At 72.4% G+C, this 115343-nt stretch carries 98 protein-coding genes (2 of these 98 cut by a window edge); 49 read left to right on the top strand and 49 right to left on the bottom strand.

Annotated elements, in window-relative coordinates:
* A protein-coding gene (locus tag OO60_RS20095; RefSeq protein ID WP_033261874.1) for an alpha/beta hydrolase crosses the window boundary here: on the top strand, positions 1-769 show its 3' end. It extends 779 nt beyond the left edge of the window; 769 of the gene's 1548 nt are visible here — the last part of the coding sequence; the start codon falls outside the window, past its left edge; it ends in the stop codon at positions 767-769.
* A 116-nt stretch (positions 770-885) separates the two neighbouring features.
* Here OO60_RS20095 and OO60_RS20100 read toward each other — a convergent pair whose 3' ends face one another.
* The 3 genes from OO60_RS20100 to OO60_RS20110 form a co-directional block, all read right to left on the bottom strand.
* Positions 886-2031 (bottom strand): RNA polymerase sigma factor, encoded by a 1146-nt coding sequence (locus OO60_RS20100; RefSeq protein WP_033261875.1) that lies wholly within the window; start codon positions 2029-2031, stop codon positions 886-888.
* Positions 2032-2044: 13 nt separating this feature from the next.
* The gene (locus OO60_RS20105) at positions 2045-2455 is read right to left on the bottom strand and encodes a YciI family protein (RefSeq protein WP_003068838.1); all 411 of its coding nucleotides are present in this window, start codon (positions 2453-2455) and stop codon (positions 2045-2047) included.
* 105 nt (positions 2456-2560) lie between these two features.
* A complete protein-coding gene (locus OO60_RS20110; RefSeq protein WP_003068842.1) occupies positions 2561-2803 on the bottom strand; it encodes a DUF2630 family protein in 243 nt (80 codons plus the stop codon).
* Between the two features lie 86 nt (positions 2804-2889).
* Here OO60_RS20110 and trxA point away from each other — a divergent pair, with 86 nt between their 5' ends.
* Positions 2890-3261, top strand: coding sequence for a thioredoxin (gene trxA, locus OO60_RS20115; protein ID WP_003068845.1), 372 nt, complete (start codon positions 2890-2892; stop codon positions 3259-3261).
* A 50-nt stretch (positions 3262-3311) separates the two neighbouring features.
* Here trxA and OO60_RS20120 read toward each other — a convergent pair whose 3' ends face one another.
* Together OO60_RS20120 and pruA are read right to left on the bottom strand one after the other, a co-directional pair.
* Positions 3312-4241, bottom strand: coding sequence for a proline dehydrogenase family protein (locus tag OO60_RS20120; protein WP_003068848.1), 930 nt, complete (start codon positions 4239-4241; stop codon positions 3312-3314).
* Between the two features lie 13 nt (positions 4242-4254).
* A complete protein-coding gene (gene pruA, locus OO60_RS20125) occupies positions 4255-5883 on the bottom strand; it encodes an L-glutamate gamma-semialdehyde dehydrogenase (RefSeq protein WP_003068851.1) in 1629 nt (542 codons plus the stop codon).
* 117 nt (positions 5884-6000) lie between these two features.
* On the opposite strand from pruA, the gene OO60_RS20130 reads away from it, so the two are divergent.
* Both OO60_RS20130 and OO60_RS20135 read left to right on the top strand, forming a co-directional pair.
* Positions 6001-7554: a PucR family transcriptional regulator gene (locus OO60_RS20130; RefSeq protein WP_033261876.1), complete on the top strand. Its 1554-nt coding sequence runs from the start codon at positions 6001-6003 to the stop codon at positions 7552-7554.
* 19 nt (positions 7555-7573) lie between these two features.
* The gene (locus OO60_RS20135; protein WP_003068857.1) at positions 7574-8230 is read left to right on the top strand and encodes a maleylpyruvate isomerase N-terminal domain-containing protein; all 657 of its coding nucleotides are present in this window, start codon (positions 7574-7576) and stop codon (positions 8228-8230) included.
* Between the two features lie 30 nt (positions 8231-8260).
* Here the strand turns inward: OO60_RS20135 and OO60_RS20140 are convergent, their stop codons facing one another.
* The 4 genes from OO60_RS20140 to OO60_RS20155 all read right to left on the bottom strand — a co-directional run bounded on the left by OO60_RS20140 (position 8261) and on the right by OO60_RS20155 (position 11384).
* Positions 8261-8479, bottom strand: a complete 219-nt coding sequence (locus OO60_RS20140; protein WP_003068861.1) for a S1 RNA-binding domain-containing protein — start codon at positions 8477-8479, stop codon at positions 8261-8263.
* Between the two features lie 218 nt (positions 8480-8697).
* Entirely contained in the window at positions 8698-9672 is a 975-nt protein-coding gene (locus OO60_RS20145) for an LLM class flavin-dependent oxidoreductase (RefSeq protein ID WP_003068864.1), read from the bottom strand.
* Positions 9673-9720: 48 nt separating this feature from the next.
* Positions 9721-10113 carry a DUF6221 family protein gene (locus tag OO60_RS20150; protein ID WP_003068867.1) on the bottom strand — a complete coding sequence of 131 codons (393 nt, stop codon included), beginning with the start codon at positions 10111-10113 and terminating at the stop codon, positions 9721-9723.
* 254 nt (positions 10114-10367) lie between these two features.
* Positions 10368-11384: a DNA polymerase domain-containing protein gene (locus OO60_RS20155; protein WP_003068872.1), complete on the bottom strand. Its 1017-nt coding sequence runs from the start codon at positions 11382-11384 to the stop codon at positions 10368-10370.
* 68 nt (positions 11385-11452) lie between these two features.
* On the opposite strand from OO60_RS20155, the gene OO60_RS44655 reads away from it, so the two are divergent.
* The 8 genes from OO60_RS44655 (at position 11453) to OO60_RS20195 (ending at position 17793) form a co-directional block, all read left to right on the top strand.
* Complete coding sequence (locus OO60_RS44655) at positions 11453-12175, top strand: TVP38/TMEM64 family protein (protein WP_003068875.1); 723 nt, start codon at positions 11453-11455, stop codon at positions 12173-12175.
* A 57-nt stretch (positions 12176-12232) separates the two neighbouring features.
* Positions 12233-13894 carry a serine/threonine-protein kinase gene (locus OO60_RS20165; RefSeq protein WP_209441393.1) on the top strand — a complete coding sequence of 554 codons (1662 nt, stop codon included), beginning with the start codon at positions 12233-12235 and terminating at the stop codon, positions 13892-13894.
* 53 nt (positions 13895-13947) lie between these two features.
* Positions 13948-14253, top strand: coding sequence for a hypothetical protein (locus OO60_RS20170; protein ID WP_033261879.1), 306 nt, complete (start codon positions 13948-13950; stop codon positions 14251-14253).
* A gap of 19 nt (positions 14254-14272) precedes the next feature.
* Complete coding sequence (gene msrB, locus OO60_RS20175; RefSeq protein WP_033261880.1) at positions 14273-14695, top strand: peptide-methionine (R)-S-oxide reductase MsrB; 423 nt, start codon at positions 14273-14275, stop codon at positions 14693-14695.
* Between the two features lie 89 nt (positions 14696-14784).
* Complete coding sequence (locus OO60_RS45015; RefSeq protein WP_051767725.1) at positions 14785-15684, top strand: TIGR04222 domain-containing membrane protein; 900 nt, start codon at positions 14785-14787, stop codon at positions 15682-15684.
* Positions 15685-15750: 66 nt separating this feature from the next.
* A complete protein-coding gene (locus tag OO60_RS20185) occupies positions 15751-16665 on the top strand; it encodes a TIGR04222 domain-containing membrane protein (protein ID WP_033261881.1) in 915 nt (304 codons plus the stop codon).
* Positions 16658-17458 carry an MbnB/TglH/ChrH family RiPP precursor modification enzyme gene (locus OO60_RS20190; RefSeq protein ID WP_004562078.1) on the top strand — a complete coding sequence of 267 codons (801 nt, stop codon included), beginning with the start codon at positions 16658-16660 and terminating at the stop codon, positions 17456-17458. The genes OO60_RS20185 and OO60_RS20190 overlap by 8 nt, the downstream gene beginning before the upstream one ends.
* Positions 17455-17793 carry an SCO6045 C-terminal-like domain-containing protein gene (locus OO60_RS20195; protein ID WP_004562080.1) on the top strand — a complete coding sequence of 113 codons (339 nt, stop codon included), beginning with the start codon at positions 17455-17457 and terminating at the stop codon, positions 17791-17793. The genes OO60_RS20190 and OO60_RS20195 overlap by 4 nt, the downstream gene beginning before the upstream one ends.
* A 107-nt stretch (positions 17794-17900) precedes the next feature.
* Here OO60_RS20195 and OO60_RS20200 read toward each other — a convergent pair whose 3' ends face one another.
* The 4 genes from OO60_RS20200 to hemE all read right to left on the bottom strand — a co-directional run bounded on the left by OO60_RS20200 (position 17901) and on the right by hemE (position 22532).
* On the bottom strand, positions 17901-19241 hold the full coding sequence (locus OO60_RS20200) for a CoA transferase (RefSeq protein ID WP_033261882.1): 1341 nt from the start codon (positions 19239-19241) through the stop codon (positions 17901-17903).
* Positions 19241-19933, bottom strand: coding sequence for a hydrogen peroxide-dependent heme synthase (gene hemQ / locus OO60_RS20205; RefSeq protein WP_004562082.1), 693 nt, complete (start codon positions 19931-19933; stop codon positions 19241-19243). The genes OO60_RS20200 and hemQ overlap by 1 nt, the downstream gene beginning before the upstream one ends.
* 116 nt (positions 19934-20049) lie before the next feature.
* A complete protein-coding gene (gene hemG, locus OO60_RS20210) occupies positions 20050-21465 on the bottom strand; it encodes a protoporphyrinogen oxidase (protein WP_033261883.1) in 1416 nt (471 codons plus the stop codon).
* Entirely contained in the window at positions 21462-22532 is a 1071-nt protein-coding gene (hemE, locus tag OO60_RS20215; protein WP_081911244.1) for a uroporphyrinogen decarboxylase, read from the bottom strand. The genes hemG and hemE overlap by 4 nt, the downstream gene beginning before the upstream one ends.
* An 88-nt stretch (positions 22533-22620) precedes the next feature.
* Here hemE and OO60_RS20220 point away from each other — a divergent pair, with 88 nt between their 5' ends.
* From OO60_RS20220 to OO60_RS20235, 4 genes are all read left to right on the top strand, one after another.
* On the top strand, positions 22621-23184 hold the full coding sequence (locus OO60_RS20220) for a DUF3000 domain-containing protein (RefSeq protein ID WP_033261885.1): 564 nt from the start codon (positions 22621-22623) through the stop codon (positions 23182-23184).
* Between the two features lie 754 nt (positions 23185-23938).
* Positions 23939-24655 carry a response regulator gene (locus tag OO60_RS20225; protein WP_033261886.1) on the top strand — a complete coding sequence of 239 codons (717 nt, stop codon included), beginning with the start codon at positions 23939-23941 and terminating at the stop codon, positions 24653-24655.
* Between the two features lie 98 nt (positions 24656-24753).
* The gene (locus OO60_RS20230; protein ID WP_033261887.1) at positions 24754-25977 is read left to right on the top strand and encodes an HRDC domain-containing protein; all 1224 of its coding nucleotides are present in this window, start codon (positions 24754-24756) and stop codon (positions 25975-25977) included.
* Between the two features lie 103 nt (positions 25978-26080).
* On the top strand, positions 26081-27136 hold the full coding sequence (locus OO60_RS20235) for a hypothetical protein (RefSeq protein ID WP_033261888.1): 1056 nt from the start codon (positions 26081-26083) through the stop codon (positions 27134-27136).
* Here OO60_RS20235 and OO60_RS20240 read toward each other — a convergent pair.
* Positions 27133-27798 (bottom strand): TetR/AcrR family transcriptional regulator, encoded by a 666-nt coding sequence (locus OO60_RS20240; RefSeq protein WP_033261889.1) that lies wholly within the window; start codon positions 27796-27798, stop codon positions 27133-27135. The genes OO60_RS20235 and OO60_RS20240 overlap by 4 nt on opposite strands.
* A 178-nt stretch (positions 27799-27976) precedes the next feature.
* On the opposite strand from OO60_RS20240, the gene OO60_RS20245 reads away from it, so the two are divergent.
* The 8 genes from OO60_RS20245 to OO60_RS20280 all read left to right on the top strand — a co-directional run bounded on the left by OO60_RS20245 (position 27977) and on the right by OO60_RS20280 (position 40398).
* Positions 27977-29446, top strand: coding sequence for an amino acid permease (locus OO60_RS20245; protein WP_003093866.1), 1470 nt, complete (start codon positions 27977-27979; stop codon positions 29444-29446).
* Between the two features lie 12 nt (positions 29447-29458).
* A complete protein-coding gene (locus tag OO60_RS20250) occupies positions 29459-30292 on the top strand; it encodes an urea amidolyase associated protein UAAP1 (RefSeq protein ID WP_003093863.1) in 834 nt (277 codons plus the stop codon).
* A complete protein-coding gene (locus tag OO60_RS20255) occupies positions 30289-30924 on the top strand; it encodes an urea amidolyase associated protein UAAP2 (protein ID WP_003093858.1) in 636 nt (211 codons plus the stop codon). The genes OO60_RS20250 and OO60_RS20255 overlap by 4 nt, the downstream gene beginning before the upstream one ends.
* Positions 30921-34469, top strand: coding sequence for an urea carboxylase (uca, locus tag OO60_RS20260; RefSeq protein ID WP_033261890.1), 3549 nt, complete (start codon positions 30921-30923; stop codon positions 34467-34469). Before OO60_RS20255 ends, uca begins: the two co-directional genes overlap by 4 nt.
* Positions 34466-36106 (top strand): allophanate hydrolase, encoded by a 1641-nt coding sequence (locus tag OO60_RS20265; RefSeq protein WP_003093853.1) that lies wholly within the window; start codon positions 34466-34468, stop codon positions 36104-36106. The genes uca and OO60_RS20265 overlap by 4 nt, the downstream gene beginning before the upstream one ends.
* 229 nt (positions 36107-36335) lie before the next feature.
* Positions 36336-36965, top strand: coding sequence for a DUF998 domain-containing protein (locus OO60_RS20270; RefSeq protein WP_033261891.1), 630 nt, complete (start codon positions 36336-36338; stop codon positions 36963-36965).
* Positions 36966-37096: 131 nt separating this feature from the next.
* Positions 37097-38287, top strand: a complete 1191-nt coding sequence (locus OO60_RS20275; RefSeq protein WP_003093847.1) for a thiolase family protein — start codon at positions 37097-37099, stop codon at positions 38285-38287.
* Entirely contained in the window at positions 38287-40398 is a 2112-nt protein-coding gene (locus tag OO60_RS20280) for a 3-hydroxyacyl-CoA dehydrogenase NAD-binding domain-containing protein (RefSeq protein WP_003093844.1), read from the top strand. Before OO60_RS20275 ends, OO60_RS20280 begins: the two co-directional genes overlap by 1 nt.
* Here OO60_RS20280 and OO60_RS20285 read toward each other — a convergent pair whose 3' ends face one another.
* A complete protein-coding gene (locus OO60_RS20285) occupies positions 40399-40839 on the bottom strand; it encodes a hypothetical protein (RefSeq protein WP_003093837.1) in 441 nt (146 codons plus the stop codon). It lies immediately after the preceding gene.
* 57 nt (positions 40840-40896) lie between these two features.
* Here OO60_RS20285 and OO60_RS20290 point away from each other — a divergent pair, with 57 nt between their 5' ends.
* Together OO60_RS20290 and OO60_RS20295 are read left to right on the top strand one after the other, a co-directional pair.
* On the top strand, positions 40897-42444 hold the full coding sequence (locus tag OO60_RS20290; RefSeq protein WP_003093812.1) for a twin-arginine translocation signal domain-containing protein: 1548 nt from the start codon (positions 40897-40899) through the stop codon (positions 42442-42444).
* Positions 42438-43523, top strand: coding sequence for an alpha/beta hydrolase (locus OO60_RS20295; protein ID WP_003093811.1), 1086 nt, complete (start codon positions 42438-42440; stop codon positions 43521-43523). The genes OO60_RS20290 and OO60_RS20295 overlap by 7 nt, the downstream gene beginning before the upstream one ends.
* Before the next feature lie 49 nt (positions 43524-43572).
* Here OO60_RS20295 and OO60_RS20300 read toward each other — a convergent pair whose 3' ends face one another.
* The 3 genes from OO60_RS20300 to OO60_RS20310 are packed head-to-tail and all read right to left on the bottom strand — an operon-like array spanning position 43573 to position 46921.
* Positions 43573-44697 (bottom strand): sensor histidine kinase, encoded by a 1125-nt coding sequence (locus tag OO60_RS20300; protein WP_003093808.1) that lies wholly within the window; start codon positions 44695-44697, stop codon positions 43573-43575.
* Positions 44694-45371: a response regulator transcription factor gene (locus OO60_RS20305; RefSeq protein WP_033261892.1), complete on the bottom strand. Its 678-nt coding sequence runs from the start codon at positions 45369-45371 to the stop codon at positions 44694-44696. The genes OO60_RS20300 and OO60_RS20305 overlap by 4 nt, the downstream gene beginning before the upstream one ends.
* A 35-nt stretch (positions 45372-45406) precedes the next feature.
* Positions 45407-46921 (bottom strand): PucR family transcriptional regulator, encoded by a 1515-nt coding sequence (locus tag OO60_RS20310; protein WP_051767726.1) that lies wholly within the window; start codon positions 46919-46921, stop codon positions 45407-45409.
* 98 nt (positions 46922-47019) lie between these two features.
* Here OO60_RS20310 and OO60_RS20315 point away from each other — a divergent pair, with 98 nt between their 5' ends.
* The 5 genes from OO60_RS20315 to OO60_RS20335 are packed head-to-tail and all read left to right on the top strand — an operon-like array spanning position 47020 to position 53845.
* The gene (locus tag OO60_RS20315) at positions 47020-48465 is read left to right on the top strand and encodes a sodium:solute symporter family protein (RefSeq protein WP_003097597.1); all 1446 of its coding nucleotides are present in this window, start codon (positions 47020-47022) and stop codon (positions 48463-48465) included.
* The gene (gene speB, locus OO60_RS20320) at positions 48458-49402 is read left to right on the top strand and encodes an agmatinase (protein WP_003097600.1); all 945 of its coding nucleotides are present in this window, start codon (positions 48458-48460) and stop codon (positions 49400-49402) included. The genes OO60_RS20315 and speB overlap by 8 nt, the downstream gene beginning before the upstream one ends.
* On the top strand, positions 49399-51042 hold the full coding sequence (locus OO60_RS20325; RefSeq protein WP_003097603.1) for a thiamine pyrophosphate-binding protein: 1644 nt from the start codon (positions 49399-49401) through the stop codon (positions 51040-51042). Before speB ends, OO60_RS20325 begins: the two co-directional genes overlap by 4 nt.
* Positions 51039-52397: an aminobutyraldehyde dehydrogenase gene (locus tag OO60_RS20330; RefSeq protein WP_003097606.1), complete on the top strand. Its 1359-nt coding sequence runs from the start codon at positions 51039-51041 to the stop codon at positions 52395-52397. Before OO60_RS20325 ends, OO60_RS20330 begins: the two co-directional genes overlap by 4 nt.
* On the top strand, positions 52394-53845 hold the full coding sequence (locus OO60_RS20335; RefSeq protein WP_003097611.1) for a purine-cytosine permease family protein: 1452 nt from the start codon (positions 52394-52396) through the stop codon (positions 53843-53845). The genes OO60_RS20330 and OO60_RS20335 overlap by 4 nt, the downstream gene beginning before the upstream one ends.
* Before the next feature lie 48 nt (positions 53846-53893).
* On the opposite strand, the gene dxs is transcribed toward OO60_RS20335, so the two are convergent.
* Entirely contained in the window at positions 53894-55804 is a 1911-nt protein-coding gene (gene dxs, locus OO60_RS20340) for a 1-deoxy-D-xylulose-5-phosphate synthase (protein WP_033261893.1), read from the bottom strand.
* 174 nt (positions 55805-55978) lie between these two features.
* Here dxs and OO60_RS20345 point away from each other — a divergent pair, with 174 nt between their 5' ends.
* Positions 55979-57448 carry an aldehyde dehydrogenase family protein gene (locus tag OO60_RS20345; protein ID WP_003097616.1) on the top strand — a complete coding sequence of 490 codons (1470 nt, stop codon included), beginning with the start codon at positions 55979-55981 and terminating at the stop codon, positions 57446-57448.
* Between the two features lie 73 nt (positions 57449-57521).
* Positions 57522-57959, top strand: coding sequence for a hypothetical protein (locus tag OO60_RS20350; protein ID WP_003097622.1), 438 nt, complete (start codon positions 57522-57524; stop codon positions 57957-57959).
* 142 nt (positions 57960-58101) lie between these two features.
* Here OO60_RS20350 and OO60_RS20355 read toward each other — a convergent pair whose 3' ends face one another.
* Together OO60_RS20355 and OO60_RS20360 are read right to left on the bottom strand one after the other, a co-directional pair.
* Complete coding sequence (locus tag OO60_RS20355; RefSeq protein ID WP_003067908.1) at positions 58102-59289, bottom strand: class I SAM-dependent RNA methyltransferase; 1188 nt, start codon at positions 59287-59289, stop codon at positions 58102-58104.
* The gene (locus OO60_RS20360) at positions 59286-61319 is read right to left on the bottom strand and encodes an APC family permease (RefSeq protein ID WP_205624115.1); all 2034 of its coding nucleotides are present in this window, start codon (positions 61317-61319) and stop codon (positions 59286-59288) included. Before OO60_RS20360 ends, OO60_RS20355 begins: the two co-directional genes overlap by 4 nt.
* 92 nt (positions 61320-61411) lie before the next feature.
* On the opposite strand from OO60_RS20360, the gene OO60_RS20365 reads away from it, so the two are divergent.
* Complete coding sequence (locus OO60_RS20365) at positions 61412-62077, top strand: potassium channel family protein (protein ID WP_003067913.1); 666 nt, start codon at positions 61412-61414, stop codon at positions 62075-62077.
* A complete protein-coding gene (locus OO60_RS20370) occupies positions 62074-62730 on the top strand; it encodes a potassium channel family protein (RefSeq protein ID WP_003067924.1) in 657 nt (218 codons plus the stop codon). Before OO60_RS20365 ends, OO60_RS20370 begins: the two co-directional genes overlap by 4 nt.
* A gap of 771 nt (positions 62731-63501) precedes the next feature.
* On the opposite strand, the gene OO60_RS20375 is transcribed toward OO60_RS20370, so the two are convergent.
* The gene (locus OO60_RS20375) at positions 63502-64209 is read right to left on the bottom strand and encodes a DUF3159 domain-containing protein (RefSeq protein WP_003074941.1); all 708 of its coding nucleotides are present in this window, start codon (positions 64207-64209) and stop codon (positions 63502-63504) included.
* Positions 64210-64218: 9 nt separating this feature from the next.
* Positions 64219-64599, bottom strand: coding sequence for an OB-fold nucleic acid binding domain-containing protein (locus tag OO60_RS20380; RefSeq protein WP_003074944.1), 381 nt, complete (start codon positions 64597-64599; stop codon positions 64219-64221).
* A gap of 135 nt (positions 64600-64734) precedes the next feature.
* On the opposite strand from OO60_RS20380, the gene OO60_RS20385 reads away from it, so the two are divergent.
* A complete protein-coding gene (locus OO60_RS20385; RefSeq protein WP_033261894.1) occupies positions 64735-65418 on the top strand; it encodes an alpha/beta fold hydrolase in 684 nt (227 codons plus the stop codon).
* A 41-nt stretch (positions 65419-65459) separates the two neighbouring features.
* Here the strand turns inward: OO60_RS20385 and OO60_RS20390 are convergent, their stop codons facing one another.
* Positions 65460-66128, bottom strand: a complete 669-nt coding sequence (locus tag OO60_RS20390; RefSeq protein ID WP_004559282.1) for a DUF3710 domain-containing protein — start codon at positions 66126-66128, stop codon at positions 65460-65462.
* Positions 66128-66631: a dUTP diphosphatase gene (dut, locus tag OO60_RS20395; RefSeq protein WP_004559283.1), complete on the bottom strand. Its 504-nt coding sequence runs from the start codon at positions 66629-66631 to the stop codon at positions 66128-66130. Before dut ends, OO60_RS20390 begins: the two co-directional genes overlap by 1 nt.
* A 24-nt stretch (positions 66632-66655) precedes the next feature.
* Here dut and OO60_RS20400 point away from each other — a divergent pair, with 24 nt between their 5' ends.
* Complete coding sequence (locus OO60_RS20400; protein ID WP_004559284.1) at positions 66656-67138, top strand: DUF3093 domain-containing protein; 483 nt, start codon at positions 66656-66658, stop codon at positions 67136-67138.
* Positions 67139-67276: 138 nt separating this feature from the next.
* Here OO60_RS20400 and OO60_RS20405 read toward each other — a convergent pair whose 3' ends face one another.
* Entirely contained in the window at positions 67277-67585 is a 309-nt protein-coding gene (locus OO60_RS20405; RefSeq protein ID WP_004559285.1) for a DUF4193 domain-containing protein, read from the bottom strand.
* Positions 67586-68103: 518 nt separating this feature from the next.
* Between OO60_RS20405 and cei the strand changes: the two genes are divergently transcribed.
* Positions 68104-68787, top strand: coding sequence for an envelope integrity protein Cei (gene cei / locus OO60_RS20410; protein ID WP_004559286.1), 684 nt, complete (start codon positions 68104-68106; stop codon positions 68785-68787).
* A gap of 205 nt (positions 68788-68992) precedes the next feature.
* On the opposite strand, the gene OO60_RS20415 is transcribed toward cei, so the two are convergent.
* Complete coding sequence (locus OO60_RS20415; RefSeq protein WP_033261895.1) at positions 68993-69811, bottom strand: inositol monophosphatase family protein; 819 nt, start codon at positions 69809-69811, stop codon at positions 68993-68995.
* Between the two features lie 64 nt (positions 69812-69875).
* Here OO60_RS20415 and ppgK point away from each other — a divergent pair, with 64 nt between their 5' ends.
* Together ppgK and OO60_RS20425 are read left to right on the top strand one after the other, a co-directional pair.
* Entirely contained in the window at positions 69876-70643 is a 768-nt protein-coding gene (gene ppgK, locus OO60_RS20420; protein ID WP_081911237.1) for a polyphosphate--glucose phosphotransferase, read from the top strand.
* Between the two features lie 218 nt (positions 70644-70861).
* Positions 70862-72262: an RNA polymerase sigma factor gene (locus OO60_RS20425; RefSeq protein ID WP_003059597.1), complete on the top strand. Its 1401-nt coding sequence runs from the start codon at positions 70862-70864 to the stop codon at positions 72260-72262.
* 54 nt (positions 72263-72316) lie between these two features.
* Here the strand turns inward: OO60_RS20425 and OO60_RS20430 are convergent, their stop codons facing one another.
* The 10 genes from OO60_RS20430 to malQ form a co-directional block, all read right to left on the bottom strand.
* Positions 72317-72709: a hypothetical protein gene (locus tag OO60_RS20430; protein ID WP_003059600.1), complete on the bottom strand. Its 393-nt coding sequence runs from the start codon at positions 72707-72709 to the stop codon at positions 72317-72319.
* 154 nt (positions 72710-72863) lie between these two features.
* On the bottom strand, positions 72864-75071 hold the full coding sequence (gene glgB / locus OO60_RS20435; protein ID WP_003059601.1) for a 1,4-alpha-glucan branching protein GlgB: 2208 nt from the start codon (positions 75069-75071) through the stop codon (positions 72864-72866).
* Positions 75068-76447, bottom strand: a complete 1380-nt coding sequence (locus OO60_RS20440; RefSeq protein WP_033262006.1) for a maltokinase N-terminal cap-like domain-containing protein — start codon at positions 76445-76447, stop codon at positions 75068-75070. The genes glgB and OO60_RS20440 overlap by 4 nt, the downstream gene beginning before the upstream one ends.
* Positions 76448-76452: 5 nt before the next feature.
* The gene (treS, locus tag OO60_RS20445; RefSeq protein ID WP_033262007.1) at positions 76453-78261 is read right to left on the bottom strand and encodes a maltose alpha-D-glucosyltransferase; all 1809 of its coding nucleotides are present in this window, start codon (positions 78259-78261) and stop codon (positions 76453-76455) included.
* A 46-nt stretch (positions 78262-78307) separates the two neighbouring features.
* Positions 78308-80290 carry a maltotransferase domain-containing protein gene (locus OO60_RS20450; RefSeq protein WP_003059617.1) on the bottom strand — a complete coding sequence of 661 codons (1983 nt, stop codon included), beginning with the start codon at positions 80288-80290 and terminating at the stop codon, positions 78308-78310.
* A gap of 369 nt (positions 80291-80659) precedes the next feature.
* Positions 80660-82807 (bottom strand): glycogen debranching protein GlgX, encoded by a 2148-nt coding sequence (gene glgX / locus OO60_RS20455; RefSeq protein WP_003059620.1) that lies wholly within the window; start codon positions 82805-82807, stop codon positions 80660-80662.
* A gap of 71 nt (positions 82808-82878) precedes the next feature.
* Positions 82879-84597 carry a malto-oligosyltrehalose trehalohydrolase gene (gene treZ, locus OO60_RS20460; RefSeq protein ID WP_003059624.1) on the bottom strand — a complete coding sequence of 573 codons (1719 nt, stop codon included), beginning with the start codon at positions 84595-84597 and terminating at the stop codon, positions 82879-82881.
* Positions 84594-86870 carry a malto-oligosyltrehalose synthase gene (gene treY, locus OO60_RS20465; protein WP_033261897.1) on the bottom strand — a complete coding sequence of 759 codons (2277 nt, stop codon included), beginning with the start codon at positions 86868-86870 and terminating at the stop codon, positions 84594-84596. Before treY ends, treZ begins: the two co-directional genes overlap by 4 nt.
* The gene (glgX, locus tag OO60_RS20470; protein ID WP_033261898.1) at positions 86867-88993 is read right to left on the bottom strand and encodes a glycogen debranching protein GlgX; all 2127 of its coding nucleotides are present in this window, start codon (positions 88991-88993) and stop codon (positions 86867-86869) included. The genes treY and glgX (OO60_RS20470) overlap by 4 nt, the downstream gene beginning before the upstream one ends.
* A gap of 75 nt (positions 88994-89068) precedes the next feature.
* Positions 89069-91036, bottom strand: coding sequence for a 4-alpha-glucanotransferase (malQ, locus tag OO60_RS20475; protein ID WP_003064411.1), 1968 nt, complete (start codon positions 91034-91036; stop codon positions 89069-89071).
* 139 nt (positions 91037-91175) lie between these two features.
* Here malQ and OO60_RS20480 point away from each other — a divergent pair, with 139 nt between their 5' ends.
* Positions 91176-92615, top strand: a complete 1440-nt coding sequence (locus tag OO60_RS20480; protein WP_003064414.1) for an amino acid permease — start codon at positions 91176-91178, stop codon at positions 92613-92615.
* Here OO60_RS20480 and OO60_RS20485 read toward each other — a convergent pair.
* From OO60_RS20485 to OO60_RS20495, 3 genes are all read right to left on the bottom strand, one after another.
* Positions 92593-93375, bottom strand: a complete 783-nt coding sequence (locus OO60_RS20485; RefSeq protein ID WP_033261899.1) for a DUF6885 family protein — start codon at positions 93373-93375, stop codon at positions 92593-92595. The two genes, OO60_RS20480 and OO60_RS20485, sit on opposite strands and share 23 nt — an antisense overlap.
* A gap of 62 nt (positions 93376-93437) precedes the next feature.
* Positions 93438-94796 carry a type I glutamate--ammonia ligase gene (locus OO60_RS20490; protein ID WP_033261900.1) on the bottom strand — a complete coding sequence of 453 codons (1359 nt, stop codon included), beginning with the start codon at positions 94794-94796 and terminating at the stop codon, positions 93438-93440.
* Positions 94797-95628: 832 nt separating this feature from the next.
* Entirely contained in the window at positions 95629-96423 is a 795-nt protein-coding gene (locus OO60_RS20495) for an EamA family transporter (protein WP_033261901.1), read from the bottom strand.
* A gap of 341 nt (positions 96424-96764) precedes the next feature.
* Between OO60_RS20495 and OO60_RS20500 the strand changes: the two genes are divergently transcribed.
* The gene (locus OO60_RS20500) at positions 96765-96944 is read left to right on the top strand and encodes a DUF7455 domain-containing protein (protein WP_004561029.1); all 180 of its coding nucleotides are present in this window, start codon (positions 96765-96767) and stop codon (positions 96942-96944) included.
* Positions 96945-97073: 129 nt separating this feature from the next.
* Here OO60_RS20500 and OO60_RS20505 read toward each other — a convergent pair whose 3' ends face one another.
* The 5 genes from OO60_RS20505 to OO60_RS20525 all read right to left on the bottom strand — a co-directional run bounded on the left by OO60_RS20505 (position 97074) and on the right by OO60_RS20525 (position 104085).
* Positions 97074-98255, bottom strand: a complete 1182-nt coding sequence (locus tag OO60_RS20505) for an ROK family transcriptional regulator (RefSeq protein WP_051767727.1) — start codon at positions 98253-98255, stop codon at positions 97074-97076.
* Positions 98256-98266: 11 nt separating this feature from the next.
* Positions 98267-99730 carry a sugar ABC transporter permease gene (locus tag OO60_RS20510; RefSeq protein ID WP_004561027.1) on the bottom strand — a complete coding sequence of 488 codons (1464 nt, stop codon included), beginning with the start codon at positions 99728-99730 and terminating at the stop codon, positions 98267-98269.
* A gap of 20 nt (positions 99731-99750) precedes the next feature.
* Entirely contained in the window at positions 99751-100524 is a 774-nt protein-coding gene (locus tag OO60_RS20515) for an ATP-binding cassette domain-containing protein (RefSeq protein WP_004561026.1), read from the bottom strand.
* A gap of 90 nt (positions 100525-100614) precedes the next feature.
* Positions 100615-101754: a sugar ABC transporter substrate-binding protein gene (locus OO60_RS20520; RefSeq protein ID WP_004561025.1), complete on the bottom strand. Its 1140-nt coding sequence runs from the start codon at positions 101752-101754 to the stop codon at positions 100615-100617.
* Positions 101755-102348: 594 nt separating this feature from the next.
* Entirely contained in the window at positions 102349-104085 is a 1737-nt protein-coding gene (locus tag OO60_RS20525) for a DEAD/DEAH box helicase (protein ID WP_004561024.1), read from the bottom strand.
* Between the two features lie 225 nt (positions 104086-104310).
* Here OO60_RS20525 and OO60_RS20530 point away from each other — a divergent pair, with 225 nt between their 5' ends.
* Together OO60_RS20530 and OO60_RS20535 are read left to right on the top strand one after the other, a co-directional pair.
* Positions 104311-105462, top strand: coding sequence for a YihY/virulence factor BrkB family protein (locus tag OO60_RS20530; RefSeq protein ID WP_033261903.1), 1152 nt, complete (start codon positions 104311-104313; stop codon positions 105460-105462).
* A gap of 89 nt (positions 105463-105551) precedes the next feature.
* Positions 105552-108689: an efflux RND transporter permease subunit gene (locus OO60_RS20535; RefSeq protein WP_004561022.1), complete on the top strand. Its 3138-nt coding sequence runs from the start codon at positions 105552-105554 to the stop codon at positions 108687-108689.
* A 90-nt stretch (positions 108690-108779) separates the two neighbouring features.
* Here OO60_RS20535 and OO60_RS20540 read toward each other — a convergent pair whose 3' ends face one another.
* Positions 108780-109616 (bottom strand): hypothetical protein, encoded by an 837-nt coding sequence (locus OO60_RS20540; protein WP_004561021.1) that lies wholly within the window; start codon positions 109614-109616, stop codon positions 108780-108782.
* 162 nt (positions 109617-109778) lie between these two features.
* On the bottom strand, positions 109779-110021 hold the full coding sequence (locus tag OO60_RS20545; RefSeq protein ID WP_004561020.1) for a DUF3039 domain-containing protein: 243 nt from the start codon (positions 110019-110021) through the stop codon (positions 109779-109781).
* Between the two features lie 58 nt (positions 110022-110079).
* Here OO60_RS20545 and OO60_RS20550 point away from each other — a divergent pair, with 58 nt between their 5' ends.
* Genes OO60_RS20550 through OO60_RS20565 form a run of 4 tightly spaced genes read left to right on the top strand, consistent with a single transcriptional unit; the run spans position 110080 to position 113266 of the window.
* Positions 110080-110865, top strand: a complete 786-nt coding sequence (locus OO60_RS20550) for a sporulation protein (protein ID WP_004561019.1) — start codon at positions 110080-110082, stop codon at positions 110863-110865.
* Entirely contained in the window at positions 110865-111482 is a 618-nt protein-coding gene (locus tag OO60_RS20555; RefSeq protein WP_004561018.1) for an HD domain-containing protein, read from the top strand. Before OO60_RS20550 ends, OO60_RS20555 begins: the two co-directional genes overlap by 1 nt.
* 9 nt (positions 111483-111491) lie before the next feature.
* Positions 111492-112397 carry a pseudouridine-5'-phosphate glycosidase gene (locus OO60_RS20560; RefSeq protein ID WP_004561017.1) on the top strand — a complete coding sequence of 302 codons (906 nt, stop codon included), beginning with the start codon at positions 111492-111494 and terminating at the stop codon, positions 112395-112397.
* Entirely contained in the window at positions 112394-113266 is an 873-nt protein-coding gene (locus OO60_RS20565; protein ID WP_004561016.1) for a carbohydrate kinase family protein, read from the top strand. The genes OO60_RS20560 and OO60_RS20565 overlap by 4 nt, the downstream gene beginning before the upstream one ends.
* A gap of 51 nt (positions 113267-113317) precedes the next feature.
* On the opposite strand, the gene OO60_RS20570 is transcribed toward OO60_RS20565, so the two are convergent.
* Both OO60_RS20570 and OO60_RS20575 read right to left on the bottom strand, forming a co-directional pair.
* Positions 113318-113653: a DUF3099 domain-containing protein gene (locus OO60_RS20570; RefSeq protein WP_051767728.1), complete on the bottom strand. Its 336-nt coding sequence runs from the start codon at positions 113651-113653 to the stop codon at positions 113318-113320.
* Positions 113654-113670: 17 nt separating this feature from the next.
* Complete coding sequence (locus tag OO60_RS20575; RefSeq protein WP_004561014.1) at positions 113671-114936, bottom strand: amidohydrolase; 1266 nt, start codon at positions 114934-114936, stop codon at positions 113671-113673.
* Positions 114937-114964: 28 nt separating this feature from the next.
* Here OO60_RS20575 and OO60_RS20580 point away from each other — a divergent pair, with 28 nt between their 5' ends.
* Positions 114965-115343, top strand: partial view of a DUF7782 domain-containing protein gene (locus OO60_RS20580; RefSeq protein ID WP_209441390.1) — the 5' portion only. The gene runs 1124 nt beyond the window's last position; only the first 379 of its 1503 coding nucleotides appear in the window; its start codon is at positions 114965-114967; its stop codon lies off the right edge, out of view.

A 115343-nucleotide genomic window follows, 5' to 3' on the forward strand; every position in this document is an offset into this window, starting at 1 on the left:
CCTCGACGGCGTGCCCGACCCCGGCGCCGACACGGCCGCGGTTCTCGACGCGGTCGCCGCCGGCGCCCAGTCCACATTGGACGCCTTCGCCGCGGACTGCGCGGCGCGGCGCTGCGCCCTCGGCGAACCGAAGGCGGCGCTGGCCGCGCTCGCCGACGGGCTGCGGCGCTCCCCGGCGTCGACGGCCGACGGCGTCCCGTTCGGCCCGGGCGTGGCGATGTTCGCCGTCTACTCGGGACTGACGCAGCGCGCGCGGTGGCCGGAGCTGGCCGACGCGGTCACCGCGGCCCGCATCGGGAACATCGAACCCCTCGCCGCGTTCGCCGCGCCGGTGCTGCACGACACGCGCGCCCAGCCGTCGCGGATCGACGCCACGATCGCGACCCGCTGCAACGACAGCCAGACCCGCCTGTCGGCCGACCAGCTCGACCAGGTCGCCGCCGGGATGCGCGCGAAGTACCCGCAGTTCGGCACGGTCATCGCCCAGCAGCTGGCCTGGTGCGGCCCGTGGCCGGTGCGGACCGAGCCGCTGCCGGCCCCGGGCGTCCCGGGCGTCCCGCCGATCCTGATCGCGGCCACCGCGGCCGACCCGGCAACCCCCCAGGTCGGCAGCACCCGCGCGGCCGACCAGATGCCGTCCGCGGTCACGATCACCTGGCAGGGAGCGGGCCACGGCGCCCTCCCCGCCTCCCCCTGCGTCACCGAAGCGGCCCGAGCGTTCCTGATCGACGGCAAAATCCCCACCGACGGCACCCTCTGCCCCGCGTGATCGAAGGGGCATCTCACGTGATCAGAAGGGACACACGCGTGATTGGAGGGGCATCGGGTGTGATGCCCCTCCAATCACACGTGATGCCCCCTCAATCACACGTGGTGCCCGTTCGGTCACGAGATGCGGGTGTTGAGGCGGGCGGCTTGGCGGGTGAGGTGGTCGGCCTCGGCGAGGCTTGACGCCTTCCGGGCCGCCTCGGCGTAGAGGCGGGCCGCGGCCGGCAGGTCGCCGTCGCGCTCGTGGAGGTAGGCCGACACCGCTGTGTAGCGGGGCAAGGCCGGGTCGAGCTCCGCCAGCGCTGCGAGGCCGGCGCGCGGGCCGTCCGCTTCGCCGACCGCCACCGCGCGGTTGAGCCGCACGACCGGGCTGCCGGTGAGGCGGACCAGCTCGTCGTACCACTCGACGATCTGCACCCAGTCGGTCTCCGCGGCGTCCTGCGCGTCGGCGTGCAGGGCCGCGATGGCGGCCTGGGCCTGGAACTCGCCCAGCCGGTCGCGGGCCAGCGCCGCCTGCAGGATCTCCACGCCGGTGGCGATCAACGCGGTGTCCCAGCGGGAGCGGTCCTGGTCGGCCAGCGGGACCAGGCTGCCGTCCGCCGCCGTCCGGGCGGCGCGCCGGGCGTGGTGCAGCAGCATCAGCGCGAGCAGCCCCGCCACCTCGGGGTGGTCGATCGACGCCGCCAGCTGCCGGGTCAGCCGGATGGCCTCGGCGGCGAGGTCGACGTCGCCCGAGTAGCCCTCGTTGAACACCAGGTAGAGCACCCGCAGCACGGTGGCGACGTCGCCGGGCTGGTCGAACCGCACCCCCGACACGGTCCGCTTGGCGCGGCTGATGCGCTGCGCCATGGTCGCCTCGGGCACCAGGTACGCCTGCGCGATCTGCCGGGTGGTCAGCCCGCCGACGGCCCGCAGCGTCAGCGCCACGGCCGACGACGGCGTCAGCGACGGGTGCGCGCACAGGAAGTACAGCTGCAGCGTGTCGTCCACGTCCGCCGCGGGCCCGGGCGCCACCTCGGCGTCGACGACGTCCTCGCGACGGCGGCGGGCGGCGTCCGCGCGGGTCGCGTCGAGGAACTTGCGCCACGCCACGGTGACCAACCAGCCCTGGGGACTGGCCGGGACACCGTCGGCAGCCCAGCCGCGGAACGCCTCGGCCAGCGCCTCCTGGACGGCGTCCTCGGCCGCCGCGAAGTCCGCGCCGCGGCGGACGAGGACGGCCAGGACACCCGGGGTGAGGCTTCGGATCAGGGCTTCGTCCACGGCTCCCGGCCCGTCATTCCGTGATGGTGGGCGGCGCGGTCAGGAACGGGCGCAGCTCGAGCCACTCGTGGATCGGCTCCCCGTTCGGGCCGGGCGCAGCCGACAGCTCCGCGGCCAGCTCGAGGGCGCGCTCGTAGCTGTCGACGTCGATCACCGTCCAGCCGGCGATGAGGTCCTTCGTCTCGGGGAAGGGGCCGTCGGTGACCGGCGGCCGTCCCTCGCCGTCGTAGCGGACGAACGTCCCCTCCGGGGCGAGGGCCTGGTGCTCGACGAACTCGCCGGTGGCCACCAGCTTCGCCCCGAAGTCCTCCATGTACTTGATGTGCGCGGAGATCTCCGCCGGCGTCCACTGGTCGATGGGTGCGTCGCAGTTCGCCGGGGCCGGCGCGCCGCGGTAGTGCTTCAGCAGCAGGTACTTGGCCATCGTGGTGCTCCCTCGGGGTCTCGGCGGCCCATTCTGGCCGCTTCCACCCGGGGGACGGAGCCGGTTCGCGCTTTTCGACGTCGCCGCCGGAGAACTTTTCCGGGCCTACTGCCGGTAGGACTCCACCTCGGAGACCGGGCGGGCCGCGGCGTCGTCCGGGTTCTCGTGGAACTCCGTCTTCGCGCGGCGCTGGCGCAGCAGGTCCCAGCACTGGTCGAGCTGCTGCTCGACCGCGGTGAGGCGGTCCTTGTCGCCGCCGCTCAGCCCCACGCCGACCGAGCGCGACCGGAGCTCGTGCTCCTCCGCGATCAGCTCGTCGATCCGGCCCAGGATTTCGCCGTCGGCCATCAGGTCCTCCTCTTCGCAGGTGCGCTCGGTGCAGACGCTACCCCGGCCCCGGGAATTCCCGCCGGGCCCGGTTCGTTGACCAGGGCATGAGCACCGTTGAGCTGACCGCCGAGAACTTCGACCAGACGGTAACCGACCACGAGTTCGTCCTGATCGACTTCTGGGCGAGCTGGTGCGGGCCGTGCCGCCAGTTCGCGCCGGTCTACGAGAAGGCCTCCGAGAAGCACGAGGACATCGTCTTCGCGAGCGTCGACACCGAAGCGCAGCAGCAGCTCGCGGCCGCCTTCGACGTCCGCTCGATCCCGACGCTGGCCATCATCCGGGACAAGACGCTGATCTACGCCCAGCCGGGCGCGCTCCCCGAAGCGGCGCTCGAGGACCTCATCAAGCAGGCCCGCGAGGTCGACATGGACGAGGTCAAGCGCAAGGCCGCCGAAGCCGAGGCCGAACAGGCCTGACCACCACCACACGGCGAAGGCCGCCCCCGCGGGTGCGGCCTTCGCCGTGTTCAGGACCGGGTGGCGAGCCCGCGCAGGAAGAACGCCAGGTTGGCCGGGCGCTCGGCCAGCCGCCGCATGAAGTAGCCGTACCACTCGTCGCCGTAGGGCACGTAGACACGCATCCGCGCGCCCGACGCGGCGATCCGCGCCTGCTCCTCCGGCCGGATGCCGTAGAGCATCTGGAACTCGTGGTCGTCGTCCTTCCGGCCGTTCTCCTCGGCCAGCGCGGCCGCGATTTCGATCATCCGCGGGTCGTGCGAGGCCACCATCGGGTACCCCTGGCCGGCCATCAGGACGCGCAGGCAGCGGACGTAGGACTTGTCCACGTCGGCCTTGTCCTGGAAGGCCACCGATTCCGGCTCGGCGTACGCGCCCTTGCACAGCCGCACGCGCGACCCGGGCCCGGACAGCTCCCGGCAGTCCTGCTCGGTGCGCCGCAGGTACGCCTGCAGCACCGCACCCACCCACGGGTACTCGCCGCGCAGCTCCTGCAGGATGCCGAGCGTCGAGTCCGTGGTGGTGTGGTCCTCCATGTCGAGCGTCACGGTGGCGCCGACCGCCTCGGCCGCCGCGCAGATCTTCCGGGCGTTCTCCAGGGCGACGTCCTCGCCGTTCGACGGCAGGAACTGCCCGACCGCCGAGAGCTTCACCGACACGTCGGCTCCGGAAGCCAGGCCCTCCGCGGCCAGCGCCGACAGCACGGCTTCGTAGGCCGCGACGGTCGCCGCCGCCTGTGCGGCGTCCGTGGTGTCCTCGCCCAGGTGGTCGAGGGTGATCCGGCGGCCGTCCGCGGCCAGTTCCCTGGCGACGCGGACCGCGTCGGCGGTCTCGGACCCGGCGACGAACCGGCGCACCACGGAACGCGTGGCGGGCACGGCTTCCACGAGCCGCCGGATGCCCTTCGACCGGGCGGCGGCGAGCAGCGGGGCACGCAGCATGACGGACTCCCTCTCAGCCCTGGTGCGGGTAACGCACGCTGGTCGGCGGCACGAACGTCTCCTTGACCGAGCGGGGGCTCGTCCAGCGGAGCAGGTTGAAGATCGAGCCGGCCTTGTCGTTGGTGCCCGAGGCCCGCGCCCCGCCGAACGGCTGCTGGCCGACGACGGCGCCGGTCGGCTTGTCGTTGACGTAGAAGTTGCCCGCGGAGAACTTCAGCGCCTCGGCGGCCTTCGCGACGGCAGTGCGGTCGTTGGCGATCACCGCGCCGGTCAGCGCGTACGCGGCCGAGGAGTCGATCAGCTTCAGGACGTCGTCGAAGCCGCCGTCCTCGTAGACGAACACCGACAGGATCGGGCCGAAGTACTCGGTCGAGAAGATCTCGTGGTCCGGCTTGTCCGAGACGAGGATCGTCGGCTGCACGAAGTAGCCGACGCTGTCGTCGGCCGTGCCGCCGGTGAGGATCTCCACCGAAGCGTCGCCCCGCACGCGGTCGAAGAGGTCCGTGTGCTTGGTGAACGCGCGCCGGTCGATGACCGCGCCGCCGAAGTGCGAGAAGTCGGTGACGTCGCCGTAGGACAGCGCCTCGGTCTCGGCGACCAGGCCGTCCTTCAGCTCGTTCCAGACGCTGCGCGGGATGTACGCGCGCGAAGCGGCGGAGCACTTCTGGCCCTGGTACTCGAAGGCGCCACGGACCAGGGCGGTGCGCAGCACGTCGACGTCGGCCGACGGGTGCGCGACGACGAAGTCCTTGCCGCCGGTCTCGCCGACCAGCCGCGGGTAGCCGCGGTAGCCCGCGATGTTCGCGCCGACCGTGCCCCACAGGTGCTGGAACGTCGCGGTCGAGCCGGTGAAGTGGATGCCGGCCAGGTCGCGGTGGGTCAGGGCGACCTCGGAGACGGCCTTGCCGTCGCCCGGCAGCAGGTTGATCACGCCCGGCGGCATGCCCGCCTCTTCGAGCAGCCGCATGGTCAGGTACGCGGCGAACGACTGCGTCGGCGACGGCTTCCACAGCACGGTGTTGCCCATCAGCGCGGGCGCGGTGGGCAGGTTGCCGGCGATCGCGGTGAAGTTGAACGGCGTGATCGCGTAGACGAAGCCTTCCAGGGGCCGGTGCTCCATCCGGTTCCACACACCCGGCGAGCTGATCGGCTGCTCGGCGAGGATGCGGCGGCCGAACTCGACGTTGAAGCGCCAGAAGTCGGCGAGCTCGCAGGCGGAGTCGATCTCGGCCTGGGTCGCGGTCTTGGACTGGCCGAGCATGGTGGCCGCGTTCAGGGTGGCGCGCCACTTGCCGGTGAGCAGGTCGGCGGCGCGCAGCAGGATCGCGGCGCGGTCGTCGTAGGACAGCGCGCGCCACTCCGGGGCGGCCTTCGCGGCGGCCGCGACGGCGTCGGTCGCGTCCTGCCGCGTCGCGCTGTGGATGGTGCCCAGCACGTGCTTGTGGTTGTGCGGCTGGACGACGTCGATCTTCTCGCCGCCGCCGGGGCGCTGCTCGCCGCCGATGGTGACGGTCAGGTCGACCGGTTCCGCCTGGCCCAGCCGCTGGAGCGCACCCTCGAGTTCGGCGCGCTCGGCGCTGCCGGGTGCGTAGGTCAGCACCGGCTCGTTCTTCGGGGCGGGGGTCTGGGTCACGGCGTCCACGGCGGCTCCTCTGCTTACTGTCCTGATGCCCCGAACGGTAACTCCGGACACTCTTCCCAGGCTTGTCCGAACGGCTAAAATCGCTCGTATGATCTTGTTCGATCGGATAGCTTGGCGATGACCTCGCTGCGGCACGTGCTGGCCACGCTCGGCGAGCCGCTCGTCGAGGTCGTGGTGGCCCCGCACGGCCTCGGCGTCCCGGTCACCGACGTCGTCATCCTCGACCCCGAGGACCCCCTGGAGGCGTCCCCCGGCGACCTGGTGCTGGTGATCGGCGCGCGCGGCCGGGCGGCGGCGCCGGCCATCCGGGCGGCCGGGCGCGGCGGCGCGGCCGCGGTGGCGGTCAAGGGCGCGACCGGCGCCGACGTCGCCGCCGACGCGGGCGTCGCCCTGCTCACCGTCGGCGCCGAGGCGCGCTGGGAGCAGGTGGAGGCGCTGGCCCGTGGCGTCGTCGAGGCGGCGCGCGCGGGCGGCGAGGCGGCCAGCGGCGAGGTGCTCGGCGACCTGTTCGCCCTGGCCCAGACCATCGCGACGCTCACCGGCGGCCTGGTCAGCATCGAGGACACGGCGAACCGGGTGCTCGCCTACTCCCGGGCGGGCGACGAGGTCGACGAGCTGCGGCGGCTGTCGATCCTCGGCCGCGAAGGCCCGGAACGCTACCTGGCGATGCTCCGCGAATGGGGCGTCTACCAGCGGCTTCGGGCGGGCGAAGGGATCGTGCGGATCGACGAGCGGCCCGAGCTGGGCATCCGCCGCCGGATCGCGGCCGGCATCCACGCGGGCAAGCAGCCGCTCGGCACGATCTGGGTCCAGGAGGGCGCCCAGCCGCTCACCGAACGCGCCGAGACGGCCCTGCTCGGCGCGAGCCGCACCCTGGCCCCCCAGCTGATCCGCGCCCGCACGCTGCCCAGCCCCGAGCTGCGGCTGCGCGAAAACCTCCTGGCCAGCCTGCTGGAGGGACGCCTGGACGCGGAGTCCGTCGCCGACGACATCGGCGCCGACCCGGCTCGCCCGGCGCAGGTGCTGGCGGTTTCGCTGGAGCGCTCGGACAACCGGCAGCTGCGGCGGGCCGAGCTGGTGCACCTGATCGCCGTGCACACCGCGGCCTACCGGCGCAGCGCGCTGGTGAGCGTGATCGGCGGCCGCGTCTACGCACTGCTGCCGGACCTGCCCGAACACTCCGACGCGGCGGTGCTGGCGCTGGCGCGCGAAATCGCCGCCACCGCCCGCCGGCACCTGGACGTCCCGGTCCGGGCCGCCCTCGGCGGGGTCGTGCCCCGGCTGTCGGACGCGGCCGCCTCCCGCGGCGACGCCGACCGCGTCCTGGCGGCGATGACGCGCGGGCAGTGGCCCGCCGACGTCGCTTCGCTGGCCGACGTGCGCGCCGAGGTGCTGTTGTCGGAGGTGCTGGCCTACCTGGGTGCGCAGCCGCGCATCCGCGACCCGCGGCTGACGACCCTGGTGGAGCACGACACCGAACACGGCGGCATCCTGGTCCCGGCCGTGCTGGCCTGGCTGAACGCGTTCGGCGACGTCCGGGCGGCCGCCCGGGTGCTGAACATCCACCCGAACACGGTCCGGTACCGCGTCCGGCGCGCGGCGGAAGTGTCCGGAGTGGACTTCGACGACCCCGCGCAGCGCCTGCTCACTCAGCTGCAGCTGCGGCTCTGATCCTGCTAGCTTCGCGCGCGTGGATCTCTTTTCGCGCACGTGGGCGGCGTTGCGCGCCGCGGTCGCCGCGGTTCCCGACAGCGACTTCGCGCAGCCGTCGGGCTGCCGGGGCTGGCTGGTCCGGGACCTGGTCTGCCACCTGGTCATCGACGCGCAGGACGTGCTGATCACGCTGGCCACGCCGGCGTCCTCGGCGGTGACGCACGACGCGGTGACGTACTGGTCGGTGGCTTCCGAGCCGCCCTCGGGCGAGGACCCGCTGGACGCGCTGATCGTCCGGCTGGCGGCGGCGTACGAGGACCCGGCGCTGCTGAAGTTCCACCTCGACGACGTGGGGTCGGCGGCCGGCCGCGCGGCGGACCTGGCGGACCCGGGGATGCGGGTGTCGACGCAGGACATGGTGCTGACGGCGGGCGACTACCTCTCGGCGTACGTGCTGGAGTGGACGCTGCACCACCTCGATCTGGTGGCCCACCTGCCGTCGGCCGCCGGGCCGCCCGCCGAGGGCCTGGCCCGGACGCGGGTGGTGCTGGAGAAGATCGCGGGCACGGCGTTCCCGGCGTCGCTCCCGGACACCGACGTCCTGCTGGTGGCGACGGGCCGGCGCGCGCCGACCGAGGCCGAAACGGCGGAGCTGGGCGAGCTGGCCGCGCGGCTGCCGTTCGTGCTCGGGTGAGGCAGGGCGCCCTGCCTCACCCGGCTCACGTCACGCCTTCACCAGGCTGAACCGGCGCCGCTCGACGTCGATCTGCTCGATGCGGACCGGCAGCCTGGTCCCGGCCTGCGGAGCCGCGTCCGTCACCAGCAAGCCGTGGATGCCGTCCGCGACCTCGACGAACGCGCCGAACGGCAGCACCCGGGTCACGACGCCGTCGAGGACACCGCCCTCGGCGTGGGCCGCGACGAACTCCTGCCATGGGGTCATGCGATTTCACCTCCTTTCCGCGCACGTCCCGATCAGGGGGTTGCGTGCGAGGAGGCGGCGGCCCGCGGGGCCGCCCGGAGGTCACGGCACAGCCGGGTACCCCGTCTGCTCACGGCTCGAGGCCGACCCGGCAGTCACGGGAAAAAGGATACCGCCCGGGCGCGGAAATACGCGACCGGTAATTCTCCGACGCGCTGTCCGGACATCGGGAAATCGAGTCACGCGAGCGTGCGCAGATCCGCCAGTTCGGCGAGCGCGGCGAAAGATTCGAAACGCGCGGATTGGTCGTAGGCGGCGGTCGTGGCGAGCACTTCGTCGGCGCCGGCGGCCGCGACGAGCGTCCCCAGCCGGTCTGCCACCTCGGCCGGGGTGCCGGAGATCTGGCCGTCGAGGGTCTCCTCGAGCCGGCTGCGCTCGTGGCCGGTCATCGGCCCGGCGAGGATGTCGCCGGGCGGCTCCAGCGGCGGGAAGACGCCGTGGGAGCGCGAGTAGACCGTCGCCCAGGCTTCGGAGACGAGCAGGCGCCGGGCGTCCGCGGCCGAATCCGCCAAGGCAATCGCCGTCGACACCACGACGTACGGTTCGCGCGCCCACTCGGACGGCCGGAAGCCGTCCCGGTAGCGCGTCACGGCTTCGGTGAGGGCCCGTTCCCCGCGGACCGGCGCGATCACCAGCGGCAGCCCGAGTTCCGCGGCGAGGTCGGCGCCGGAGCCGGTGGCCAGCAGGAACGGCGGCACGCGCAGGCCCTCGGCCGGGTAGGCGTGAACACCGCGGTGCGCACCCGCGAAGAACCCGAGCAGCGCCCGCACCTGCGCCCCGAAGTCGTCGGCCGCTTCCTTGCCGTGGCCCAGCGCTTCGCGGACCCCGGCGGTGAAGCCGACCGACCGGCCGAGCCCCATGTCGATCCGGCCCGGGTGAAGAGCTTCCAGGACACCGAACTGCTCGGCCACGACCAGCGGCCGGTGGTTCGGCAGCATCACGCCCCCGGTCCCGACGCGGATCCGGCTGGTCGCCCCGGCGACGGCGGCGGCCAGCACGGTCGGCGCGGACCCGGCGACCCCGGGCACGCCGTGGTGTTCGGAAACCCAGAACCGGTGGTAGCCCAGCCGTTCGATGCCGGCGGCGAAGGCGACGGTGTCCCGCAGCGCCCGCGCGGTCCCGCCGTCGCGCCGCACGGGCGAGCGATCGAGCACGGAGAACCTCACGCCGGGTGCAACACGCGCGGCGCGCGGAGATTCCCGTCAGGGCCGCCAGCGCTCGCTGTACTCCGGGTGGTCGGCGTAGGGCAGGGCCAGCAGCCGCAGGGTGAGGCACCAGTTGGAGCCGGCCTCGTCGGCGGGCACGTGGCAGGTCTCACACCAGTATTCGCTGCCGTAGAGCGGAAAACCGGGGACCTTCTCCGACACCGTGGTGCGGTGGGCGAGCAGGATCCGCCGGGTCGCCTCGATCTCGTTGATCATCTGGTTGACCACGTCGAGCTCGAGGTCGGTCAGCCCGCGGATCTTCTGTTCCACGGCGACCTTGGTCTCGCCGCGGTTCATCGCCTCGCCGGCCTTGGCCTTGTTGACGGCCTGCATGATCAACGCCTGCCGCGCACCCACACGCGCGGCGAGGAATGCGATCAGGTCGTCCACGCACGGCCTCCTTCCTCGAACCCGCCCCCCGATGGCCCCGGGGAGTCGTCGATTCGGAACGGCACGTTACGCCGTCGGAGGTCAAGATCGTGACAACGAGATCGGCCGTGCAACATTTGTGACCCGAAAGGCGACAGCGGGCGCTTGCGCGATCACCCGCCGCATTGCCGCTTGGGACATTCGGCGCAGCGTGGCCAGGATTTCCCGGCACCGCTGTGGTTCTTGTTACACAGGCACCGCCGCAAACCCCGACCTCAGTCGTTCCGCGCCTTGCTCGGCTGGACCCGCTTCGGCTCCCCCGGCATCTTCGGGTAGTCCGGCGGGTACGGCAGCTCACCCTCCCCGCGGTCCCGCGCATCCCGCTCGTACCACTCCAGCGCCGTCTCCAGCCCGAACGGCGAGGCATCCATCGCCGCGTGCAGGTCACCGTGCTCCGCCAAGAACGCCGGGATCGTCAGCACGTCGAAGTCGTCCGCGTCCACCTCGCCCAGCAACTCCCACGTCAGCGGGGTCGACACCGTTGCGCGCGGGGTGCCGCGGACCGACCAGCTCGACGCCACCGTGCGGTCGCGGGCCGCCTGGTTGTAGTCCAGGAACACCCGCCCGCCGCGCTCCTCCTTCCACCACGCCACCGTCGCCTTGTCCGGGATGCGGCGGGCCACCTCGCGGCCCAGGGCGATCACCGCGTGGCGGACCGCCACGAAGTCCCACTCCGGGCGGATCCGGACCAGCACGTGCACCCCGCGGCCGCCGGAGGTCTTCGGGTAGCCCGTCAGGCCCGCGTCCGCCAGGACCTCGCGGACCACCATCGCCACCTCGACGGCGTCGGCGAAGCCCGCGCGGTCCGGCGGGTCCACGTCGATGCGCAGCTCGTCCGGGTGGTCGACGTCGGCGCTGCGGACCGGCCACGGGTGGAAGTCGAACGTGCCCAGGTTGGCCGCCCACGCGAACACCGCCGGCTCGGTCGGGCACACCTCCGCCGCCTTGCGGCCCGAGGGGAACGTGATCTCCGCCGTCGAGACCCAGTCGGGCGCGCCCTTGGGCACGCGCTTGGCGTAGAACCACTCGCCCTCGACGCCGTCGACGTAGCGCTTCAGGGTCGTCGGCCGCTCGCCGATCGCGCGCAGCAGCGGGGCGCCGACCGTGATGTAGTGCTCGACCACCTGGCGCTTCGTGATGCCGCGCTGAGGGAAGTACACCTTGTCCGGGCTCGTGACGCGGACCGTGCGGCCGCCCACCTCGTACTCGACCGGGTCACCGTGCTTGGGCATGCGGCCACGCTAGCGGTGATCGCGCCGCCCGGCTCCCGCGAAACCGCCCGGCCGGTAGGCTGGAGCGGGTGTCCGGCCGCACCAAGCTGATCGTCGCGCTCGCCGTGCTCGCCCTCTTCGCGGCGGCCGCGGTGCTGCTGCCGATCCCCGGTCCGGCCGAACTGCGGGCCTGGGCCGCCACCACCGGCCCCGCGACGCCGCTCGTGCTGTTCGTCGCGTACTCGCTGCTCACCGTCGCCCCCGTCCCGCGCACGGTGTTCAACCTCGCCGCCGGCCTGCTCGTCGGCACCACGGCCGGGATCGCGATCGGCCTGGTCGCCACCACGATCGCGGCCGCGCTGTCCTTCGGGCTGGCCCGCCTGCTCGGCCGCGACCTGGTCACCCGCCACCTGCACCGGTCCGCCGTGCGGACGGTCAACGACCGGCTCGCCGGCGGCGGCACGCTCGCCATCACGTCGCTGCGGCTGATCCCGGTGGTGCCGTTCGCGCCCTTCAGCTACCTCTGCGGGGTGTCCTCGGTGCGGCTCGCCCCGTACCTGGCCGGTACGCTGCTCGGCAGTGTGCCCGGTACGGTCGCGGTGGTCGTCCTCGGCGACGCGCTGACCGGCGACACGCCGCCCGCGCTGCTCGCCTGTTACGGCGTGTTCGCGCTGGCCGGGGCGATCGGGCTGGTCAAGGTGTTCAAGAAGCGGGCACCGGGCGAAGCGGGCCCGCCGGACCGGCTGGCTGACGCGAAGAGCACGCGGCCGACCGCTACACTCGATCGGGTGCGCGAAGCGGAAACGCGCTGAGCAGGGCCACCACCACCGGGAATTTCGTCAGGAGCAGTCGCCATCGACACCGGTCAGCTGATCGCCGGGCACTACCGCCTCGTCGAGCACATTGGTAGTGGCGCCATGGGTGTGGTGTGGCGCGCGACGGACGTGCGCCTCGAGCGCACCGTCGCGATCAAGCAGATCCTCCCCCAGCCGGGCGTCTCCGAAACCGAACGCGACAACATGCGCCAGCGCGCGATGCGCGAGGCGAAGAACGCGGCCCGGTTCCAGCACCCCAACGCCATCGTGGTGTTCGACATCGCCGAGCACAACGGCGACCCGTGCCTGGTGATGGAGTACCTGAACGGGCCCAGCCTCTCCACGATCCTCGCCGAGGAGGGCACGCTCCCGCTCGGCCGGGTCGCCCGGATCGGCGAGCAGGTCGCGTCCGCGCTGGTGGCCGCCCACCGCGCCGGGATCGTGCACCGCGACGTCAAGCCGGGCAACATCCTGATCGACGAGACCGGCACCGCGAAGATCACCGACTTCGGCATCTCCCGCGCGGCCGGTGACATGACGCTGACCGCGACCGGCCTGATCGGCGGCACCCCCGCGTACCTGGCGCCCGAGCTCGCGCGCGGCGCGGACCCGGTGCCCAGCTCCGACGTCTTCGCCCTCGGCGCGACCCTCTACCAGGCGATCGAGGGCACCACGCCGTACGGCAACACCACGAACCAGCTGGCGCTGCTCTACGCGGCGGCGAACGGCCAGATCAACCCGCCGGTGCAGGCCGGGGCGGCCACCGCGCTGCTGATGAGCCTGCTGCGCAGCGAGCCGGGCGAGCGGCCGAGCATGGCCGAGGCCCGCGAGCGGCTGGCCGCGCTGGCCCGGACCGAGCCCGGCGGCATGACGGCGTCGCCGCCGCTGCTGTCCGGGGGCGCGGGCCGCAAGCCCGCCGCGCCCGCCGACGGCGGCGAGCGCCCGCCGTGGCAGCGGACCGAGAACCAGGCGCCGTCCTCGCCGCCGGTCGGCACGCCGGCTCCGGCGGCCGCGGGCAAGGCGCCGTCGAACCCGCCGCGCCCGACCGCGGCGTTCATGCCGATGCGGTCGCCGGCCGCGCCGCCGAACACCCCGCCCAGACCGATGCCCGCGGCCGCGCCGACGGCCAGGGCGCCCCAGTACTCGTCGAACGCCCCGAAGCCGGACAACAAGCGCAAGTACGCGCTGTTCGCCGGGGCCGGCGCCGCGGTCGTCGTGGTCGCCGTGATCGTGTTCCTGGTGCTGAACTCCGGCGGTGGCGGCACCGGGGGCTCGCAGACCGCCCAGTCGCCGGGCAGCCAGCCCACCGCGGGCCAGAACACGCCCAAGACCACCGGATCGAGCAGCAGCTCGAACGTCTCCGCCAAGCTGGGCCAGACGCCGACCGACTCGCCGGTCACCAACTTCAGCTCGGCGGGCCAGCTGGTCATCGACTACTTCAGCGACCCGGCGGCCCACTGGGACATGCTCACCCCGGCCGCCCAGCAGGTGTACGGCAGCGAGGACCAGTACCGGTCGTACTGGGACGAGAACAAGAAGAACATCAACGGGCCGACCAAGGCGCACGCCGACTCGGGCGGCAACGAGGCCGACGGCTCGCTGGTCATGAACGTCAACGTCGGCGGCGGCCGTCCCGGGTTCCGGCTGGTCAACGTGGGCGGCCGCACGCTGATCGACGCCAACACGAAGCTCGGCGGCTCCGGTTCGAACAACTGAGAGTTAACGCGCGTTCAGTGGGCTGACGGGCGCCGATGGCCTACCGTGGTGGCATGGCCGACAACGGAGCTTCGCTGCCGGGCCAGAATCCTCGCTTCCACGAGGACCTGGTCGGCCTGGACCCGTACGACCCGGAGGCGCGCGCGTTCGCCGAGCACCTCGACCGCATCGAGCGGTGCGGCCCCAACTACACCATCGAAGCCGCCCTCGACGGGGTGGCCGACTTCGCCGACTCCAGCAACCGCCTGGGCGGGCTGCGCTACTGGGTGTCCGCCTTGATCGTGGTCCTCATCGTGCTCGGCGTGATCGTGGCCGCATGGGACATCGTGGTGCACGCCCTCGCCTGGCTCGCGGCGTAACGTGGACCGGGTGAAAGGTATGAAACCCGTTGTCGGCGCGACCCCGCGCGTCGTGAAGTCCGAGCAGGAGTGGCGGGCGCAGCTCAGCCCCGACGAGTACGCCGTGCTCCGCCAGGCGGGGACCGAACGGCCGTTCACCGGCGAGTACACCGACACCAAGACCACCGGCGTCTACGAGTGCCGCGCGTGCGGTGCCGAGCTGTTCCGCAGCGACACGAAGTTCGAGAGCCACTGCGGCTGGCCGTCGTTCTTCGACCCGGCCGACTCCGACGCCGTGCTGCTGCGCGAAGACCGCACCATGGGCATGAAGCGGATCGAGGTGCTCTGCGCCTCGTGCCACAGCCACCTCGGGCACGTCTTCGAGGGCGAGGGCTACCCGACCCCGACCGACCAGCGCTACTGCATCAACTCCATCTCGTTGAAGCTGGTACCCGAGCTGTAGCAGCCGGCAGCCTAAATCCTCCTTAAGCGAGCAACCCGCCGCCCTTCCTCGAACGTGGTCACCGCACACGGACGAGGGAGGGCGGACTCATGACCGACACCTGGGGCATTCCCGGACCGGTGTTTTCGGGGCTCTACCTGGGCCTGCTGCTGGCGGTGGCGCTGTACGGCGCGGTGCGCGGCAGGCGGCTGTCCCAGGGGGACGCCGGCAGCGCGCCCGAACGGCCCGAGGAGTTCGCGCTGCTGGCGGGCGGACGCGACCGGCTCGGCGAGTTCGTCGTCGCGACCCTGCTGGCGCGGCAGTTCGTCCGCCTCGACAGCGCCGGCAAGCTGCACCGCACGGGCGGCGCGGCGCCGGACGACCTCGGCCGCGCCGCCCTCGCGCGGATCGGCAAGTCCGGCAACTCGATCGCCCGCGTGAGCGCCGAGGTCGGGCAGCACGCGTCGGTGCCCGGGCTGGAAGCCGGGCTCGCCGCCCGTGGCCTGCTCACCGACGTCCGCGCGGTCCGCGCGGCCTGGCTGACCACGGCCGTGGCCTACTGGGCGCTGGCCGTGCTCGGCGCGGCGCGGCTGATCGCCGGGTCGGCCACCGGGCACCCGGTCGGCTACCTGGTCCTGCTGCTCGTGCTGAACGCGGTCGCGGTCGCCGTCACCTCGGTCTGCGCCGCGAACCGGCCGAAGATCCGGATCACCGCCGCCGGTCGCGCCGCCCTGGAGAAGGCGCGCCGCGACGGCACGTTCACCGCCGGCCCGGCCGGCACCGTCGCCTCCCACGGCCTGAGCGCGCACCCCGACAAGGACGTCCGGCTGGCCGTCGGCCGGGCCGTGCGGCAGGCGGCCGCGCAGGTCTACCGCCGTCCCCGTGGCCGCTGGGCCGCGGCCGGGGGCGGCGCGGCCGCCGGGTACTACGGCGGCTGCGGCGGGGGCGGCGGCAGCTCGTGCGGCGGCGGCAGCTCCTGCGGCGGTGGCGGCGGGGGGTGCGGCGGTTGAAACGCCGACGCGACGGCTTGCGTCTCACAGCTACGGTAACCGCGACACACTGAGGGGAGACGGGCGATGACCGACCCGTGGGGCATTTCCGGACCGGATTTCGTGGTCCTCTACATCGCGTTGCTCGGCGCGGTCCTGCTGGTCAGGGTCGTCGTGTCCGGGATCGTGACCAGCCGGGCGATGCGAACGGACGCCGTCCGGCCCGGCCCGCCGCCGACCGTCTACCAGCTCGCCTTCCTCGCCGGCGGCCCCGACCGGGCCGTCGACGCGGCCATCGCGGCGCTGGTCGACCGCGGGCAGCTGCGCGTCAACAGCTACAAGCAGCTCAGCCAGGCCGGCACCCGGCCGGCCGAGCCGCTGGAGCAGGCGGTGTTCGACGCGGCGCAGCTGAAGGCGACGTCGACGATCCGGGCGTACGTCCGCGGCTCCGCGGCGATGCGGGCCCTGGAGGAGGGCCTCGACCAGCGCGGGCTGCTGGCGTCGGCCACGGCGAAGCGCCAGGCGCGGACGTTCGGGCTGGTGCTGCAGCTGGCCGTGCTGGCCCTCGGCGTGGCGCGGCTGGTGAACGGCATCTCCCTCGGCCGTCCGGTGGGGATCCTGGTGTTCCTGGTCCTGGTCGCGGCGGTGCTGACGGTCGTGGCCGCGGTCCGCCGCACGAAGACGGGCGCGCGGCAGCCGTCGGCCGCCGGCCACCGCCTGCTCGGCCAGGCCCGCGCCGCGGCGAGCGGCCCGGTGCCGGCCGGCATGCTGGCCGGCGGCGTGCTCCTCGGGGGCGCGGCGGCCGCGGTCGCGCTCGGCGGCTGGGCGATGTACCCGGACGAGGAACTGAGCGCGGCACTGGCCCCGCCGGTGACGTCGTTCGGCGGCGGTGGCTCGTCCGGGTCGTCCTGCAGCAGCGGGTCGTCCTGCTCGAGCTCGTCGTGCAGCAGCGGGTCGTCGTGCGGTGGCGGCGGGTGCGGCGGAGGGGGCTGCGGTGGGTGAGCTGGGCATCGGGATCGGCTGGCGGCACGAGCTCGACCTGTCCATCGCGCGGCTGCCGGGCGTGGACTGGGTCGAGGTCGTGGCCGAGAACCTGCACGCCGACCACCTGCCGGAGACGCTGCTGGCGCTGCGCAAGCGAGGCCTGCCGGTGCTGCCGCACGCGGTTTCGCTGTCCCTCGGCGGGGCCGAACCCCTCGACACGGGCCGCGTCCAGCACCTGGCGGAGGTGGCGCGGGCCCTGGACGCGCCGCTGGTCAGCGACCACGTCTGCTTCGTGCGCGCGGGCGGGCTGGACTCGGGCCACCTGATGCCGCTCCCCCGCACGCGGGAGGCGCTGGACGTGCTGGTGGCGAACGTCCGGCTGGCCCAGTCCATCGTGGACGTGCCGCTGGCGCTGGAGAACATCGCCGCGGTGCTCGACTGGCCGGACGCCGAGCTGACCGAGGAGCAGTTCCTGAGCGAGCTGACCGAGCGGACGGGCTGCCTGCTGATCATCGACGTGGCGAACCTCTACGCGAACGCCCGCAACATCGGCACGGATCCCTCGGCGTTCCTCGACGGAATCCCGTGGGAGCGCCTGGCGTACGTGCACATGGCGGGCGGCATCGAGCGCGACGGCGTCTACCACGACACGCACGCGCACCCGGTGCTGCCGGAGGTGCTGTCGCTGCTGACGGAGCTCCGCCGCCGCACGGACCCACCGGGCGTGCTCCTCGAACGCGACGACGACTACCCGAGCGACGCGGAGCTGGCGGCGGAACTGGCGGCGCTGCGCGCGGCGGTGACGACATGAGCCGCTCGGACCTGGCCCGCCGCCAGGCGGAGCTGCTGCAGGCGTTGCTGGCGGACGGCCCACCCCCGGCGGGCTTCGACCCGGCCCGGCTGCGGGTGGAGGCCCGGGTGCTGCGGCGCAAGCACGGGCGGGTCCTGGCGTACCAGCGGCCCGAGGTGGCGGAGGCACTGGGCGAGCGGTACGGGCCGCTGTTCGCGGAGTTCAGCTCGGGCCGTCCGAAGAAGGCGACCGAGCGATCGGGGGCGTACGCGGACGAGTTCGTGAGGTGGCTGACCGAGCGCGGCCACCTGCCGAAGCCGAGGCGGCGGCTGGCAGACCGCCTCCGACGCCGCTGATCCACAGCCCGGCCGGGCTGTGGACAACCACGGCCGGACCGGGGTTTTTGCCGGCCACCGCCGGTAGACTGGAACCGGGGTCGCCCCCAGGGTGGGTGGGTACTACGTCAGGGCGTCCAGGTCGGTTTGTCGACTCCCGGCTCCCGCGTCCCGAACTCCCAGTACGGCTCCGCGCCCGGCAGCCCGCCGGCCATCCGGACCCGCGTCAACCGGCCGTAGCCGCTGTCCGCCTCTTCCATCAGGTCGCCGTACTCGACGTCGACGGCGGCAGGATCCTTCCGGCCCAGCGAATCCAGCCACCGGCCCGTGCCCGCCAGAGACAGCCGCGCCCGCCAGGTGCCGCCGTCCGTGACCTGCCGGTGCAGGGCCGTCAGCACCGCCGCCGCCGTCAGCCAGCCCGTGGCGTGGTCCAGGGCCTGGACCGGCAACGGCGATGGCCCGTCCGGCGAGAACGCCATCCCGTTCGACATCTGCACCAGACTGTCGAACCCGCGCCGCCGCGCCCACGGGCCTTCCCAGCCATACGCGCTCAGGTCCGCGATCACCAGGCCCGGCCGCAGCGAGGCCAGCTCCTCGGTCCCGAACCCGATGCGCTCCAGCGCGCCCGGGCGGAACGACTGCACCAGCACGTCCGCCCTGCTGATCAGCTTCTTCAGCCGCGCGCGGCCGCCCTCGGTGTCCAGTGCCACGAACGCCGAGCGCTTGCCCTGGTTCGTGTCCCGCACCAGGGCCTCAACCCGCGGCAGGTGCGCGGCCCCGACGTGCAGCACGTCGGCGCCGTGCGCCGCCAGCACCCGGCCCGCCACCGGGCCCGCCAGCACGTGCGTCAGCTCCAGCACCCGGATCCCGCCCAGCGGCCGGTCCGAGTAGAACAACGTCCGCTTCGGCGCGTCCGCGACCGGCTCCAGCGAAACCAGCGGCAGGGCAGCCACCGCTTCCCCTTGCGGGTGCGCCGCCCAGTCCTCGGGTGAGCGCAGCTCGGCGGCCGCTCCCCCGGCGCTGACCACCGCGTGCTCGACCTCGCGCGCACTCCGGCCGGCGACCGCCTTCGCGACCGCGCCGAGCGCGCCCGGCACGCCGAGGCCCCAGCACACCGCCGCTTCGTGGCGCGGGTAGTTGCAGTGCAGGCGGACCCAGCCGTCGGCCGCCTTGTAGTTGGCCGACAGCGGCGCCCAGACCGGCTCCGCGCCGACGCCGTCCACCCGCAGCAGCTGCTCGCTGTGGAACGCCGCCGCCGCGTGGCGCGTGTCCGCCGTGACGACGCCGGGTTCGATACCGCGCACCCGGAGCATTTCCCCGGCCGCCAGGGTGGCCGCCGCGATCGACGCCGTGGCGGCCGCCGCCACCCGGTACGGCCCGGGCAGCACGGCTTCGGTGCCGGTCAGCTCGAACGGCCCCGGCGTGGACCCGGTCAGGGCGTCCCAGACACCCTCGACGATCTCGCGCACTACGGGAGCGCCGCGACGAGCTCGGCGGGCGGCACGCGGGTGCCGGTGTAAAACGGAATCTCCTCGCGCACGTGCAGGCGCGCCTCGGTGCCGCGCAGGTGCCGCATCAGGTCGACGATCCGGTGCAGCTCGTCGGCTTCGAAGGCCAGGATCCACTCGTAGTCGCCCAGGGCGAAGGAGGCGACGGTGTTCGCGCGGACGTCCGGGTAGTCGCGGGCTTCCTTGCCGTGGTCGGCGAGCATCTTGCGGCGGTCGGCGTCCGGCAGCAGGTACCACTCGTAGGACCGCACGAACGGGTAGACGCAGATGTACTTGCGCGCCTCTTCCCCGGCCAGGAACGCCGGGATGTGGCTCTTGTTGAACTCGGCGGGCCGGTGCAGCGCGGTCTGGCTCCAGACCGGCGTCGACGCGCGGCCCAGCGGCGTCCGGCGGAACCCGGCGTACGCGGCCTGGACCTGCTCGATCTCCTCGGCGTGCCACCAGATCATGAAGTCGGCGTCAGCGCGCAGCGCGGACAGGTCGTAGACACCCCGGACGGCGACGCCCTTGGCTTCGAGACCGTCCAGGTACTCGGTGGTCTCGCGGCCGGCGGCCCCGCGGTCCTCGCCCAGCCTGCCCGGCTCGATCCGGAAGACCGACCAGGTGGTGTAGCGGATGGTGTCGTTGAGCTCGTTGTAGTTGACCCGCGCCATGAGTCCATCCTGTCACCGCGGCGGCACCGGCGCCGCCACGGGTCAGGTGAGCGCCCTCACGCGGTCAGCCGGAGGTCGCGAATGACTCATTCGGGACCTCCGGCGTCGCGAATGAGTCATTCGCGACCTCCGGGGTCCGTCAGGTGGGCCGCGATCCGCTGCGCCGCCGCCTCCGCCGTCGCCACGCACGCGGGCAGGCCGACGCCGTGCAGCGTCGCCCCGGCGATCGCCAGCCCCGGGACCTCCGCGACGGCCTTCTCGATCCGTTCCACCCGCTCCAGGTGCCCGGTGCCGTACTGCGGCAGCCCGCCACCCCACCGCGTCACCAGGGTCTCGACCGGGGCCGCCGTCACCCCCGTCAGGCGGGCCAGGTCGTCGCGGACCACGCGGACCAGCTCGACGTCGTCGGCGCGCAGCGCGCCCGGCTCGCCGAACCGGCCGACCGACCCGCGGACCAGGACCGGGCCGGTGCCGTAGTGCGTCCACTTCCGGGACGAGAACGTGAACGCCTTCGACGCGTAGGGCACGCCCGAAGCGTCCCGCTCGCCCTGGCCGATCAGGATCCCCGACGCCTCGGGCAGCGCCGTGCCGGGCGGCAGGGCCAGCGCCACCACGGCCATCGACGCCAGCTCGACCTCGCCGAACGCCGCCGAGGCGGCCGGCACCAGGTCCGCGAGCAGGCGGCGGGCCGAAGGCGCGGGCACCGCCAGCACCACCGCGTCGGCCTCGGCGGTGTTGTCCGCCGGGGCGTGGGCGGTCGGTGCCGCGCCGATGCGCAGCCGCCAGCCGGGGCCGTGCCGCTCGATCTCGCACACCGGCAGCCCGGTGCGCAGCTCGGCGCCGGACGCCGCGGTGAGCCGGTCGATCACCGTGCCCAGGCCACCCGGGACGGTGCCGAACACCGGCGCCGCCGACGGGTTCGCCGGGAGCTGGGTAGCGGCCGCCGCGGTCAGCGAGCCCGCGCCCGCCGCCACGGCCGCGGCCAGGCCCGGCATGGTCGCGCGCAGGCCGAGACCGTCGGCCCCGCCCGCGTAGACGCCGCCGAGCAGCGGGTCGACCAGGCGGTCCACCAGTTCGTCGCCGAAGCGCTCGCGCAGCAGCGGCCCCAGCGGCACGTCCCCGCCCGGCAGCCGCAGCTCCGGCAGCGACGACTCGGCCTCGACGGCCTTCCGCCCCGCCTCGGACAGCACCCCGGCCACCGACTCCGCCGACGCCGGCACGCCCATCACCGTGCCGGGCGGCAGCCCGGTGACCGTGCCGCCCGCGTGGATCTTCGCGCGGGCCTTCGTCGGGTGGACGACGTCGAGCCCGAGCTCGCGGACCAGCGCGAGCATCTCGGGACGGCGGACCAGGAACGCCTCGGCGCCCACGTCGTAGGGCACGCCGGCGAGTTCGGCCGTGCGCAGCTTCCCGCCCGGCGTCGTCGTCTTCTCGAACACCGTGATCTCGGCCTCGGGGCCGAGCAGCCCCCGCAGCCGGTACGCCGCGGTCAGCCCGGAAACGCCGCCCCCGACGACCGCGACGCGCTTCACAGCTCGTGCACCAGCCCGACCACGCGGGTCAGCACGTCGGGGTCGACCCCCGGCAGCACGCCGTGGCCGAGGTTGAAGATGTGGCCGTCGGCCGCCTTGCCCTCGTCGGCGATCCGCCGGACCTCGGCCTCCAGGACCGGCCAGGACGCGTGCAGCAGCGCCGGGTCGAGGTTGCCCTGCACGACCGCGCGCCCGCCCAGCCGCCGCACGGCTTCGTCCAGGGGGATCCGCCAGTCGACGCCGACGACGTCCGCGCCCGCGTCGCGCATCGCGGCCAGGAGCTCGCCGGTGCCGACGCCGAAGTGGATCCGCGGGACGCCGTACTCCGCGACGCCCGCGAGGACCTTCGCCGAGTGCGGCAGGACGAACTCGCGGTAGTCCCGCTCGGAGAGCGCGCCGGCCCAGGAGTCGAACAGCTGGACCGCGTCGACACCCGCGTCGAGCTGCGCGCGCAGGAACGTCAAGGCGATGTCGGCCAGCCGCCCGGCCAGCTCGTGCCAGAGCTCCGGCGCCGAGTGCATCAGGGCCTTGGTGTGCTCGTGGTTGCGGCTCGGGCCGCCCTCGATGAGGTAGCTGGCCAGGGTGAACGGCGCGCCGGCGAAGCCGATCAGCGGCGTCTGGCCGAGCCGCTCGACCAGCAACCGGACGCCGTCGGCGACCTTCGAGACCTGCTCGGGCTCGAGCGACGGCAGCGCCTTCACGGCGGCGAGGTCGCGCACCGGCGCGGCGGCCACCGGGCCGGTGCCCGGGACGATGTCGATGTCGACGCCGGCGGCCTTCAGCGGCACCACGATGTCGCTGAAGAGGATGGCCGCGTCGACGCCGTGCCGCCGGACCGGCTGCAGCGTGATCTCGGCGAGCATCTCGGGGTCGAAACAGGCGTCGAGCATGGGCACGCCCTCGCGCAGCGCGCGGTACTCGGGCAGCGAACGGCCCGCCTGGCGCATGAACCAGACGGGCGTGCGGGCCGGGCGTTCGCCGCGCGCGGCGGCCAGGAACGGGGCTTCGGGCAGCTCGCGGCGGCCGGACGGGGCGGACTGGCGCGGCAGGGGCGTGGTCTGAGACATCGCCGTCAATCGTGCCACGAGCCCGGGCGGCCCGGTTCCTCGGCGCGCCTGCGCCCGCAACGGGGCGTGCCCGCCCTAAAGTCGGTGCGTGACCGCGATGACGCCAGTGCCCGAGCTCTTCCGCGAAGCAGTCGCGGCGCTGCAGTCCGTCCGGCCCCGGCGCGAGGTGCTGCTGGAGCCGATGCGCCCGCCGCAGCGGCTCGCGCCGTGGTCGTACGCGGTCAGCTGCGAAGTCGCCGGGCCGGCCGACGTGCTGGCGTCCGGGCGGCTGGTCCTCCTCCACGACCCGGACGGCCAGGACGGCTGGGACGGCGTGCTGCGCCTCGTCATGTACGTGCGCGCGGAGCTCGACCGGGAGCTGGCGACGGACCCGTTCCTGCCGGCGGTCGGCTGGTCGTGGCTGACCGACGCGCTGGAGGTGTCCGGGGCGAGCTGGAAGGCCCTCGGCGGCACGGTGACCGAGACGTCGTCGGCCCGCTTCGGCGACATCTCCGGCCCGGCCCGCACCGACGACCTGGAACTGCGGGCGTCGTGGACGCCGGCGGACGGCTCGCTGGTGCCGCACGGGCAGGCGTTCTGCCAGGTGATGGCCAGCGTCGTGGGCCTGCCGCCGGTCGGCGTGACCCTGTTCGGGCAGCGCCAGGGCTCCTGACCCACGCCGGTCGTGAGTGGTAAGGCGGGTTCTAACCCGCCTTACCACTCACGACCGTCCGGGCGAACTTCGGCAACGAAACGGCAACGGCGGGCGGCGGCATCCGGTACCGAAGCCGGCCCCTTGTACGGATGTGAGCACATTTCACGTCCGCTGAACGCCGTTCACAGCGTCCCGGCTCCCCCGGAAGCACCCACGGGCCGCCGGGGCACCGCACGGGCCGCACGCGACCTCTGAGGCCGTTTCACGTCTCCTCGTTCGTGACGCGGCACGGTCACGCACCGCAACAAGATCAACTCGGCGTCCCGGAGGCCCTCAGGACCCGCCGACAGACACGGACAGTCACGATCCGCGGAGCCGGAGCGGACTCTCGGGCCCGCGGGGGAGAGTGGATCAAGCCCCGGCCGGAGCCACATTCCGAGGGATGGGGGAGCCCATCCGGACCCCCGTCACTAGGCGCACCGGAAGCTGCACGACTCATCTGCACGGCCATTTGGCCGCCGGTAACTCCATAGCATCGTGTTCGCTGGGCTATCCGTTAGCAACCGGCCGTGTACTAGCCCGATCGTGTTACTTCGAACCCACTGAGTGACTGTTCGTTTGAGATAGATACCCATTCGATCCCCCCGCGGAGGGCTCAGGACGGCTACAGTGCCTTCGACGACACCACTTTCGGTCTAAAGCTGGCGCGGCTGAACGGCCGAAGGTCCCGGTGCCGGTCGGGGGGCACGACCGACTCCAGGGAGGTAGTGACGTGGCTACCGTCGGCATTTCTCAGGCCGTCCGATCCACGCCAGCCGGCGCGTTGCCGGCGAGCATGGTTCCGCACCCGCGGGAAGAGCTCTTTTCGGTACTGGTGGTCGATGACCACCCGCTGTTGAGGGAGGCAATCGCAGCAAGACTCGCACAGATGGGTGCGGGCACCGTCCACGAAGCCGCCACGGTGGCCGAGGCGAGGGCGCGAGCACAGGCCACCGGGCCTTGTGACCTGGCGATCCTCGATCTCGGACTGCCGGACGGCAGCGGCATCGAGCTGGTCACGGAACTCCGTAGCCACGGCTGGCCGCGCGTGGTGGTCCTCGCATCCTCGGACGACCCGTACGCGGTCCGCTCGGCCTTCCAGGCCGGGGCCCAGGCGTACCTGCTGAAGTCCGCGTCGCCGGTCGTCGTGACCGACGGCGTGCGGCGCGTGCTCGAAGGCGGCGTGTACGCCGACCCGAGCGTGGCTCCGGTGCTCGCCACCGGGACCCGCGTCGCGGGCACCGACAACACCCCGCGCGAGCTGTCCGCTCGCGAGGTGGAGGTGCTCCAGCTGGTCGCCGACGGGCAGTCCAACAAGGAGATCGGCGAGGAGCTTTCGCTCTCCGCCCTCACCGTCAAGTCCCACCTGTCCCGGATCGGGCGCAAGCTCGGCACGGGCGACCGGGCCCAGATGGTGGCGCTGGCCATGCGGGCCGGCGTGATCCGCTGACGCAAGCAAACAGCCCTGCGGGGCGGGCAGACCAGGCGCGGTATGCCCGTCCCGTAGGGTCGTCGGTTATGGGAAGTGCAGAGGCCGAGGACACCGGGATGGAGATCGAGTCCACGGGCGGCCCTGTGCTGCTTCGCGAACCCGCCGAGGGCACGCCCCCGGTGATCACCGAACCGTCCGCGCTGGCCGAGGCCTGCGCGCGGCTCGCCGCGGGCAGCGGTGCGGTCGCCGTCGACACCGAACGCGCGTCCGGCTACCGCTACTGGCCCAAGGCCTACCTCGTGCAGCTGCGCCGCGAGGGTTCCGGCACGGTGCTGATCGACCCGATCGCACTGGCCGACGACCTCCAGCCGCTGCGCGACGTCCTCAACGACCTGGAGTGGGTGCTGCACGCGGCCTCCCAGGACCTCCCCTGCCTCGCCGAGCTGGGCCTGCACCCGGCGGCGCTGTTCGACACCGAGCTGGCCGGCCGACTGGCGGGCTACGAACGCGTGGCGCTGGGGACGCTCGTCGAGCTGCTGCTCGGTTACACCCTCGAGAAGGGGCACAGCGCGGCCGACTGGTCGAAGCGGCCGCTGCCGGTCGACTGGCTGAACTACGCCGCCCTCGACGTCGAGCTGCTCGTCCAGCTGCGCGAAAAGCTGGAAGCGGAGCTGGGCGCCCAGGGCAAGCTGGAGTGGGCGCGGCAGGAGTTCGAGAACGTGCGGACGGCCCCGCCGCCGTCCCCGCGGGCCGAGCCGTGGCGCCGGACGTCCGGCGTGCACAAGATCCGCAGCCCGCGCGGCCTCGCGGCGGTCCGCGAGCTGTGGCAGGCGCGCGACGAGCTCGCCCGCAAACGCGATCGCGCCCCGAGCCGGATCCTGCCGGACAGCGCGATCGTCAACGCCGTCACGGCCGATCCGAAGACGGTCGAAGAGCTGCAGGCGCTGCCGGTGTTCAGCGGCCGCGTCCAGCGCAAGTACACCGCGAGCTGGCTGCGGCACCTGCAGGCGGCCCGCGCGCTGCCGACGTCGGAACTGCCGTCGCCGTCGCAGCCGACGGACGGCCCGCCCCCGGTGAACCGCTGGGCGGACAAGGACCCGGACGCGGCGGCCCGCCTGGCGGCGGCGCGCGCGGCGTTGACGGCGATCGCCGAGGACCGCCGGCTGCCGGTGGAGAACCTGCTGCTGCCGGACCTGGTCCGCCGCACGTGCTGGCGCCCGCCGGCCGAGACGGACGAGGACGCGGTGGCGGAGGTCCTGCGCGCGGGCGGCGCCCGGCCGTGGCAGATCGAGCTGACGGCGGCCGTGCTGAGCAAGGCCCTGCAGGCCACCGCTTCCTGACAGATACGGGACAATTCGCCGGGCCCTTCGGGAAACGGCGCGGGGCCGGGCACCGGCTGCCCTAGGCTGCGCCGGAAACGCCGCACCGCCCGAAGGTATCCCGATGACCGATTTCATGTCCGATCAGCCCGCCGTGCAGTGCTTTCTCAGCTTCACCCACGAAGATGACAGTTTTCTGAATTTCGTCACACCGCTCAAGAATTCGCTGGAGAAGTTCTGCGCCTCGGCGCACGGGCGCAAGGTCGAAGTGTTCGTGGACTACTTCTACGAAAGCGGCGCCTGCCGGGAAGAGCTGACCGCGTTCTACGCCAAGGCGAACGAGCTCGGGCTCACCCAGCTGATCCTGCCGCTGATCGTGCTGGGCCACGAGCTGATCACCGGCCAGAGCGACGACGCCAACATCCGGATCATCGAGAAGCTGCAGTACGTCGACATCAAGGAGGCGGTGCTGGCCGGCGCGGGCACCGCGGAGTGGCGGCGCACGATCGACGTGGTGGCGGACAAGCTGATCCGGGCGATCCGCTCGGCGGAGGCGGCCCTGGAAAAGCTGAAGAAGTGCGACCGGCTGCTCCTGGCCGGGGTCGCCCCGGAACGCAACGGCCCCGGACTGCAGGAATACAAGGAAAACCTCACGAAGATCGGCGAGCTGATGGAACGGCAGTTCGACGCGATCAGCCACTCGCTGGACGAGCTGGCCGAGGAAATGCGCCAGCTGACCGGCGACGTGGCCGGCCTGCGCCCGGAAGCGATCAAGGCGAGGGTGGTCCGCGCGGCCGACACGATCAAACCGATGGCGGTCAACGTCCAGCAGGTCGGCACGGCGTTCGAGACGACGGTCGCGGAAACCGATTCGACGATCCGCTCGTACATGCGCCTGATGGACTCGCACATGACCCCGGAACTGCTGGCCCGCGCCCGCCGCGAATACGACGAATTCGTCGAAATGCTGATCGGCCTGACGGCGCTGGAGACCCGGATCACGGAGTTCCTGACGCAGATCCGCCCCCTGGAAGCGATCAACGCACCGCTGCGCGCGGCGATCCGCCCGGTGCGCGTCGGCGCGCAGTCGATGCAGCTGGGGATCCGCACGATGCGCGAGCTGTCCCGGATCATCAGCAACCTGCTGAACAGCGGCGCCCGGCCCAGCCTGCCCCGCTAGTCCGCGAGCGCCGCCAGCAGGGCGTGCGCCTCGGCGCGCAGCCCGTCGGTCGGCTCCGGCAGCCCCACCAGCCGGACCACGCCGTCGGCGCCCTCGCGCACATGGGCTTCGACGTCCAGCGCCGGGTCGTCGCGGCGGATCACCGCGATGCTCTCCACCAGCCCGAACACCAGGTCCGTCCGGATCCCCACCGCCGCAGCCGCCACGCCCGAAGCCGCCACCAGGCGGCTGTACGCCGCCTTCAGCTCCGCTCGCTCGGTGCGGAAACGGGCCAGGTTCGGGGATCCGACCTCCGGCAGCAGGTACAGCGCGCCGAGGTTGTGCCGGGCGCCGCCGAGCAGGCCGATGTCCGCGTACGCCAGTGCCCACAACCGGACCGCCGCCGGGGCCTCGCCCGCGACGAGCCGGGCGGCCAGTGCCAGCGACGGGCGGACCGTCTCGGCCAGCAACGCCGCGAGGATGTCTTCCTTCGCCGGGAAGTGGTAGTAGAGCGACGCCTGGCGCAGCCCCGCGCGTTCGGCGATCGCTCTGGTCGTCGTGGCCGCGTACCCGGCTCCGGTGAACAACTCCCCCGCCGCGTCGAGCACCGCCTGGCGCGCGTCCGGGCGGCTCGCCGCCGCTCCACTCGCCCTCGGCCTGCCGACTCCCGACCCTTTGACCACGGACGTGATCTTGCCAGGTCTTCGGCCGCGACACGCACACGCCGGGCACGGTTACGCCCGGATGTCGTCATTGACGCCGTGTCGATCCGGCCGTTAACGGATCCCTAACCCGGCGGAGATCATCGCGTCGCGGCGCGAACCTAATTTCTGTCGTGCGATCGAAACAAGGAGTCCCCGCATGACGCCACCCGACGAACTCGCCGCCTTCGGTTACCGCCAGGAGCTTCGCCGGTCGCTGGGCGGGTTCTCCGCCTTCGCCGCCGGCTTCTCCTTCGTCTCCATCCTCACCACCGTCTTCCAGCTCTTCGGCTTCGGCTACACCTTCGGCGGCCCGCTCTTCTTCTGGACGTGGCCGGTCGTCCTGGCCGGTCAGCTGCTCGTCGCCCTCGTCTTCGCCGAGCTCGCCGCCCGCTACCCGCTGGCCGGATCCGTGTACCAGTGGGCGAAACAGCTCAGCAAGGGCTTCCTCGGCTGGCTCGCCGGCTGGATGATGCTGCTCGGCTGCATCGTCGCCCTCGCCGCGGCCGCGATCGCGCTGCAGGTCGTGCTGCCGTCGGTGTGGGACGGCTTCCAGTTCGTCGGCGGCGACCCGTCGGTGACGTCGCCGACCGGCGCCGCGAACGCCGTGCTGCTCGGCACGCTGCTGCTCGTCTTCACGACCGCGGTCAACGCCGGCGGGGTCCGGCTGATGGCGCGGATCAACGACGTCGGCGTCGCGGCCGAGCTCCTCGGAGTCGTCGTCCTCGTCACCGGGCTGCTCCTGTTCGCCGTCCGCGGGCCGCAGGTGGTGCTGCACGACGCGCCCGGCACCAGCGCCGGGATCGGCGGCGTGCTCGCGTCGGCGCTCATGGCGGCGTACGTCCTCTACGGCTTCGACACCGCCGCTTCGGTCGCCGAGGAGACGAAGGACGCGCGCAAGGCCGCGCCGCGGGCGGTGCTGCGGGCGGTGCTCGTGTCCGGCATCGGCGGCCTCGCGGTGGTCGTCACCGCACTGATGGCCGCGCCGAGCCTCACCGACGGGCAGCTCGCCGGGCACGGCCTGCCGTACGTGATCACCGCCGTCTTCGGCGACACCCTCGGCCGGGTCTTCCTCGCCGACGTCGCGGTCGCCGTCGTCGTCTGCACCCTCACCATCCAGACCGGGACGGTCCGGCTGATCTACGCGATGGCCCGCGACGGCGCGCTCCCCGCATCCGCCCGGCTCGCCGGGGTCAGCCCGCGCACCGGAGCGCCGGTCGCGCCCGCGCTGCTGTCCGGCGGCCTGGCCATCGGGCTGCTGCTGCTCAACGTCGGCAACCCGACGCTGTTCAGCACGATCACCGGGACGTCGGTGGTGGTCGTCTACCTGGCCTACCTGCTGGTGACCGGCCCGCTGCTGATCAAGCGGCTGCGCGGAGGCTTCCCGGCCGAGCCCGGCCGGTTCTCCCTGGGCCGGTGGGGCGTTCCGCTGAACGGCGCAGCCGTCCTCTACGGCATCGCCATGATCGTCAACATCGCCTGGCCGCGTGCGGAGATCTACGATCTCGCCGGTTCGGGCTCCCCCTGGATGCTCTTGTTCCCGATAGAGTTCGTCGGCGGCGCACTGGTGATCGGCTGGCTCTGCTGGCTGCGGCTGCGCCCGGCTCCCGCCCTCGAACCCGCGACCTGAGAGAGGACGACCATGAGCACCACCGCCACGACCTACGGAGCGCGCGACCACGCCCGCGCGCAGGCCGGCACCGTGGTCGACACGATGCCGTCGATCCCGGCGAGCAGCTGGCCGTCCGAAGTCCCCGAGGTGGATCCCGAGGCGCTGACCTGGGCCGAGACCGTGGCCGGCGGCGGGTACACGCACAAGGTGCTGGCGCGCGGGACGCGGCTGCGCCTGACCGACGTGGACGGTGACGCCTGCGCCCACCTGCTGCTGTTCAACGCCGAGGCGCCGTGGGAGCGGCTGAACGTCGCCGACACGGTCAAGGTGCAGTGGAACGCCTACCTCGGCGAGTCGGTGGCGCTGCTGTCGGACCAGGGGCGGGTGCTGGCCACGATCGTCGCCGACTCCAGCGGGCGCCACGACGCGCTCTGCGGGACGTCCACTGTGGACGGGAACACCGCGCGCTACGGCGACGGCTCCCCGCACGGCCCGTCCCCCGCCGGGCTGGCCCTGTTCACCTTGGCCGCGGCCAAGAACGGCCTCGGACCGCGGGACCTGCCGCCGAGCCTGTCCTTCTTCCAGGGCGTGCGGGTGCAGCCCGAGGGCGGGCTGGAGTTCACCGGCTCCGCGGGGGCCGGCAAGGCCGTCGACCTGCGGATCGAACTCCCGGCCATCGTGCTGCTCGCCAACGTCGCCCACCCGGTCGACCCGCGGCCGGAGCACACCGTGTCCCGGCTAGAGGTCCTCGCCTGGCGCGACCGGCCGACCACCCCGGACAGTCCCGAGTGGACACACACGCCGGAGGCGCAGCGCGCCTTCGAGAACACCGCCGACTACCTCACCGCCCGGGGGATCGCATGAGCACGGCGTACGAGTCCGAGCTGGAGATCAGCTACGACGTCCCCGCGCGGGGACCGTTCTCCACGGTGCTGAAGCGGGGCCAGGAGCTGACGATCGTCGACCTGGGCGGCAACCAGGCCGTCGACTTCCTCTGCTACGACGCGGACGACACCGCCAAGCGCTACAGCGCGGCGGCGACGATCGCCGCGCAGGGCAACATCTTCCTGACCACCGGCAGCGTCCTGCGCACGCAGGAGGGCGCGCCGCTGCTGACCGTCGTCGCCGACACCTGCGGCCGCCACGACACGCTCGGCGGTGCGTGCAGCAAGGAGTCCAACAGCCTCCGCTACGGCCAGCACACCCGCTTCCAGCACGCCTGCGTCGAGAACTTCCTGATCGAGGGCGCCAAGTGGGGCCTGGGCAAGCGCGACCTGGTCAGCAACGTCAACTGGTACATGAACGTGCCGGTCGAGGCGGACGGGACGCTCGGCATCGTCGACGGCATCTCCGCGCCGGGCCTGGAGGTCCGGCTGCGCGCGGAGACCGACGTGCTGGTGCTCGTCTCGAACTGCCCGCAGATCAACAACCCCTGCAACGGCTTCGACCCGACGCCGGTGCGCATGGTCGTCACCTCCCCCGGAGGCGGCGAGTGAGGCTGCTCGTCGCCAACCGCGGCGAGATCGCGGTCCGGATCCTGCGCAGCGCGAAGGAATTGGGGCTGGAAACCGTCGCGGTGTACTCCGACGCCGACCGGCTCGCCCCGCACGTGCGGCTCGCCGGGCGGGCCGTCCGGCTCGGCCCGGCCCCCGCGGCGGAAAGCTACCTGCGGGCCGAGGCGATCATCGCCGCGGCTCTGGAGACCAGCTGCGACGCCGTCCACCCCGGCTACGGCTTCCTGTCGGAAGACGCGGCCTTCGCGCGGACCTGCGAAGACGCCGGGATCGCGTTCGCCGGGCCGTCGCCGGAGCACCTGGAGGTGTTCGGCAGCAAGCACACCGCGCGCGAGGCGGCGATCGCGGCGGGCGTGCCGCTGCTGGCCGGCACCGGCCTGCTGTCCGATGTGGACGAGGCACTGGCGCGCGCGGCGGACATCGGCTACCCGGTGATGCTCAAGGCGACCGGCGGCGGAGGCGGCATCGGGATGCGCGCGTGCGCGTCCCCCGGCGAACTGCGCGCCGCTTGGGACACCGTGCGCAGCGTCGCGGCCAAGAGCTTCGCCAGCTCCGGCGTCTTCCTCGAACGCCTGGTCACCCGCGCGCGGCACGTCGAGGTCCAGGTCTTCGGCGACGGCTTCGGCGAGGTGCTGGCCCTGGGCACCCGCGACTGCTCCCTGCAGCGGCGCAACCAGAAGGTCGTCGAGGAGTGCCCGGCACCGGAGCTCCCCGAGGCCGTCCGGAAGCAGCTGACCGACTCGGCCGTCGCGCTGTGCTCGTCGGTGCGGTACCGCTCCGCGGGCACGGTCGAGTACGTCTACGACCCCGAACGCGGCGAGGCGGCCTTCCTCGAAGTCAACACCCGCCTGCAGGTCGAACACCCGGTCACCGAGGCGGTCTACGGCGTCGACCTGGTGGCCTGGATGCTGCGGCTCGCCCAGGGCGACCGCGGGATGTTCCGCGCGGTCCCGGTCGCGCGCGGCCACGCCGTCGAGGCGCGCGTGTACGCCGAGGACCCGGGTGCCGGGCACCGGCCGAGCGCGGGGCTCGTCACGCGGGTCACCCTGCCCGCGGACGTCCGCGTCGACACGTGGGTCGAGCCGGGCACGACCGTCACCACGCACTACGACCCGTTGCTGGCCAAGCTGATCTGCACCGGCACCGACCGGGCCGAGGCACTGGCACACCTGCGGGCAGCGCTCGCCGCGACCCGGTTCGACGGCGTCCAGACCAACCTGGGCCAGCTGCGGTCGGCGGCCGCCGACCCGGCCTTCGGCACCGCCGCCCACGACACGTCCACTTTGGACATCGTCGAAGACGCGGAACCGCGGATCGACGTGGTCCGCGGCGGCACCATGACGACCGTGCAGGACTGGCCGGGCCGCACCGGGTTCTGGCACGTCGGGGTGCCGCCGAGCGGCCCGATGGACGACCTCTCGCTGCGGCTGGGCAACCTCGCGCTCGGCAACCCCGAGGGCGCGCCCGGCCTGGAGTGCACTGTGGACGGCGTCGCGCTGCGGTTCTCCCGCGCCACCGAGGTCTGCGTCACCGGTGCGCCCACGACCGTCCTCGTCGACGGCACCGGGATTCCCCTGTGGACCCCGGTCGAGGTGCCCGCGGGGGCGACGCTCGACGTCCGGGCGTGCACGGCCGGGCTGCGCAGCTACGTGCTGGTCCGCGGCGGCGTCGACGTGCCGGAGTTCCTCGGCAGCGCGGCGACGTTCACCCTGGGCGGGTTCGGCGGGCACGGCGGCCGCGCGCTCGCCGCCGGGGACGTCCTGCGGCCCGGCCCGGCCCCCGCGGACCCCGTCGTCGGGCCGGTCGCGGAGGCGGACCGGCCGGACTTCGCTCCCCAGTGGACGATCGGCGCGCTCGAAGGTCCGCACGCGGCCCCGGAGTTCTTCACCCCGGACGACGTAGACACGTTCTACGCCACCGACTGGCAGGTGCACTTCAACTCGGCGCGCACCGGCGTCCGGCTCGTCGGGCCGCGGCCGCAGTGGGCGCGGGCCGACGGCGGCGAGGCCGGCCTGCACCCGTCCAACATCCACGACACGCCGTACGCGATCGGCGCCGTCGACTACACCGGCGACCTGCCGATCCTGCTCGGCCCGGACGGGCCCAGCCTCGGCGGGTTCGTCTGCCCGGCGACGGTCGCCACCGGCGAGCGGTGGAAGCTCGGGCAGCTGCGCCCCGGTGACACCGTGCGGTTCGTGCCGATCGGCGCCGACCACGCGGCCGCGCTGCGGACGCGGCCGGCGTCGGCGATCGAGCCCAGCCGGGCGGCGCGCGACGACGGCGGTGTCCTGGCGCGACTGTCCTCATCGGACGGTATGGGCTCTTCGGGCGAGCCGTCGGTCACCTACCGCCGCAGCGGCGACGACAACCTGCTCGTCGAGTACGGCGAGATGAAGCTCGACCTCGCGCTGCGGATGCGGGTGCACGCGCTGGCCGAGCGCCTGGCGGCCGAAGGCGTGCCGGGGATCGTCGACCTGACGCCGGGCATCCGGTCGCTGCAGGTGCACGTCGACCCGGACGCGCTGCCGGTCGGCAAGGCGCTCGGGCTGGTGCGCGAGCTCGAGCGCGACCTGCCGCCGACGCACGACCTCGTCGTGCCGAGCCGCAGCGTCCGGCTGCCGCTGTCGTGGGACGACCCGGCCACGCGCGAGGCGATCGAGCGGTACATGACCGGCGTCCGCGACGACGCGCCGTGGTGCCCGTGGAACATCGAGTTCATCCGGCGGGTCAACGGACTGTCCAGTGTGGACGACGTGTACCGGACGGTGTTCGACGCGGAGTACCTCGTGCTCGGCCTCGGCGACGTCTACCTCGGTGCGCCGGTGGCGACGCCGCTGGATCCACGTCACCGCCTGGTGACGACGAAGTACAACCCGGCGCGGACGTGGACGGCGGAGAACTCCGTCGGCATCGGCGGGGCCTACCTGTGCATCTACGGCATGGAGGGCCCGGGCGGCTACCAGTTCGTCGGGCGGACGGTCCAGGTGTGGAACAGCTGGCACGGCGGGGAGCAGCCGTGGAACCTGCGGTTCTTCGACCGGATCTCGTGGTACCCGGTGTCGGCGGGCGAACTGCTGGACCTGCGGGCGAAGAGTGCGGCCGGGCAGCTGGAACTCGACACCACCGAGGGCTCCTTCGCCCTGGCGGACTACCAGAAGTTCCTCGCGGACAACGCGGACAGCATCGCCGGGTTCCGGGCGACGCAGGCCGCGGCGTTCGAGGCGGAACGGCAGGCGTGGGCCGCGGCGGGCGAGTTCGACCCGAAACCGGAGCCGGTCACCCGGCCGCCGGCCCGGGTCGAGGCGCCACCGGGCGGGCACGTCGTCGAGGCGCCGTTCGCGGCGACCGTGTGGCGGGTCGACGTCACCGCGGGCGAGCGCGTCGAGCACGCGCAGTCGCTGGTGACGCTGGAAGCGATGAAGACGGAGGCGCGGATTCCCGCCCCGGCGAGCGGTGAGGTGGTCGAAGTGCTCGTGTCCCCCGGCGACCAGGTCGCGCCCGGAACGCCCCTGGTGGTGCTGGGATGAGCGCCGACGCACTCCGTCCCGCGGAGGCGGCATCGAACACCGCCGTGGAGCGGGTGCGGGCCGCCTACCGGCGGATCGAGCGGGTGAACCGGCCCGAGATCTGGATCGACCTCCGGCCGGAAGCCGAAGTTCTGGCCGAAGCCGCGGCGCTGGCGGACCGCGGCCTGCCGCTGTACGGCAAGCTCGTGGCGGTCAAGGGCAACATCGACGTCGCGGGGTTGCCGACGACGGCGGGCTGCCCGGACTACGCGTACCAGCCGGAGGCCGACGCGCCGGTGGTCGCGCGGCTGCGGGCGGCCGGGGCGCTGGTGCTCGGCACGACCAACCTCGACCAGTTCGCGACCGGCCTGGTCGGCACGCGCAGCCCGTACGGCGCGGTCCGCAACGCGGTCGATCCGGCGTACGTCTCCGGCGGCTCGAGCTCGGGGTCCGCGGTGGCGGTCGCGCTGGGCATCGTGGACCTGGCCCTGGGCACGGACACCGCGGGCTCGGGCCGGGTGCCCGCGGCGTTCAACGGGATCGTGGGGCTCAAGCCGACGCCGGGCCTGCTGCCCACCGAAGGGGTCGTCCCGGCGTGCGCGAGCATCGACTGCGTGTCGCTGTTCGCCAGGACCGTCGAGGAAGCGTCGTTCGCGCTGACCTGCCTGGCCGAACCCGCTCAGGTCCACACGGGACGGTTCCGGCTCGGGGTGCCGTCACCGGAGCAGCTGGGCCCGCTGGCCGACGGCTGGGCCGAAGCGTTCGACGCGGCGGTGTCGGACTACACCTCGGCAGGCGCCGAAGTGACCATTGTGGACATATCGGCTTTCCTGGAGGCGGCGCAGCTGCTGTACGGCGGCGCGTTCGTCGCCGAGCGGTACACGGCGGTCGGCGAGTTCATCGACGCCCACCCGGACGCCGTCGACCCGGTCGTGGCCTCGATTATCGGCCCGGCCCGCGACATCCCCGCCCACCGGCTGTTCGCCGACCAGGCGACCCTGGCGGCGCTGCGGGCGGAGGCGCTGGCGGCGTTGGCCGGTGTCGACGCGCTCCTGCTGCCGACGACGACCGAGCACCCGACGCTCGCCGAAGTCGCGGCGGACCCGGTGGCGGTCAACGCCCGCCTGGGCCGGTTCACCAACGCCACCAACCTGTTCGGCCTGTCGGCGCTGGCGGTCCCGGCCGGGTCGGTGGCCGGCCGCCCGTTCGGCGTGATGTTCCTGGGCGCCCCGCACGACGACCTGAAACTGGCGGCCCTGGCGGGGCTGCGGCAGGAGCGGGTCCCGATCGTGGTCGTCGGCGCGCACCTGCGGGGCCAGCCGCTGAACCACGAGCTGACCTCCCGGGGCGGCCGGTTCGTGTCCGCGGTCTCGACGGCGGCTTCATACCGGCTGTACGCGCTGGACACGGTGCCGCCGAAGCCAGGATTGGTGCGGGTCGCCTCCGGCGGGGTGCCGATCGCGGCGGAGGTCTGGGAGCTGCCGGTCGCGGGATTCGGCGCGTTCGTGGCCGGCATCCCGGCTCCCCTGGCCATCGGCAAGCTGGAGCTGGCCGACGGTAGGCACGTACCGGGGTTCCTCTGCGAACCGGCGGCCACGGAGGGCGCGGAGGACATTTCGGCGAAGGGCGGCTGGCTGGCGCACCTCGGCGTCGGATAAACGGGGTGCGCGGCCGGTCGACACTGATGCCGGCCGGCGCCGAAGCACCGGAGTGGCGCCGCTGCCGGACGGCTGGCTCGCCTGGACCGGCGGCGGCCTGGTCGCGATCGACCGCACCTTCGCCGAACTGCGTAACGATCAGCTGAGAACTTGGACAACTGCGCGGTAACAAGCCTCAGCCGTGGGCACCTGGCCGCCGATGGACCTCAGTGAACCCCCGGAGGCGGCCATGACCACGGCGACCAGATCCCCGCAGAGCACCCTCGTCCACTCCTACCTGTTCCTCCGCCGCGCCATCGGGCTCATCGGGCTGGCGCTGCCGTTCGTCCTCATCCTCGGCAAGCAGCTCAGCCAGGGCGGCGGCCCGGCCAGCTCGCTCAGCAGCTACTACTACACCGACCTGCGGGACGTCCTGGTCGGCGCGATGTGCGCGGCCGGGGTGTTCCTCCTCGCCTACTACGGCCACGACCGGGTCGACAACCTCGTCAGCAGCGTCGCCGGGATCGGGGCGATCGGCCTCGCGCTGTTCCCCACCACCCCGGACCACGACGTGACGCCGTGGGACCGCACCTCCGGCGTCCTGCACCTCGCCTTCGCGGCGGTGTTCTTCCTCTCCCTCGCCTACTTCTGCCTCCGCCTGTTCCCCCACGACGGGGAGCAGCCGGAGAAGTTCGGCGCCCTCTACCGCGCCTGCGGCGGCGTGATCCTCGCCTGCCTGGTGCTGATCGCCCTGGCCAAGTACCTCGGCCTGACGCCGTCGCTGCACCCGGCGCTGTGGCTCGAAGCCGTCGCCGTGGAGGCGTTCGGCGTCGCGTGGCTCGTGAAGGGACGGACGATGGAACCCAGGAGTGTGCCGTAGCCCACTCGACCGGGCCACACCCCTGGTTACCGACGGGTAACAAGGGCTATCGTGCGGGCAGGAACCCCTGTCTACTTCATGGAGCATTCGTGGCCGCACCAGCAACGCCGCTCGCGCCGAACGCGCGGGGCGTGCGCACCGTCGCCTTCGTCGAGGGGGTACGGACCCCCTTCGGCAAGGCCGGCGACAAGGGCATCTACGCCGGCACCCGCGCCGACGACCTCGTCGTCAACGCCATCCGTGAGCTGCTGCGGCGGCACCCCGAACTGCCGCCCGAGCGCGTCGACGAGGTGGCCATCGCCGCCACCACCCAGATCGGCGACCAGGGCCTGACCATCGGCCGCACCGCCGCGCTGCTCGCCGGGCTGCCCAAGTCCGTGCCGGGCTTCGCGATCGACCGCATGTGCGCCGGCGCGATGACCGCAGTCACGTCCGTCGCGTCCGGCATCGGTTTCGGTGCCTACGACATCGCCATCGCCGGCGGCGTCGAGCACATGGGCCGCCACCCGATGGGCGAAGGCGTCGACCCGAACCCGCGGATCATCGCCGACAAGCTCGTCGACCCGACCGCGCTCGTCATGGGCCAGACCGCCGAGAACCTGCACGACCGCTTCCCCGCGATCACCAAGCAGCGCACGGACGCCTACGCCGCGCGCAGCCAGGAGCGCTACGCCGAAGCCGTCAAGACCGGCAAGATCGGCCCCGAGCTGGTCCCGGTCGCCACGCGCTCGAAGGAGCTGGGCTGGGGCCTGGCCACCGAGGACGAGCCGCCGCGCCCCGGCACGACGCTCGAAACGCTGGCGAACCTGAAGACGCCGTTCCGCCCGCACGGCCGGATCACCGCGGGCAACGCGGCCGGCCTCAACGACGGCGCCACCGCGTCGATCCTCGCCGACGAGGAGACCGCCCGCGAGCTGGGCCTGCCGGTCGCGATGCGGCTGGTCGGCTACTCCTTCGCCGGTGTCGAGCCGGAGGTCATGGGCATCGGCCCGGTGCCGGCCACCGAGAAGCTGTTCAAGCGCACCGGCCTGTCCATCGACGACATCGGCCTGTTCGAGATCAACGAAGCCTTCGCCGTGCAGGTGCTGGCCTTCCTCGACCACTTCGGCATCGACGACGAAGACCCGCGCGTCAACCAGTGGGGCGGCGCGATCGCCTGCGGCCACCCGCTGGCCTCGTCCGGCGTCCGGCTCATGACGCAGCTGGCCCGCCAGTTCGCCGAGCGGCCCGACGTGCAGTACGGCATGACCACGATGTGCATCGGCATCGGCATGGGCGGCACCGTGATCTGGGAGAACCCGGCCTTCGAGGGGGCGAAGTAATGACTTTCACCGCTGAAGCAGCGAAGGCCGCCTTCCCGGACGAGGTCGTCACGCACGCCGTGACGCGGCTGGTGAAGGTGCCCGGGCTCACCAAGCCCGTCGCGCTGATCACGCTCGACAACGGCCACGACCACACCCGGCCGAACACCTTCGGCCCCCAGGGGCTCGTGTCCTTGAACGCGGCTATCGACAAGGCCTTCGAGGCCGAGCCGGCCGCGATCGCCGTCACCGGCAAGCCGTTCATCTTCGCCGTCGGCGCCGACCTGTCCGGCGTCGAGGCCGTCAGCGACCCGGAGCTGGCCCGCGAGATCGCCCAGACCGGGCACGACGTGTTCCGCCGCCTCACCGAGTCGTCGATTCCGACGTTCGGGTTCGTCAACGGCGCGGTCATGGGCGGCGGCCTGGAGCTGGCGCTGTCCTGCCACTACCGGACGCTGTCGGAGAACACCGCCGCGATCGCCTTCCCCGAGGTCTTCCTCGGCCTGTTCCCGGGCTGGGGCGGCACGCAGCTGCTGCCGAACCTGATCGGCGCGGACGCGGCCGTCACGGTGATCATCGAGAACGCGTTGGCGCAGAACAAGATGCTGAACGTCAAGCAGGCGGCCGAGCTGGGCATCGTCGACGCGGTCTTCGGCAGCGCCGACTACCTCGAGCAGTCGCTGCTGTGGCTGGCCCGCGTGGTGAACGGCGAGATCAAGCCGGAGCGACGCGAGATCGACCGCGGTTCCGCGTGGGACGCGGCCATCGCCCGCGCCAAGTCCCTTGTGGACGGTCGCACGCACGGCGCGTCGCCGGGCGCCACCAAGGCCGTCGAACTGCTGGAGCTGGCCCGCGAGAACGACCTCGACCGCGGCTACGCGGCCGAGACCGACGGCCTCGCCGAGCTGCTCATGTCCGACGTCCTGCGCGCCGGGCTGTACTCGTTCAACCTGGTCAACAAGCGCGCCAAGCGCCCGGCCGGCGCGCCGGACAAGTCCCTGGCGCGCAAGGTGAACAAGGTCGGCATCGTCGGCGCCGGCCTGATGGCCAGCCAGCTCGCGCTGCTGTTCGTCCGCCGCCTGAAGGTGCCGGTCGTGCTGACCGACGTCGACCAGGAGCGCGTCGACAAGGGCGTCGGGTACGTCCACGCCGAGATCGACAAGCTGCTGAGCAAAAAGCGCCTGTCCCCGGACGGCGCGAACCGGCTCAAGGCGCTGGTCTCCGGCTCGCTCGACAAGGCCGCCTTCTCCGACGCCGACTTCGTCATCGAAGCCGTCTTCGAGGAGCTGGGCGTCAAGCAGCAGGTGTTCGCCGAGCTGGAGCAGCACGTCAAGCCGGAGGCGATCCTGGCGACGAACACCTCGTCGCTGTCGATCACCGCGATGGCGTCGAAGCTGCAGCACCCCGAGCGGGTCGTCGGCTTCCACTTCTTCAACCCGGTCGCCGTGCTGCCGCTGCTGGAGATCGTCCGCGGCGAGCAGACCGACGACGCTTCGCTCGCGACTGCGTTCTCGGTCGGCAAGCAGCTGAAGAAGTCCAGCGTGCTGGTGAAGGACGCGTCCGCGTTCGTCGTCAACCGGCTCCTGCTGCGCTTCCTCGGCGAGGTGCTGGTCACCGTCGACGAGGGCACCCCGTTCGACGTCGCCGACAAGGCACTCGAGCCGCTGGGCCTGCCGATGACGCCGCTGACGCTGATGCAGCTCGTCGGCCCGGCCATCGCGCTGCACGTCGGCGAGACGCTGCACGAGGCGTTCCCGGACCGGTTCACCGTGTCCGAGAACCTCGCGAAGTTCGTCAAGGCGGGCAAGAAGGGCGTCTGGGTCTGGGACGACAAGGGCAACCAGTCGGCCGACCCCGAGGTCGTCGAGCTGTGGACGCAGGGTGACAAGCCGTCCACCTCGGAGGAGGTGCGCGACCGGGCGCTGTCAGCGATCGCCGAGGAGATCCGGATCATGCTCGACGAGGGCGTGGTCGCCGAGGCGCAGGACATCGACCTGTGCCTGATCCTCGGCGCGGGCTGGCCGTTCTGGAACGGCGGCATCACGCCGTACCTGGACCGCTCCGGCGTGTCCGAGCGCGTGAACGGCAAGCCGTTCCTCGCTCCGGGCGTGGCCTCGGTCCCGACGGCGTAGCTAGTACTCGCCCTCTCGCGGGCACTTCGGCGGCGGCGCAGTGAGTTTCAGCTGCGCCGCCGTCGCGTCCGAGTCGATGACCGTGACGCGCTCGGCGGTCCGGTAGCGGGCGTGCAGGTCCCGCGCCCACGCCTCCAGGTCGGTGCCCGGGACGGCGAGCAGGGAGACCGACGGCGGGTCCACGAACACCCGCCGCGCCTTCGGGTCGCCACGCAGCGACGGCTCGGCCGCCCCCATCTCGGCGGCGGAGGGGAAGACCACGACGACCGCCGCGCACAGCTGGTGCCCGGCCAGCGGCGCCGGGTTCGTGTCGACCGGCAGGTCCGGCGGCCGGACCAGGGCCGCGACGCCGAAAGCCAGCCCCACGCCGGCCATCAGTGCCAGGGTGATCACCGGCACGAGCACGCGGGCCAGCGGCTTCTCCTCCACACCGAAGATCACAGCACACGTTGGCCGCCGGGACACCGCGCGTTCACCCCGGCGGCTTAGCGTCCCGCCGTGACCACCGACAGACGCCGCTTCCTCAAGGGCGCCGGCCTCGCGGCCGCCGCCGCGGGCGTGCCCCTCCTGGCCCCTGCTTCCGCCTCCGCTTCCGCCGATGCCGACCTGGGCCGGTTGTGCGGCCGTTACCAGTGGCTGGTCGGCGACCACCACACGCACAGCCAGTACTCGTACGACGCGATGTACCGGATCGACCAGATCGCCGCCGGCGGGCGGGCGCACGGCGCGGACTGGATCGTCTTCACCGACCACGGCCACGCCGAGCACGAGAAGGTGTCGGTCGAGCCGACCGAGGCGGACTTCCTCGCCGCCCGGCGGAAGTACCCGGACCTGCTGCTGTGGCACGGCATGGAGTGGAACGTCCCCGGCGCCGAGCACGCGACCGTGTTCTTCCAGGCCGGCGCGCAGCAGGCGGCGAAGCTGCGCGAGTTCGAGCGGACCTTCGACTGGCGGCTGACGAACTCGGAGGCGTCGAGCCCGGCGAACGAGGCCCTCGCGCTGCGGGCGCTGCGCTGGCTGGCCGACGAAGAACGCGCGCGGCGGATCCACGCGCCCGTCGTGCTGATCAACCACCCGCTGCGCAACGGCCGCGTCGCCCCGCACGAGCTGCGCGCCTACCGCGACGCCGCACCGCACATCGTGATCGGCATGGAGGGCGCGCCGGGGGCGCAGGCGGACGGGTTCCCGAAGCCGCTCGGCAACGGCGGCGCGCGCGGCGGCTACGCGAACAGCCCCGGCGCGAACTCGTGGCCGGGCTTCCCGGCCGAGGCGTACCGGACGTTCGGCGGCTGGGACTGGGCGACGGCGAAGGTCGGCGGCCTGTGGGACTCGCTGCTCGCCGAGGGCAAGCCGTGGTGGATCACCACGAACTCCGACTCGCACTACAACCGCGGCGACACGCTGGTCCGCCCGCCGGTCCCGGACGGCTGGTACGACGGCACCGGCAAGTTCCCGGACCCGGTCGACAGCGGCGTCCGGCAGTTCGTGCCGCCGTACGCGGACTTCTACCCCGGCGAGTTCAGCCGCACGCACGTCGGCGTCACCCGGCGCAGCCTCGAAGGCGTTTTGGAGGGTCTGCGGGCCGGGCGGATCTGGCTGTCGCACGGCGGTCTCGTGCCGGACCTGCAGGTCGGCGCGTACAGCGGCGGTTCCTCGGCGACGCTGGGCGGCCGGCTGCGGGTGCGGCGGGGCTCGGACGTCACGGTCGTGGTCTCCGCGCGGCTGGCGTCCCGGCCGAACGGCGGCGGCTCGGTGCCGCGGCTGGCGCGCCTGGACGTCGTCGCGGGCCCGGTCACCGGCCCGGCGGCCGACCGCGACACGATGACCGCGCCCGGCACCCGAGTTGTCGAATCGTTCGAGCCGCGGTGGGCGCCGGGACGGCAGGTCGGGTACCGGCACACGTTCCGCAACGTCCGGGACCCGTTCTACGCACGGATCCGCGGGACGAACGGCGCCGGGGAGCCGGCGCCGGACGTCATCGGGCAGGCGAACCCGTTCGAGGACTTGTGGTTGTACGCGAACCCGATTTTTGTGGACGTGTGCTGAACGGACTGTCCCGCCGGGCGCTCGTGTGGTCGATCATGACCGGGCTGCGGTGGCTGCTGCGCCTGCCCGCGCCGGTGCTGCGGGTGCTCGCCGGGCGCCCGGTCGTCGTCGACGGGCGGCAGCCGGTGCCCACCGCGCGGATGCTGATGCGGGTGTCGCGGTTCGCGCCGTTCGACGCGCCGCACCGCAACGGCAGCCTGGCGCGGGCCCGGACCGAGCTGAACCTGGCGGGCGCGCTCGCCGGCGCCGGGATCTGCCCGGGTGTCCGGACCAGCGAGTCCACGTGGCCCGGGCCGGGCGGCGCGCTGCCGCTGCGGCGGTACGAACCGGCCGGCGTCCCGGCGCCCGGCCCGGCGCTGGTGTACTTCCACGGCGGCGGGTTCGTGCTCGGCAGCCTCGACACGCACGAGGGCGCGTGCCGGCTGCTCGCCGAGGAGGCCGGAGTGCGGGTGGTGTCGATCGGCTACCGGCTGGCCCCGGAGCACCCGTTCCCGGCGGCGGCGTCGGACGCGGTGGCGGGGTTCGCGTACGTCGTTTCCCACGCGGCGGAGTTCGGCGTGGACTCGGCCCGGCTGGCGGTGGGCGGCGACAGCAGCGGCGCCAACCTGGCGGCGGTGGTGGCCCACGCGGCGGCCCGCGGCGAGCTGCCCCGCCCGGCGTTCAGCCTCCTGCTGACCCCGGCGACGGACGCCCTCGGGGAGTCGCGGTCCCACGAGCAGTTCGGCTCCGGCTTCCGCCTGGACCGCGACGAATGGGCCTGGTACCGAGCGCAGTACCTCCGCGACCCGGCGTCCTACACGGACCCGCGAGCCTCGGTCATGTACGACGAGACTCTCGACAGCCTCCCACCGACGTACGTGGCCACGTGCGGCTTCGACCTCCTCCGCGACGAAGGCGAGGCCTACGCGGCCCGGCTCGCGTCCGCCGGAGTCCCCGTAGTCCACCGAAGGCACGAAGGCCAGCTCCACGGCTTCGCGAACCGCGTCGGCGTGGACCCGGACGCCCGCGCAGCCATGCTCCACGCGGCCGGAGTCCTCCGCGCCGGTCTCGCCCTCTCCCGCGGCTCTCGTGAGTGGTAAGGCGGGTTCTAACCCGCCTTACCACTCACGACCAGCCGCGGCAGACTGCTTACCGGACGGGGAGGTGGACCGTCACGGCGAGGCCGCCGCCCACGATCGGCTCCGCCGTGACCGTTCCGCCGTGGGCCGCCACCGCCGCGCGGACGATCGAGAGCCCCAGGCCCGCGCCGTGGCGGGCCGTGCGGGCCACGCCGGCCCGGCGGAACGGCTCGAACAGCTCCGCCACCCCCGCCGGGTCGACCAGGCCGCCCGACGAGCGGACCCGCAGGGTCGACCACTGCGGCCCCGGCTGCGTCACGACCTCCAGCCAGCCGCCCTCGACGTTGTGGCGGACCGCGTTCTCCAGCAGGTTGCCCGCGATCCGCTCCAGCAGCGCCGGGTCGCCGAACGCCGGCGCCGGCGGCGTCGCGAAGGTCGCCCGGATGCCGCGCTGGTCGGCTTCGCGGTGGACCGCCCGCCAGGCCCGGTCGACGACCGCGGCCAGGTCCACCGGCTCGCGGACGCCCAGCCCGGCGCCGTCGGTGCGGGCCAGCAGCAGCAGCGAGTTGACCAGCTGCCCGGCCCGCTCGGTGGCGTCCCGGACCACGCCGCCCATCCGGCGCAGCTCGGCTTCGTCGGCGTCGTCGTCGGCCAGGGTGACGTCGAGTTCGGTGCGGATCACCGACAACGGCGTCCGCAGCTCGTGGCTGGCGTTGGCGACGAAGTGGCGCTGCGCGTCGAACGCCGCCTGGAGCCGGTCGAGCATGTCGTCGAACGTGCTCGCCAGCTCGGCCAGCTCGTCGCGGGAGCGGATCTCGCCGATCCGCTCCCCCAGCGACTCGACCGACAGCCGCCGCGCGGTCCCGGTGATCTCGCGCAGCGGCAGCAGCACGCGCGAGGTGAACGTCCAGGCGAGGATCGCCGCGGCCGCCACCACCAGCAGGAACGCGATCGACCCGAACAGCAGCATCCGGTTCCGGGCGTGCACGCGCAGGTGGTCGGCCAGCGTCGAGGCGTCGACCGTGACGCCGTCGACGACCACGACGCTGCCCGGCGGCATCTGCGGGACGGCGTCGAGCGAGTCCCGGACCAGCGTCCAGGCCAGCCAGAGCAGCAGCAGGCTGACGGCGGCGACCAGCACGGTCGCCAGCAGGGTGATCCGGGCGCGGAGGGTGCGGGTGCCCGGCAGGTTCACGCGCGGGGAGCGCCCGGCTCCGGCACCCGGTACCCGGAGCCGACGACGGTCTCGATGATCCCCGGCTCGCCGAGCTTCTTCCGCAGCGTCATCACGGTGACCCGGACGGTCGTGGTGAACGGGTCGGCGTTCTCGTCCCACACCCGTTCGAGCAGCTCCTCGCTGCTGACGACCGACCCGGCGGCCTGCAGCAGCACCTCGAGGACGCCGAACTCCTTGCGCGTCAGCTCGACCGGGCCGCTCGCCCGCCGGACGGTCCGCTTGGCCGGGTCGAGTTCGACGTCCCCGGCGGTGAGCAGCGGCGGCGCGGCCGGGGTGGCCCGGCGGCCCAGCGCCCGCACCCGCGCGACCAGCTCGGGGAAGGCGAACGGCTTGGCGAGGTAGTCGTCGGCGCCCAGCGACAGCCCTTCGACGCGGTCGGACACCGAGCTGCTCGCGGTGAGCATCAGCACCCGGGTCAGCTCCCCGGACGCGACGATCTCCCGGCACAGCTCGTCCCCGGACATCCCGGGCAGGTCCCGGTCCAGCAGCACGACGTCGTACCGCGTGACGGCGGCCTTCTCGTGCCCGTCGTCCCCGGTGAGCGCGACGTCCACGGCCATGCCCTCCCGGCGCAGCCCGCGGGCGATCGCGTCGGCCAGGGGTTCCTCGTCCTCGACTACCAAAACTCGCACGGGCCCACAATCCCATATTTTCCTGAGAGTGCCCTTTAAGGACTGTGTGTGACCGGTGAGAGCCACCGCAGCGCGAACCACAGCCGCATCCGGACCTCCGGGTCCGCCAGATCCACCCCCAGCGCCTTCTCCACCTGCGCGATCCGGTGCCGGACGCTGTTGCGGTGCACGCCCAGCTCCGCCGCGGTCGGTTCCCAGCCGCCGTGGTGGGCCAGCCACGTCCGCAGCGTCGGCACCAGCGACCGGTCCCCCGCCTGGTCCAGCGCCACCAGCGGCGCCAGGACCTGAGCCGCGAATCCGCCGGCCGCGGCCGGATCGAGCAGCGAGCCGGGGTCCGGCGGGCCGTCGGCCGCGACGACCGGGCGGCCGAGCGCCCGGGCGCGGGCCAGCAGCAGGTCCAGCTCCGCCACCGCGCCCGCCACCCGGCCCGCGGGGACCGGCGAGCCCGCCGCCGCGAGCCAGCCGTGCGCACGCAGGTCCTCGAGCACCTCCGGCGCCGGAGCCGTCCCCGCGACCGCCGTGAACCGCGGTCCGGGACCGACCTCGACGAGCGGGGTGTCCAGCCGCGCCCGCAGCCAGTCCGGGCGCCGGGCCACCTCGTCGGGACCCCGCCGGAACGCCGCGCCCGCGACCAGCCGCACCACCTCCGAGCCCAGCAACGACCAGGCCGCCTCCCCCGGCGACACCCGGCCGAGCAGCAGGCCGGTGGCCGCCGCGCCCAGCTCGGCCGCGTCCGAGCCCGCGCGGCCGACCAGGCCCAGCAGGGCCGCGCCGACGGCGAGGATGGCCCGGTCGGCGCCGTCGAGCCGGTGGGACCGGCCGACGACCACCAGGTGCGACGCCGTGGCCTGCGGGTACACCGGCTGGACGACGACGAACCCGCCGTCGAGCTCGGTGGTCGCGCTCCGGATCCCGCTGCCCGCCCGCACGGTCGCCATCAGCTCCCGCACCTCCGGCGGCAGCGGCGCCGGCGCGTCGTGCGCCGAGGCCAGCACGTCCCCGGCGCCGACCAGGGCGACCCACGACCGCAGCACCGCCGCCAGCGACGACGTCAGCTCGCCGAGCCCGCCGCCCGCGGCGCGCGTGAGCGTCTCGCGCGCCGCCGTGATCCGCCGCTGTTCCCGCTGGCCCGCCTCGGTCAGCGCGACCGAGACCGCCCGGTTGACGGCCAGGAACGGGGTCCGCGTCGGCACCACCAGCAGCGGCAGCCCGTGCCGCGCGCAGGCCCGGCGCAGCGGTTCCGGCAGCGTTTCGTGCACCGACGGGGTGAGGCCGAACCCCAGCGCCGTCACGCCGGCGTCGCGCAGCCCGCGCACGTACCGGTCGATCCGCCCGGGCAGGTCGACCCCCGCGGTGAGGATCAGCTCGCCGCCCAGCAGGTAGGGCGCCGGGTCCTGGAGCTCGCTGACGTGCGCCCAGCGGACCGGGGCGTCCAGCGCGCCCGGCCGCAGCGTCTCCGGGACGACGTCGAGCGCGAGTTCCCGGTTGCCGACGACCGCCCGTAACGGGACATTCACCTCTGTGTGCCATGCGTCCGCGTTCTGGGTCATCTCGTCCTCGAATAAGTCGACTCGGGGACGAATCATCCCATGCCGGAGGGGTGGCGGGCGACCCTACGGTGACCCGAAACCGACGTGAGGAGGACACCGTGACCGGCGACTACGCGGTGATCGCGCTGTACATCGCGGGCATGCTCGGGGTCGGCTGGTACGGCCTGAAGCTCGCGAAGACGAAGTCCGACTACCTGGTCGCCGGACGGCGGCTGGGCTGGTTCATGTACTCCGGCACGATGTCGGCCGTCGTGCTCGGCGGCGCGTCGACCGTCGGCGGCGTGAAGCTCGGCTACAAGTTCGGCATCTCCGGCATGTGGCTGGTGGTCAGCATCGGCGTCGGCATCCTGGTGCTGCACGCGCTGTTCGCGCGGCGGCTGGTGCGGCTGAAGGTCTACACCGTCGGCGAGATGCTCGACCTGCGCTACGGCGGCCGCACCAGCGCGGTGTCCGGCGTCGTCATGTGGGGCTACACGCTGATGCTCACGGTCACCTCGACGCTGGCCTTCGCCACCATCTTCAAGGTGCTGTTCGACCTGCCGAACTGGGCCGGGATCGCGGTCGGCGGCTCGATCGTCGTCCTCTACTCGGTGCTCGGCGGCATGTGGTCGATCACGCTCACCGACATCGCCCAGTTCGTCATCAAGACCATCGGCATCCTGGCGATCCTGCTGCCGGTCGCGATCAGCTCCGCCGGCGGCTTCAGCGGCATGAGCGCCAAGCTCGACGCGAGCTTCTTCAGCTTCACCTCGATCGGCACCGACACGATCATCACGTACTTCGTCATCTACACCTTCGGCCTGCTGATCGGCCAGGACATCTGGCAGCGCGTGTTCACCGCCCGCACGCCGGCGATCGCGACGTCCGGCGGCATCACCTCCGGCGTCTACTGCCTGGTCTACGGCCTGGCCGGCGCGCTGATCGGCACCGCCGCGCACGCGCTGTACCCGGACATCGCCAGCGCGCAGGACGCCTTCGCGACGATCGTCGAGCGGCTGCTGCCGACCGGCGTCCGCGGCCTGGTGCTGGCCGCCGCGCTGTCGGCGATGATGTCGACCGCGAGCGGCGCGCTGATCGCCTGCTCCACCACCACGACGTCGGACCTGCTGACCAAGCTGGGCCTGAAGAAGGGCGGCGAGGTCAGCCGCAACCGGATCGCCACGCTCGTGCTCGGGCTGCTGGCCATCGGGATCGCGATGATCGTCGACGACGTCGTCAACGCGCTCACCATCGCCTACGACATCCTGGTCGGCGGCCTGCTGGTGGCCATCGTCGGCGCGCTGTTCTGGAAGCGCGGCACGCGGCAGGGCGCGTACGCGTCGATGGTGGCCGGCACGCTCTCGGTGATCGCCTTCATGATCATCGACGGCGTGGACGCCAACACCCCGATCTACTGGGGCCTCGGCGCGAGCCTGGTCGTCTACGTGGCGGTCAGCTTCGCCACGCCCCGCACGGCCGACTCGATCCTCGCCGTCTGGACCCGCCGCCTGAGCGGCGTGGAAACGCCCATCGCCCACCGGGAACAGGAGCCCACCAGTGCCTAACATCGGACCCCTCGACTCGTCGCGCATCCCCCGGTTCGCCGGCTTCGCGACCTTCGCGCGGCTGCCGCGGATCGACCAGGTCGAGCGCGCCGACGTCGCCGTCGTCGGGGTGCCCTTCGACTCCGGGGTGTCCTACCGGCCCGGCGCGCGGTTCGGCCCGGCGGCGGTGCGCGAGGCGAGCCGGCTGCTGCGGCCGTACCACCCGGAGCTGGACGTCTCGCCGTTCGCCGAGAAGCAGATCGTGGACGCCGGGGACATCGCGGTCAACCCGTTCAATATCGGCGAAGCGATCGAGACGCTGCAGCAGGAAGCCGAAGCGCTGCAGGCGGACGGGACGCGGCTGGTGACCGTCGGCGGCGACCACACCATCGCGCTGCCGCTGCTGCGCGCGGCGGCGAAGCAGCACGGACCGGTTGCGCTGCTGCACTTCGACGCGCACCTGGACACCTGGGACACCTACTTCGGCGAGCCGTACACCCACGGCACGCCGTTCCGGCGGGCGTCCGAGGAAGGCATCCTCGACACGAGCGCGCTGTCCCACGTCGGCACGCGCGGGCCGCTGTACGGCAAGCGGGACCTCGAAGAGGACCGCCGGCTCGGCTTCGGCATCGTCACCTCCGGCGACGTCCTGCGCCGCGGCATCGACGAGACCGTCGACGCGCTGCGCCAGCGCATCGGCGACCGGCCGCTGTACGTCTCGGTCGACATCGACGTCCTCGACCCGGCCCACGCCCCCGGCACCGGCACGCCCGAGGCGGGCGGGATGACCAGCCGCGAGCTGCTGGAGATCCTGCGCGGGCTGCGCGACCTCAACCTGGTCGGCGCGGACGTCGTCGAGCTGGCCCCGGCCTACGACCACGCCGAGATCACCGCCATCGCGGCCTCCCACGTCGCCTACGACCTGGTGAGCCTGCTGTCGCTGGGGAAGGGCGCATGACCCGCATCGGCGGGGACGTCGTCGTCGAAACCCTGCGGGCGCTCGGCGCCGACACGGTGTTCGGCCTGCCCGGCCAGCACGCACTGGGCCTGTTCGAGGCGCTGCGGCGCGCCGGCGACCTGCGCGTGATCAGCGGGCGCGTCGAGAACAACCTGGCCTTCGCCGCCGACGGGCACGCCCGCGCCCGGCTCGCGGCGAACCCGGACGGCCCGGTCCCGGTGACGCCCCTGGTCGTCTCGACCGGCCCCGGCGCGTTGCTGACCCTGGCGTCCCTGCAGGAGTCGCGCGCGGCGTCGGTGCCGGTGCTCGGGATTTCGAGCCAGGTGCCGGTCGCCGGGCTCGGCGGCGGGCGGCACGGGTACCTGCACGAGCTGCCCGACCAGCAGGCGAGCTTCCGGGACGTCGTGAAGTCGGTGCACGTGGTGCGGCGGGCGAGCCAGATCCCGTCGGCGCTGCGGGAGGCGTGGACGTCGGCGGCGACCGCGCCCTACGGCCCGGTCTGGGTCGAGATCCCGCAGGACGTGCTGCTCGGCCCGGCCGGGCTCCCGCCGATCACGTCGGTGTCCGCCGCTCCCCCGGCGCTGGAACCGCTGCCCGAGCTGGTCACCGCCGCGGCTGAGCTGCTGGGAGCGGCGTCGAACCCGGTGATCCTGGCCGGCGGCGGTGCTTTGCGGTCCGGCGCTTCGGCCGAGCTGACGGCGCTGGCGGAGGCGTTGCGCGCGCCGGTGATCTCGACGTTCGGCGGCAAGGGCGTGTTCGGCTGGGACCACGAACTGTCCGGGCGGTCGTGGCTGGAGGACTGGCACACCACGGAGTTCCTGGCGGACGCCGACGTGCTGCTGGTGCTCGGCTCCGGGCTCGGCGAGCTGTCCAGCAACTACCGCGAGTTCGCCCCGCGCGGCCGGGTGGTCCAGGTCGAAGCCGACCTGGGGAAGCTGGAGTCGAACTACCCGGGCCTCGGCATCCACGCCGACGTCCGGCGCACCCTGCAGGCGTTGCTGGAGTGGGTGCCGATGCGGGCGTCCGACGGCCGGGCCGAGCGCGCGGTGTCCGGCCTGCTCGCGCGCGTCGAGTCGCGTTTGGACGGTCAGGACCTGGCCGCCGAGCGGAAGCTTATCGACGACATCCGGGCCGCGCTGCCCGCCGGCACGCAGACGTTCTGGGACATGACGATCGCCGCGTACTGGGCGTGGTCGGCGTGGAACCCCGAGGGCGCGCCGATCCACACCGCGCAGGGCGCGGGCGGGCTCGGCTACGGCCTCCCGGGCGCGCTCGGCGGCGCGGCCGCGGGCGGGACCACGCTGGCGGTGTCCGGCGACGGCGGCGCGATGTACGGCCTCGCCGAGCTGGCCACGGCGGTGCAGCACGGCCTCGACGTCACGTGGCTGATCGTCGACGACGGCGGCTACGGCATCCTGCGCGAGTACCTCACCGGCGCGTTCGGCCGGTCGACGGCCACCGAGCTGGCGCGGCCCGACTTCGTGGCGCTGGCCCGCTCGTTCGGCGTCCCGGCCCGGCTGTCCACACCGGACACCGTGGGCGCGGACCTCGCGGAAGCGCTCCGCACGCCCGGGCCGTCCGTCGTCGTCCTCCCCGCCTTGCTGAAGATGTTCGCGCCGACCCACCTGGAGCAGGCATGACCCGCACGCTCGACCTGACCGACCCGGCGACCGGCGAGGTCTTCGGGACCACTCCCGTCGCGTCCGCGTCCGAAGTGGACACGGCGCTCGAATCGGCCGCGCAAGCGTTTGCGATCTGGCGGCGCAGCACCCCGGCGCAACGGCAGCTGGCGCTGCTGAAGATCGCCGACGCCCTGGAGGCCCGGGCGGCCGAGTTCGCCGACCTGGAGGTGCGCGAGACCGGCAAGATCCGGTCGGTGGTGCTCGAGGAGGAGATTCCGGAGTGCGTGAGCGCGCTGCGGTTCTTCGCGGGTGCCGCGCGGCACCTCGAAGGCACCGCGGCCGGCGAGTACGCGCCCGGCCACACGTCGGTCATCCGCCGGGAGCCGGTCGGCGTCTGCGCGCAGATCGCGCCGTGGAACTACCCGCTGATGATGGCGGTCTGGAAGATCGCCCCGGCACTGGCGGCGGGCAACACGGTGGTGCTCAAGCCGGCCGAGACGACCCCGTCGACGGCCGTGCTGCTGGCGCGCGTGGCCGCGGAGTTCCTGCCCGCGGGCGCGTTCACCGTGCTGACCGGCGACCGCGACACAGGCCGCGCGCTGGTCCGCCACCCGGTCACGGACCTGGTCTCCATCACGGGGTCGACGCGGGCGGGCATCGACGTCGCCACCGTGGCGGCCGCCGACCTCAAGCGCACGCACCTGGAACTGGGCGGCAACGCGCCACTGCTGGTCTTCCCGGACGCCGACGTCGCATCGACGACCGAGGGCATCGTCGGCGCGGCGTTCTACAACGCGGGGCAGGACTGTACGGCGGGCAGCCGGGTGCTGGTGCACGCTTCGATCCACGACGACTTCGTCGCGGCGCTGGCGAAAACCGCCGCGGCGCAGACGCCGGGTGTGGACTACGGGCCGCTCAACAGCGCGGCGCAGCTCTCGCGCGTCGAAGGGCTCATCGCGCGGCTGCCGTCACACGCCCGCATCGAGACCGGCGGGACGCGGTTCGGTTCCCGCGGGTTCGCCTTCGCCCCCACGGTGGTTTCGGGGGTGCGGCAGGACGACGAAATCGTCCAGGAGGAGATCTTCGGCCCGGTGATCACGGTCCAGTCCTTTTCGGACGAAGCTGCGGGCGTGGCCATGGCCAACGGCGTCCCCTATGGCCTGGCGTCCTCGGTGTGGACGCGCGACCTGGCGGTGGCCGCACGGGTGTCGGCCGAACTGGACTTCGGCTGCGTGTGGGTGAACACGCACGGCCCCCTGGTGGCCGAAATGCCCCACGGCGGCTTCGGCCATTCCGGCCACGGCAAGGACCTCTCGGCGTACGCGTTCGCCGAGTACACCCGCGTCAAGCACGTGATGACGAGGTTCGCATGAGCACGCGGGTGACCGAGGTCGAGCAGCACGGCATCGCCCCGATCCCGCCGGCCGACCAGACATCCCGCCCGCGCGACCTGTTCCGCCTGGCCTTCGGCGGCGCGAACACCTTCGCCACGATCATCCTGGGCACGTTGCCGATCGCCTACGGGCTGAGCTTCCGCGACGCGGTGCTGGCCACCGCGCTCGGCGTGGTCGTCGGCGGCCTGGTGCTGGCCCCGATGGCCCTGTTCGGACCGCGGACCCGCACGAACAACGCGGTGTCGTCGGGCGCGCACTTCGGCGTGGTGGGCCGCTGCGTGGGATCTTTCCTGTCCCTGCTGACGGCCATCACCTTCTTCGCGATCTCGGTGTGGGTGAGCGGCGACGCGGTGGCGGGCGCGGCCCAGCGCCTGTTCGGCTTCGACGGCGGCCCCCTGCTGCGCGGGGTGGCCTACGGCGTGATCGCGACCGCGACGCTCGTGGTGTGCATCTACGGCTACCGGTTCATGCTCCTGGTCAACCGCGTCGCGGTCGTCCTGGGAACGGCGATCATGCTGCTGGGCGTGTTCGCCTACGGCGGCACGTTCGACCCCGGCTACGCGGGCACGGGAACGTACGCGCTGGGAACGTTCTGGCCGACGTTCACCTTGGCGGCGTTGACGGCACTGGCCAACCCGATCTCGTTCGGCGCGTTCCTCGGCGACTGGGCCCGCTACATCCCGGCGTCACACCGCAAGCGCTCACTGCTGGCGGCACCGTTCCTGGCCCAGGTGGCCACGCTGCTCCCCTTCGGCTTCGGCATCGCGACGGCGACCCTGGTGGCGAACCCGGCGGACTACATCACCGGCCTGACGGAGATTTCCCCGCTGTGGTACGCCATCCCGTTGATCGTGGTGGCCCTGATCGGCGGCCTGTCCACCGGAACGACGTCGCTGTACGGAACGGGCCTCGACTTCAGTTCGATCTTCCCGAGGCTGTCCCGGGTCCGGGCGACGCTGCTGATCGGGACGCTGAGCGTGGCGTTCATCTTCGTCGGCAACTTCGTGCTGGACATGGTGTCGAGCATCAACGCGTTCGCCACGCTGATCGTGCTGTGCACCAGCCCCTGGATGGTGATCATGATGATCGGCTTCGTGCAGCGACGCGGGTTCTACGACGTCGCGGATCTGCAGGTGTTCAACGAGGGCCGCCAGGGCGGCAGGTACTGGTTCACCCGAGGGGTGAACTGGCGAGCCATGGCGGCGTGGATCCCGGCGACCACACTGGGGTTGCTGTGCGCGAACACCCCGATGATCGCCGGCCCGCTGAAGGACATAGCGGGCGGCGTGGACATCAGCCTGCTGATGACACTGGTGACCGCCGCGGTCGCCTATCCGGTGCTGGTGAAGCTGTTCCCGGAGCCGCCCGAAGTGCTCGGCCCGGTCGCGGACACCGCGGCGCCCGCCGCACTGGGCGCGCGAGCCTGAAGTCCCTGCCCGGGCGGGGATCGCCCGGGCAGGGTCGAGCTCGCCCGCTCAGCTGCGGTCGGCGTTCTTCTTCGCCGGCTCGTCCGAACCCAACCGGCCCGAGGCCCATTCGGTCACCCGGCGGGCCACGTCCTGAGCCGTCAGCCCGATCCGCCCCAGCACCTCGTCGCGGCTCCCGTGGTCGTGGAACGACTGGGGTACGGCCAGATCCCGCAGCGGCACGTCGCACTCGGCGTCCCGGAACAGCGCCGCCAGCGCCGAGCCGAACCCGCCGTGACGGCCGCTGTCCTCCACCGTCACCACCAGCTTGTGCTGTGACGCCAGCGCCACGAGCTCGGCCGGGACCGGCAGCACCCACCGCGGGTCCACCACGGTCACGCCGATCCCCTGGTCGGCCAGCCGGTCCGCGGCCGCCAGTCCCAGTGTCGCGAATGCACCTACCGTCACCAGCAGCACGTCGGCGCCTTCGGCCGGGCGGCGCAGCACGTCGACCGTGCCGATCCGCTCGACCGCCGTCACGTCCGTCCCGACCTTGCCCTTGGAGAACCGCAGCGCCGTCGGGCCGTCCGACACCGCAACGGCCTCGCGCAGTTCCTCACGCAGCGTCGCCGGGTCGCGCGGCGCCGCCACCCGCATCCCCGGCACCATCCCGAGCAGCGACAGGTCCCACATGCCGTGGTGGCTCGGCCCGTCCGGCCCGGTGATCCCGGCCCGGTCGAGCACCAGCGTCACCGGCAGGCGGTGCAGCGCGACGTCCATCAGCACCTGGTCGAACGCCCGGTTCAGGAACGTCGAGTAGATCGCCACCACCGGGTGCCGGCCGCCCATGGCCAGCCCCGCCGCCGAGGTGACGGCGTGCTGCTCGGCGATGCCGACGTCGTACCAGCGGTCCGGGAACGCCTCGGCGAACTTGTCCAGCCCGGTCGAGCGCAGCATCGCCGCGGTGATCGCGACGACGTCCTCGCGCTCGGCGCCGATCGCCGCCAGCTCCGAGCCGAACACGCCGGTCCAGCTGGGGCCCTTCACCGGCGGCAGGCCGGTCTCCGGGTCGATCGGGTCGGTCTGGTGCATCTGGTCGTGCTGGTTGTTCACCGCGGGCGCGTAGCCGTGGCCCTTCTCGGTGACCACGTGCACGATCACCGCGCCGCCGAACGCCTTCGCGCTGTGCAGGGCCTTCTCGAGCGCCACCTGGTCGTGGCCGTCGACCGGGCCGAGGTACTTCAGGCCGAGGTCGGAGAACATCGCCTGCGGGCTCAGCGCGTCCTTCAGGCCGGCCTTCGCCGCGTGCAGCGCCGCGTAGATCGGCCTGCCGACGACCGGGGTGTGCCGCAGCAGCTCGCGGCCGCCGTCGAGCAGCCGCTCGTAGCCGGGCTGCAGGCGCAGCGCCGCGAGGTGGTCGGCCAGCCCGCCGATGGTCGGCGAGTACGAGCGGCCGTTGTCGTTGATCACGATGACGACCGGGCGGTCCCGGTGCGCGGCGATGTTGTTGAGCGCCTCCCAGCACATGCCGCCGGTGAGCGCGCCGTCGCCGACGACGGCGATCGCGTGCCGCCCGCCGCCGGCCAGCTCGAACGCCTTCGCCAGGCCGTCCACATAGGACAGTCCGGACGACGCGTGGCTGCTCTCCACCCAGTCGTGCTCACTCTCCGCGCGCGACGGGTAACCGGTGACCCCGCCGGTCTGGCGCAGCAGGTCGAACCCGTCGGCGCGGCCGGTGACGATCTTGTGCACGTACGCCTGGTGACCGACGTCCCAGACGATCGCGTCGCGCGGCGAGTCGAACACGCGGTGCAGCGCCAGGGTGAGCTCGACGACGCCGAGGTTCGGCCCCAGGTGCCCGCCCGCCCGCCGGACCTTGTCGACGAGGAAGTCCCGGATCTCGGCGGCCAGTTCGCCGAGGTCCTCGACACTCATGCGCTTCAGGTCCGCCGGTCCGCCCACGGACTCCAGCATCGTCACTCGTCTCCACCTCACTCGCTCGGTTCCGGCCAGTCTACGGAGAGCCGCCAGCGGACAGCCGCAGGCCGCGTCCGGCGTCACAACCGGAGCGCGACCACAGGTCAGCACCCGGGGTGAACCTCGTCTCGCCGCGTCGCTGTGGCGGTCACGCGGCGTGGCCACGAGAATGGCCGCATGGCGGACTTCTTCATCGGCGGCGACTGGGTGGACGCGGTGGACGGCGGGCGGCGCGAGATCCGCTGCCCGGCCGACGGCTCCCTGGTCGCGACGGTCGCCGAGGGCACCGCCAAGGACACCGAGGCCGCCATCGCGGCGGCGCGCCGGGCGTTCGACACCGGCCCGTGGCCCGGCACCCCCGCCCACCTGCGCGGCGACCTGCTGCTGCGCACCGCGGACCTGCTGGACCGCGACGCGGAGGCGTTCGCCCGCGCCGAGTCGCTCGACACCGGCAAGCGCCTGGTGGAGAGCCGGTACGACATGGCGGACATCGCCGCCTGCCTGCGCTACTTCGGCAAGCTCGCGGCGCAGGACGCCGGGCGGGTCGTCGACACCGGCAACCCGGACGCGGTCAGCCGGATCGTGCACGAGCCGGTCGGCGTCTGCGGCCTGATCACGCCGTGGAACTACCCGCTGCTGCAGACCGTGTGGAAGATCGCGCCGGCGCTGGCGGCGGGCAACACGTTCGTGCTGAAGCCCAGCGAGCTGACCCCGCACACCGCGATCCTGTTCCTCAAGCTGCTCACCGAGGCGGGCCTGCCGCCGGGCGTGGGGAACCTGGTGCTGGGCGCGGGCGCCGAGGCGGGCGCGCCGCTGGCGGCCCACCCGGATGTCGACCTCGTGTCGTTCACCGGCGGCCTGGCGACCGGCAAGGTGATCGCCGCGTCGGCCGCGGCCACGGTCAAGAAGGTGGCACTGGAGCTGGGCGGCAAGAACCCGAACGTGGTGTTCGCCGACGCCGACTTCGAGACCGCGGTCGACTACGCGCTGACCGCGGTGTTCCTCCACTCGGGCCAGGTGTGCTCCGCGGGCGCGCGGCTGATCGTCCAGCGCGAGTGGCACGACGAGTTCGTCGACGAGCTGGTGCGCCGCGCCGAGCGGATCCGGCTGGGCGGCCCGTTCGACCCGCACGCGGAGACCGGGCCGCTGATCTCGGCGGCGCACCGCGCGAAGGTGGAGGCGTACGTGGCGGCGGCGCTGGCCGAGGGCGCGGTGCTGCGCACCGGCGGCCGCCGTCCGGACGACCCGGCGCTGGCCGCCGGTTTCTACTACCTGCCGACCATCCTGGACCAGGTGAAACAGGGCTCGTCGGCGGTGACCGACGAGTCGTTCGGCCCGGTCCTGACGGTCGAGACGTTCACCGACGAGGACGACGCGGTCCGCATCGCCAACGACACGCACTACGGCCTGGCGGGAGCGGTGTTCACCCAGGACGCGGGGCGCGCGCAGCGGGTGGCGGGCCGGCTGCGCCACGGGACGGTGTGGATCAACGACTTCCACCCGTACCTGCCCCAGGCCGAGTGGGGCGGCTACAAGCAGTCGGGCTTCGGCCGCGAGCTGGGCCCGACGGGGCTGGCCGAGTACACCGAGGTCAAGCACATCTACCAGAACCTGCGCCCGGCCCCGCAGCACTGGTTCGCGGGCTGAGCATCGCCCGATCGGGAACGCCCGGACGGCCCAGCGCCTTATGCTGCCCCCACCGCGACGCAGGGAGGCCGGAGTGGACCAGCAGCGACCGGGGAACCGGCTCCGGGGCCCGCGGGCCGTCCTGGTGGGACTGGCCGGGCTGGGCGTGATCGCCGGCCTGACCCTGCGGACGGCGGAGTACCCGGGAGCGCTGCCCCCGGGAACGCCCGACCCGGAGCTGGACCTGGGCCTGCGCCTGGTGTGCGCGGCGGCGGTGCTGATCGCGGTGACGCTGGCGTACCTGACGTTCGCCCGCCACCAGGACGAGCCACTGGCCATGGCGTCCTTGCCGGGCCTGGTGGTGACGGGCGTGATCCTGCGCCACCTGGTGGTGACGCTCCCGGGAGTGACCCGCATCCAGCCGGCGGCCCGGGTGGTGCCCGGAGCGGGAACGTGGGTGCTGCTGGTGTCGGGCGTGGCGATGACGGCGGCAGGCTTGGCGGCGGCGTTCGCGGTGCGCCGAGCAGGCTAAGCGACGCCTGCCGGCAGGCACGACAGCGCGCCGGTTCGGCCGACGACCAACTACTGCACTCGCGGCCGCGCCGGGCGCCGGCCCGACCGGGCAGCCGCGCCCACGACCGCACCCGGCCGGAGAACACCGCGCCGCGTCCGGCTCACGACAGCAGCGCCACGCACTCCACGTGGTGCGTCATCGGGAACGCGTCGAACGCCCGCAGGTCCGTCAGCGAGTACCCGTGGGACGCGAACGTCGCCACGTCCCGCGCCAGTGCCGCCGGGTCGCAGGCCACGTACACGATCCGGTCCGGCGCGCCCGCCACGATCGACTCCACGACCGCCTTGCCCGCGCCCTTGCGCGGCGGGTCCAGCACCACCACGTCGACCGGTTTGGCCGCCGACGCCAGCACGTGCTCCACCCGGCCGGCGCGCCACGACACCTGGGGCAGGTCCGCGAGGTTGCGCTCGCCGTCCGCGACCGCGCGCCGGCCGGACTCGACCGCCAGCACCCGGCCCGATGTCCCCACCTGGCCCGCCAGCACCGACGCGAACAGCCCGACCCCGGCGTAGAGGTCCCAGGCCGTGCCGCCGGAAGGCGCTTCCGCCCACTCCCCCACCACCGCCGCGAACGTCGACGCCGCCGCCGGGTGGACCTGCCAGAAGCCGTGCGCGTCGAGGCGCCAGTCGCGGCCCGCCGCGTGCTGGACCGCGACTCCGCCGCTCAGCTGCCGGGCCCGGACCTTCCCGCGGACCGTCGACAGCTCCCGCACGTGCAGATCGCCGTCGCCGTCGGTCGTGATCTCCAGTTCGCTGCCCGGGCGCCAGCGCCGCGCCAGGACGTCGTCGAGCTCGCCCGGGACCGCGATCGGGCAGTCGTCCAGGGCCACCACCCGGTGGCTGTGGTGCGCGCGCAGGCCCGCGCGCCCGTCGCGCCCGGCGACCAGCCGGACGCGGCTGCGCCAGTCCAGCGGGCCGCCGTCGAGAGCCTCGACGACCACCTCGCGCTCGATCCCGGCCAGCCGGTGCAGCTGCTCCGCCACCACCGACGCCTTGAGCGAGCGCTGGTAGTCCGGCGAAGCGTGCTGCCAGTCGCAGCCGCCACAGCCGCCGGGCACGGCCAGCGGGCACGGCGGCGGGACCCGGTGCGGAGACGCCGAAAGCACCTCGATCGCGTCCCCGCGGCAGAACGAACCGCCGTTGTCCTCGGTGATCTCGACGCGGACCTGCTCGCCCGGCAGCGCGTGCCGGACGAACACGACCCGGCCCTCCGCGCGCGCCACGCAGTGGCCGCCGTGCGCCACCGCGCCGACCTCGACCTCGAGGACGCGGCCCAGCCAGCTCGTCATTCGGCGGGCTCCTTGGGCTTCGGCGCCGCGACCGGCTTCCCGTTGGGCGAGAACCCGCGGCGGACGTCGCCCGCGGCCGGGCGTTCGTTCCGGACGCGCGCGGCCGCCTTGGCCGAGGACTCCAGCTGCCACGGCACGCTCGCCACGATCACGCCGGACTGGAACAACAGCCGTCCCTTGAGCCGCAGCGCGCTCTGGTTGTGCAGCACCTGCTCCCACCAGTGCCCGACCACGTACTCCGGGATGAACACGGTGACCACGTTGCGCGGGTTGTCACCGCGCACGCGCTTCACGTAGTCGAGGACGGGTTTCGTGATCTCGCGGTAGGGCGATTCGACGACCTTCAGCGGCACCTTGAAGTTGTGCGCGTCCCACTCGGCGGTGAGCTTGCGGGTGTCGGCATCGTCCACATTGACCGTCACGGCCTCGAGGACGTCCGGGCGCATCGCCTTGGCGTAGGCCAGCGCGCGCAGCGTCGGACGGTGCAGTTTGGACACCAGGACGATCGCGTGGTTGCGCGAGGGCAGCACGGTCGGGGTGTCGCCGAGCTCCTTCAGCTCGTCGGCGACGCGGTCGTAGTGGCGCCGGATCGCCGTCATCAACGCGAAGATGGCCACCATCGCGGCGATCGCGATCCACGCGCCGAGCAGGAACTTGGTGATGAGCACGATCACCAGGACGGTCGCGGTCATGGTCAGGCCGATGGCGTTGACCGTCTGCGAGCGCCGCATCCGCCGCCGCGCGCCCGGGTCGGTTTCCCTGGCCAGCAACCGGTTCCAGTGCCGGATCATGCCCGCCTGGCTGACCGTGAACGACACGAACACGCCCACGATGTAGAGCTGGATGAGCCGGGTGACCTCGGCGTCGAAGGCGATGATCAGCACCAGCGCGAAGGCCGCCAGGAACAGGATGCCGTTGGAGAACGCGAGCCGGTCGCCGCGGGTGTGCAGCTGGCGCGGCAGGTAGCGGTCCTGCGCCAGGATCGAGCCCAGCACCGGGAAGCCGTTGAACGCGGTGTTCGCGGCCAGCAGCAGGATGATGCCGGTGGAGAAGGAGATGTAGTAGAACGCCGGCGGGAAGTCGGCGAACACCGCGTGCGCGATCTGCGCCACGATCGTCTTCTGCTCGTAGCCGGCCGGCGCGCCGGCGAGCTGCTTCGCCGGGTCCTCGGCGAACTTGACGTCGGTGATCGTGGCGAGCGTGATGATGCCGACCAGCATGGTGACCGCGAGCAGGCCCATCATCAGCAGCGTGGTGGCCGCGTTCTTCGACTTCGGCTTCTGGAACGCCGGGACGCCGTTGCTGATCGCCTCGACACCGGTCAGCGCCGCCGCGCCGGAGGAGAACGCCCGCAGGATCAGGAACGCGTACGCGACGCCCGCGAAGGTGCCTTCGGCGTTCAGTGTGAACCCGGCGCTCTCGGCCTTCATCTCGGTGCCGGTGGCCGCCTGCACCAGGCCCCAGGCCACCATGACCAGGATGCCCAGGATGAACCCGTATGTCGGGATCGCGAAGGCCTTCCCCGACTCGCGGATGCCGCGCAGGTTCAGCGACGTCAGCACGACCACGATGACGATGGAGGCGAGCACCTTGTGCTGCGCGACCCACGGCACGGCCGAGCCGATGTTCGCCACACCGGACGAAGTGGACACCGCGACCGTCAGGACGTAGTCGACCAGCAGGGCGCTGGCCACGGTGAGGCCGAACTTGCCGCCGAGGTTGGTGTTGGCGACCTCGTAGTCGCCGCCGCCGCTCGGGTAGGCGTGCACGTTCTGCCGGTAGGAGGCGACGACGACGAGCATGACCAGGGCGACCATGATGCCGATCCACGGCGCGATCGCGTATGCGGACAGCCCGGCGACGCTGAGCGTCAGGAAGATCTCTTCCGGCGCGTACGCCACGCTCGAGAGCGCGTCGGACGCGAAGATGGGCAGCGCGATGCGCTTCGGCAGCAGCGTGTGAGCGAGCCTGTCACTGCGGAACGGACGTCCGAGGACCAGGCGTTTCAGCACGGTCGGGAACTTCGACACCACGGAAGCGTAACCGTCCGGGCGCACGGTAGGTTCGGCGCTGGTATGTCGGGGGTATGACGGACGGGTAACCGCCGAGGAGGAGGCAGGGCGTGCACGTGGTGATCATGGGATGCGGCCGGGTCGGCGCGTCCCTGGCCGCTGCGCTGGAGCGGCTCGGCCACGAGGTGGCCGTCATCGACAAGAACCAGCAGGCGTTCCGCCGGCTCGGGAGCGACTTCCACGGCCAGCAGGTCGTCGGCGTCGGTTTCGACCGCCGGGTGCTGATCGAGGCGGGCATCGAGCGGGCGGGTGCGTTCGCGGCGGTGTCCAGCGGCGACAACTCGAACATCATTTCGGCGCGGGTCGCGCGCGAGAACTTCGGCATCGAGCACGTGGTCGCGCGGATCTACGACCACAAGCGCGCGGCCGTGTACGAGCGGCTGGGCATCCCGACGGTGGCGACCGTGCCGTGGACGACCGACCGGTTCCTGCGGACGCTGCTGCCGGACGGCGTGGCGTCGGCGTGGCGGGACCCGTCGGGCAACGTGGCGCTGCTGCAGCTGCCGCTGCACGAGGGCTGGGTCGGGCACTCGGTGCAGTCCCTGCAGCAGGCGACGGGCGCGCGGGTGGCGTTCATCATGCGCTTCGGCACCGGGGTGCTGCCCGACACGAAGACCGTGCTGCAGGCCGACGACGTCGTGTGGGTGGCCGCGCGGTCCGGCACCGTCACCGACGTGACCAGTGTGGCCCACCGCGAACCGGAGGACGAGGCATGAGGGTCGCGATTGCGGGCGCGGGGGCGGTCGGCCGTTCCATCGCCGCCGAGCTGATCGACGGCAGGCACCAGGTGATGCTCATCGAGCGCGAGGCCGACCAGTTCGAGCCGCACGCGGTCGAGCAGGCCGACTGGGTGCTGGGCGACGCGTGCGAGGTGTCGATCCTGGAGGAGTCCGGGATCGAGCAGTGCGACGTGGTGATCGCGGCCACGGGCGACGACAAGGCGAACCTGGTGGTCTCGCTGCTGGCGAAGACGGAGTTCGCGGTCCGGCGCGTGGTGGCCCGGGTGAACAACCCGGCCAACGAGTGGCTGTTCACCGACGCGTGGGGCGTGGACGTGGCGGTGTCGACGCCCCGGATGCTGGCGGCGATGGTCGAGGAGGCGGTCAGCGTCGGCGACCTGGTGCGGCTGATGACGTTCCGGCAGAGCAACGCGAACCTCGTCGAGCTGACGCTGCCGGCGGAGACGCCGCTGGCCGGGAAGCCGGTGAGCGAGCTGACGCTGCCGCGCGACGCGGCGTTGGTGACGATCCTGCGGGGTGACCGGGTGATCGTGCCGCAGCCGGAGGACCCGCTGGAGCCGGGGGACGAGCTGCTGTTCGTGGCTACGGCGGATGTCGAGCCGGAGATCCGGACGGCTTTGGGTTACTGAGCTGAGCTGCTCGAGGGCCCCCGGCGTGCGCGCTGGGGGCTTTCTCGTGTCTCGTGGTCGGGGCGGTCGGTCGGTCGGTCGGTCGCGGATGCCGCGAATGACTCATTCGGGACGTCCGGCGCCGCGAATGAGTCATTCGCGACGCTCGGCAGCCGAAACTGTCGGTGGCGGCCGGTAGCGTAAAAACCGGAGGCCCCTACGCGCGGGTTGTCGTGCTTCGCAGCGCGGCCGCGCCCGGAGGTCCTCAGCGCCAGCTCGGCCGCAGCCAGAGGCCCTGAAGGCCAGCTCGACCACGGGTTTCGAGTAACAGCCCGGCCGTTCCCAGGGAGCTCGAGCGAAAGCGCGACCGTGACCAGCGAGCTCGAGCGAAAGCGCGGCCATGACCAGCGAGCTCGAGCGAAAGCGCGGCCATGACCAGCGAGCTCGAGCGAAAGCGCGGCCATCCCGACGTCTTGAATGACTCATTCAACACGTGGAAGGTCGCGAATGACTCATTCGGGACGTCCGGCGCCGCGAATGAGTCATTCGCGACGCTCGGCAGCCGAAACCGTCGGTGCCCGCCGGTAACGTAAGAACCGGGGGTCCCCCCTACACGCGCGGGTTGTCGTCCTTCGCGAGCGCCCGGCGGGGACGTCATGAACGACTCGTTCATGACGTCGGATGCCGTGAAAAGGTCGTTCATGACGTCCGACCGCCGAAACTGTCGGTGCCTGCCGGTAGTGTGGAAAACGGGGGGCGCCCCCACGCGCGAGGGGCTGAACCGCCGGGGACTCAGGCCTCGGGGGCCGCGTACTTCTCCCGCAGACGGGCCTCGACCTCCGCGTCGGTCTCCGGTGCCGGCTCGGACTCCGCCATGGCCTTCAGGCGCTTGTCCGACCTCCGGACCGCCCACACCACCACCAGCAGGCCCAGCGCGTACAGCGGGTAGCCCATCGCGATCTTCGCGAAGGCCAGCCAGCCCGTGTAGTCCTCCTGGTACAGCCAGCGCTGCACCACGAACCGGGCCGCGAAGATCAGGGCCATCGCCAGCGTCGCGATGTCGTAGCCGTAGCGGGACGGCTTGTCCTTGCGCCACGCCTGGCCCGTGCCGTTGAGCATGTTCCAGACCACGCCCGCGATCGGCCAGCGCACCAGCACCGACAGCACGAAGATGCCGCAGTAGATCAGGCTCGCGTAGATGCCGAACAGGAAGAAGCCCTTCGCCGACCCCGTCCGGTAGGCGATGAACGCCGCGATCGCCACGCCGAAGAAGCCCGAGATCGCCGGCTGGAGGGGCTCCTTGCGGACCAGCCTCAGCACCGTGATGGCCACGGCGCTGCCGATCGACGTCCAGATGGCCGCGGTCAGGCCGAAGAACGAGTTGGCCAGCACGAACACGATCACCGGCACCGACGAGTAGATCAGGCCGGACACCCCGCCCATCTGCTCGAGCAGGGTGGGCTGCGGCTCTTCGCCGTCGGTCTTGGCGGGTTCAGTCACGATGGGTGATCAACTCACTGGGCTCTGGAGCTCGTAATAGGGGTTGTACAGCACCTTCTGGCCGTCACGCTCGGCCATCCGGCCGCGCACCTTGATCGTCCGGCCAGGCTCGATGCCCGGGATCCGGCGGCGGCCGAGCCAGATTAGCGTCACGCCCTGTGTTCCGTCGAACAGCTCGGCCTCCAGCGTGGCGGCCTCGTTCGTCGGGCAGAGCTCCACGCTGCGGAGTCTCCCCATCACGGTGACCTCTTCGCCGGAACGGCAGTCACAGGCCCGCTGCGCCCCTTCGGCGCCCGACCTCATCGACATCTCGTCGGCGTCGAGATCCTCGACGTCGCTGGTCAGCTTGCGTACCAGCCGGCTGAAGTAGCCGCCGTCTTTGGCGGACATAGGTGCTCCTGTGCTCCGGGGCCCCCGGCAAACTGCTTGCGGCCCGTGCGATTCCAGCGTACTGCGGTCCCCGCCAGGGAAACGCCTTTGCGCAAAGATCGCAACGTGACGTCCGCAATCAGAGTTCCCGCCGCGGTGCTCCTACCTGGTACCGGGTCGGACGAGGTCTTCGTCCGTGCGGTCTTCGAACGACCCCTGCGCGCCCTCGGTGTCCCGCTCATCGCGCCACCCCCGCCCCCGGGCGCGGCGCTCGCCGACGGCTACCTGGCGACGCTGGACGCGCTGGCGGACGAACACGGCGAACTGCTCGTAGGCGGCATTTCGTTCGGCGCGCACCTGGCCGCGGAGTGGGCCGTGCGCAATCCACGCCGTTGCGGGGGCCTGCTGGCCGCGCTCCCGGCCTGGAACGGCGTTCCGGGCCCGGCACCCGCATCGCTGGCCGCGATGCTGACAGCGGATCTGGTGGCCCGTTCCGGCGTCGACGCGGCCCTGGCCCAGACGGCGGGCAGCCCGGGTTGGCTGCGTGCCGAACTGGACCGGGCGTGGCGCCGGCACGGCGACGGGCTGGCGGACGGCCTGCGCGCCGCCGCGGGCCGTCCGTCGCCCACCCTCGCCGAGCTCGCGCGGCTGGACGTGCCCGCCGGGATCGGCACCTGCACCGACGACCCGGTACACCCGACGAAAGTCGCGGCGGAGTGGGCGGGCGCCCTCCCCCGCGGCGTGCTCGGCGAGACGACGCTCACCGCGCTGGGCGCCGACCGCGAGTCACTCGGCCGGGCGACCGTCCTCGCCTTCCTGAGGGCCTCCAAGACGCGCTGAAGGGCGTCCCCACCGCGGCGGGGACGCCCTTCAGGCGCAGGTCAGCCCTGTTGCTGCTGGGCCGCGATGTGCTCCGCGACGGCCTCGGGGAGCGTGATGGTCAGCGGGGTCCGGACCGGCATCGGCGCGTCGCCGCGGTCGACGATCGTGCGCCGCACGATCTCGCGCAGCACCTCGACCGCCGCGGCGGCCTCGGACTGCGGCCCGGCGATGACGCCGCGCAGCATCCAGCGCGGCCGGTCGATGCCGACGAAGCGCAGGGCGACGTCGCCGACGATGGCCGAGATCTCCAGGCCCCACGCGCCGCGGCCGATCGTGACCTTCGCGCCGTCGGCCCGCAGCTGGTCGGCCAGCTCCGAGCTGACCTCGCGCCACAGCCCGCCAGAGCGCGGCGCCGCGTACGCGCTGACCGTGATCTGGCCCTGCTCGGTGACGACGTGCACGGCCCGCACGCCCCCGGTCTCCGGGTCCATCTCGACCTGGACCTGGGAACCGTCGGGCACCGGCACCTTCACCGAGCCGAGGTCGATCCGCGGGATGCCGTCGTCTTCGAAGTCGGCGACGTCGAACGGGCCGTCGGAGACGTCCGACAGCTCCGGTCCATCTTCTTCGTCGTACGCCTCGTCCTCGATCGTGTCGTCGGCCTCGGGCGCGGCGTGCCGTCCGGCGGACCCGCCCTCGGTCCGCCGCTTGCGTCCGAAAATCCCCACTACTTCTCCGTTCCTTCCCCCGTGGCGGCGCTCGCGGCGAGCGCCGGTGCTCCCAGTGTGGCGTGTCCACCCGTGGAGCCGTAGCCTCCGTCGCCCCGCTCGGTCGTGTCGAGCTCCGCCACCTCGACGAACTCCGCGTGCTCGACCCGCTGCACGACCAGCTGGGCGATGCGGTCGCCGCGCGTCAGCTCCAGCGGGTGCACCGGATCGTGGTTGATCAGGCAGACCTTGATCTCCCCGCGGTAGCCGGCGTCGATGGTGCCCGGGGTGTTCACCACGGAGAGGCCGACCCGGGCGGCCAGGCCCGACCGCGGGTGCACGAACCCCGCGTACCCGGGCGGGAGCGCGATCGCGACGCCGGTGCCGACGACGCCGCGTTCCCCGGGTCCGAGGACGATATCCGAGGTGGTGACGAGATCGGCGCCCGCGTCGCCCGGCCGGGCGTAGGCGGGCAGCGGGACATCCGGGTCGAGCCGGGAGAGGAGTACCTGAACGCTGGACACGGGCGGCGAGATTACTCTCTACCCGTGGGTGAATCAGCGAAGACGGCCGCGAACACCGCGGTCCGGCACTCCGAACGGCTGTACGTCCCGTGGTGGGGCTGGCCGCTGCCGGTGCTGGGCGCGGTGCTGCTCGCGGCCGAGATCGACCTCGGGTACCCGGGGATCCGGGCGTGGCTGCCGTACGTGATCGGGCTGCCGGTCGTCGTGGCGCTGCTGCTGTCGCTGGGCCGGTCGAAGGTGCGGATCACCGGCGGTGCCGAGCCGGAGCTGTGGGTCGGCGACGCGCACCTGCCGCTGGCCTACGCCGGCGAGGTGGAGATCTTCGACAAGGACGCCAAGCGCAAGGCCCTCGGGCGCGACGGCGACCCGGCGGCCTACGTGCTGCACCGCGGCTGGGTCGGCCCGGTCGTGAAGGTGCACCTGACCGACGCGAACGACCCGACGCCGTACTGGCTGTTCAGCACCCGGCACCCGGAGAAGGTCGCCGAGCTGCTCAAGGGCGCCTGAGCGCCCCCGGACATGTGGAAGGGGGCCGGCCTGCCGGCCGGCCCCCTTGTCCCCAGCGCGCTTCGAGCCTCCCCGGTCTCCCTCGAGGCTCTCCGTCGCGTCTGTTCGTCCCCTGTTCCCGAGAACCCCTCTGCGCGGTCAGGCGCAGTCGCGGCAGATCGGGCGTCCGCCGTTGTCCTCGGCCAGCCGGCTGCGGTGGTGCACCAGGAAGCACACGGAGCAGGTGAACTCGTCCGCCTGCTTCGGCACCACCTTCACGGTCATGTCCTCACCGGAAAGCCCGGAGAGGTCGGCACCCGGCAGCTCGAAGTTCTCGGCGGTCGCGTCCTCGTCGACGTCGACGACGCCGGACTGGTTCTCGTTGCGCCGGGCCTTGAGCTCCTCCAACGAGTCTTCGGCCAGCTCGTCGGCTTCGCTGCGGCGCGGAGCGTCGTAGTCGGTAGCCATGTGTCCCTCACCCCTGCGATCAGCTTGTGTAGTCGTTTTCCCGGACCCCCGGGTGCGCCCGTGGATCCGCCGTGCCGCTGGTCAACGTTCCAGGGCCCCTGTTTGTGCCCGACGGCCGAAGTGACCGAGGTCTCTTCTTTTCGGGCCTCTTCCTGCGGCCGGAGCCCGGGAAGGGTAGCTCACCGCTGTCCGGGTTCTGCAACGAGTCAGACATTGCCGGGGAATCGTCACCCGACAGGGGGAACCCGCAGGTAAGACGCGTTGTCGTCCGTTCGGGTTGCGCCCGGGTGGAGAACTTCACGCGCGGCCGCTGTCCGCTTGCCCCCGCCGCCCCCGCCGTGGTGCGATCGCCGGACGGGGAAACGGTCCCGGGCGCGGCCCGGGACCGCAGGCGGAGCACGGGAACCGGCCGGGTGACCCTGGCCGACGCGCGCCGGCCGCAGCGCCTAGGCTGAGCGGCCACGACGGTGCTCGGGTTCGCACCGGCCGGGGTTCGGTGTTCGGGAAGGGACGGGCAGGTGGCGTCGGGGAACGGCATCGGGGACCGTGGGGCGCGGCCGTATCGCAAGCACAAGCCGCTGCCGGCGCTGATCGTCATCGGCGTACTCGCCCTCGGCGCGATCATCGTCTGGGTGAACGCCGCGATCGGCAAGGGGGATATCGACGACGCCGTGAAGTGCGACCCGCCCGCGAGCCCGCCGCCGGGCGTCACGTTCAGCACGCTCCCGCACAACGCGCTCGACGACCGCGCGCCGGTCCCGCCGGACAAGGTCGCCTACCGGGTGCTGAACGCTTCGGGCAGCCGCGGCCAGGGCGGCATCACCACGACGGCGCTGCGCGAGCTCGGGTTCACCAGCGCGGCCGAGCCGGCCAACGACCCGGCTTACGAGAACCGCGAGGCCAAGTGCCGCGGCCAGATCCGCTTCGGCGAGAACGGCGTCACGGCGGCCCGGACGCTCAGCCTGGTGGTGCCGTGCGCCGAGCTGGTCCAGGACAACCGCAAGGACGCGAGCGTCGACCTGGTCACGGGCACGCTGTTCGGCGACCTCCGGCCGCGTGCGGAGGCCCGTCAGATCATCACGCAGCTGGCGGACTGGTCGAAGGCCCACCAGGGCGGCGGCTCGAACGAGCAGTCCGCGGGCGCGAAGGCCCCGATCGTCGACCAGACGCTGCTGGCCTCGGCCCGCGACGTGGAGTGCTGACCCGCTTCACGACACCCCGCCCGCGGGGGCGCCCCCCGTTTTCCACGCTACCGGAGAGCACCGACAGTTCCGGCCGCCCGCTGCAGCCCGCCCCCTTCGCCGCCGCGCCCGCCGAAGGTCGCGAATGACTCATTCGCGGCGCCGGACGTCCCGAATGAGTCATTCGCGACATCCCCAGCCCCGACCGTTCCGGTCAGCGGGACCCTCAGACCTCCGCCGCGCCGGAGCCGGCCAGCACCTTGCGCAGCGGTTCCGCGATCGACGGCGCCGCCGCGTAGGTCGCGTCCGCGCCCAGGTCCGGTGCCGAGCCCGGCAGCAGGACCTCCGCGCCCGCCTCCGCCGCGATCAGCGCTCCCGCCGCCCAGTCCCAGCGGTTGAGCCCGTGCTCGACGTACGCGTCCAGCCAGCCCGCCGCCACCGCGCACAGGTCCAGCGACGCCGCCCCGTTGCGCCGGATGTCCCGGACCTGCCCGAGCAGCGAGGCCGCGAACCGCGACTGCCGCCTCCGGCGCTCCGGCGAATACGCGAAACCGGTTCCGACCAACGTCACTTCCAGGGCGGCCGGCGCCGACACCGCCAGCCGGCGGCCGTCCAGGTGCGCACCCTGGCCGCGGGCCGCCGACCACACCCGGCCGCTCGCCGGCTCGACCACCGCGCCGGCCACCGACACCCCGCCGACCTGCGCCGCCACCGACACCGCGAACCACGGCAGCCCGTACAGGAAGTTGACCGTCCCGTCGATCGGGTCGACCACCCAGGTCACGCCGTCACCCGCGGCACCACCGCCTTCTTCGCCCAGCACCGGCTCGCCCGGCCGCAGCGCCGCCAGCCGGTCGCGCACCAGGCGTTCCGATTCGTGGTCGACCGCGGTCACCACGTCGGTGGCGCCGGACTTGGTCCCGACGGCCACCGCACGGCCGTCCGCCATGCCCTCCCACGCCTCGCGGACCAGGGTGGCGGCTTCCGTCGCGACCTGCACCGCGACGCTTTTCAGCAACGACTCGTCAACTCCCACGTCCGACATGTCACCACATCCGGTTAAAGTCTCCGAGGCAGGCTTCTGAATCGTGCGAGAAGGGACCACGTCCGTGGTGGAGGCGACCCGCCGAGGTTTCGGCATCGACATCGGCGGCAGCGGGATCAAGGGCGCCTTGGTCGACCTGGAGAAGGGCCAGCTCATCGGCGACCGGATCCGGATCGAGACGCCGAAGCCGTCCACCCCCTCGGCGGTGGCCGACGTCGTGCACGACGTCGTCACGCAGGCGGGCTGGGACGGCCCGGTCGGCGTGACGCTGCCCGCGGTCGTCAAGAAGGGCGTCGCGCACACCGCGGCCAACATCGACAAGCAGTGGATCGGCACCGACGCCGACGCGCTGTTCGCCAAGCGGCTCGGCCGGAGCGTCGACCAGATCGCGATGCTGAACGACGCCGACGCGGCGGGCATGGCGGAGATCCGCTTCGGCGACCCGGTCGCGCGCAAGGGCGTGACCGCGCTGCTCACCTTCGGCACCGGCATCGGCAGCGCCGTGTTCCAGGACGGCAAGCTCGTCCCGAACACCGAATTCGGCCACCTGGAGATCGACGGCCACGACGCCGAGAAGCGCGCGGCCGCTTCGGTGAAGGACAACGAGGGGCTTTCCTACCCCGAATGGGCCAAGCGCGTGCACCGTTATCTGACCGTGCTGGAGAACCTGATCTGGCCCGACCTGTTCATCGTCGGCGGCGGGGTCAGCAAGAAGGCCGAAAAATGGGTGCCGCTGCTGGACATCCGCACTCCGGTGCTGGTCGCGACGCTGCAGAACAACGCCGGGATCGTGGGTGCCGCGGCCGCCGCGGCCGAGGGCATCCAGCACTGACGGGCACCGATCCGGCACCGATCGCGAGGCGGATCGGGCGCCGGAACCGGCCGGAGGGTGATCGCTTCGCACCGCATGCGCGTACCGTCGTTACAATGGAACACGGCCCACGGCTGCGGAGGGCAAAACCGCAGGCCGAGGCGTGATCCCCGAATGTGAGGCAGCAGTGGCCCCCCCGGCCGTTGCTCGTCATGATCGACCGCTGCGAAAGGGCGTAAGTGGCAGCCGCAAGAACCGCAACCCGAGGCGGGACGAAGACAGCGACCGCAGCCGGCGAGCCGGCCGAAGAGGCAGCCACCGGGACGGCGAAGCCAGCGGCGCGCAAGACCACCACCGCCAAGAAGGCGCCGGCCAAGAAGGCACCGGCGAAGAAGGCCGCGACCAAGGGCCCGAAGACCGAAGACGGCGAGCCGGACGGTCCCGGCGAGCTCGAGGACGACGACCTCGGTTCGCCCGACCTGTCGGACCTGGAAGAGGTCGAGGTCGACGTCGTCGACGAAACGGTCAACGACGAGCCGGACACCGACTCGGCCGACGACGACGATGACGACGAGGAGTCGGACGAGGAGACCCCGGCGCAGCGCCGCCGCGGCGCCGCGGCCGACAAGGCCAAGAGCGGCTCCGACAACCCGGACTTCGTCTGGGACGAGGAGGAGTCCGAGGCGCTGCGCCAGGCGCGCAAGGACGCCGAGCTCACCGCGTCCGCCGACTCCGTGCGTGCCTACCTCAAGCAGATCGGCAAGGTCGCGCTGCTGAACGCGGAGGAGGAGGTGGAGCTGGCCAAGCGGATCGAGGCCGGGCTCTACGCCGCCGAGCGCGTGCGCACCGCCGAGGAGGAGGGCGAGAAGCTCGTCACCCAGATGCGCCGCGATCTCAAGTGGATCGTGCGTGACGGCGAGCGCGCCAAGAACCACCTGCTCGAGGCGAACCTGCGGCTCGTGGTTTCGCTGGCCAAGCGCTACACCGGCCGCGGCATGGCGTTCCTGGACCTGATCCAGGAGGGCAACCTCGGCCTGATCCGCGCGGTGGAGAAGTTCGACTACACCAAGGGCTACAAGTTCTCGACGTACGCCACGTGGTGGATCCGCCAGGCGATCACCCGCGCGATGGCCGACCAGGCGCGCACCATCCGCATCCCGGTGCACATGGTCGAGGTCATCAACAAGCTGGGCCGCATCCAGCGCGAACTGCTCCAGGACCTCGGCCGCGAGCCGACCCCGGAAGAGCTCGCGAAGGAAATGGACATCTCCCCGGAGAAGGTCCTGGAGATCCAGCAGTACGCGCGCGAGCCGATTTCGCTGGACCAGACGATCGGCGACGAGGGCGACTCGCAGCTCGGTGACTTCATCGAGGACTCCGAAGCGGTCGTCGCGGTCGACGCGGTGTCGTTCACGCTGCTGCAGGACCAGCTCCAGTCGGTGCTGCAGACGCTGTCCGAGCGCGAGGCCGGTGTGGTCCGGCTGCGCTTCGGCCTCACGGACGGCCAGCCGCGCACGCTCGACGAGATCGGCCAGGTGTACGGGGTGACCCGCGAGCGCATCCGGCAGATCGAGTCGAAGACGATGTCGAAGCTGCGCCACCCGTCGCGGTCCCAGGTGCTGCGCGACTACCTGGACTGATTTCCTTACGGCACAACGGAAACCCCGTCGCTTCGGTGGCGGGGTTTCCGGCGTTCAGGGCACGGCCAGCCCGCGCTCCCGCAGCGACTGCTCGACGCGCAGCCGTTCGATCTCGCGGTCCATCCCCTCGGGCAGCTCGCCGAGCCGGTGCGGGACGCCGACCTGGCGGCAGGCGACGGTGAGGAGTTCGTCGTACGCCTGCCGCGTCCCGAACCGCCGGGCGGCCGGGGTGCCCGACGGGTACTCGGCCAGCAGCCGGTGCACCCGCCGCAGGTCCGCCGCCACACGCTCGATCGGCGGCCCCTCCGGCTGCGGCTTCGCGCGCCTCGAACGGATCCGGTCGACCAGCTTCGGTACGTGCAGCGCGCACCAGAACAGCACCGTGGGCGCGACGCAGACCACGGCGAAGAGGATCAGGTTCGCGACGACACCACCGGAGCCGTCCATGCCCCGATGGTAAGCCCGCCGGGCCCGGCCCGCGGAAGGCTTTTCGCGTGATTGCCGGGGCATCACTCGTGATCAGAGGGGCATCACGCGTGATTGGAGGGGCATCGGGGTGATGCCCGCCCAGTCACGCGTGATGCCCCTCGGGACACGCGCGTTACGGGAGTTCGGGGGTCTCCGGGGTTTCTTTCACCAGCCAGAGGACTCCGGCCGGGGGGAGCTGGAGGACCGCCGAGGCCGGCTGGCCGTGCCACGGCTCGAGGACCGCCTCCACCGCGCCCATGTTGCCGACGCCCGAGCCGCCGTACGCCTCCGCGTCGGTGTTGACCACCTCGAGCCAGCGCCCGGCGGAAGGCAGGCCCACCCGGTAGTCGTGGTGCGGGACGCCCGCGAAGTTCGCCACGCAGGCCAGGCGGGAACCGTCCGCGCCGATGCGGAGGAAGCTCAGCACGTTGCCGCTGGAGTCGTTCGCGTCGATCCAGGCGAAGCCGTCCGGGGACGCGTCCTGGCTGTACAGCGCCGGTGACGACCGGTAGATCGTGTTCAGCGACCGCAGCAGCTCCCACACCCCGAGGTGCAGCGGCTCCTCCATCAGGTGCCAGTCCAGCGACTTCGACTCCGACCACTCCCCCGGCTGGCCGAACTCGCCGCCCATGAACAGCAGCTGCTTGCCCGGGTGGGCCCACATGAACGCCAGCAGCGACCGCAGCCCAGCCGCCTTGTTCCAGGCGTCGCCCGGCATCCGGCCCCAGAGGGATCCCTTGCCGTGCACCACTTCGTCGTGCGACAGCGGCAGCACGAAGTTCTCGCTCCACGCGTACACCAGCGAGAACGTCATCTCGTTGTGGTGGTACGCGCGGTGGATCGGCTCGTGGGACAGGTACCGGAGCGTGTCGTGCATCCAGCCCATGTTCCACTTGAAGCCGAACCCGAGGCCGCCCAGGTGCGTCGGGCGCGTCACGCCCGGCCACGCGGTCGATTCCTCGGCCACCATCACGATGCCCGGGTGTCGCTTGTAGACGGTCGCGTTCAGCTCCTGCAGGAACCGCACCGCGTCCAGGTTTTCCCGCCCGCCGTACTGGTTGGGCAGCCACTCCCCTTCCTTGCGGGAGTAGTCCAGGTACAGCATCGACGCGACGGCGTCCACGCGCAGGCCGTCGAGGTGGAACTCCTCGATCCAGTACAGCGCGTTGGCCACCAGGAAGTTGCGGACCTCGTTGCGGCCGAAGTCGAACACGAGCGTGCCCCAGTCGGGCTGCTCGCCGCGGCGCGGGTCCGCGTGCTCGTACAGCGCGGTGCCGTCGAACTTCGCCAGCGCCCAGCTGTCGCGCGGGAAGTGCGCCGGCACCCAGTCCACCAGGACGCCGATCCCGCGCTGGTGCAGGCGGTCGACGAAGTAGCGGAAGTCGTCCGGCGAGCCGAAGCGGGACGTCGGCGCGTAGTACGACGTCACCTGGTAGCCCCACGAACCGCCGAACGGGTGCTCCGACACCGGCAGCAGCTCGACGTGCGTGAAGCCGGTCTCGACGAGGTAGTCGCCCAGCTGGTCGGCCAGCTCCCGGTAGTCGAGCCCGGGCCGCCACGAGCCGAGGTGGACCTCGTAGACGCTCATCGGCGCCGCGATCCACTGGGTCGCCTCGCGCTTCGCGACCCACTCGTCGTCCGCCCACAGGTACGCCGACAGCGTGACGACCGACGCCGTCGCCGGCGGCTGCTCGGTGGCGAACGCCAGCGGGTCGGCCTTCTCGTGCCAGTTGCCGTCGGCGCCGAGGATCCGGAACTTGTAGCAGGTGCCCACGCCGACCCCCGGCACGAACAGCTCCCAGACACCCGACCCGCCGAGCGAGCGCATCGCGTGGCCGCGGCCGTCCCAGCCGTTGAAGTCGCCGATCACGCGGATGCCGCGGGCGTTCGGCGCCCAGACCGCGAACGACGTCCCCTCGACCACCCCGCCCGGCGTCTCGTAGGACCGGACGTGCGCGCCGAGCGCCTCCCACAGCCGTTCGTGCCGTCCTTCGCCGATCAGGTGCAGGTCCAGCTCGCCCACCGTCGGCAGCCAGCGGTACGGGTCGTCGGTGGTGACGGTGTGCCCGTCGTACTCGACCTCGAGGCGGTAGTCGCCGGGGTGCTCGGGCACGGCGACGGCGAACAGCGCGTCGATCACCGGCTCCATCGGGTAGCGCTTCGAGCCCGCGCAGAGCGTGACGGCCTTCGCGCCGGGCAGCAGCGCCCGGGCCGCGAAGCCCTTGCCCACGGCGTGCACGCCCAGCACGGCGTGCGGGTCGTGGTGGGACCCGGCGAGAAGCCGGTCGATGTCCGCGGCCGGCGGGGCCGCGGCCGGGAGACCTTCGGGAGCCGCGTTCACGGTGTCGTCCCTCCGCTGGTGATCCGGGCGATCGAGGCGAGCGGCACGCCGAGCCAGTCCGGCCGGTTCGCGTGCTCGTAGCCCACTTCGTAGACCGCCTTGTCGAGTTCGAAGGCGCGCAGCAGCTCGCCCTGTTCGCGCGGGTCCGCCGCGATGGCCGCGTACCCCTCGCAGAAGGCTGCCCGGTTGCGCTCCGACCATTCGTGGGCGCGCTCGGCCAGCGCCGGCTCGTCCGGCTGGCCGACCAGCATCTGCTGGGCCGCGTAGTCGAACGACCTCAGCATGCCCGCGACGTCGCGCAACGGCGACCGCAGCGCGTGCCGCTCCTCGACCGGGGCCGCGGGCTCGCCCTCGAAGTCGATCAGCAGCCAGCCGCCGACGGTCCGCAGCACCTGGCCGAGGTGCAGGTCGCCGTGGATGTACTGCATGGTCACCGAGTCGGCGGGCAGCGTGCGCAGCCGCTCGAACGCCGCCCGCAGCTTCGGAGCGTGCTCGGCGAGCTCCGGCACCCGGCCGGCGACCGCGTCGAGCCGGTCGAGCATCGCCTTCATCGAGCGTTCCAGCTCGTCGGCGTCGACGGCCTCGGTGCCGAGCGCTTCGGCCAGGTCCGCGTGCACCTCGGCGACCGCGCGGCCGAGCCGCTCGGCCTCGCCGGCGAAGTCGCCGCCGACCTCTCCGGCGTGCAGCTCCGGCGCCGCCATCAGGTCGCGGACGCTGGTGGTGGCCATCGCCCAGCCGTCGACGGCGTCCGAGACGAACTGCTGGAGCATGCCGACCGTGGTCGGCTCGCCGTCCAGGTCACCGGTGATCGAGCCGAGCGGGGCCGCGATGTGCTTGCTGCCCACCGCCTGCAGCGCACGGTGCAGCAGCAGGTCCTTGTTCTTGCCCGGCGACAGCTTCCGGAACAGCTTGAGGATGTACTGCCCGCCGTAGACCAGGGACGTGTTGCTCTGCTCCGACGTGATCGGCCGCGCCCGCAGCCCGGTCTCCAGCTCCACGCCGGGCTCGTGCTCGAAGGTCAGCGACCCCACGGTCTCCTCGCGCCCCATCAGGTCCAGCAGGACGCCGGTGACGTCCAGGTCGCCGGACGCCTCGTAGGCGTTGAGGTCGCCGACCGCGCCGATCCAGCTGCTCGACGCGATCTCCGGCGGGTGCGTCCGCCGGCCCACCAGCAGCTGGTAGGGCTCGCGCCGGTCGTCCTGGGCGACCTCGATCACGACGTGCAGCAGCTGCGGATCGCCGGAGACCAGTTCGGTCACGCCGAGCGGCCGGACGCCGGTCACCGGCCGGTCCTTGCCGGCGAACCAGCGCTGCTCGGGCAGCCAGCGCTTCAGGTCCTCGGTCAGGTCGTCGACCAGCTCACGCGGGTCGGACAAGGAACTCACCTCGCTTCGCCTTCGTCTCCCGGGTTCGTCAGCTGGAACCAGTAGAAGCCGTGCCCCGGCAGCGTCAGCAGGTACGACAGCTCCCCGATGCTGGGGAACCGCACGCCGCCGGTGAGCTCCACCGGCGTGCACCCGCGGTGCGCGGACAGATCCAGCTCCACCGGCTGCGGGAACCGGGAGAGGTTGTTCACGCAGAGCACGACGTCTTCGCCGCCGTCCGGGCGCCGCCACTGGCGCTTGTAGGCCAGCACGCTCGGGTTGGACCCGCCGAGGTCGACGAACTCACCCTCGGCGAACGCGTGGTGCTGCTTGCGCACCTCGATCATCCGGCGGGTCCAGTTGAGCAGGGACGACGCGTTGTTCGACTGCGCCTCGACGTTGAGGCCTTGGTAGCCGTACACCGGGTCCATGATCACCGGCAGGTAGATGCGGCCCGGGTCGCACGAGGAGAACCCGGCGTTGCGGTCCGGGGTCCACTGCATGGGGGTGCGCACCGCGTCGCGGTCGCCGAGCCAGATGTTGTCTCCCATGCCGATCTCGTCACCGTAGTACAGAACGGGCGAGCCCGGCAGGGACAGCAGCATCGCGGTGAACAGCTCCTGCTGGTTGCGGTCGTTGTCCAGCAGCGGCGCGAGCCTCCGGCGGATGCCGATGTTGGCCTTCATGCGCGGGTCCTTGGCGTACTCCGCGTACATGTAGTCGCGCTCTTCGTCGGTGACCATCTCGAGGGTCAGCTCGTCGTGGTTGCGCAGGAAGATGCCCCACTGCGTGCCGCTGGGGATCTCCGGGGTCTGGGTGAGGATCTCCGAGATCGGGAACCGCGACTCGCGGCGCACGGCCATGAAGATCCGCGGCATCAGCGGGAAGTGGAACGCCATGTGGCACTCGTCGCCGCCGACGGCCGGGTCGCCGAAGTACTCGACGACGTCCGACGGCCACTGGTTCGCCTCGGCCAGCAGGATGCGCCCGGGGTACTCGTCGTCGACGACCTTCCGGCAGCGCTTGAGGAACTCGTGCGTGCGCGGCAGGTTCTCGCAGTTGGTGCCCTCCTGCTCGAACAGGTACGGCACGGCGTCCAGGCGGAACCCGTCGATGCCCAGGTCCAGCCAGAACCGCAGGACGTCGATCATCGCGTTCTGCACGTCGACGTTTTCGTAGTTCAGATCGGGCTGGTGGGAGAAGAACCGGTGCCAGTAGAACTGGCCGCGGACCGGGTCGTAGGTCCAGTTCGACGTCTCGGTGTCGACGAAGATGATCCGCGCGTCGGCGTAGCGGGAGTCGTCGTCGCTCCACACGTAGTAGTCGCCGTACGGGCCGTCGGGCTCGCTGCGGGACTGCTGGAACCACGGGTGCGCGTCCGAGGTGTGGTTGAGCACCAGGTCGGTGATCACCCGGATGCCGCGCCGGTGGGCCTCGTTGAGCAGGAAGACGAAGTCCTCGACGCTGCCGAACTCCGGCAGCACCGCGCGGAAGTCGCTGATGTCGTACCCGCCGTCGCGCAGCGGCGAGGCGTAGAACGGCGGCAGCCACAGGCAGTCGATGCCCAGCCAGGCCAGGTAGTCGAGCCGGCCGGCCAGGCCGCGCAGGTCGCCGGTGCCGTCGCCGTTGGAGTCGGCGAACGCGCGCACCAGCACTTCGTAGAACACCGCACCCTTGAACCACTCCGGGTTGCTCGGTGCTTGCTGCGCCGACCGGAAGTCCCCGGCCTGCGGTTCCACGAGCATGCCGTCGGCGGTCACCGCCTCGCCGGTGTGCGGCACGCCCGCCAGCCCCAACGCCGCGTCGGGCCGGGCCTCATCCGCCATCTGTTCCACCTCGTCCTTCGGTTCGCCGTCCCTTCCCGTCCCGTCATCAGCCGGCCAGGCGCCGTCTCAGGGACACCATGTGCGCCACCGCCCGCCAGGGTTCGAGCCGCACGTAGTTCGCCGGACCCCAGTCCCACGTGTCACCGGTGACCTCGTCGTGGGCGATCAGCCGCTCGTGCGCTTCGAAGCCGAGCGCGGCGGTGTCGAGCCACAACGTGCCCTCCTGGGGCCCGTACGGGTCGAGGGTGACGACCGTGACCACGGTGTCGCCGGTGGCCGGGTCCTGTTTGGAGTAGGCCAGCAGCGCGTCGTTGTCGATGTGGTGGAAGTGCAGGGTGCGCATCTGCTGCAGCGCCGGGTGCGCGCGCCGGACGGCGTTCAGCTTCGCCAGCCATGGCTCCAGTGAACGCCCTTCGGCGACCGCGCGCTCGAAATCGCGCGGACGCAGCTGGTACTTCTCGGAGTCCAGGTACTCCTCGCTGCCTTCGCGGACCGGGACGTGCTCGAACAGCTCGTAGCCGGAGTAGACGCCCCACGTCGGCGAGATCGTCGCCGCCAGCGCCGCGCGCAGCGCGAACATGCCGGGGCCGCCGCGCTGCAGCGACTCGTGGAGGATGTCCGGGGTGTTGACGAACAGGTTCGGCCGGCCCTCGTGCCAGTGTTCCCGCAGGTCGATGGCGAAGTCGATCAGTTCCTGCTTGCCGGTGCGCCAGGTGAAGTAGGTGTAGCTCTGGGTGAAGCCGAGCCGGGCCAGGCCCCACAGGCGCGCCGGGCGGGTGAACGCCTCGGCCAGGAACAGCACGTCCGGGTGGGCGTCCTTGACCGACTGGATCAGCCAGGCCCAGAAGTCCGGCGGCTTGGTGTGCGGGTTGTCGACCCGGAAGATCTTGACCCCGTGGTCGATCCAGACGGTGATCACCCGCAGCATCTCTTCGTAGACGGCCTTGGGGTCGTTGTCGAAGTTGATCGGGTAGATGTCCTGGTACTTCTTCGGCGGGTTTTCCGCGTACGCGATCGAGCCGTCCGGGCGGGTGGTGAAGAACTCGGGGTTCTTGAGGACCCACGGGTGGTCGGGCGCGGCCTGCAGCGCGAAGTCGAGCGCCACCTCCATGCCGAGCTCGTCCGCGCGGGCCACGAAGGCGTCGAAGTCCTCGAAGGTGCCGAGGTCGGGGTGGATCGAGTCGTGGCCGCCCTCGTCGGCACCGATCGCCCACGGCGAACCGACGTCTTCCGGCTTGGCGTCGAGCGTGTTGTTGGGTCCCTTGCGGTTCACTCGCCCGATCGGGTGAATCGGCGGGAGGTAGACGACGTCGAAGCCCATCTTCGCGACGCGGTCGAGCGCGGTCGCGGCGGTGGCGAAGGTGCCGTGCACCGGCTTGCCCTCGGCGTCGAGCCCGCCGGTGCTGCGGGGAAACAGCTCGTACCAGGAGCCGTACGCGGCGCGGCGGCGATCCACCCATACCTTGTGCGGCTTGCCCTTGGTGATCAGTTCGCGCACCGGGAACTCGTGCATGACCTGGCGGACCTCGGGCGAGAGCGCGGGCCCGACGCGCTCGGCGAGGCTGAGCTCTTCATCGCGCAGGGCCTTCACCGCGCCGGTCAGGAGCGCCTTCTCCGCCCGGCGGTCGGGGCGGCGGGAGACGCGCTCGATCAGCCGGGCGCCGTTCTCGATGTCGTTCGCGAGGTCCTCGGGTCCCTGGCCGGCCGCGACCTTCACCTCGACGGCGTGCTCCCACGTCGCCCAGGGGTCGCCCCACGCGTCGATCCGGAACGTCCACAGACCGGTGGTGTCAGGGACGATCACCGCGGCGAACTCGTCCGGGTGGTCGGGACCGCGCGGCACCATCCGCGTCTGGCGGGTCAGCCGGTCACCCGGGCCGCGCCACGCAACGGTGGCCGCGACGGCGTCGTGGCCCTCGCGCCAGACGGTCGCGAAGACCGGGATGTGTTCCCCCGCAACGGCTTTGGCCGGATACCGGCCGCAGCTCACGCTGGGGGAGACGTCGTCGATGCCGAGCCGGCCGGTCATGGGCAACGCCCTTCGATGTGTCGGTTGGACGCAGACGGCGACAGTCTGCCTGACTCGATCAAGCGCCCACGAGGCAGGGTTCTTAAGGCTGGTACCCACTGACCACCGGCTGAAACGCTTTCGCCGCAACGAATTTCCAGCGGATGTCCGGCAGGTTAAGCCGGCACGCGAACGACACGCGAACCCGAACGGCCAACACCCGTACCCGAATGGACGATTCGCGTACTTGTGCGGACGACACGCGTACGCCGATGGACGACACGCGTACCCCGGCGGACGACACGACGCAGGGCCCGGCCGCTGCCGTGTCGTCCATCCAGGTACGCGTGTCGTCCGGCTGCGTACGCGTGTCGTCCGGGGCGGTACGGGTCAGTAGGGCTCGGGGTGGGGTTCGGCGGCGAGGCGGGGGGCGCGGAGCAGGAGGAGGGAGCGGGACTGGAGGGTGACCCGGGTCTTGGCCTCCAGGGTGCCCGGGTTGGCCGGGCTGCCGTCCGCGGTGCTCGTGTCCAGGGTCGGCTTGAACGTCTCGCCGTACTCGCGGCCCGGCAGGATCACCTCGGCCGGGGCGTCGCCGGCGTGCAGCCAGAGCAGCCACGAGTGGTCGGGCACCAGCTCGCCCTCGCGGTTGCGGGCCTGGCTGTTCGAGCCGTCGATCCACATGCCGAGCGTGTGCCGGTCCTCGAACCAGTCGCTTTCGCCGAACTCCTCGCCGTCCGGGCGGAACCAGACGAGGTCGGGCTTGCCGGTCGGGGTGGTCCGGCCTTCGAAGAACTCCGGCTGCCGCAGCGCCGGGCTGTTCGCGCGCAGCCGCACCACCCGGCGGGCGAAGGCGAGCATGGCCTCGGCCTCCGGGTCGTCCGGCGTCCAGTCCAGCCACGACGTCTCGTCGTCGAGGCAGTACGCGTTGTTGTTGCCGCCCTGGGTCCGCCAGAACTCGTCACCGGCCGTGAGCATCGGGGTGCCGGTGGACAGCAGCAGCGTCGCGAACAGGTTCCGGGCCTGCCGGGCGCGCAGCGCGCGGATGGCCGGGTCGGTGGTCGGCCCCTCGGCGCCGTGGTTCCACGAGCGGTTGTCGTTGGTGCCGTCGCGGTTGTCCTCGCCGTTGCCCTCGTTGTGCTTTTCGTTGTAGGACACCAGGTCCCGCAGCGTGAAGCCGTCGTGGGCGGTGACGAAGTTGATCGACTGCCACGGCCGCCGCAGGTTGTGGTCGTACAGGTCCGACGAACCGGACAGCCGGTAGGCGAGGTCGCGGACCCCGGTCGTGCCGCGCCAGAAGTCGCGCACGGTGTCGCGGTAGCGGCCGTTCCACTCGGCCCACTGGGCGCCGAAGCCGCCGACGCGGTAGCCCTCGCCGGTCGCGTCCCACGGCTCGGCGATCAGCTTGCAGCGCGAGAGCACCGGGTCCGTGGTGATCGCCGTGAGCAGCGTCGACGCCGGGTCGAACGCGCCGCCCCGCGGCCGCCCGAGGGTGCTGGCGAGGTCGAACCGGAAGCCGTCGACGCCCATCTCCTGCGTCCAGTACCGCAGCGAGTCGGTGACCAGCCGGACGACGGTCGGCGAGCCCGCTTCCAGGGTGTTGCCGCAGCCGGTGATGTCGGCCATGTGCCCGCGCTCGGTGTGCAGGTAGTACACCGGCGCGTTCAGCCCGCGGAAGCTCAGCGTCGGCCCGTCCGGCCCGCCCTCGCAGGTGTGGTTGAACACGACGTCGAGGATCACCTCGATGCCCGCCGCGTGCAGGGCGGCCACCATCAGCCGGAACTCCTCGACCTCGTGGCCGGGTTCGCTGGCGTAGCCGGCGTGCGGGGCGAAGAAGCCGAGCGGCGAATAGCCCCAGTAGTTGTGCCGCCCGGCCCGGATCAGCGACGGCTCGTCGAGGAACGCGTGCACCGGCAGCAGCTCCACCGAGGTGACGCCGAGCCGGGTCAGGTACTCGATCGCCACCGGGTGGGCCAGGCCGAGGTAGGTGCCGCGCAGCGCCTCCGGGATGAACGGGTGCCGCTGCGTGAAGCCCTTGACGTGCAGTTCGTAGACCACCGCCTCCTCGAACGGCACCTCCGGCTTGATCCCGGTGTCCGGGCCGCCGGGCGAGGTGACCACCGACAGCGGCACGCTGCCCAGCGAGTCCACAGTGGACATCGGGCCGCGTTCCGGGTCGCCGGTGAAGCCCTGGGCCGCGGCCAGGTCGGTGAGCCCGCCGGTGATCTGCCGGGCGTACGGGTCGAGCAGCAGCTTGTGCGGGTTGCAGCGCAGGCCGCGGGCCGGGTCGTACGGGCCGTGGATCCGGTAGCCGTACCGCTGCCCCGGCGTCACCCCGGGGACCAGGCCGTGCCAGACACCGAAGGTGCGCTCGGTCAGGGCGATCCGGCGTTCCGACCCGTCGGCGTCGACCAGGCACAGGTCGACGGCGTCCGCGACGGCGGACGTGATCGCGAACCGCACCCCACCGGCCTCGGGGTGGGCACCGAGCGGGAAGGGGCGGCCGGCGAGGACGTGGTCGGCGGAGGGTCGTGTGGCCATTCCTGAATCGTCCCAGATCTCCGGTGGTCCGTGCGCGCCATGACAGACGAGCGACCTGGAGACAACCGCCGTCAGGGTGTGGTTTCGGCCAGGACGAAGGTGTCCGGGGGCAGGTGCGCCGCGCCGCCGTCCACCGTGGCCTCGGCCCAGGCCAGCAGCGGCGCCGCCGTGGGACCCAGCGGCAGCGTCACCGGGCCGGGGCCGAAGTTGACGGCCAGCCGCAGCCCGCCGCGGTGCAGCACGAGCCACGAGCCGTCCGGCGCGGAGTCGACGCGCAGGTTCGCGACCTGCGGGTCGGCCAGCTCGGGCCGGTCGCGGCGCAGCCGGATCAACGCGCGGTAGAGCTCCAGCACCTCCCGGTGCCCGGGCCGCTCGACCTCGGCCCAGTCGAGCCGGGAGCGTTCGACCGTGGCCGGGTCCAGCGGATCCGGCACGTCCGACTCGCCCCAGCCGTGCCGGGAGAACTCGCGACGGCGGCCGGTGCGGACCGCCTCGGCCAGCTCCGGGTCCGGGAAGGACGCGAAGAACTGCCACGGCGTGCTCGCCGCCCACTCCTCCCCCATGAACACCATCGGCGTGTACGGCGAGCAGAACAGGACCGCGGCCCCGCAGGCGAGCCGGTCCGCCGGCACGGTCGCGGACAGCCGGTCGCCGGTCGCGCGGTTGCCGATCTGGTCGTGGTTCTGCAGGTAGCCGAGGAAGCGGTGGCCGGGCACGGTCCGCGTGTCGACCGGGCGGCCGTGGGTCCGCTCCCGGAACGACGACCAGGTGCCCGCGTGGAAGAACACCTCGCGCAGCACCCGCTCCAGTGCGTCCGGCGCGGCGAAGTCGGTGTAGTACCCGGTCGTCTCGCCGGTCAGCTTGACGTGCAGGGCGTGGTGGAAGTCGTCCGACCACTGGGCGTGCAGGCCGAAGCCGCCGCGCTCGCAGGGCGTGACGAGCCGCGGGTCGTTGAGGTCGGACTCGGCGACCAGCGTCAGCGGCCGGTTCAGCGCCGCCGACAGCGCGTCGACCTCGGTGGCGAGCTGTTCGAGCAGGTGGACGGCCCGCCGGTCGAGCAGCGCGTGCACGGCGTCCAGGCGCAGCGCGTCGAGGTGGAAGTCGCGGAACCAGCTCAGCGCGTTGTCGATCACGTACCGCCGGACCTCGTCGGAGCCGGCGCCGTCGAGGTTGAGGCCCGGCCCCCAGTCGTTCTGCCCGGCGAAGTACGGCCCGAACCGGTCCAGGTAGGCCCCGGACGGCCCGAGGTGGTTGTAGACGACGTCGAGCACGACGGCCAGGCCGCGCGCGTGGGCCGCGTCGACGAACCGCTTGAGGCCGTCCGGGCCGCCGTAGGGTTCGTGGACCGCGCCCCACAGGACGCCGTCGTAGCCCCAGCCCGCGGTGCCGTCGAAGGAGTTGACCGGCAGCAGCTCGACGTGCGTGATCCCGAGGTCGACGAGGTGGTCGAGCCGGTCGATCGCCGCGTCGAAGGTGCCGCCCTCGGTGAAGGTGCCGACGTGCAGCTCGTAGAGGACGGCACCGGGCAGCTGGCGGCCGTGCCAGGCGTCGTCGGTCCACTCGAACTCGCCGTGGTCGTAGACGCGCGACTCGGCGTGGACGCCGTGCGGCTGCCACCGCGACCGCGGGTCGGGCAGCCGCTTCTCGTCGTCGTCCAGGAGGAAGGCGTAGTTGAGCCCCTCGGCGTCGGCGTGCCACCAGCCGCCGTCGCCCTCGGTCATCTCGTGCACGCCTTCGTCGACGCTCACCCGGACCCGGCGGGCCGCCGGGGCCCACACGCTGAACTTCATGCGTCTCCTCGCACCAGCAACGCGACGGGGTAACGGTCGAACAGCAGCGCCAGCTCGCCGGTGACTTCCCGGCCGGTCAGGACGTCGGTCCAGGTGCCGGGCGGCAGCGGGAGGACCGTGTCGCGCCAGCCGCCGCCGGCGTCCAGGCCGACCGGCAGGCGGGTCACCGCGACGGCGAGGCCGGCGCTGCGCGTGTAGGCCAGGCAGTGGGCCGCCGCCGGGCCCTCGGCGCGCAGCGGCCGGTAACCGCGGAACAGCGCCGGGTGTTCCCGGCGCAGCCGCAGCGCGTTGTGCACGACCAGCAGCTTCGCCGCGCCCGAGGCGTCGATCTCCGGCAGCTCGCCGTCGAGGACCCGGGCCAGGATCTCCCGGCGGGCCGCGTAGTCGACCGGACGGCGGTTGTCCGGGTCGACCAGCGAAAAGTCCCACAGCTCGGTGCCCTGGTAGACGTCCGGGACGCCGGGTGCGGTCAGCTGGACGAGCTTCTGCCCGAGGGAGTTCGCATAACCGGGCCCTTCGATGCGCCGGACGAACCCGTCGATGTCCCCGGCCAGCTCGGCGTCGTTCACGACGTCTTCGGGCCAGGCGGCGACGTCGGCCTCGAACGCCTCGTCGTGGTCGGTCCAGCTGGTCCGGAGCTTGGCTTCCTTGGCCGCCTTGTCCAGGTAGTCCCGCAGCCGCGCGGGCTCGATCGGCCAGGTCGACACCAGCGTCTGCCAGGCCAGGAGGTTCAGCGACGGCTCGTCGATCCCGCGCCGCGCGGTCCACCGCCGGACGGCCCGGGCGAACTCGCCCGGCACCTCCGCGAGCACCGCCATCCGCGCCCGGGTGTCCTCCGAGCGCTTGGTGTCGTGCGTGGTCAGCGTCGTCATCGCCGCCGGGTAGCCGGCCTCGCGCTCGGCGGCCAGCCGGTGGAACTCCTCGACGCCGAGGCCGAACCGGTCCGGGTTGCCACCGACCTCGTTGAGAGCGGCGAAGCGGGTGTAGCGGTAGAACGTCGTGTCCTCGGTGCCCTTGGCCACGACCATGCCGGAGGTCTGCTGGAGCCGGGTGGCCAGTTCGCTCTCGGGGTTCTTGCGCATGACGGCGTCGAGCATCGCCAGTGGCTCGGCCAGGTCGGGCCGGGCGCGGCGGGCGCCGTCGATCGCGGCCGCCCAGTGCGCCGCGCCTTCGGGGAGGTAGGAACGGTAGACGGGGAAGGCGATCATGGTCTCGGCCACCGCCTGCCGGGCCAGTTCCGGATCGACGTACGGCAGCTGCGCCGCGATCCGCCGGACCTCGGCGACCAGGATGCGGTCGGTGACCAGGCGCCGGGCCTCGGCTTCGACGCGGTGGTAGCCGGTCTTGACGCCGAGTTCGTTCGCCAGCGCGGTGAAGTCGGGCTCGCCCGCGGGGTCGACGAAGACGCCGGCGATCTCGCGGAGGGCGTCGTAGCCGGTGGTGCCGTCGACCGGCCAGCTCTGCGGCAGCGGCTCGCCGGGGTGCAGGATCTTCTCGGCCACGATCCACGCGCCGGGCGCGTTCTCGCGCAACCGCCGGAAGTAGCCGCCCGGGTCGGCGAGGCCGTCCGGGTGGTCGACGCGCAGGCCGGTGACGTCGCCGTCGGCCACCCAGCGCAGCACCTCGCCGTGCGTCTCGGCGAACACCTTGGGGTCCTCGACGCGGACCGCGGCCAGGGTCGTGATGTCGAAGAACCGGCGGTAGGTCAGCTCGGCGTTGCCGCGGCGCCAGCCGATCAGGCGGTAGTGCTGGCGCTCGTGGACCTCCTGCGGCGTCCCGGTTCCCGTGCCGGGCGCGATCGGGAACCGGTGGTCGTAGTAGACGAGCTCGTCGCCGTCGACCGCCAGCTCGGCGACGGCGTCGTCGTCCCCGAGGACCGGCAGCAGGATCGGGCCGCGCTCCCAGTCGATGTCGAAGAAGGACGCGTACCCGGAGTCGCGGCCGTGCTTCAGCACGTCCCACCACCAGCGGTTCGCCTTCGGCACCTCGACCGACATGTGGTTCGGCACGATGTCGACCACCAGGCCCAGCCCGAGCTCCTTGAGCAGCGCGGACAGCTCCCGGCGGGCCTCTTCGCCGCCCAGCGCCGGCCGGGCGCGGGTCGGGTCGACGACGTCGTAGCCGTGCGTCGAGCCCGGTGCCGCGTCCAGCACCGGCGACGCGTACAGCGCGCCGATGCCGAGGTCGCGCAGGTAGCCGGCGATGCCGGCCGCGTCGGCGAAGGTGAACTCCGGGCGCAGCTGGACCCGGTAGGTCGACTCCGGCACGGTCATTCGGGCTCCGTCTCCGTTCGTTTCAGCACGATCAGGGACCGGGCGGGCAGGGTGAGCCGGCCGCCGCCGTCGATCGGCTTCGCGTCGGCGGGGTCCACCTCGCCGGTCGCGGTGTCGACCACGACGGTCCAGTTCTGCCCGTAGCCGTTGCCCGGGAGGGTGGCGTCGATGTCCTCGTAGTGGGCGTTGAAGGCGAGCAGGAACGAGTTGTCCTCGACGTGCATCCCGCGCGGGTCGAGGTCGGGGATCGCCTTGCCGTTGAGGAAGACGACGACGGCCTTGCCGAAGCCGTCGTCCCAGTTCTGCTCGGTCATCTCCTCGCCGGCCGGGGTGAACCAGGCGATGTCGCCGAGCTTGTCGCCCTTGCCGACCGGGCCGCCCTGGAAGAACCGGCGGCGGCGGAACACCGGGTGCCGGTGCCGGAACGCGCCGAGCCCGGCGGTGAACCTGACCAGGTCCGCGTTGGTCTTGGCCAGTTCCCAGTCCATCCAGGACAGTTCGGAGTCCTGGCCGTACACGTTGTTGTTGCCCTGCTGGGTGCGGCCGAACTCGTCGCCGTGCAGGATCATCGGCACGCCCTGGGACAGCATCAGGGTGGCCAGCATGTTCCGCTGCTGCCGCACGCGCAGCTCGTTGACCTGCGGGTCGTCGGTTTCGCCCTCGACACCGCAGTTCCACGACCGGTTGTCGTCGGCGCCGTCGCGGCCGTCCTCGCCGTTGGCCTCGTTGTGCTTTTCGTTGTAGGACACCAGGTCCCGCAGCGTGAAGCCGTCGTGCGCGGTGACGAAGTTGATCGAGGCGAACGGGCGGCGGCCGTCGTCCTGGTAGAGGTCCGACGAACCGGTGATCCGGCTCGCGAACTCCCCCAGCGTCGAGGGCTCGCCGCGCCAGAAGTCGCGGACGGTGTCGCGGAACTGCCCGTTCCACTCCGTCCACAGCGGCGGGAAGTTGCCCACCTGGTAGCCACCGGGGCCGACGTCCCACGGCTCGGCGATCAGCTTCACCTGGCTGACGATCGGGTCCTGCTGGACGAGGTCGAAGAACGTCGACAGCCGGTCGACGTCGTAGAACTCGCGGGCCAGCGCCGAAGCGAGGTCGAAGCGGAAGCCGTCGACGTGCATCTCCGTCACCCAGTACCGCAGCGAGTCCATGATCAGCTGCAGGGTGTGCGGGTTGCGGACGTTGAGGGAGTTCCCGGTGCCGGTGTAGTCCATGTAGTACTCGGGCTCCCCCTCCACCAGCCGGTAGTAGGCCTCGTTGTCGATACCCCGCATCGACAGCGTCGGCCCGAGGTGGTTTCCCTCGGCCGTGTGGTTGTAAACCACGTCGAGGATCACTTCGATCCCGGCTTCGTGGAGGGCCTTGACCATGCCCTTGAACTCCTGGACCTGGCCGCCCTCGCCGGGCATCGCCGCGTAGGAGTCGTGCGGCGCGAAGTACCCGATCGTGTTGTAGCCCCAGTAGTTCGTCAGGCCCTTCTCGGCCAGGCCGTGGTCGGTGACGAACTGGTGCACCGGCAGCAGCTCCACCGCGGTCACGCCGAGCTTCTGCAGGTGCTCGACGACGGCGGGGTGCGCGAGGCCGGCGTACGTGCCCCGCAGCGCTTCGGGCACGAACGGGTGATGCACGGTCATGCCCTTGACGTGGGCCTCGTAGATGACCGTCTCGTTGTAGGGCCGTTTCGGCTGGCGGTCGTTGCCCCAGTCGAAGAACGGGTTCGCCACCAGCGAATACGGCACGTGCCCGGCGCTGTCGTCGTCGTTGCGCTCGCCGGGGTTGTCGAACTTGTACCCGAACAGCGACTCGTCCCACTTCACGCCGTGCGACACGGCCTTCGCGTACGGGTCGATGAGCAGCTTGTTCGGGTTGCAGCGCAGGCCGCGCTTGGGGTCGTACGGGCCGTGCACGCGGAACCCGTAACGCTGTCCCGGGCCGACGTTGAGCAGGTAGCCGTGGTGGACGAAGCCGTCCACCTCTTCGAGCGCGTACCGCGTCTCCTTGCCCTCGGCGTCGAACAGGCACAGTTCGACGCGCTCGGCCACCTCGGAGAACAGGGCGAAGTTCGTCCCGACTCCGTCGTAGGTGGCGCCGAGCGGGTAGGGCGTTCCGGGCCAGGGCCGCACTGGGGTCTCCTCGAGCTTGGGTCGTGCCGGTGGCGTCCGCGTGTCACCCGGGGGTCGCGTGCCACGGGATGGTCGTTACCGGGACAGCGGACGGGCCGCCGCCAGCGGGGCGACCGCGGCGCGGACCCCCTTGGCGGTGAAGAAGCCGTCAACGCTGACGGGAAGGCGAATCCGCCAGTTAGGGTACTGGTCGACGGTTCCGGGCAGATTCGGCTGCCGCACCTGGCCCGTCACGTCGGCCGGCGAGGTGAGCACGAGCCGGGACGCGGCCTTCGCGAGCAGCGTGTGCAGCGCGACGACCGGGTCGTCGTCCGGAATTCCTTCGCGCGCAACGAGTTCGAACAGGGCCTTGCGCTCGTCGGCCGCCGCCTGTGCTTCGGCGTCGACAGCGCGGTCCAGCAGGCCCAGCTCGGCACGGACCCGGACGTGCTCGCCCTGCAGCCAGCCCGAAACCGTCGGCAGGTCGTGCGTGGAGATGCTGGCCATGGCGTCGGGGTCCCAGCTGTCCGGCGCCGTGAACGGCTGGCCGGGCGCGTCCCAGTCCCGCTCGAACCACAGCACGGCCGAGCTGAGCATCCCCCGTTCGTGCATCGTGTCGGTGACGACCTCCTCGACCGTCCCCAGGTCCTCCCCCACGACCACCGCGCCGGCGCGGTGCGCTTCGAGCGCGAGGACACCGACCATCGCCTCGGCGTCGTAGTGGACGTAGGTGCCGCGATGCGCGGGCTCGCCCGGCGGGATCCACCACAGCCGCCACAGGCCGGCGATGTGGTCGACGCGGATGCCGTCGGCGTAGCGGAGGACACCGCGGATGACGTCCCGGAAGGGCGCGTACCCGGCCTCGGCCAGCTTGTCCGGCCGCCACGGCGGCAGGTTCCAGTCCTGCCCCTGCTGGTTGAACGCGTCCGGCGGCGCGCCGACCCGGACATCGGCGGCGAAGACGTCGTTGAGCGCCCACGTGTCGGCCCCACCGGGGTGCACGCCGACCGGCAGGTCGTGCACGATCCCGACCGACATCCCGGCCTCGCGCGCGGCCCGCCGCGCCGCTTCCAGCTGGACCCGGCAGAGGTGCTGGAGCCACGCGTGGAAGCCGACGCGTTCCGCGAGTTCTTCCCGCGCCTTCGCGGCGGCCGGGCCGGCCGGGTCGCGCAGGTCCTCCGGCCAGTCCCGCCAGTCGGCGCCGTGCCGCTCGGCAAGGGCGCAGAAGAGCGCGAAGCCGTTCAGGTCGTCGTCTCCGGGCACGTCTTCGACGCGGTGGGGCCACAGCAGCTCGAGCGCGGCGCGTTTGGCCGTCCAGACAGCGTCGTAGTCGACCAGCTCGCCTTCGCGGTCCGGAGCGAGGGACTCGACGGCCGCCTGAGTGGCCGCGTCGGCGTTCTGGAACGTCTCGGTGGCGGTGACGCGCAGGTAGACGGGGTTGGCGAACCGCCGGCTCGCGGGCGAGTACGGCGACCGTTCGACCGGGTGGGCCGGGCTGATCGCCTGCACGGGGTTGACCAGCAGCACCCCGGCGTCCAGTTCGGCGGCCGAGCGGGCGGCGAAGGTGGCGAGGTCGGCGTAGTCGCCGATGCCCCACGACCCGGGCGAGTGCAGGGCGTAGAGCTGCAGCATCCACCCCCAGGTGGGCCGCACCCCCGGCAGCGACGCCGGCACGACGGCGAGGACGACGTCCTGCTCGGCGGTGACCACCCGGTGCCACCCGAGCGGCAGATCGGCGGGCAGCTCCCCGTCGGCCCGCCGCCGCGTCCCGTCTTCGAGGACGACTTCGGCCTCGACGCCCAGCGTCCTGCGGCTGCCCTGCCGCACGACGATCGTCGGCGGCAGCGCGGCGGGCGCACGGCGTGCCGCGGTCAGGGCGGCGGCGATGGCCGCCTCGCTGGTGGCGTCGACACCGAACTGGCCGAGGACGGCGACGACGACGTCGTCGGCCACGTCCACCCAGACCCGGTCGGCGTTCTCGTACCGGGTGGCCACCCCGTGGTGGTCGGCGAGCTGGTGCAGGGCGGTGCGGGCGGGGATCTGTTCGGGCACGGGCACCAGCATTCCGGTGCCCGGCCGTTCCCGCCATCCACGCGGGACGACGTCACTCCGGTGGCCTGCGCCCGCCGGACCCGGCCGCCGATCTGCGGGCCGACCCGTGACCTTCTAACTTCACCTCATGGGTGTGCGGAGAACGCTGAACGTGGACGACGTCCTGGCCCGCCAGGACTCCGGGGACCTCAAGCGGCGGCTGCGCGGACGCGACCTGGTCGGGTTCGGCGTCGGGATCATCATCGGCACCGGCATCTTCACCCTCGCCGGCGTCGAGGCGAAGACGCACGCCGGGCCCGCCGTGACGCTTTCGTTCGTGCTCGGCGCGGTCGTCGCCGGGCTGGCGGCGCTGTGCTACGCCGAGCTCGCCTCCAGCGTCCCGACCGCCGGGAGCGCCTACACCTACGCCTTCGCCACCCTCGGCGAGGTGTTCGCCTGGATCATCGGCTGGGACCTGCTGCTGGAGTTCGCGCTCGGCGCGGCCGTGGTCTCGCGCGGCTGGTCGGGGTACCTGGCGAACCTGCTCGGGCTGTCGCCGCAGTGGTTCGGCGAGGACGCGAAGGTCAACGTCGGGGCGGTGCTGATCATCGCCGTGCTGACCGTGGTGGCCGTGCTGGGCATCAAGGAGTCGGCCTGGCTGACCAACCTGCTGGTGTGCGTGAAGGTCGCGGTCTGCGTCCTGGTGCTCGCGGTCGGGCTGTTCTTCGTCAAGGGCGCGAACCTGACGCCGTTCATCCCGCCCGCCCAGGCGCCGCAGAACGGCTCGACGGTGCTGGAACAGCCGATCGTGCAGGCCGCGCTCGGGCTGGAGCAGTCGGTGTACGGGATCGCCGGAATGATCACCGCGGCTGCCGTGGTCTTCTTCGCCTACACCGGTTTCGAGGCGCTCGCGAATCTCGGCGAGGAGACGCTGAACCCGCGCAAGGACCTCCGCGTCGGCATCCTCGGCGCGCTCGGCGTGTGCGCGCTGCTCTACATCGGCGTGTCGATCGTGCTGACCGGCATGATCCCGTTCACCGACATCGACACCGGCGCGCCGCTGGCGGACGCGTTCGACCGGGTCGGCCAGCACTGGGTGGGCGCGCTGATCTCGCTCGGCGCGGTGACCGGGCTGACGTCGGTGATGATGGTCGAGCTGGTGACGATCGGCCGGATCGGGTTCGCGATGGGCCGCGACGGCCTGCTGCCGAAGGCGCTCGGCACCGCGCACCCGCGCTGGGGCACCCCGCACCGGATGACCATCGGCGGCGCGGCGCTGATCGCCGTGCTGGCGGCGTTCATCCCGATCTCCGAGCTGGCCGACATGGTGAGCATCGGCGCGCTCTCGGCGATGATCATCGTGGCGGTGGCGGTCCCGGTGCTGCGCCGCCGCCGTCCCGACCTGGATCGGCCGTTCACGGTGCCGTTCTCGCCCGTCGTCCCGGTGGTCGCGGCGCTGGCGTGCCTGTACCTGATGCTGAACCTCAACGTGCTGACCTGGATCCGGTTCGCCGCGTGGCTGGTGATCGGCCTGGTGATCTACTTCGCCTACGGCCGGCGGCACTCCCGGTTCGCCCCCGGCGCCCCGGTCAGTCCCAAAAGGACGGACTGAGCCCGGCGACCCGGGCCGCTTCGCGCACCACGGCGGCCTGGCCGGTGTCGACGACCACGAGGACGCCGAGGCCGGCCAGCGCCGCCGTCACCCATTCGACCGGCTGGTCGTGCAACCCGTTGTCGCCCAACGACGGGTAAGTGTCCACAATGGAGATCAGGGTGCCCTCGGCGCCGATGCGGATTCCCGCCAGGAGCACGAAGTGACCGCCGGGCGGGCGCCAGCGGGACGTCCACAGGGGCGGAACGCCGGTGTCGAGGTAGTCGAGCAGCGCGCGTTCCGGGGTGTCGTGGGCGCCGAGTTCGGCGCCGTCGATCCGGGCGATCACCGCGACGCGCGGGACGTCCCACAGCCCGACCAGCAGGTCGAAGAGCGACTCGGTGGTCCACTCCCCCGTCACCGGCACCGCCGCGAGGGCACCGCGCGACAGCGACCCGGCGGCCGCCGCCAGCCCGGAGACCCGGGTGCCCGCCGCGGCCGGGTCGTCGACGACCGGCAGCGGCAGCCGGAACCCGGACCGCCCGGCCTCGCCGCGCGGCCGCACGACCGGGCCGCGGACCGTGCCGGCGGCCGCCGCGACGGCGTCCTGGTCGGGCACGTCGAGCCCGGCCGCCCGCAGCGCGGCGAGCCCGCAGAACGCCGCGGCCAGGCCGTCCTTCTGGGGCAGTTCCGCCTGGGCCACGGCGGCCAGCCGGGCGCCGCCCGGCAGCCACCGCACCCCGGACAGGTCCAGCTGCCCGCCGTCGATCCCCGAAGACATCGGTCCCCTCAGAACCTCGTTGAGGCGCGGGTGTCAGCGCCGTCCCGACCAGAATAGGGTTCTCAGTACCGCCAGAGGTGGGCGGCGACGACCTCCTCGGCCGGGCGTTCGGCCGCCCAGGCCGCGTCGGACGCCCGCACCGCCCGGAAGGCGCCCAGCAGCTCGTCGCCGAGCACACCGGCGATCCGCGGCGACGCCACGAGCGCGGCGTCCTGCGCGGCGGGGTCCATCGGCAGCCGCCGCACCCCGTGGGCTTCCCGCTCGCCGTCGGACCAGCCGCCCGGGTCCTCGCCGATCGGCTCGGGCAGCGCGGGCGCGTCCTCGATGCCGGCCATCCCGGCGGCCAGCACCACGGCCAGCGCGAGGTACGGGTTGGCCGAGGCGTCGGAGGTCTTGAGCTCGACGTTCGCGTGGTCGGCGCCCAGCAGCGTCGAGCCGGGGACGTACCGCAGCGGCGCCTCCCGGTTCTCGACGCCCCAGAAGGCGTACGCGCCCGCGAAGAAGCCGGGCCGCAGCCGCAGGGTCGAGGGGACGCTCGGCGCGGTGACGGCGGTCAGGGCCGGCAGGTCACGCAGCAGCCCGGCGAGGTAGCCGGCGCCGTCCCCGCCCGGCTGCCCGGTTTCGTCGCTTTCGAGCAGGTTGCGGCCTTGGCGGCGGACGGAGGTGTGCAGGTGCCAGCCGTTCCCGGCCGCCCCGGCACCGACCATGGGCGCAAAGCTGACGGCGAGCCCGTGCACGCGCGCGGCGGCGTGGATGGTCTGCCGGGCGAGCAGCTGATCATCGGCGGCGGACACCGGATCGGTGGCGGCCAGCGACAGCTCGAGCTGCGCCGTCCCGTACTCGGCGTGCAGCTGGCCGATCCGCAGGCCGTTGGCGGCGAAGTCGTGCAGCAGGGCGGCGACGAACGCGTCGAGGCCGACGAGGGCGTGCGGGCTGTAGGCGGGCCCCGGGTGCCCGGGCGAGGTGAGGACGTCGGGGCTGCCGGCGGGCGCGACGGCGAATTCCAGCTCGTACCCGGCCCGGAACTCCAGGCCCCGTTTCGCGCCCTCGGCGACCTGCCGTTCAAGGACGGTCCGCTGGCAGTAGGGCCACGGATCGCCCTCCCGGGTGAGCTGCCGGACGGGAGCCCAGGCGAGCGCGGGCTGCCCGGCAAGCCGCCGCAGCCGATCGACAACGGGCACGAGCCGGATGTCACCGGAGGGGGTGGCGAGGCCGGAGTGGGCGTAGGTGATGGCGTCGTGGCTGTCGAAGACGGCGAAGAGCGAGGTGGCCCCGACGCCCCGGGTGGCGGCATCGGCGAGCCCGGCCACGGGCACGATCCGCGAGCGGGGGATGCCGTTGTTGTCGGCCCAGGCGAGGTGGACACCGCTCACGCCGGCGGCGGCGAAGTCCTTCGCCGCGGCTGATGCCGCTTTCGTCATGGCCACCCGCTTTCGTGCCGCCCGGGGGTCAGTATCCCGGGTGGGCGCGGCGGGGGCCATCACGAACCGGCGGGTGGCGGTGGCGTTCTCGGCGGGTGGGCGGTGCTGCCCGGGGATGGGTCGCCTCGCGGCCGCGCACCGGCCGCCCGCGGGGCGCTCACCCCGCCACCGACCGCGGGTCGCTCGCCTTGCGCTGCCCGCGGGTCGGTCGCCTGACCACCGCCGCCCGCGGATCGGTGCCCTCGCCGCCGCGCACCGGCCGGTCGCCCGACCGCCCGCGGGACGCTCATCCCGCCACCGACCGCGGATCGCTCGCCTTGCGCTGCCCGCGGGTCGGTCGCCTGACCACCGCCGCCCGCGGATCGGTCCCCTCGCCGCTGCCCACCCGCCGCTCGTCCCGCCGCCGCCCGCGGATCGGTCACCTCGCCATCGACCCTCACCTCGCCGCCGCCGCAAGCGGGCCGGTTCCCTCGCCGCCGCCCACCCGGCGACTCGCCTTGCCACCTCCGCCCGTGAGCCGCTCGCCTCGCCGCCGCCCGCAGGCAGGACCCGCCCTCCCTGGGGGTCCGTCCCGGTTCGAGCGTATCGAGGGCGGCCGACGGAAACTCGCGAAAAGCGGCCGTGCGCCAGCAGTTGTCCCCATCACGGCCGACCTGTGGACAACCCCGCCAGGAGCCCCCAGCATGGCCGCCCGGACGGCCGCCAGCCGGTCGGCTTCGAAGCCTTGCAGCACCGGTCGGGTCCGGGCCGGAAACGAGGCCCGAGCGCCGCTCCGGCGCCCGCCCCCACGCCACCGCCGCCTCACCCCGGCGGCCACCCCACGCCACCGGCCTCACCCCGGCGGTTCGGACCCCGGCGCGTCCCGGCTCCGCAGCGCCACCCCCGCAACCACCGCCAGCGTCCCGCCCGCCTCCACCACACTCGGCACCTGCCCGAGCAGCAGGAACCCCATCACCCCCGCCGTCACCGGCAGCAGCGCCAGCAGTGTCGCGAACCGCGCCTGCCCCACCCGCCGCAGCACCACCTGGTCCAGCCCGTACGGCACCACCGTCGACAGCACCCCCACCCCGACGCCCAGCAGCAGCAACCGTGGCGAAGACCACACCGCACCCGTCCCCAGCGCCAACGGGGACAGCACGACCGTCCCCGCGAAGAAGCCGATCGCCAGGCTGTCCAGGCCGTCGCCGCCCACCGCCACCCTCTTGCCCAGGAGGATGTAGCCCGCCCATGCCGCAGCTGCCCCCAGGGCGAACAGCACGCCCCAGAAGCTTCCGCTCAGGCGGACGTCCGCGATCGCCACCACCCCGGCCGCCACCAGCAGCAGCGCGAACACGTCCCGCAGCGTGCGGGAGCCCAGGGCCGCCACCACCACCGGGCCCGCGAACTCCATCGCCACCGCCGTGCCCAGGGGCAGCCGGGCGATCGCTTCGTAGAACAGCACGTTCATGCCCGCCGTCACCACGCCGAACACGATCGCCAGCAGCAGGCGCCTGCCCCACCAGGCCGCGCGGCCCGGGCGGCGCCACGCCAGCAGGACCGCCGCCGCGCCGAGGCAGCGGAGCCACGCCACGCCCGCCGGGGTGGCGTGGCCGAAAAGGTCGACCGCGACCGCCGCGCCCGCGTACATCGAAATTCCGCTGAGAACGAACAAGACGGGGGCGGGTACCGCGGAAAGCCGTCGCGGCGAAGTCACCGTACTCACCGTCCCATGGTCCCTGACCACGGAAAACGTAACTCTCCGGGTATTCGTCTCCTGGAATGCGGGATCCGGTTACGGCATCCGGGGTAAATCGACGTGACTCAGGTCCCACCGGCGCGGGAACACTTGCGAGCCGCGAAACGTCTGGAACAGTGGAAGCACGAACACGCGGAGCCGGAGGCGATCGCCGCCACCGGCAGCAGTCCCGAAGTGGGCGTAGCTGGATCGATGGCACCGGGCGACCGGTGCCGGGACGGAGGGAGACCCCCATGACATCGCCGACGCTCACCCGCCCCGAACTGACCGCCGCCGACCGCTGTGACCGGTGCGGAGCAGCAGCTCAGGTACGAGCCATCCTCAGCACGGGTGGCGAACTGCTCTTCTGCGGGCACCACGCCCGCGAGCACGAGGCCAAGCTCAAGGAACTGTCCGCCGACATCCAGCGGTAACACAGACGACCGAAAGGCGGCCGGTGCGCACAGGCACCGGCCGCCTTTCTGCATCTTGCAGATTGCGTGTCCGATATCACGGTACGGCCGCGAACCGCAGTGATTACGGACACGGAAGCGGACAGAAAATCAGACAGAATCCAGCACGACTTCGAACGCCACTTCGGCCGCGCCCAGCAGCCGCCCGTCGGCTCCCAGTGCCGAGCTGACGATCCGCGTGCCGCCGACCGCGCGGCTCACCAGGCTGCGCCGCCGCACCTCGGCGCCGATGTGGCGCAGCACCGCCTCCGGCAGCACCGTCAGCAGGTCGCCGAGGATCACCAGCTGCGGGCCCAGCAGGTTGACGACGTTGATCAACCCCAGTGTCAGCCACTCCGCGAACTCCGCGAGCCGGGTCATCGCCGCCTCCGGGTCGCGGGCCAGCTCGCGCAGCTCGAACAGGATCGCCCCGCGTGCGGTGTCCTCGGCCAGGCCGAGCGCCCGGCACAGGGCCGCCTCGCCGACCTCGGTCTCCCAGCAGCCGCTGCTGCCGCAGTAGCAGGGGCGCCCGTCCGGGCGGATCACCATGTGGCCGATCTCGCCGACGTACCCCGAGCCGCCGCGCAGCGCCGAGCCTTCGGCGATGACGCCGCCGCCGACGCCGACGTCCGCCGAGATGTACACGATGTCGGACGCCCCGCGGGCGGCCCCGCGCAGGTGCTCGGCCACCGCGCCGAACTCGGCGTCGTTGCCGACCAGGATCGGGATCTGCAGCACCCCGCCGAGCCGCTCGCCCAGCGCCACGTCGGTCCAGCGCAGGTTCGGGGCCTCGTGCACGTGCCCGTCCGCGCGCCGGACGACGCCGGGCACCGACACCCCGGCCGCCACCGGGGTCACGTCGAGGTCGCCGGCCAGGATGGCCGTCGACTCGATGATGTGGGTGATGACCTCCTCGGGCCGGCCCATCCGGCCGCGCAGGTTCCAGCTGTTGCGGCCCAGGATCTGCCCGCCCAGCCCGACCAGGGCGATCGCGACGTGCTCGACCTGCAGGTCGACCGCGAGCACGACCGCCGCGTGCGGCTGGGGCAGGACCAGGAGCGAGGGGCGGCCCGCCCCTCGTCCCGGCCTCGGCACCTTCTCCTCGACGACGCCGGCTTCGGCGAGCCCGTCGACGAGGGTCTTGATCGTGCTCCGGTTGAGCCCCAGCTCCGCGGCCAGGGTCGCCCGGGTGCTCGGCCCGCCGACGTGCAGCAGGCGGAGCAGGGTCGTGCGGTTGTGCCGGCGCACCTCGTCCGGTCGTGCAACGGGCGTGCTGGTCACGGGCTTTATCATCCCATGCTGGTTCAGCGCGCCGACGCAGCCGCGCGGCGCCGGGACAGCGCGTCGACCGTGGCGGCGAGCAGCAGGACCAGACCGGTGATGATGTTGACCACCGCGGCCGGCTGCTTGAGCAGGCCCAGGCCGTTGATGACGACGGCGATCACGAGCCCGCCGACCACCGCGTCGGAGACCCGGCCCTTGCCGCCGAACAGCGACGTGCCGCCGATGACGGCCGAACCGACCGCGAACAGCAGCGTGTTCAGGCCACCGGACTGCGGGCTGACCGAACCGACCTTCGACGCGGCGACGATGCCGCCGATGGCCGCGACCGCCGAGCCGATGACGAACACGCTCGCGCGGATCTTCGGCACGTCGATACCGGCGCGGCGGGCAGCTTCCTTGTTGCCGCCGACCGCGTAGACGTACCGGCCGTACTTGGTCCGGTTGAGCACGTAGGTCCCGGCCACCAGCAGCGCCAGCATGATCGGGATGACGTACGGGACACCCTGGATCGTCACGACCGTCTTGTTCGGCGAGCGGTCGATCGTCAGCAGCCAGGTGCCCACCGCCGACAGCACGACGAGCGCGCCGACCTTGACCAGCACCAGCGCCGTCGGCTGGACGACCAGGCCGCGCTGGAGCCGCTTGAAGTGGCTGGTCAGCGTGATCACCGCGAACCCGCCGGCCGCGACGAGGAAGAAGATCCAGCTGCCCAGGATGTTCAGGTTGCCGTTGGCGATCTTGTACAGGACGTCCGAGTTGCTGATGCCGATCGTGCCGCCCTCACCGATGAACTGCAGCAGCACGCCCTGCCACACGATGAACAGCGCCAGCGTCACGACGAAGGACGGCATGCCGATCTTCGACACGAGGAAGCCGGTGATGCAGCCGATCGCGGTGCCGACGCAGATGGCCAGCAGGATCTCGAGCCACGCGTTGGCGGGCACCCCGATCGCGACGATCAGCAGGCCGATCAGCGAAAGCGCGGCACCGGCCCAGATCCGCTGGTAGGCCGACAGCAGCATGGCCACGGCGAGGACCGCGATGAACGTGACGAACACGCCGGTTCCCAGCGAGCCCAGCAGGTTCCCGGCGTGCACGTAGTGCAGGGCCATCACCGACGCGGCGGTGCCGGACGCGACACCGGCGGCGAGGTCGATCTCGCCGAGCAGCAGCACGAAGACGATGCCCATCGCGATGATGATCACGCCCGCGCCCTGCGGGAACACGTTCGCGATGTTCGCCAGGGTGAAGAAGTTGTCCGACAGCGCGCTGAACAGGATGACCAGCACGAGCAGGCCGAACAGCGACGGCAGCGCGCCGAGCTCACCGGCCCGCAGGCGGGCGAAGTAGTCGCGGACGGCTTCGCCGGTTGACATCGATGTCGTGTCGATGCCGAAGTCGGAGATGGCCCCGGTGGGGGCCTGGGTCTGCGCGAGCGCGTCGGCAGGCGTGCCGACCTCGTGCTTGGCAGGGGTTTCAGTCATTTCCGGTTCTTTCTTCCCGCTCACAGGACCACGGCTTCGGGCCGGGCCAGGCCGAGGTCACCGGAGCGACCGGCGGTGATCAGTTCCACGACCTGGCCGTGGGTGACGTCCTTCGTGTGCACCTCGGCGACGAGCCGGCCGAGGTAGAGCACGGCGATGCGGTCGGCGACCTCGAACACGTCGGCCATGTTGTGGCTGATCAGCACGACCCCCAGGCCCTGCTCGGCCAGCCGCCGGACCAGGTCGAGCACCTGCCGGGTCTGCGCGACGCCGAGGGCGGCGGTCGGCTCGTCCAGCACGACGACCTTGCTGTTCCACAGCACCGACTTCGCGATGGCGACGGTCTGCCGCTGGCCACCGGACAGCGAGGAGACCGGCGTGCGGACCGACTTCACGGTCCGAACCGACAGGGAGGCCAGCGTCTCGCGGGCGGCCTTCTCCATGCTGGCTTCGTCGAGCTTCCACGAACTGCCGCGCTCGCGGCCGAGGAACATGTTCTGGACGATGTCGAGGTTGTCGGCGAGCGCGAGGTCCTGGTAGACGACCTCGATGCCGAGCTCGGCCGCGTCCTTCGGGCCGCGGATGTGGGCGTCCTGCCCGTTGAACCGCACGGCCCCCGAGTCGTACGGGTGGATGCCGGCGATGCACTTGACGAGGGTCGACTTGCCGGCACCGTTGTCGCCGACCAGTGCGGTCACTTCGCCCGCGCGCACGTCGAAGTCCACGTCGTGGAGGACGTGGACCGGCCCGAAGCTCTTGTTCAGGCCCTTGATCTCGAGAATGGGCTCACTCATGGCTGGCTTTTCTCCTGGGTGGGGACCGGGCCGGGACGCGCCGTCGGGGTGCGCGTCCCGGCCCGGCTGTTCATGGGTACTGCCGGGTGATCAGGAGATGCCGAGCGAGCTGCACTTGGCGGCGAGGTCGCCACCGCAGATCTCGGCCGCCTTCACGTAGCCCTGCGTCACGACGGTCTTGATGTCCTTCGCCAGGATCGTCGTCGGGGTCAGCAGCACGGACTTGATGTCGCGGTTGCCCTTCGGGTCGTGCAGCTTGCCCGTGGCGATGGCGTCGGCACCGGCCTTGTCACCCTTGGCCAGCGCGGCAGCCAGCTTCGCGCTCGCCTCCGCCTCTTCCTTGATCGGCTTGAAGACGGTCATGTACTGCTCGCCGCGCATGACCGCCATCAGGCCGTCGGCGGTGGCGTCCTGGCCGGTGACCGGGACCTTCCCGTTGAGGCCGTTCTTCTTCAGGATGGTGATGACCGCGCCGGCCAGACCGTCGTTCGCCGCGACGACGCCGTCGACCTTGCCCGCGTTGGCCTGGAAGATCTGCTCGAACGTCGTGCCGCCGAGCTGGTTGTCCCAGTCGTTGATCGGCTGCTTCTGGATCCGCTTCAGCTTGCCCGACGAGACCAGCGGCTCGAGCACGGAGTCCTGGCCGTTGGTGAACAGGGTCGCGTTGTTGTCGGTCGGGGCGCCCTCGATCTGGACGAAACCCGCGCCGGCCTTGTCCTTCAGCGCGTCCGCCATGGCCTGGCCCTGGAGCTGGCCGACCTTCTCGTTGTCGAACGAGACGTAGTAGTCGGCGCTGCCGCCGAGGCTCGGGCGGTCGTAGTCGATGACCGGGATGCCCGCCGTCTTCGCCTTCGCCTCGACCGCGGCACCGACGGCCGGGTCGGACGGGGCGATGATCAGGACCTTGACGCCGGAGCTGATGAAGCCGTCGGCCAGCGTGGAGAACTTCTGGGCGTCGCCCTGGGCGTTCTGGACGTCGGCGTCGAAGCCCTGCGCCGCGAGCGCGGCCTGGAGCATCGGCTTGTCGAAGGCTTCCCAGCGGGCCGAGCTGGCGGTCTCCGGCAGGATGACGCCGACCTTGCCGCTGGCGCCGCCGCCGGCGGCCGGAGCGGACGAGGAGGCGGAGTTGCTCCCCGTGCCCCCGCTGTTCGAACTGTTGGTACCGCAAGCGGTCAGCACCAGGCCGGTGCTCACCGTGGCGGCGAGGAGGGTAAGGGTTCTGGTGCGCATCCTCGTTCCTTCCGGATCCAAGCATTGGTGACGAGCGGCCGTCGGCGTCTGCGTCGGGCCAGCGAGGCGGCGATCCGGGAGGCCCGGCGCACCGTCGCGCATATGTTGTGGGCGACAACATATGCCGCTGAGCGGCTGCGGGGAAGATAGCTGGATCGATTAAATGACACCAATTGGACACGGTTCGGCAACACGGGCTGAACCTCGCCCGGAAAGAGTAGATCCGCTGACGATGTGATCGCCAGCACTCACCGTAAGTTACATCGATGTTTCACAGGACCGTGACACTGGTCCGGTCGTGTGCACCGAGCGCAACCCCGTGGCGAATCCACGTCTTTGCCCCGGGATCGGTCGCCGACTTGCGGACTTCGTGGCCGGAACTGCCCGATCGGCCGGATTGCCGGGGGCGGACGGGCAGTCCGGTGGTGACACGGCGGTACGCAGCGTCACAAGCCCGGCGGTGCGGTGATCCGGCCGCGGCGGAGACGGACGGTGATCGCCGGAACTTCAGCCTCCCGGGCGACAGCAGGCGCCAGCGGGCCTCCCGGACGGCTGCGGGCGCGAGCAGGCGCTTCCCGGCGCCGGGCGAGCCCCCTACCAGGAGCGCAGGGTGACGATCCGTTCTTCCAGCTGCTCGACGGTCGCCATCGCGGTCACCGGCCCGCCGCAGACCCGCCGCAGCTCGTTGTGGATCGCGCCGTGCGGCTTCTTCGTCCGGTGGTGGTACATCCCCACCAGCGCGTTCAGCTCCTTGCGCAGCGCACCGAGCCGCTCGCTCACCGACTGCGGCCGGGCGGCCGGCGGCGGCGCCTCCTCCTTGGCGGGCTTCCGGCGCTTCTCGTCCGCGATCTGCTCTTCCTGGCGCTTGCGCAGCAGCGCGCGCACCTGGTCCGGCTCCAGCAGCCCCGGCAGGCCCAGGTACTCCTGCTCCTCGTCGGACCCCGAGAACACCGCCGTGCCGAACGAGTTGCCGTCGTAGATGACCTGGTCGAGCTCGGCCGAGGCGCCCAGCGACGTGAACGCCTTCTCCTCCTCGCCCGGCTCGTCCTCGGTGCGGTTGGCCTGGGCCAGGAGCTCGTCCTCCCAGCCCTCCTTCTCGCGGTGCGGCTTGCCGAGCACGTGGTCGCGCTGGGCCTCCAGCTCGCTGGCCAGCTCCAGCAGCACCGGCACCGACGGCAGGAACACGCTCGCCGTCTCGCCCTTCTTGCGGGCCCGCACGTACCGGCCGATCGCCTGGGCGAAGAACAGCGGGGTCGACGCGCTCGTCGCGTACACGCCCACGGCCAGGCGCGGGACGTCGACGCCTTCGGAGACCATCCGGACCGCGACGATCCAGCGCTCGTTCGTCTCGGAGAACTCCTTGATCCGGCCCGAGGCCTTCGGGTCGTCCGAGAGCACCAGCGTCGGCATCTCGCCGGAGATCCGCTCCAGGATCTTCGCGTACGCCCGCGCCGAGTCCTGGTCCGTCGCGATCACCAGGCCACCCGCGTCCGGCACGCTCTGGCGGACCTGCGACAGCCGCGTGTCGGCCGCCTGCAGCACCGCCGGGATCCACTCGCCGGCCGGGTCGAGCGCCGTCCGCCACGCCCGGGCGTTCTGCTCCGCGGTCAGCGGCTCGCCGAGCCGGGCGGTGAACTCCTCGCCCGCGCTCGTGCGCCAGGACGCCTCGCCCGAGTACGCGAGGAAGACGACCGGCCGGACCACGCCGTCGGCCAGGGCGTCCGCGTAGCCGTACGCGTGGTCGGCCTTGCTGCGCTGGAAGCCGCCGGAGTCCGGCTCGTAGGTGACGAACGGGATGGCCGAGTCGTCCGACCGGAACGGCGTCCCGGTCAGCGACAGGCGCCGGACGGCCGGGGTGAACGCCTCGCGGATCGCGTCACCCCAGGACTTCGCGTCGCCGCCGTGGTGGATCTCGTCGAGGATCACCAGCGTCTTGCGGTTCTCCGTGCGCACCCGGTGCAGCGTCGGGTGCGCCGCGACCTGCGCGTACGTCAGCGCGACCCCGTTGTAGTCGGACGAGGTTACGCCGGTGGTGTTGCGGAAGTTCGAGTCGATGGCGATGCCGGCCGCCGCGGCCGAGGCCGCCCACTGGTGCTTGAGGTGCTCGGTCGGCGTGACGATGGTGACCGCTTCGATCGTGCGGTCGCTGAGCAGCTCCGCGGCGATCCGGAGGCCGAACACCGTCTTGCCGGCCCCCGGCGTCGCCACCGCGAGGAAGTCCTTCGGCTTCTGCGTCAGGTACTTGGTGAGCGCCCGCCGCTGCCACGCCCGCAGCGGGCGCGCGGTCGAGTCCTTCTCCGCGGGAGGCGCCCCGAGCTGCGTCTCCGTCATGCCGGTCCTCCCCCTCGCTCATGCCTTTGACGTGCGAAAACCCTCACTGTGGTACCGACTTCTGCGTCATTGACCGGTCGGCGACTGCGGTGAGGGCACTGGAGCGAGTCTACCGGCCGGGTCCGACAGTTCCGGGCACCGGCACGGGTGATGTCCGCCGACACGCCCGGCCGCAGGGGGTGTGACGAGCCAAATCAGCACGGATGGACCATGCTGGGACACGTCATGGGTGAGGTGCAGCCGTCCGCAGCGACGAAGGTGGCCCGCAAGGGGCCGTGGCGGCTCGTCACGCGCACGTTCGCCAAGGCATGGGAGGGCAACATCTTCTCCGAGGCCGCCGAGGCGGCCTTCTGGCAGACGCTCTCCCTCCCGCCGCTGCTGCTCGGCCTGCTGGGCAGCCTGGGCTTCGTCGGCGAGTGGTTCGGGCAGGACGTCGTCGCCGCGGTGCACGACCGGATCATCGGCTTCTGCCGGACAGTGTTCAGCCAGAACGCCGTGCACGACATCATCGAGCCGACGGTCAACAGCATCCTCACCGTCGGCAAGGGCGAGATCGTCTCGGTCGGCTTCCTCATCTCGCTGTGGGCGGGTTCGTCGGCGATGTCGTCGTTCGTGGACGCGATCACCGTCGCGCACGACCAGTACGGCGTCCGCAACGACGTCTGGCAGCGGATCTTCGCGCTGCTGCTCTACCTGTGCGGCCTGGTGATCCTGGTCGTCGGGCTGCCGCTGCTGGCGATCGGCCCCGACCTGCTGCCGGAGTTCTTCCCGGTGGCCTGGCGCCCCACCGTGACGTCGTGGGTGAGCGCGCTGTACTTCCCGACCCTCGGCGTGATGATCACGCTCGCGCTGACCACGTTGTACAAGCTCGCGCTGCCGCGGAAGCTGCCGTGGCACCGCGGGCTGCCGGGCGCGGTGCTCGCCATGGTCGTGTTCCTGCTGTCCTCGGTCGGCCTGCGCGTCTACCTGAACTGGATCACCAAGACCGGCTACACCTACGGCGCGCTGGCCGCGCCGATCGCCTTCCTGCTGCTGATGTTCTTCATCGGGCTGGCCGTCGTGGGCGGCGCGTACTTCAACAGCGCCATCCAGGAACTGTGGCCGGCCAAGGCGACCCGGCGGCAGCGGCGCAAGTGGCGGCGGCTGGAGATGGAACGCGCCTCCGAGCGGCTGCGCACGGAAGAGGGCCGCAAGCTCTGGGACCGCACGACCACGCCGCTGCGGCGCCCGCGCGCGGAAGACGTCTCCCCCAACGGCACCGGGCCCGAGCCGTCCGAAGAGGACACCTCGTCACCGAGCGCGCCCGAACCGGCACCCAGCGCAGCTCAGGGGCGCGCATCCACCGAAGGGACGACCCGGAATCCACCCCCAGACTGAGTCGCTCCTCAGGTCGGACATGGGACGCTTCCCCCGTCACTGACGCAGACGTCGGTCGTCGCGTCGTTCCCGAGGGGGTTTTCCACGTCATGTCCGTGCTGGCCAGACTGAGCCTGCGCAACCGGAGCCTGATCGGCCTGCTCGCGCTGGTGGTCGTCGGCTTCGGCGCCTTCGCGCTGCCGCAGCTCAAACAGCAGCTCTTCCCGTCCCTGCAGTTCCCGCAGGCCCAGATCGTCACCGCGTACCCCGGCGCGTCGCCGGACGCGGTCGACCGGCAGGTTTCCGAGCCGCTCGAAGGCGGCCTCCAGGGGTTGAAGGGCCTCGAGCAGGTCACGTCGACGTCGTCGGACGGCGTTTCGCGGGTCGTCGCGCAGTTCCAGTTCGGCACGGACATCGACGCCGCCGTCTCGCAGATCCAGCAGGTGGTGAACCAGGTCCGGCCGCGGCTGCCGCAGAACAGCGAGCCCGCCGTGTCCGCGGGCAGCACCGACGACCTGCCGGTGGTGCTGGTCGCCGCGGGCACCACCGGGGACCCGCAGGCCCTCGCGCCCGCGCTGACCGACCAGGTCGCGCCGGAGCTGCGGAAGATCGACGGCGTCCGGACGGTGACCGTCACCGGCGTGCAGACGCCGCGCGTCACGATCACGCTCGACTACGCCAAGCTCGCGGCCGCGGGCGTCGACCCGGCGTCGATCGCCACCACGCTGCAGACGGCGGGCGCCGCGGTGCCCGCCGGGACGCTGACCGAGAACGGCAAGACGCTGTCGGTCCAGGTCGGCGGCGGGCAGACCACTGTGGACACGCTCCGCAACCTCTACCTGACGCCGAGTGCCACCGCGCGGGCGGGCGCTCCGGCGCGCGGTCCGGTGAAGCTCGGCGACGTCGCCGACGTCCAGGCCGGGTTCGCGCCGCCGACGTCGATCACGCGCACCAACGGCAAGCCCAGCCTCGGCCTGTCGATCACCATGGTGGACAACGGGAACGCCGTCGCGATCTCCCAGGCCGTCCGGGACAAGCTGCCGGACCTGGCGAAGAAGACCGGCGCCGAGATGAGCGTCGTGTTCGACCAGGGCACGCCGGTGAAGGACGCGATCAGCGGCCTGACCACCGAAGGTCTGCTGGGGCTGGCCTTCGCCGTCGTCGTCATCCTGCTGTTCCTGCTTTCGGTGCGCTCGACGCTGGTGACCGCGGTGTCGATCCCGCTGTCGGTGGTCGTCGCGCTGCTGGCGCTGTGGACCGGCGACCTGTCGCTCAACCTGCTCACCCTCGGTGCGCTCACCATCGCGATCGGCCGGGTGGTCGACGACTCGATCGTGGTGCTGGAGAACATCAAACGGCACCTCGCGTACGGCGAGGAGAAGCAGCGCGCGGTGCTCGACGGCGTCCGCGAGGTGGCCGGCGCGGTGACGTCGTCCACGCTGACGACCGTCGCGGTGTTCCTGCCGATCGCGTTCGTCGGCGGGTTCGTCGGCGAGCTGTTCTCGCCGTTCGCGATCACCGTGACGGTGGCGCTGCTGGCGTCGCTGCTCGTGTCGCTGACCGTGGTTCCGGTGCTGGCCTTCTGGTTCCTGAGGCAGCCGGCGGTCCCGGCGGACGCCATCGAGGCCGAGCGGGCGCGCGAAGCGGCCGTCGAGAAGGAGCGGCGCAGCGTCCTGCAGCGCGCGTACCTGCCGGTGATCCGGTTCGCGACGCGGCGGCGGCTGACCGTCGTGCTGCTGGCCCTGCTGATCTTCGCCGGCACGGTCGGGCTCGCGACGCGGCTGAACACGAACTTCCTGGACCAGTCCGGCGGCACCACGCTGAACATGACGCAGAAGCTGCCCGCCGGCACCAGCGTCGAGGCGAAGGAGAAGGCGGCCACGGCCGTCGAGCAGGCACTGGCGGCCGAGCCGGCGGTGCAGACCTACCAGGTCAGCATCGGCGGCGGGGGCGCGTTCGGCTTCGGCGGCGGGACCAACACGAGCATCTCCGTCACCGTGGCCAAGGACACCGACCTGAACGCGCTGTCGGACCGGCTGCGGTCGAAGCTGACGTCGCGGCCCGAGCTGGGCGAGATCAAGATCGGCGCGGACGCGTCCGGGTTCAACTCCGACCAGGTCTCGGTGACGGTGACCGCGCCGTCGGAGGCGGCGCTGAAGCCGGCGTCCGACCAGGTGGTGCAGGCGCTGCGCGGGGTGTCCGGGCTGACCGAGGTGTCGAGCGACCTGAGCGTCGGCTCGCCGCGGGTGCAGGTCGAGGTGGACGACGCCGCGGCCGCCGCGCGCGGGCTGTCGGCGAGCACCATCGGGCAGATCGCCAACCAGGCGATCGCCGGGCGCACGGTGACGCAGCTGCCGGTCGGCGGCCAGCGCACGGACATCGTGCTGCGCGCCGGCGCGGCACCGGCCACGGTGGACCAGGTCCGCGGGCTGCCGATCCCGGGCCCGGGCGGCGTCGTCCGGCTCGACGAGGTGGCCAAGGTGTCCACTGTGGACGGGCCGGCGTCGGTGCGGCGCACCGGCGGCGACCTGAGCACCACGGTGACGGCGAAGAACACCGGGGACAACCTGAGCAAGACGACCGCGGACATCAAGTCCAAACTGGACGGCCTGACGTTCACCGGCGGCGCGGCGTACTCGCTCGGCGGGGTGAGCCAGGACCAGCAGGAGGCGTTCTCCAACCTGTTCCTGGCGCTGCTGGCGGCCATCGCGATCGTGTTCCTGATCATGGTGGCGACGTTCCGGAGCCTGATCCAGCCGCTGATCCTGCTCGTGTCGATCCCGTTCGCGGCGACCGGCGCGATCGGGCTGCTGCTGGCCACCGGCACCGCGCTCGGCCTGCCGGCCCTGATCGGGATGCTGATGCTGGTCGGCATCGTGGTGACCAACGCGATCGTGCTGATCGACCTGATCAACCAGTACCGCGCGGAGGGGATGAGCGTCGCCGACGCCGTCACCGAAGGCGGCCGGCGCCGGCTGCGCCCGATCCTGATGACCGCGGCGGCGACGATCTTCGCGCTGGTCCCGATGGCGCTGGGCATCACCGGCCAGGGCGGGTTCATCGGCCAGCCCCTGGCGATCGTGGTGATCGGCGGCCTGGTCAGCTCGACGCTGCTGACCCTGGTCCTGGTCCCGACCCTCTACACGATGGTCGAGACCCGCAAGGAACGCCGGAAAGCCCGCCGCGAAGCCCGCCGCACCCCGGCCCAGGCCCCGGATTCGGAGTCCTTGAACCCGGAACTCGCGTGAGCTGAGCCGGATGTCGCGTGATCGGGGCCGTAACTCGCGAGTTACGGCCCCGATCACGTGAGTCACGGGCTCAGTCACGCGGGTTACGGGTTACTGGCGGAAGCGGTAGGTCCTGCTGTCCCAGAGGATGCAGATGCTCGGGGCCATGACCACCACGCGGAGGGTGTTGTCGCGCTCGTCGAAGTCGATGCCTTCGACCTCGAACGAGCCCGAGCAGCCGCTGCGGAGCGGGAGCTGGCCCAGTGACGTGACGTGGGCGGTGACGTCCGACCCGTTCAACGACGAAGCCAGGTCGACCTGGAGCAGCGGCTTGGTCGTGCCGAACAGGCTGCCGTCCGGGTCGTCGGACGCGCAGAGCAGGCGGGTCGCGGTCTGGAAGTCGCAGCCCTGGACGTCGCGGACCGGGTGGTCGAAGCGGATCGCCGCCGCGTACGGCAGGTTCTGCGCCGGGTCCTTGGCCACCACGCCGGGCATCGGGTGCACCAGGAGCCGGTCCATCGTGCCCCACTCCCCCGCGACCAGCCAGCGCGCGTCGGGCGACACCGCGGCGAAGGAGTTGTTGTTCGCTTCCCACGACTCGAGGTTGTGCTTGTAGTTGGCCCACGTGCCGTCCGGGGCCTGGACGCGGAACAGCTTCGCGCCGCGGTCGTCACGCTGGTAGGGCTCGACGTACCAGCCCTGGGCCGAGCCCGGGTCGCCGACGTGGTTCCAGCCCTGCGAGTTCAGGTCGGCCGGGATGGTGCCGATCCCGGTGTAGCGGATCGTCGTGCCCGAGGGCCGGACGATGGTCGCGAGGCCCTGGCTCTCGTCGAGGGCCCGGGCGTTGTCGGAGCCGACCTCGGTCCAGCCGGTGACGGCCTGGGCCAGCGCGGGCGAGACCACGGCCAGCAGGACGGCGAGGGTGAGCACGATCCCGGTTCTGCGCATGTGCGACTCCGGTGGGTGAGGGAACCTGGCCCGCTGGATTTACCAGGAGTCCGGCACCCGGCACACCCGCCGAATGAAGGTTTTTCACGTTTGTTCGACTACTTGTCCGGTTCCGGACAGCACGAAACCCCGGCGGGGACACCCGCCGGGGGTCAGGCCCGGTTACTTGCCCGGACGGAGGCTGTCGTAGATCTCCTTGCAGGCCGGGCAGACCGGCGACCCGGGCTTCGGCGACTTCGTCACCGGGAAGACCTCGCCGCACAGCGCCACCACGTGAGTGCCCATGACCGCGCTCTCGGCGATCTTGTTCTTCTTCACGTAGTGGAACATCTTCGGCGAGTCGTCGTCGGTGGTGTCCGTGCCCTCGGGCGTGGTCTCCGGCTTCGTCAGCGTCTCGGTGCTCACCCGTCCATTGTGCCCGAGTCCCCGCGCGAAAGGTCTCCGGCCTGGCAGGATCCCCGGCATGTTCCAGAAGGTGCTCGCGACGTTCGGCTCCGGCGGCGCGCGGATCGACGCCCGCCTGCTCGACCGGACCGCCGCCCCCGGCCGTCCCCTGCACGGCGAGGTCCTGCTGCTCGGCGGCGAGGTCGACCAGGAGATCAAGGGCCTCGCGGTGACGCTGCTGGCCCGCGTCCAGGTCCCCGGCGACCGGACGGAAGACCTCCCGTTCGGCACTCAGCAGCTGGTGGGCAGCGAGGTCATCCGGGCCGGCCAGCAGGTCCGCGTCCCGTTCGAGGTGCCCCTGCCCTGGGAGACGCCGGTGACCAGCGTCTACGCCAAGCCGCTGACCGGCATGGCGGTCGGCGTCCGGGCCGAGCTCGACCTGGCCGCCGCGGTCAGCGACCCGTTCGACGCCGACGCCGTCGCCGTCGAGCCGCTCCCCGCCCAGAAGCGGATCCTCGACGCGCTCAGCCGGCTCGGCTTCACCTTCCGCGAGGCGATCCTCGAACAGGGCCGGGTCGACGGCGCCCGCCAGCAGCTGCCGTTCTTCCAGGAGATCCGCTTCACGCCGTCGCCGCGCTTCGCGAGCGTCTTCGCCCAGGTCGCGGTCACCTTCCTGGCCTCGGCCGAGCGCACCGACGTCGTGCTGGAGGTCACCAAGCGGGTCCGGGTGAGCAAGACCGGCGGCTTCGGCGGCCGCGGCCAGGACTTCCTCGGGATGTTCACCGTGAAGCCGGACGTCGACTGGGAGAAGCAGCTCGAAGGCTGGCTCGACCAGGTCGCCCGGCCGCGCGGGATCTTCGACTGATGGAGTGGTCCGAGGCGGTCGCCGTGCTCGGCGGCGACCCCGGCGCCTGGCCGCGGCTCGAAGCCCGGTACGCCGAGCCCCACCGCCGGTACCACACGCTCACCCACGCGGCTGCCGTCGCGCGCGACTCCGCCTGGCTGGCGGAGGGCCTGGGCGAGACCGACCGGGCGATCGTCGCCGTGGCGGCCTGGACGCACGACGTCGTCTACGACGCGAAGCCCGGCGAAGACGAGCGCGCCAGTGCAGCCTGGGCCCGCGAAGCGCTGGCCGGGGTGGCCGAGGCGCACGTCGGGCGTGTCGAGGGCCTGATCCTCGCCACGATCGGGCACGACGCACCGGCCGACGACCACCTGGCGACCGCGCTCCTCGACGCCGACCTCGCCGTCCTCGGAGCGCCCGAAGAGCAGTACGCGGCGTACGCCCGCGGAGTTCGCGAGGAGTACGCGAAGTACCCCGACGACGTCTGGTGCGAAGGGCGCATCGCCGTCCTCGAGCGCATGCTCGCGCGAGAGCTCTACCGCAGCGAAGCCGCGCGGACACGCTGGGCGAGCGCGGCCGAAAAGAACCTGACCGCCGAGCTGACCCACTGGCGCCGGGCACGGGACGATCACCGATGATGGTTCCTCGTGACTACCGCACTCAACCTGCACGAAGAGGTCGCCTCGGCGCTGCGTGACGGGCACCCCGTCGTCGCGCTGGAGAGCACCATCCTGTCCCACGGCCTGCCCGCCGGCCGCAACCTCGACGTCGCCCGCCGCCTCGAAGGCGTGGTCCGCGACGGCGGCGCCGTCCCGGCCACGATCGCGGTGCTCGACGGCCGCGTCGTCGTCGGCCTCTCCCCCGCCGAGCTCGAGCGCGTCTGCGCGCCGGACGCCGGGCTGGACAAGCTCTCGCTGCGCGACCTCGGCCCGGCCGTCGGCCTCGGCCGCTCGGGCGCGACGACCGTGGCGAGCACGTCGGCGCTGGCCGCCGCGGCCGGGATCGGGATGTTCGCCACCGGCGGGCTCGGCGGCGTGCACGTCGGCGCCGCGCAGTCGTGGGACGTCTCCGCGGACCTCGGCGTGCTGGCGAAGGTGCCGACCGTGGTGGTCTGCTCCGGCGTGAAGTCGGTGCTCGACATCCCGGCCACCCTCGAGGTGCTGGAGACGAACTCGGTGCCGGTGCTGGGCTACCGCACCGGCGACTTCCCGGCGTTCTACCTGCGCTCGTCGGGCCACCAGGTCGGCTGGCGGGTCGACGACCCGAAGCAGGCCGCCGCCGTGATCGACGCCCACCGCGCGTACGCGGATTCCGGTGTCCTGCTGGCGAACCCGATCCCGGAAGCATCCGAAATGGACAAAGAACTGCACGACCGGCTGCTCGCCGAGGGGCTCGCGCTCGTCGAAGCGCAGGGCGTGCACGGCGCCGACGTCACGCCGGTGCTGCTGGAGCACTTCCACACCGCCAGCGGCGGCGTGAGCATCGACGCGAACGAGGCTCTGGTGCTGAACAACGCCAAGCTGGCCACGGAAGTCGCGGTGGCACTCGCATGAGCGGGATCGTGGTGGTCGGGGACGCGGCTCTCGACGTGATCGCCCGGCACGACAAGCCGTTGCCGCACGGCGGCGACGCCCGCGCGAAGATCCGGTTCACCGGCGGCGGTTCGGGCGCCAACACGGCGTTGTGGCTGCGGCACCTGGGCGCGGAGACGACGCTGCTCGCGCGGATCGGCGACGACCCGGGCGGCCGGCTCATCCGGGCCGAGCTGGAAGCGGCGGGCGTGCGGTGCGCGTTCGCCGTCGACGCCGAGGCGCCGACCTGCTGCGTCGTCGTGATGGTCGACGGGTCCGGGCAGCGCAGCATGCTGGCCGACCGCGGCGCGAACCAGCGGTTCGCACCCGAGGACGTCACGCCCGAGGCCCTCGAAGGGGCGAGCCACCTGCACCTGTCGGGGTACGTGCTGCTCGACCCGCCGTCGCGCGCGGCCGGTCTCGCCGCGCTGGCCGCGGCTCGCGAAGCGGGCTTGACGACGTCGGTCGACCCGCAGGCGGCCGCGCACATCACCGACCCGGCCGCGTTCATGGCGGACGTCCGCGGTGTCGACCTGTTGCTGCCGAACACCGAGGAGCTGGTCGCGCTGACCGGTTCGGCCGACCCGGCGTCGGCGAAGGAGCTGCTCGGCACGGTCGGCGCGGTGGTCGTCACCGCCGGGCTCGGCGGCGCCAGCTGGGTCGGCGCGGACGGCGTCACGAGCGTGCCCGCGGTCGAGGCGGAGTGCCTCGACTCGACCGGCGCCGGCGACGCCTTCGACGCGGGCGTGCTCACCGGGTGGCTGGCCGGGGAGTCCACTGTGGACATCCTGCGGCACGGGACGCGCCTGGGCGCGCTGGCCGTCGGCAAGGTCGGCCCCCAGCCCTCGTGAGTGGTAAGACGAGTTAGAACTCGCCTTACCACTCACGAGGCGGGGTGGGGCTCAGCCGTCGATGATGCGGTGGTCGGTGCCTTCGATCGCCTTCGCCTCGTGCTGGTAGGTGTTCACCTGCTCGGACTTGCGGGGCGGGCGGTCGTTGGCGATCAGCACCGCCACCCACGGCAGCGGCACCGAGATCGCCAGGAACCCGAGCGCGAGCCACCAGGTGTGGTAGGTCAGCCCGGCGAGGATCAGGCACGGGATCCGGCAGGCCATCATGATCACGTACTTGCGCTTGCGGGCGGCGAACTGCTCTTCGTACGACGGGGCCGCCCCGGTGATCAGCACCGGGTCCGAGTCCTTGGCGGGCGTGGTCACTGCACCACCTCCACCGTCCATCGTCCCACTCGCGCGGCTCATCCGACACCGGGGTGAGCCAACTCGCCCAGCGCGGCGACGACGAGGGTTTCGATGCCGGTGCGCAGGGTCGGGTGCAGCACCGGGGCGAACCGCGGCGAGTGGTTGGACGGGATGTCGCGCTCGAACCGGCCCTCGGTCATCGCCGTGATCACCGTCTGCGGGTCGTAGCCGCCGACCAGCCAGAACACCGAGGGCACGCCGGCCGCGCGGCCGAACTCGCTGAAGTCCTCGCTGCCGGTGACCAGCGGCGCGGGCAGCACGGTGTCGGCGCCGAAGCGGGCGCGGAAGAGCTCGGTGAGCGCGTTGCTGGCGGCTTCGTCGTTCTCGGTGATCGGGTACGCCCCGGACCGCTCGATGTGCGGCGGCGCCGGTGCCCCGGCCGTGGCCGCCTCGCCGTGCACGATCCGCTCGACCGCGGCCAGCACCCGCTCGCGCACCGCCTGGTCGAAGGACCGGATGTTGACCTCGAGCACGGCGTCGTCGGCGATCACGTTGGCCGCGGTGCCCACGTGCAGCGAACCGACCGTGACGACCGCCGATTCAGTGGCGGCGATCTCCCGGGACACGATCGTCTGCAGCTTGAGCACCACGGACGCGGCCAGCACGGCCGGGTCGACGGTGGTCTCCGGGCGCGAGCCGTGCCCGCCGCGGCCGTGCAGGGTGACGCGCAGCGTGTCGGTGGCGGCCATGATCACCCCGGGCCGGGTGAGCACCCAGCCGGCCGGGCCGGGCACCAGGTGCTGCCCGTACACGACGTCGGGCTTGCCGGCGATGTCGAACAGGCCGTCGCGGACCATCGCCGACGCGCCGCCCGCGCTCTCCTCCCCCGGCTGGAACACCACCAGCAGCGTGCCGGACCACGTGTCGCGGCCCTTCGCCAGCAACGCGGCGGCGCCGGAAAGCCAGGTGGCGTGCATGTCGTGCCCGCACGCGTGCATGACCGGGACGTCGTTGCCGTGCTCATCGGTGCCGCGGGCCGTGCTGGCGTAGGACAGCCCGGTCTTCTCCTCGACCGGCAGCGCGTCGATGTCGGCCCGCAGCAGCACCGTGGGGCCCTCGCCGTTGCGCAGCACGCCGGCCACGCCGGTGCCGGCGATCCCGGTGTGCACCTCGTAACCGTCGTCCGCCAGCCGCCGGGCCAGCTCGGCCGCCGTCCGGTGCTCGGCGAAGGACAGCTCCGGGTGCCGGTGGAAGTCGATGTACAGCGCTTCGAGCTCGGGCAGCGCCGCGGCGAGCGGGGCGAGGACGCGTTCAAGGGTCACGGGGGCCATCGTGGCAGCATTACCCACCGTGAGCACGCGAACCGCACTGCCCGACCTGTCCGACGACGTCTGCGCGCGGCTGCGCGAGGCCTTCCGGCGCACCGCCTACGACGCCGACGGCGTGGTGGCGGCCCTCGGCGGGGCCGCGCACGCGGCGCTGGGCCGTGGCGAACCGGTGCCGGCCGAGCGCGCGAGCCGCGACGCCGGTGACCTCGGCACGCTGATCCGGCTGTTCCTGCTGGGCGGCACCGAGCCGGAGACCGCTGTCAAGGCCGCGTTCGCGCCTCTCGCGCCCGAAGACGCCGTCACCGCGGGGGCGCTGGCGCCGGTCGCCGACGGCTACCGCGCCGCGCTCGACATCCGGCCGCACGGCGACGAAGAGGGTTCGTGGTGGGTCGTGTCGGACC

Origin of the sequence: Amycolatopsis vancoresmycina (assembly GCF_000716785.1) — a bacterium.
In the GTDB taxonomy this organism is placed as follows: domain Bacteria; phylum Actinomycetota; class Actinomycetes; order Mycobacteriales; family Pseudonocardiaceae; genus Amycolatopsis; species Amycolatopsis vancoresmycina.

Coding starts and splice junctions, on each gene's coding strand:
- OO60_RS20105 (WP_003068838.1), bottom strand. CDS start 2,455: ATGGCCAAGTACCTGCTGCTGAAGCACTACCGCGGCGCGCCGGCCCCG.
- OO60_RS20110 (WP_003068842.1), bottom strand. CDS start 2,803: ATGGCCGACGGCGAAATCCTGGGCCGGATCGACGAGCTGATCGCGGAG.
- trxA (WP_003068845.1), top strand. CDS start 2,890: ATGAGCACCGTTGAGCTGACCGCCGAGAACTTCGACCAGACGGTAACC.
- OO60_RS20120 (WP_003068848.1), bottom strand. CDS start 4,241: ATGCTGCGTGCCCCGCTGCTCGCCGCCGCCCGGTCGAAGGGCATCCGG.
- OO60_RS20130 (WP_033261876.1), top strand. CDS start 6,001: ATGACCTCGCTGCGGCACGTGCTGGCCACGCTCGGCGAGCCGCTCGTC.
- OO60_RS20140 (WP_003068861.1), bottom strand. CDS start 8,479: ATGACCCCATGGCAGGAGTTCGTCGCGGCCCACGCCGAGGGCGGTGTC.
- OO60_RS20155 (WP_003068872.1), bottom strand. CDS start 11,384: ATGCCCAAGCACGGTGACCCGGTCGAGTACGAGGTGGGCGGCCGCACG.
- OO60_RS20170 (WP_033261879.1), top strand. CDS start 13,948: ATGGCCGACAACGGAGCTTCGCTGCCGGGCCAGAATCCTCGCTTCCAC.
- msrB (WP_033261880.1), top strand. CDS start 14,273: ATGAAACCCGTTGTCGGCGCGACCCCGCGCGTCGTGAAGTCCGAGCAG.
- OO60_RS45015 (WP_051767725.1), top strand. CDS start 14,785: ATGACCGACACCTGGGGCATTCCCGGACCGGTGTTTTCGGGGCTCTAC.
- OO60_RS20185 (WP_033261881.1), top strand. CDS start 15,751: ATGACCGACCCGTGGGGCATTTCCGGACCGGATTTCGTGGTCCTCTAC.
- OO60_RS20195 (WP_004562080.1), top strand. CDS start 17,455: ATGAGCCGCTCGGACCTGGCCCGCCGCCAGGCGGAGCTGCTGCAGGCG.
- hemQ (WP_004562082.1), bottom strand. CDS start 19,933: ATGGCGCGGGTCAACTACAACGAGCTCAACGACACCATCCGCTACACC.
- hemE (WP_081911244.1), bottom strand. CDS start 22,532: ATGTCTCAGACCACGCCCCTGCCGCGCCAGTCCGCCCCGTCCGGCCGC.
- OO60_RS20230 (WP_033261887.1), top strand. CDS start 24,754: ATGGAGATCGAGTCCACGGGCGGCCCTGTGCTGCTTCGCGAACCCGCC.
- OO60_RS20235 (WP_033261888.1), top strand. CDS start 26,081: ATGACCGATTTCATGTCCGATCAGCCCGCCGTGCAGTGCTTTCTCAGC.
- OO60_RS20245 (WP_003093866.1), top strand. CDS start 27,977: ATGACGCCACCCGACGAACTCGCCGCCTTCGGTTACCGCCAGGAGCTT.
- OO60_RS20250 (WP_003093863.1), top strand. CDS start 29,459: ATGAGCACCACCGCCACGACCTACGGAGCGCGCGACCACGCCCGCGCG.
- OO60_RS20255 (WP_003093858.1), top strand. CDS start 30,289: ATGAGCACGGCGTACGAGTCCGAGCTGGAGATCAGCTACGACGTCCCC.
- OO60_RS20265 (WP_003093853.1), top strand. CDS start 34,466: ATGAGCGCCGACGCACTCCGTCCCGCGGAGGCGGCATCGAACACCGCC.
- OO60_RS20270 (WP_033261891.1), top strand. CDS start 36,336: ATGACCACGGCGACCAGATCCCCGCAGAGCACCCTCGTCCACTCCTAC.
- OO60_RS20280 (WP_003093844.1), top strand. CDS start 38,287: ATGACTTTCACCGCTGAAGCAGCGAAGGCCGCCTTCCCGGACGAGGTC.
- OO60_RS20310 (WP_051767726.1), bottom strand. CDS start 46,921: ATGACCCAGAACGCGGACGCATGGCACACAGAGGTGAATGTCCCGTTA.
- OO60_RS20325 (WP_003097603.1), top strand. CDS start 49,399: ATGACCCGCATCGGCGGGGACGTCGTCGTCGAAACCCTGCGGGCGCTC.
- OO60_RS20330 (WP_003097606.1), top strand. CDS start 51,039: ATGACCCGCACGCTCGACCTGACCGACCCGGCGACCGGCGAGGTCTTC.
- OO60_RS20335 (WP_003097611.1), top strand. CDS start 52,394: ATGAGCACGCGGGTGACCGAGGTCGAGCAGCACGGCATCGCCCCGATC.
- OO60_RS20345 (WP_003097616.1), top strand. CDS start 55,979: ATGGCGGACTTCTTCATCGGCGGCGACTGGGTGGACGCGGTGGACGGC.
- OO60_RS20355 (WP_003067908.1), bottom strand. CDS start 59,289: ATGACGAGCTGGCTGGGCCGCGTCCTCGAGGTCGAGGTCGGCGCGGTG.
- OO60_RS20370 (WP_003067924.1), top strand. CDS start 62,074: ATGAGGGTCGCGATTGCGGGCGCGGGGGCGGTCGGCCGTTCCATCGCC.
- OO60_RS20380 (WP_003074944.1), bottom strand. CDS start 64,599: ATGTCCGCCAAAGACGGCGGCTACTTCAGCCGGCTGGTACGCAAGCTG.
- OO60_RS20405 (WP_004559285.1), bottom strand. CDS start 67,585: ATGGCTACCGACTACGACGCTCCGCGCCGCAGCGAAGCCGACGAGCTG.
- OO60_RS20415 (WP_033261895.1), bottom strand. CDS start 69,811: ATGTCGGACGTGGGAGTTGACGAGTCGTTGCTGAAAAGCGTCGCGGTG.
- OO60_RS20430 (WP_003059600.1), bottom strand. CDS start 72,709: ATGGACGGCTCCGGTGGTGTCGTCGCGAACCTGATCCTCTTCGCCGTG.
- treS (WP_033262007.1), bottom strand. CDS start 78,261: ATGGCGGATGAGGCCCGGCCCGACGCGGCGTTGGGGCTGGCGGGCGTG.
- OO60_RS20450 (WP_003059617.1), bottom strand. CDS start 80,290: ATGACCGGCCGGCTCGGCATCGACGACGTCTCCCCCAGCGTGAGCTGC.
- glgX (WP_003059620.1), bottom strand. CDS start 82,807: ATGGCCACACGACCCTCCGCCGACCACGTCCTCGCCGGCCGCCCCTTC.
- treZ (WP_003059624.1), bottom strand. CDS start 84,597: ATGAAGTTCAGCGTGTGGGCCCCGGCGGCCCGCCGGGTCCGGGTGAGC.
- treY (WP_033261897.1), bottom strand. CDS start 86,870: ATGACCGTGCCGGAGTCGACCTACCGGGTCCAGCTGCGCCCGGAGTTC.
- malQ (WP_003064411.1), bottom strand. CDS start 91,036: ATGCTGGTGCCCGTGCCCGAACAGATCCCCGCCCGCACCGCCCTGCAC.
- OO60_RS20485 (WP_033261899.1), bottom strand. CDS start 93,375: ATGTCTTCGGGGATCGACGGCGGGCAGCTGGACCTGTCCGGGGTGCGG.
- OO60_RS20490 (WP_033261900.1), bottom strand. CDS start 94,796: ATGACGAAAGCGGCATCAGCCGCGGCGAAGGACTTCGCCGCCGCCGGC.
- OO60_RS20495 (WP_033261901.1), bottom strand. CDS start 96,423: ATGTACGCGGGCGCGGCGGTCGCGGTCGACCTTTTCGGCCACGCCACC.
- OO60_RS20500 (WP_004561029.1), top strand. CDS start 96,765: ATGACATCGCCGACGCTCACCCGCCCCGAACTGACCGCCGCCGACCGC.
- OO60_RS20505 (WP_051767727.1), bottom strand. CDS start 98,255: ATGATAAAGCCCGTGACCAGCACGCCCGTTGCACGACCGGACGAGGTG.
- OO60_RS20510 (WP_004561027.1), bottom strand. CDS start 99,730: ATGACTGAAACCCCTGCCAAGCACGAGGTCGGCACGCCTGCCGACGCG.
- OO60_RS20515 (WP_004561026.1), bottom strand. CDS start 100,524: ATGAGTGAGCCCATTCTCGAGATCAAGGGCCTGAACAAGAGCTTCGGG.
- OO60_RS20520 (WP_004561025.1), bottom strand. CDS start 101,754: ATGCGCACCAGAACCCTTACCCTCCTCGCCGCCACGGTGAGCACCGGC.
- OO60_RS20525 (WP_004561024.1), bottom strand. CDS start 104,085: ATGACGGAGACGCAGCTCGGGGCGCCTCCCGCGGAGAAGGACTCGACC.
- OO60_RS20530 (WP_033261903.1), top strand. CDS start 104,311: ATGGGTGAGGTGCAGCCGTCCGCAGCGACGAAGGTGGCCCGCAAGGGG.
- OO60_RS20535 (WP_004561022.1), top strand. CDS start 105,552: ATGTCCGTGCTGGCCAGACTGAGCCTGCGCAACCGGAGCCTGATCGGC.
- OO60_RS20540 (WP_004561021.1), bottom strand. CDS start 109,616: ATGCGCAGAACCGGGATCGTGCTCACCCTCGCCGTCCTGCTGGCCGTG.
- OO60_RS20550 (WP_004561019.1), top strand. CDS start 110,080: ATGTTCCAGAAGGTGCTCGCGACGTTCGGCTCCGGCGGCGCGCGGATC.
- OO60_RS20555 (WP_004561018.1), top strand. CDS start 110,865: ATGGAGTGGTCCGAGGCGGTCGCCGTGCTCGGCGGCGACCCCGGCGCC.
- OO60_RS20565 (WP_004561016.1), top strand. CDS start 112,394: ATGAGCGGGATCGTGGTGGTCGGGGACGCGGCTCTCGACGTGATCGCC.
- OO60_RS20570 (WP_051767728.1), bottom strand. CDS start 113,653: ATGGACGGTGGAGGTGGTGCAGTGACCACGCCCGCCAAGGACTCGGAC.